The 113,526-nt window shown below is 45.7% G+C and carries 87 protein-coding genes, 6 tRNA genes, 1 pseudogene and 1 riboswitch; of the genes and pseudogenes, 74 read left to right on the forward strand and 20 right to left on the reverse strand.

Features of this window, described 5'->3' with window-relative positions; all coding sequences use genetic code 11:
* The first annotated feature begins 82 nt into the window (after positions 1-82).
* The 12 genes from DWX32_RS12315 (at position 83) to trhA (ending at position 6,431) form a co-directional block, all read left to right on the forward strand.
* Positions 83-155 (forward strand) — tRNA-Val (locus DWX32_RS12315).
* A 9-nt stretch (positions 156-164) separates the two neighbouring features.
* A tRNA-Tyr gene (locus DWX32_RS12320) sits at positions 165-246 on the forward strand.
* 19 nt (positions 247-265) lie between these two features.
* Positions 266-338: transfer RNA gene (locus DWX32_RS12325), tRNA-Thr, on the forward strand.
* A gap of 33 nt (positions 339-371) precedes the next feature.
* A tRNA-Met gene (locus tag DWX32_RS12330) sits at positions 372-445 on the forward strand.
* Positions 446-451: 6 nt separating this feature from the next.
* Positions 452-524 (forward strand) — tRNA-Phe (locus DWX32_RS12335).
* Positions 525-532: 8 nt separating this feature from the next.
* A tRNA-Lys gene (locus DWX32_RS12340) sits at positions 533-605 on the forward strand.
* A 167-nt stretch (positions 606-772) separates the two neighbouring features.
* Positions 773-1,828: a D-alanyl-D-alanine carboxypeptidase family protein gene (locus DWX32_RS12345; protein WP_117762164.1), complete on the forward strand. Its 1,056-nt coding sequence runs from the start codon at positions 773-775 to the stop codon at positions 1,826-1,828.
* A gap of 320 nt (positions 1,829-2,148) precedes the next feature.
* Positions 2,149-3,102 carry a peptidoglycan DD-metalloendopeptidase family protein gene (locus tag DWX32_RS12350; protein ID WP_117762165.1) on the forward strand — a complete coding sequence of 318 codons (954 nt, stop codon included), beginning with the start codon at positions 2,149-2,151 and terminating at the stop codon, positions 3,100-3,102.
* Between the two features lie 342 nt (positions 3,103-3,444).
* Positions 3,445-4,380 (forward strand): mannose-6-phosphate isomerase, class I, encoded by a 936-nt coding sequence (gene manA, locus DWX32_RS12355; protein ID WP_118595199.1) that lies wholly within the window; start codon positions 3,445-3,447, stop codon positions 4,378-4,380.
* A 17-nt stretch (positions 4,381-4,397) separates the two neighbouring features.
* Complete coding sequence (locus tag DWX32_RS12360; protein ID WP_022461220.1) at positions 4,398-5,273, forward strand: ROK family protein; 876 nt, start codon at positions 4,398-4,400, stop codon at positions 5,271-5,273.
* The gene (locus DWX32_RS12365; protein ID WP_118640815.1) at positions 5,254-5,532 is read left to right on the forward strand and encodes a GIY-YIG nuclease family protein; all 279 of its coding nucleotides are present in this window, start codon (positions 5,254-5,256) and stop codon (positions 5,530-5,532) included. Before DWX32_RS12360 ends, DWX32_RS12365 begins: the two co-directional genes overlap by 20 nt.
* Positions 5,533-5,756: 224 nt before the next feature.
* On the forward strand, positions 5,757-6,431 hold the full coding sequence (gene trhA, locus DWX32_RS12370) for a PAQR family membrane homeostasis protein TrhA (RefSeq protein ID WP_118640817.1): 675 nt from the start codon (positions 5,757-5,759) through the stop codon (positions 6,429-6,431).
* A gap of 134 nt (positions 6,432-6,565) precedes the next feature.
* Here trhA and DWX32_RS12375 read toward each other — a convergent pair whose 3' ends face one another.
* Positions 6,566-7,477 carry a 30S ribosomal protein S1 gene (locus DWX32_RS12375; RefSeq protein ID WP_117813161.1) on the reverse strand — a complete coding sequence of 304 codons (912 nt, stop codon included), beginning with the start codon at positions 7,475-7,477 and terminating at the stop codon, positions 6,566-6,568.
* A gap of 380 nt (positions 7,478-7,857) precedes the next feature.
* Here DWX32_RS12375 and DWX32_RS12380 point away from each other — a divergent pair, with 380 nt between their 5' ends.
* The 24 genes from DWX32_RS12380 to DWX32_RS12495 all read left to right on the forward strand — a co-directional run bounded on the left by DWX32_RS12380 (position 7,858) and on the right by DWX32_RS12495 (position 37,096).
* On the forward strand, positions 7,858-9,513 hold the full coding sequence (locus DWX32_RS12380) for a putative manganese-dependent inorganic diphosphatase (RefSeq protein WP_117762172.1): 1,656 nt from the start codon (positions 7,858-7,860) through the stop codon (positions 9,511-9,513).
* 104 nt (positions 9,514-9,617) lie between these two features.
* A complete protein-coding gene (locus tag DWX32_RS12385; RefSeq protein ID WP_117510675.1) occupies positions 9,618-10,217 on the forward strand; it encodes a flavin reductase family protein in 600 nt (199 codons plus the stop codon).
* Between the two features lie 349 nt (positions 10,218-10,566).
* Positions 10,567-11,901: an NADP-specific glutamate dehydrogenase gene (gdhA, locus tag DWX32_RS12390; RefSeq protein WP_055220308.1), complete on the forward strand. Its 1,335-nt coding sequence runs from the start codon at positions 10,567-10,569 to the stop codon at positions 11,899-11,901.
* A gap of 419 nt (positions 11,902-12,320) precedes the next feature.
* Positions 12,321-12,674, forward strand: coding sequence for an Hpt domain-containing protein (locus tag DWX32_RS12395; RefSeq protein WP_055220310.1), 354 nt, complete (start codon positions 12,321-12,323; stop codon positions 12,672-12,674).
* A 287-nt stretch (positions 12,675-12,961) separates the two neighbouring features.
* Positions 12,962-14,407 (forward strand): uracil-xanthine permease family protein, encoded by a 1,446-nt coding sequence (locus DWX32_RS12400; protein WP_118660230.1) that lies wholly within the window; start codon positions 12,962-12,964, stop codon positions 14,405-14,407.
* Positions 14,408-14,884: 477 nt separating this feature from the next.
* Positions 14,885-16,729, forward strand: coding sequence for an extracellular solute-binding protein (locus DWX32_RS12405; RefSeq protein WP_118660232.1), 1,845 nt, complete (start codon positions 14,885-14,887; stop codon positions 16,727-16,729).
* Positions 16,730-16,818: 89 nt separating this feature from the next.
* Positions 16,819-17,730: an ABC transporter permease gene (locus tag DWX32_RS12410; protein ID WP_243037587.1), complete on the forward strand. Its 912-nt coding sequence runs from the start codon at positions 16,819-16,821 to the stop codon at positions 17,728-17,730.
* Between the two features lie 14 nt (positions 17,731-17,744).
* Entirely contained in the window at positions 17,745-18,632 is an 888-nt protein-coding gene (locus tag DWX32_RS12415; RefSeq protein WP_117510684.1) for a carbohydrate ABC transporter permease, read from the forward strand.
* A 142-nt stretch (positions 18,633-18,774) separates the two neighbouring features.
* Positions 18,775-19,794, forward strand: coding sequence for a sugar kinase (locus DWX32_RS12420; RefSeq protein WP_117510686.1), 1,020 nt, complete (start codon positions 18,775-18,777; stop codon positions 19,792-19,794).
* Between the two features lie 52 nt (positions 19,795-19,846).
* On the forward strand, positions 19,847-20,350 hold the full coding sequence (locus tag DWX32_RS12425; protein ID WP_117801787.1) for a shikimate kinase: 504 nt from the start codon (positions 19,847-19,849) through the stop codon (positions 20,348-20,350).
* Positions 20,351-20,687: 337 nt separating this feature from the next.
* Positions 20,688-21,977 carry a UDP-N-acetylglucosamine 1-carboxyvinyltransferase gene (locus DWX32_RS12430; RefSeq protein WP_117801788.1) on the forward strand — a complete coding sequence of 430 codons (1,290 nt, stop codon included), beginning with the start codon at positions 20,688-20,690 and terminating at the stop codon, positions 21,975-21,977.
* A 366-nt stretch (positions 21,978-22,343) separates the two neighbouring features.
* Entirely contained in the window at positions 22,344-24,506 is a 2,163-nt protein-coding gene (locus DWX32_RS12435) for a PTS transporter subunit IIABC (RefSeq protein ID WP_055267260.1), read from the forward strand.
* A gap of 27 nt (positions 24,507-24,533) precedes the next feature.
* On the forward strand, positions 24,534-25,370 hold the full coding sequence (locus tag DWX32_RS12440; RefSeq protein ID WP_022461277.1) for a PRD domain-containing protein: 837 nt from the start codon (positions 24,534-24,536) through the stop codon (positions 25,368-25,370).
* 4 nt (positions 25,371-25,374) lie between these two features.
* Positions 25,375-25,632, forward strand: a complete 258-nt coding sequence (locus DWX32_RS12445; protein WP_055267256.1) for an HPr family phosphocarrier protein — start codon at positions 25,375-25,377, stop codon at positions 25,630-25,632.
* 23 nt (positions 25,633-25,655) lie between these two features.
* Complete coding sequence (gene ptsP, locus DWX32_RS12450) at positions 25,656-27,284, forward strand: phosphoenolpyruvate--protein phosphotransferase (RefSeq protein ID WP_118660235.1); 1,629 nt, start codon at positions 25,656-25,658, stop codon at positions 27,282-27,284.
* 222 nt (positions 27,285-27,506) lie between these two features.
* Positions 27,507-27,619, forward strand: a riboswitch (SAM riboswitch).
* A 126-nt stretch (positions 27,620-27,745) separates the two neighbouring features.
* Complete coding sequence (gene metK, locus DWX32_RS12455) at positions 27,746-28,933, forward strand: methionine adenosyltransferase (protein WP_055267252.1); 1,188 nt, start codon at positions 27,746-27,748, stop codon at positions 28,931-28,933.
* Between the two features lie 175 nt (positions 28,934-29,108).
* Positions 29,109-30,602 carry a sensor histidine kinase gene (locus tag DWX32_RS12460; protein WP_118660287.1) on the forward strand — a complete coding sequence of 498 codons (1,494 nt, stop codon included), beginning with the start codon at positions 29,109-29,111 and terminating at the stop codon, positions 30,600-30,602.
* Positions 30,599-31,288 (forward strand): response regulator transcription factor, encoded by a 690-nt coding sequence (locus DWX32_RS12465; protein WP_022461272.1) that lies wholly within the window; start codon positions 30,599-30,601, stop codon positions 31,286-31,288. The genes DWX32_RS12460 and DWX32_RS12465 overlap by 4 nt, the downstream gene beginning before the upstream one ends.
* A 27-nt stretch (positions 31,289-31,315) precedes the next feature.
* Positions 31,316-31,912 carry a guanylate kinase gene (locus DWX32_RS12470; protein WP_118640825.1) on the forward strand — a complete coding sequence of 199 codons (597 nt, stop codon included), beginning with the start codon at positions 31,316-31,318 and terminating at the stop codon, positions 31,910-31,912.
* A gap of 54 nt (positions 31,913-31,966) precedes the next feature.
* Positions 31,967-32,956 carry a DNA polymerase III subunit delta' gene (gene holB, locus DWX32_RS12475; RefSeq protein WP_022461270.1) on the forward strand — a complete coding sequence of 330 codons (990 nt, stop codon included), beginning with the start codon at positions 31,967-31,969 and terminating at the stop codon, positions 32,954-32,956.
* Between the two features lie 4 nt (positions 32,957-32,960).
* Positions 32,961-33,863 carry a PSP1 domain-containing protein gene (locus DWX32_RS12480; protein ID WP_055226011.1) on the forward strand — a complete coding sequence of 301 codons (903 nt, stop codon included), beginning with the start codon at positions 32,961-32,963 and terminating at the stop codon, positions 33,861-33,863.
* Between the two features lie 169 nt (positions 33,864-34,032).
* Positions 34,033-34,716, forward strand: coding sequence for a tRNA1(Val) (adenine(37)-N6)-methyltransferase (locus DWX32_RS12485; protein WP_055226320.1), 684 nt, complete (start codon positions 34,033-34,035; stop codon positions 34,714-34,716).
* A gap of 4 nt (positions 34,717-34,720) precedes the next feature.
* The gene (gene rsmI, locus DWX32_RS12490; protein WP_055226013.1) at positions 34,721-35,566 is read left to right on the forward strand and encodes a 16S rRNA (cytidine(1402)-2'-O)-methyltransferase; all 846 of its coding nucleotides are present in this window, start codon (positions 34,721-34,723) and stop codon (positions 35,564-35,566) included.
* Positions 35,567-35,728: 162 nt separating this feature from the next.
* Positions 35,729-37,096, forward strand: coding sequence for an MATE family efflux transporter (locus tag DWX32_RS12495; RefSeq protein ID WP_118660237.1), 1,368 nt, complete (start codon positions 35,729-35,731; stop codon positions 37,094-37,096).
* A 115-nt stretch (positions 37,097-37,211) separates the two neighbouring features.
* On the opposite strand, the gene DWX32_RS12500 is transcribed toward DWX32_RS12495, so the two are convergent.
* The 4 genes from DWX32_RS12500 to DWX32_RS12515 all read right to left on the reverse strand — a co-directional run bounded on the left by DWX32_RS12500 (position 37,212) and on the right by DWX32_RS12515 (position 40,495).
* Entirely contained in the window at positions 37,212-38,456 is a 1,245-nt protein-coding gene (locus tag DWX32_RS12500; RefSeq protein ID WP_118660289.1) for an aminopeptidase, read from the reverse strand.
* Positions 38,457-38,481: 25 nt separating this feature from the next.
* Positions 38,482-39,198 carry a histidine phosphatase family protein gene (locus DWX32_RS12505; RefSeq protein ID WP_118660239.1) on the reverse strand — a complete coding sequence of 239 codons (717 nt, stop codon included), beginning with the start codon at positions 39,196-39,198 and terminating at the stop codon, positions 38,482-38,484.
* A gap of 153 nt (positions 39,199-39,351) precedes the next feature.
* Entirely contained in the window at positions 39,352-39,546 is a 195-nt protein-coding gene (locus DWX32_RS12510) for a hypothetical protein (RefSeq protein WP_055220341.1), read from the reverse strand.
* Between the two features lie 346 nt (positions 39,547-39,892).
* Positions 39,893-40,495 (reverse strand): hypothetical protein, encoded by a 603-nt coding sequence (locus DWX32_RS12515; RefSeq protein ID WP_118660241.1) that lies wholly within the window; start codon positions 40,493-40,495, stop codon positions 39,893-39,895.
* A gap of 121 nt (positions 40,496-40,616) precedes the next feature.
* Here DWX32_RS12515 and DWX32_RS12520 point away from each other — a divergent pair, with 121 nt between their 5' ends.
* On the forward strand, positions 40,617-41,960 hold the full coding sequence (locus tag DWX32_RS12520) for a hypothetical protein (RefSeq protein ID WP_147341993.1): 1,344 nt from the start codon (positions 40,617-40,619) through the stop codon (positions 41,958-41,960).
* 50 nt (positions 41,961-42,010) lie between these two features.
* Here DWX32_RS12520 and DWX32_RS12525 read toward each other — a convergent pair whose 3' ends face one another.
* Positions 42,011-43,639, reverse strand: a complete 1,629-nt coding sequence (locus DWX32_RS12525) for a hypothetical protein (RefSeq protein WP_147398495.1) — start codon at positions 43,637-43,639, stop codon at positions 42,011-42,013.
* A 302-nt stretch (positions 43,640-43,941) separates the two neighbouring features.
* Positions 43,942-44,412 carry a hypothetical protein gene (locus DWX32_RS12530; RefSeq protein ID WP_117510709.1) on the reverse strand — a complete coding sequence of 157 codons (471 nt, stop codon included), beginning with the start codon at positions 44,410-44,412 and terminating at the stop codon, positions 43,942-43,944.
* Positions 44,413-44,871: 459 nt separating this feature from the next.
* Between DWX32_RS12530 and DWX32_RS12535 the strand changes: the two genes are divergently transcribed.
* From DWX32_RS12535 to DWX32_RS12550, 4 genes are all read left to right on the forward strand, one after another.
* Positions 44,872-45,480 carry a nucleoside recognition domain-containing protein gene (locus DWX32_RS12535; protein WP_055267272.1) on the forward strand — a complete coding sequence of 203 codons (609 nt, stop codon included), beginning with the start codon at positions 44,872-44,874 and terminating at the stop codon, positions 45,478-45,480.
* Positions 45,481-45,613: 133 nt separating this feature from the next.
* Entirely contained in the window at positions 45,614-46,318 is a 705-nt protein-coding gene (locus tag DWX32_RS12540; protein WP_118660245.1) for an ABC transporter ATP-binding protein, read from the forward strand.
* A gap of 7 nt (positions 46,319-46,325) precedes the next feature.
* The gene (locus DWX32_RS12545; protein WP_118660247.1) at positions 46,326-50,591 is read left to right on the forward strand and encodes an ABC transporter permease; all 4,266 of its coding nucleotides are present in this window, start codon (positions 46,326-46,328) and stop codon (positions 50,589-50,591) included.
* Between the two features lie 183 nt (positions 50,592-50,774).
* Complete coding sequence (locus DWX32_RS12550; protein WP_118660249.1) at positions 50,775-51,887, forward strand: Gfo/Idh/MocA family protein; 1,113 nt, start codon at positions 50,775-50,777, stop codon at positions 51,885-51,887.
* A 1-nt stretch (position 51,888) separates the two neighbouring features.
* Here the strand turns inward: DWX32_RS12550 and DWX32_RS12555 are convergent, their stop codons facing one another.
* A complete protein-coding gene (locus DWX32_RS12555) occupies positions 51,889-52,761 on the reverse strand; it encodes an AraC family transcriptional regulator (protein ID WP_118595224.1) in 873 nt (290 codons plus the stop codon).
* Positions 52,762-53,006: 245 nt separating this feature from the next.
* Between DWX32_RS12555 and DWX32_RS12560 the strand changes: the two genes are divergently transcribed.
* Positions 53,007-55,031 carry a right-handed parallel beta-helix repeat-containing protein gene (locus DWX32_RS12560; RefSeq protein WP_118660251.1) on the forward strand — a complete coding sequence of 675 codons (2,025 nt, stop codon included), beginning with the start codon at positions 53,007-53,009 and terminating at the stop codon, positions 55,029-55,031.
* A gap of 125 nt (positions 55,032-55,156) precedes the next feature.
* Positions 55,157-57,145 carry a right-handed parallel beta-helix repeat-containing protein gene (locus DWX32_RS12565; RefSeq protein ID WP_118660253.1) on the forward strand — a complete coding sequence of 663 codons (1,989 nt, stop codon included), beginning with the start codon at positions 55,157-55,159 and terminating at the stop codon, positions 57,143-57,145.
* 86 nt (positions 57,146-57,231) lie between these two features.
* On the opposite strand, the gene DWX32_RS12570 is transcribed toward DWX32_RS12565, so the two are convergent.
* On the reverse strand, positions 57,232-58,428 hold the full coding sequence (locus DWX32_RS12570; protein ID WP_055226128.1) for a cation:proton antiporter: 1,197 nt from the start codon (positions 58,426-58,428) through the stop codon (positions 57,232-57,234).
* Between the two features lie 254 nt (positions 58,429-58,682).
* Here DWX32_RS12570 and DWX32_RS12575 point away from each other — a divergent pair, with 254 nt between their 5' ends.
* The 6 genes from DWX32_RS12575 (at position 58,683) to DWX32_RS12605 (ending at position 65,549) form a co-directional block, all read left to right on the forward strand.
* On the forward strand, positions 58,683-60,521 hold the full coding sequence (locus DWX32_RS12575; RefSeq protein ID WP_118595226.1) for a six-hairpin glycosidase: 1,839 nt from the start codon (positions 58,683-58,685) through the stop codon (positions 60,519-60,521).
* Positions 60,522-60,811: 290 nt separating this feature from the next.
* Positions 60,812-61,741 (forward strand): calcium/sodium antiporter, encoded by a 930-nt coding sequence (locus tag DWX32_RS12580; RefSeq protein WP_118660255.1) that lies wholly within the window; start codon positions 60,812-60,814, stop codon positions 61,739-61,741.
* Positions 61,742-62,113: 372 nt separating this feature from the next.
* Positions 62,114-62,479 (forward strand): BlaI/MecI/CopY family transcriptional regulator, encoded by a 366-nt coding sequence (locus tag DWX32_RS12590; RefSeq protein WP_022461242.1) that lies wholly within the window; start codon positions 62,114-62,116, stop codon positions 62,477-62,479.
* A gap of 29 nt (positions 62,480-62,508) precedes the next feature.
* Complete coding sequence (locus DWX32_RS12595) at positions 62,509-63,723, forward strand: M56 family metallopeptidase (RefSeq protein WP_022461241.1); 1,215 nt, start codon at positions 62,509-62,511, stop codon at positions 63,721-63,723.
* 110 nt (positions 63,724-63,833) lie between these two features.
* Entirely contained in the window at positions 63,834-64,190 is a 357-nt protein-coding gene (locus DWX32_RS12600) for a hypothetical protein (protein WP_022461240.1), read from the forward strand.
* 90 nt (positions 64,191-64,280) lie between these two features.
* Positions 64,281-65,549 carry an extracellular solute-binding protein gene (locus DWX32_RS12605; protein WP_022461239.1) on the forward strand — a complete coding sequence of 423 codons (1,269 nt, stop codon included), beginning with the start codon at positions 64,281-64,283 and terminating at the stop codon, positions 65,547-65,549.
* Positions 65,550-65,848: 299 nt separating this feature from the next.
* On the opposite strand, the gene DWX32_RS12610 is transcribed toward DWX32_RS12605, so the two are convergent.
* The 3 genes from DWX32_RS12610 to DWX32_RS12620 all read right to left on the reverse strand — a co-directional run bounded on the left by DWX32_RS12610 (position 65,849) and on the right by DWX32_RS12620 (position 68,394).
* Positions 65,849-66,547: a nucleotide exchange factor GrpE gene (locus DWX32_RS12610; RefSeq protein WP_022461003.1), complete on the reverse strand. Its 699-nt coding sequence runs from the start codon at positions 66,545-66,547 to the stop codon at positions 65,849-65,851.
* Between the two features lie 3 nt (positions 66,548-66,550).
* Positions 66,551-67,138: a hypothetical protein gene (locus DWX32_RS12615; RefSeq protein ID WP_158579587.1), complete on the reverse strand. Its 588-nt coding sequence runs from the start codon at positions 67,136-67,138 to the stop codon at positions 66,551-66,553.
* A gap of 269 nt (positions 67,139-67,407) precedes the next feature.
* Positions 67,408-68,394 carry an aldo/keto reductase gene (locus DWX32_RS12620; RefSeq protein ID WP_117801808.1) on the reverse strand — a complete coding sequence of 329 codons (987 nt, stop codon included), beginning with the start codon at positions 68,392-68,394 and terminating at the stop codon, positions 67,408-67,410.
* Positions 68,395-68,730: 336 nt separating this feature from the next.
* On the opposite strand from DWX32_RS12620, the gene DWX32_RS12625 reads away from it, so the two are divergent.
* Together DWX32_RS12625 and DWX32_RS12630 are read left to right on the forward strand one after the other, a co-directional pair.
* The gene (locus DWX32_RS12625) at positions 68,731-70,524 is read left to right on the forward strand and encodes a family 43 glycosylhydrolase (protein WP_118660291.1); all 1,794 of its coding nucleotides are present in this window, start codon (positions 68,731-68,733) and stop codon (positions 70,522-70,524) included.
* Between the two features lie 116 nt (positions 70,525-70,640).
* Positions 70,641-72,794 (forward strand): glycoside hydrolase family 3 N-terminal domain-containing protein, encoded by a 2,154-nt coding sequence (locus DWX32_RS12630; protein ID WP_118660257.1) that lies wholly within the window; start codon positions 70,641-70,643, stop codon positions 72,792-72,794.
* Between the two features lie 293 nt (positions 72,795-73,087).
* On the opposite strand, the gene DWX32_RS20885 is transcribed toward DWX32_RS12630, so the two are convergent.
* A complete protein-coding gene (locus DWX32_RS20885) occupies positions 73,088-73,456 on the reverse strand; it encodes a helix-turn-helix domain-containing protein (protein WP_118660259.1) in 369 nt (122 codons plus the stop codon).
* Positions 73,426-73,962, reverse strand: a complete 537-nt coding sequence (locus DWX32_RS12640) for an AraC family ligand binding domain-containing protein (protein WP_118660261.1) — start codon at positions 73,960-73,962, stop codon at positions 73,426-73,428. Before DWX32_RS12640 ends, DWX32_RS20885 begins: the two co-directional genes overlap by 31 nt.
* Before the next feature lie 235 nt (positions 73,963-74,197).
* On the opposite strand from DWX32_RS12640, the gene DWX32_RS12645 reads away from it, so the two are divergent.
* The 8 genes from DWX32_RS12645 to DWX32_RS12680 all read left to right on the forward strand — a co-directional run bounded on the left by DWX32_RS12645 (position 74,198) and on the right by DWX32_RS12680 (position 89,132).
* Positions 74,198-75,550, forward strand: a complete 1,353-nt coding sequence (locus tag DWX32_RS12645) for an extracellular solute-binding protein (protein WP_118660263.1) — start codon at positions 74,198-74,200, stop codon at positions 75,548-75,550.
* 379 nt (positions 75,551-75,929) lie between these two features.
* On the forward strand, positions 75,930-76,577 hold the full coding sequence (locus tag DWX32_RS12650; protein WP_238032975.1) for a carbohydrate ABC transporter permease: 648 nt from the start codon (positions 75,930-75,932) through the stop codon (positions 76,575-76,577).
* Between the two features lie 14 nt (positions 76,578-76,591).
* Entirely contained in the window at positions 76,592-77,431 is an 840-nt protein-coding gene (locus tag DWX32_RS12655) for a carbohydrate ABC transporter permease (protein WP_117801812.1), read from the forward strand.
* A 948-nt stretch (positions 77,432-78,379) separates the two neighbouring features.
* Positions 78,380-80,857 carry a TIM-barrel domain-containing protein gene (locus tag DWX32_RS12660; protein WP_158579588.1) on the forward strand — a complete coding sequence of 826 codons (2,478 nt, stop codon included), beginning with the start codon at positions 78,380-78,382 and terminating at the stop codon, positions 80,855-80,857.
* A 123-nt stretch (positions 80,858-80,980) separates the two neighbouring features.
* On the forward strand, positions 80,981-82,648 hold the full coding sequence (locus DWX32_RS12665) for a glycoside hydrolase family 66 protein (protein WP_118660267.1): 1,668 nt from the start codon (positions 80,981-80,983) through the stop codon (positions 82,646-82,648).
* A gap of 38 nt (positions 82,649-82,686) precedes the next feature.
* The gene (locus tag DWX32_RS12670; protein WP_117801815.1) at positions 82,687-84,027 is read left to right on the forward strand and encodes an alpha-galactosidase; all 1,341 of its coding nucleotides are present in this window, start codon (positions 82,687-82,689) and stop codon (positions 84,025-84,027) included.
* Position 84,028: 1 nt separating this feature from the next.
* On the forward strand, positions 84,029-85,738 hold the full coding sequence (locus DWX32_RS12675) for a glycoside hydrolase family 13 protein (protein ID WP_117801816.1): 1,710 nt from the start codon (positions 84,029-84,031) through the stop codon (positions 85,736-85,738).
* Positions 85,739-85,763: 25 nt separating this feature from the next.
* Complete coding sequence (locus DWX32_RS12680; RefSeq protein ID WP_118660269.1) at positions 85,764-89,132, forward strand: TIM-barrel domain-containing protein; 3,369 nt, start codon at positions 85,764-85,766, stop codon at positions 89,130-89,132.
* 229 nt (positions 89,133-89,361) lie between these two features.
* Here DWX32_RS12680 and DWX32_RS12685 read toward each other — a convergent pair whose 3' ends face one another.
* Positions 89,362-90,819 (reverse strand): alpha-L-fucosidase, encoded by a 1,458-nt coding sequence (locus DWX32_RS12685; RefSeq protein WP_118660271.1) that lies wholly within the window; start codon positions 90,817-90,819, stop codon positions 89,362-89,364.
* A 505-nt stretch (positions 90,820-91,324) separates the two neighbouring features.
* Between DWX32_RS12685 and DWX32_RS12690 the strand changes: the two genes are divergently transcribed.
* The 3 genes from DWX32_RS12690 (at position 91,325) to DWX32_RS12700 (ending at position 93,961) form a co-directional block, all read left to right on the forward strand.
* Positions 91,325-92,317, forward strand: coding sequence for an energy-coupling factor ABC transporter permease (locus tag DWX32_RS12690; protein WP_118660273.1), 993 nt, complete (start codon positions 91,325-91,327; stop codon positions 92,315-92,317).
* A 21-nt stretch (positions 92,318-92,338) separates the two neighbouring features.
* Positions 92,339-93,109: a cobalt ECF transporter T component CbiQ gene (gene cbiQ / locus DWX32_RS12695; RefSeq protein ID WP_117510011.1), complete on the forward strand. Its 771-nt coding sequence runs from the start codon at positions 92,339-92,341 to the stop codon at positions 93,107-93,109.
* A 111-nt stretch (positions 93,110-93,220) separates the two neighbouring features.
* Positions 93,221-93,961, forward strand: coding sequence for an energy-coupling factor ABC transporter ATP-binding protein (locus tag DWX32_RS12700; protein WP_117510012.1), 741 nt, complete (start codon positions 93,221-93,223; stop codon positions 93,959-93,961).
* Positions 93,962-94,171: 210 nt separating this feature from the next.
* Here DWX32_RS12700 and DWX32_RS12705 read toward each other — a convergent pair whose 3' ends face one another.
* On the reverse strand, positions 94,172-95,512 hold the full coding sequence (locus tag DWX32_RS12705; RefSeq protein ID WP_118660275.1) for an MATE family efflux transporter: 1,341 nt from the start codon (positions 95,510-95,512) through the stop codon (positions 94,172-94,174).
* A gap of 225 nt (positions 95,513-95,737) precedes the next feature.
* Between DWX32_RS12705 and DWX32_RS12710 the strand changes: the two genes are divergently transcribed.
* Together DWX32_RS12710 and DWX32_RS12715 are read left to right on the forward strand one after the other, a co-directional pair.
* Positions 95,738-96,160, forward strand: a complete 423-nt coding sequence (locus tag DWX32_RS12710; protein ID WP_055226165.1) for a MarR family winged helix-turn-helix transcriptional regulator — start codon at positions 95,738-95,740, stop codon at positions 96,158-96,160.
* Between the two features lie 140 nt (positions 96,161-96,300).
* Complete coding sequence (locus DWX32_RS12715) at positions 96,301-97,062, forward strand: sulfite exporter TauE/SafE family protein (RefSeq protein WP_117510014.1); 762 nt, start codon at positions 96,301-96,303, stop codon at positions 97,060-97,062.
* Positions 97,063-97,349: 287 nt separating this feature from the next.
* On the opposite strand, the gene DWX32_RS12720 is transcribed toward DWX32_RS12715, so the two are convergent.
* On the reverse strand, positions 97,350-98,096 hold the full coding sequence (locus DWX32_RS12720; RefSeq protein WP_199596439.1) for an SDR family NAD(P)-dependent oxidoreductase: 747 nt from the start codon (positions 98,094-98,096) through the stop codon (positions 97,350-97,352).
* A 475-nt stretch (positions 98,097-98,571) separates the two neighbouring features.
* Between DWX32_RS12720 and DWX32_RS12730 the strand changes: the two genes are divergently transcribed.
* Positions 98,572-99,609, forward strand: a complete 1,038-nt coding sequence (locus DWX32_RS12730) for a helix-turn-helix domain-containing protein (protein WP_158579589.1) — start codon at positions 98,572-98,574, stop codon at positions 99,607-99,609.
* Between the two features lie 7 nt (positions 99,610-99,616).
* Here the strand turns inward: DWX32_RS12730 and DWX32_RS12735 are convergent, their stop codons facing one another.
* Positions 99,617-100,762, reverse strand: coding sequence for a substrate-binding domain-containing protein (locus tag DWX32_RS12735; protein ID WP_118660281.1), 1,146 nt, complete (start codon positions 100,760-100,762; stop codon positions 99,617-99,619).
* Positions 100,763-101,052: 290 nt separating this feature from the next.
* On the opposite strand from DWX32_RS12735, the gene DWX32_RS12740 reads away from it, so the two are divergent.
* From DWX32_RS12740 to DWX32_RS12760, 5 genes are all read left to right on the forward strand, one after another.
* Positions 101,053-103,803 carry an alpha-mannosidase gene (locus tag DWX32_RS12740; RefSeq protein ID WP_118660283.1) on the forward strand — a complete coding sequence of 917 codons (2,751 nt, stop codon included), beginning with the start codon at positions 101,053-101,055 and terminating at the stop codon, positions 103,801-103,803.
* 178 nt (positions 103,804-103,981) lie between these two features.
* Complete coding sequence (locus tag DWX32_RS12745) at positions 103,982-106,192, forward strand: glycoside hydrolase family 36 protein (RefSeq protein ID WP_118660285.1); 2,211 nt, start codon at positions 103,982-103,984, stop codon at positions 106,190-106,192.
* A gap of 76 nt (positions 106,193-106,268) precedes the next feature.
* Positions 106,269-106,793, forward strand: coding sequence for a spore maturation protein (locus DWX32_RS12750; protein ID WP_118595241.1), 525 nt, complete (start codon positions 106,269-106,271; stop codon positions 106,791-106,793).
* 141 nt (positions 106,794-106,934) lie between these two features.
* Entirely contained in the window at positions 106,935-107,867 is a 933-nt protein-coding gene (cysK, locus tag DWX32_RS12755) for a cysteine synthase A (RefSeq protein WP_055226189.1), read from the forward strand.
* Positions 107,868-107,989: 122 nt separating this feature from the next.
* Positions 107,990-108,898, forward strand: a complete 909-nt coding sequence (locus DWX32_RS12760) for a LysR family transcriptional regulator (protein WP_118595242.1) — start codon at positions 107,990-107,992, stop codon at positions 108,896-108,898.
* 141 nt (positions 108,899-109,039) lie between these two features.
* Here the strand turns inward: DWX32_RS12760 and DWX32_RS20890 are convergent, their stop codons facing one another.
* Entirely contained in the window at positions 109,040-109,183 is a 144-nt protein-coding gene (locus tag DWX32_RS20890; protein ID WP_442857715.1) for a DUF6783 domain-containing protein, read from the reverse strand.
* A gap of 358 nt (positions 109,184-109,541) precedes the next feature.
* On the opposite strand from DWX32_RS20890, the gene DWX32_RS12765 reads away from it, so the two are divergent.
* On the forward strand, positions 109,542-110,849 hold the full coding sequence (locus tag DWX32_RS12765) for an O-acetylhomoserine aminocarboxypropyltransferase/cysteine synthase family protein (protein ID WP_117510022.1): 1,308 nt from the start codon (positions 109,542-109,544) through the stop codon (positions 110,847-110,849).
* A 118-nt stretch (positions 110,850-110,967) separates the two neighbouring features.
* Here DWX32_RS12765 and DWX32_RS20755 read toward each other — a convergent pair.
* Positions 110,968-111,222 (reverse strand): annotated as a pseudogene (locus tag DWX32_RS20755) (beta-galactosidase); the annotation flags it as partial.
* 515 nt (positions 111,223-111,737) lie between these two features.
* Between DWX32_RS20755 and DWX32_RS12775 the strand changes: the two are divergent.
* The 3 genes from DWX32_RS12775 (at position 111,738) to DWX32_RS12785 (ending at position 113,516) form a co-directional block, all read left to right on the forward strand.
* Entirely contained in the window at positions 111,738-112,697 is a 960-nt protein-coding gene (locus tag DWX32_RS12775) for a DUF6017 domain-containing protein (protein WP_118142534.1), read from the forward strand.
* A gap of 24 nt (positions 112,698-112,721) precedes the next feature.
* Positions 112,722-112,940 (forward strand): DUF5348 domain-containing protein, encoded by a 219-nt coding sequence (locus DWX32_RS12780; protein ID WP_004611927.1) that lies wholly within the window; start codon positions 112,722-112,724, stop codon positions 112,938-112,940.
* Positions 112,941-113,033: 93 nt separating this feature from the next.
* A complete protein-coding gene (locus DWX32_RS12785; RefSeq protein ID WP_118142533.1) occupies positions 113,034-113,516 on the forward strand; it encodes a PcfB family protein in 483 nt (160 codons plus the stop codon).
* Positions 113,517-113,526: the final 10 nt, after the last annotated feature.

The raw sequence follows: 113,526 nt of genomic DNA on the forward strand, positions 1-113,526 counted from the left end.
TTAGAGCGCCGCCCTGTCACGGCGGAGGTCGTCGGTTCGATCCCGATCCGGGTCGCTTTTCATAACTAAATATCTGAAAAATGGGATCTTAGCTCAGCTGGGAGAGCATCTGCCTTACAAGCAGAGGGTCACAGGTTCGAGCCCTGTAGGTCCCATTCTTTTATGGGTGGTTTCCCGAGTGGCCAAAGGGGACAGACTGTAAATCTGCTGCAAATTGCTTCGGTGGTTCGAATCCACCACCACCCACTTGCCAATCAGGCAATCGGCCGATGTGGCTCAATTGGCAGAGCAGCTGATTTGTAATCAGCAGGTTATCGGTTCGAGTCCGATCATCGGCTTTACTTGAGAAATCAAGTACAAAAATAGGATATCGCGGGATGGAGCAGTCTGGAAGCTCGTCGGGCTCATAACCCGAAGGTCGTAGGTTCAAATCCTACTCCCGCAATTTTATGCCTAGTTAGCTCAGTTGGTAGAGCAGAGGACTGAAAATCCTCGTGTCTCTGGTTCGATTCCGGAACTAGGCATATTTTACGGAGCATTAGCTCAGTCGGTAGAGCACTTGACTTTTAATCAAGTTGTCCGGGGTTCGAATCCCCGATGCTTCACTATGTGGAACCCTTTCGAGGGTTCTTTTTTTTGTTCTGCATATCCCAAATTGGTCCGGTGGACCAATTTTGATTATGTTTATCTTAAGGTTACGGCGAAAATCTTGCAAAAGAGCAGGAAATGTACTATGCTTTGAAAGAATAAAAAAGAACGGAGGAATCTGTTTATGGCACAAAAAAAGAAAAACAAAAGACGAAGACGCCAGTTTCAGCAGAAAGTGATTTTAAGTGTTCTGCTTGTTATCATTATCGGATTGATTGGCGTGCTTGGATATCAGATGCAGAAGAACGAGAAAAAACAGACGGATGGAAACGCAAGTGCATCCTCTTCGGTTTCGTCATCCTCTCTTGCTGGGGACAGTTCAGAGCCGATATCGGATTCCAGCCCGGAGGAGGAGATTACACCGATGCCTGAGCCGGTACAGCAGATTTCGTCAGATGGTCTGAACAGTCAGCATGCCCTGCTGGTGCGGGAAAGCGATCTGGCTGAGATGATGAATCTGGGCGGAGATGAGAGAATTTATCCGGCGTCGATGACAAAGATTATGACAGCGCTGCTTACCATTGAAAATCTTCCGGATCTGAACGAGACGATTACGGTTCCGGAGGACATCTTCGAGGAACTGACGGCACAGGATGCGTCGGTAGCGGGATTTAATCCGTACGAACAGCCGACGGTTCGTGATCTTCTCTATGGTGTGCTGCTGCCATCCGGCGCAGATGCATGTGAGACATTGGCGAGAGCAGTCGGCGGATCGGAAGAAGGTTTTGTGGCCATGATGAACCAGAAAGCAGAAGAACTGGGACTTACCAATACGCATTTTGAGAACTGCACGGGACTACATAACGACAACCATTATTCTACCTGCCGTGATATTGCGGTGCTGATGAGTGAGTGTCTGAAGAGTGATACGTTTCGCGAGATCGTGACGAGGGAGGTTTACACAACGGAGGCTACCGCATCACACCCGGAGGGAATTACGCTGTATGACACGATGCTCCACCGGTTTACCAGCTATGAGATGAGTACGACACTGGAGAACGGGGCAGTCATTGAAGGCGGAAAGACCGGATTTACCGATGAGGCGGGTCAGTGCCTGGTCAGCTTTGCAGAATATGGAGGCGAAGAGTACATACTTGTTACGGCAGAGGCCATGACGGATTCGGGATCTGCGGTGGACAGCATCGCGGATGCGAGTACGGTGTATGGAAGATTACAGTAAATACAGGTGAAAGCGAGAGCTGGAAACGGGAGAAAATTCCCGGTTCCGGCTCTTTTTTTTACGTGAAGCAAGTCGAGAAAATAAGGTGTGGATAACATTGGGGATGTTTTGCACGGAATGCGCAGAAAAGAATTATGTTTTCCACAAAAGAAAGAAGCGCAGGGGAAAAATTGTGGATAACGGAAAGGAAAAATCCAGTTTTTGTGTATAGATCGCGCCGGATGGGAAATACTGCTTACTGTAGAAAAGCAGGAGGAGAGCGAGAAATCGAAAAACGCCTCTGAAATGCTTAAAAAGATATCAGCAGAGGTGGTAAGAATATGAAAAGAGACAAGTTGAGAATCGGCGTGATCACAGCGGCACTGGCAATGATGATTGCAGGCGGAGTGCTGACCTGGCAGCAGGATGCGAGAAACGGTAAGGCAGATCAGGCGAAACAGGGAGAGACGGCACAGCTTACAGAGGACGAAAGCACCGGAACTACAGAACAGCAGACGGAGGAGACGGCGGGAGATGCAGACGGAACGCGTGCCGTACAGGATCAGGCAGATGATGTGGAAAACAGTCTGGAACAGGTGCCGGAAATGGAAGCGGCGTGTGAAGAAGAGGCGGCGGGAAATCCAGAAGCAGATGCAGAGACGGCTCAGAATACACCGGAAGAATCAGATGGGAATACAGAAAGACAGGACGCGCAGGCGGTAAACGGAACAGCGGCGGATCAGAACGGAGAAACAGGATCAGGAGAAACAGCGGCGAATGAAGAAACGAGTGCAGCATCCGGAACTGTGGATTCTGCAGAAAATCAGGAAACGGCAGTTGAGACAGCAGGGGCTGCACAGGATCTGATGTTCAGCGAAGCGACAATCATGGAACTGCCGGTTACTGGAACAGTTCTGATTCCGTATAACATGGAAAATACCGTTTATTTCCCGACACTGGATCTTTACCAGTGCAATCCAGGCGTTGTTTTCTCGGCGGCAGAAGGAACTCCGGTTCTGGCGGCAGCGGACGGAGAAGTTGTGAGTGTGGAAAATGATGCAAGAACCGGCCTCACCGTCACCATGAATCTTGGAAATGGATACGAAGCCATCTACGGACAGCTCACAGACGTTTCCCTCGAGGCAGGCCAGAAAGTTCAGAAAGCAGCACGGATCGGAGCAGTTGCAGCACCGACGAAATATTATGTAAAAGAGGGAAGCAATCTTTTCTTTGAGATGAAAAAAGATGGAAAAGCCATTGATCCTATGGTATATCTCCCGGCAATTTCGGAATAAAAAAGAGGACCTGCACGAAATGGGATGCGGGAAAGTATTATAAAGTGTAGGATTCGCAATCGAATCTTTTTTACAGGTTTTGAATACAAAAAAGGCGGCGCAGACCGCGGATGGTAAAATACCGTTTTTCGATTGCTTTTTATAAAAAAGGCTGGCTGAAAACAGTCAGCTTTACATATAACAAACAGGATTGTTTTGATATAGAAAAAGGGCGGAATAAAAGGAAAGTAACCGGTTACAGAAAATGTGAAAGTTTGTCATTTTAGGGGTTTCGTTTTTGAATGTTATCGGTTAAAATAGATGTAGTGGACAGATCCTGAAAACAAGGAGGATTAGAAAAATATGGAGCTTTTATTTATGGACCCGGTGTTCAAAGAAGCAATCTGGGGTGGAACAAAGTTAAGAGACGTATTTGATTACGAAATTCCGAGCGATACAACCGGCGAGTGCTGGGCGATCAGCGGACATGCCAACGGAATGAGCCATGTGGCAGGCGGAAGATTTGATGGAAAAACATTAGGTGAGCTCTGGAAAGAGGAGCCGGAAATTTTCGGAAATTACCCGGGAAGCCAGGTTCCGCTGCTGATCAAGATCATTGATGCAAAAAATGATCTGAGCATCCAGGTTCATCCAGATGATGCTTATGCAGGAGAGCATGAGAATGGATCTCTTGGAAAGACCGAGTGCTGGTACGTGCTGGACTGCGAACCGGGTACAGAAATTGTTATCGGACACAATGCAAAAGACAAGGCAGAAGTGGAGAAAATGATCCGCAATCATGAGTGGAGCGATTTCATCCGCAAAGTGCCGGTACATAAGGGAGATTTCTTCCAGATCAATCCGGGATGCGTACATGCCATCAAAGGCGGCACACTGATTCTGGAGACACAGCAGAGCAGCGATATCACCTATCGTGTATACGATTATGACAGACTGCAGAACGGCAAACCGAGACAGCTTCATGTAGAGCAGAGTATCGATGTTATCGAGGCTCCGTTTAAACCGGCAGATATCGATACCTTTACAGAGGAAATCCCGGGCGCGGTACATACCCATTTTGTAACATGCAAGTTCTACTCTGTAGATAAATACGACATCGACGGTGTATTCACCTTGGATGCGAAAAAATATTATACTAATGTAAGTGTAATCGCCGGAGAGGGTACTGTAAACGGTATTCCGGTTAAGAAAGGTACTCACTTTATTATACCGGCTAATTTTAATGGATGCAGATTTGAAGGAAAACTTTCTGTAATCTGCTCAAATCCAGAAGCATAAGAGAGGAGAAAAACACAATGAGACTTGGAGCATTAGAAGCAGGCGGAACAAAGATGGTCTGCGCAATTGGAAACGCAAATGGAGAAATTTATGAGAGAATTTCTATCCCGACCGAGACACCGGAAATTACCGTTCCGAAAATGATTGAGTATTTCAAAGAGAAGGACATTCAGGCACTGGGAATCGGTTGCTTTGGACCGATCGACCTGAACAGAAAATCCGAAACATATGGTTACATTACCACAACTCCCAAATTAGCATGGAAGAACTACAACATCGTAGGCGCTTTCGCAGATGCACTGGACATCCCGGTTGGATTTGATACCGATGTAAACGGTTCTGCACTGGGTGAGGCTACCTGGGGAATCACAAAAGGTCTGGACAACAGCATTTACATCACCATCGGAACGGGCGTTGGAATGGGAATTATTTCCAATGGCAAGCTGTTGCACGGCATGCTTCATCCGGAAGGCGGACACGTTCTGCTGACCAGACATCCGAAAGATACTTACGGCGGAAAATGCCCGTATCACAGCAACTGCCTGGAAGGCCTTGCTGCAGGTCCTGCCATTGAAGCACGCTGGGGCAAAAAAGGTATTGAGCTGGCAGACAAAAAAGAGGTATGGGAGCTTGAGGCTTACTATATCGGACAGGCACTTGTAGACTGCATCATGCTGCTCTCCCCGCAGAGAATCGTTTTGGGCGGAGGCGTTATGCATCAGGAGCATATGATGCCGCTCGTAAGAGAAGAAGTAAAGAAACAGCTGAACGGATATCTTGTAACAAAAGAACTCGAGGATCTCGACAGCTACATTGTACTTCCAAGTCTGAACGACAATCAGGGTATCATGGGTGCGCTGAAACTGGCTGTAGATGAGCTGGCAATGCAGTAAGGTGCAGGAACATCCGAAAAATTTCACTTACATCGTGGAATGCAGCGATGGAACACTTTACACCGGCTGGACCAACAATCTTGAGCACCGCGTCGAGGCACACAATGTGGGAAAAGGTGCCAAATACACCAAAAGCCGGAGACCGGTAAAACTGGTGTATTTTGAAACGTATTCCTCCAAAGAAGAGGCGATGCGGCGGGAGTGGGAGATTAAACAGCTTTCGCGGACAGAGAAATGGAAGCTGATCAAGGCGAAATAAGAATCAAAAACAGACTTTTCGAACAGACACAACAATGTGTGGATGCGGAAAGTCTGTTTTTTTGTGAAAATGTGTCGAACGATTCCGGAAGAAACCAGATATTTTGACTTGCAAAATAATTTCATCCTGTTATAATAAAAGAAACGGCAACAAGTAGTAATAAAAACCATGTGATACAGTAATTGAAATAAAACAACGTTTCTGACAGGAAAGGAGTGGGCAGAATGAAGTATATCAGAAAAAATGGAATCAAGGATCCTGGCAGTGCGATTACACATGGGACTGCGCTGATCCTAGCGGTGGTGGGAACGCTGCCGTTGCTTTTGAAGGCGGCGCGGGAGCCGGATCATCTGCATGTGGTCGCAATGGCAGTGTTTATGCTGAGTATGATTTTGCTGTATCTGGCGAGCACCGTGTATCACACGTTTGATGTAAACGGGAAGGTGAACCGTCGACTGAAAAAGTTTGATCATATGATGATTTCAGTGCTGATTGCGGGAAGCTACACACCGATCTGCCTGATTGCACTGCATGGACGGACGGGAATTGCACTCTGTGCACTGGTGTGGGCGGCAGCGATTGGCGGGATTCTCGTCAAGGCATTCTGGATCAACTGTCCGAAGTGGTTTTCTTCGGTGCTGTATATCGCAATGGGCTGGCTGTGCGTTCTGGCGTTTCATCCGCTGTTTCTGGCCCTCTCGCGGCCGGCGTTTGGATGGCTGCTGGCCGGCGGAATTATTTATACAGTCGGCGGGGTGATTTACTCCTTAAAAATGCCGGTGTTTAATGCAAAACATAAAAAGTTCGGAACACATGAAATTTTTCATCTGTTTGTGATGGGTGGAAGCTTCTGTCATTTTATTGTGATGTACTATTTTGTGGCGGCGATGCCGGTATAAAATAACAGTGGCGGCTGTACCGGGAAAGAAAAATCCGGTACAGCCGCTGCTTTATGTTTACGTGTCATGGGGGTAAAATCTGTGATGCTGCAAAACCCCTGGAAAATGCTGTTATAACAACGTGAACAGTCACTTTAGTTCAGTTTAATATTTTTAAACAGCGATCCCAGTGTCGTTGTCACTTCCTCTGTCTCCGGGAGTTCGATGGTTTCTTCCTGAATTTCTTCGGCGGCAACATCGTCGAGTGCCTTCATGGAGAGACTGAGTTTGCCGTCTTTGATGGCAATGACTTTTACTTTGACTTTATCGCCGACTGCCAGAACTGCGGACGGATGTTTGATGCGTTTGGCGCAGATCTGGGAGATGTGGACGAGGCCGGAGAGGCCGTTTCCGAGGCTGATGAAGGCGCCGTATGGCTGCAGGCTCTCAACGGTTCCTTCGGTGACGAGGCCGACTTCTACGTTGGAGATTTTCTCTTTGCGCTCTTCGTCTGCTTTCTCGCGGAGAATTTCGCGGGCGGAGAGGATCAGGCGGTCTTTTTCTTTGTCGAGGTCAAAAACCTGTACCTGAATGTCTTTGTTTAAGTATTCATTCAGATCTTCCACGTAGTTCAGGGAGAGTTTGGAAGCCGGGATGAAGCCGCGGATTCCTTCGACGTAAGCGATAACACCGGCGTTTACGATTCCTTTGACTTTTACATCCAGTACGGTTTTCTCTTCTTTGTACTGTGCGAGTTTTTCCCATGCGAGGATATCGTTTGCCTCTGCGCGGGAGAGAAGAATGTTGCCGTGGCCGTCGTCTTTGCGGATCACGGTTGCGGTGATTTCGTCACCGACCTGAACAGCGTCTTTTAAGGAGAAGCCAGGCTCGTTGCTGAAGTCCTCGGCGCGGATGACGCCCTCTGCGTAGTATTTCAGATCGAGAATCACCTCTTTTTCATCTACGGAGATGACGGTTCCGGTGAGCATGTCGCCTTCCTCAATTTTTTTGAAGGAAGCTTCCAGCTCTGCGGAGAAGTCATCCATGGTTAATTTTTCTTCTGACATAATGAAACACCCCTTTTTCGTAAGAATAACAGGAAAACGAGAGGAAAATTGTGGATTTATGAAAAAATCGGGTTCAATTTTGCACGTTTTTCTATCTGCGTTTATCTTAACATAAAAGATTTTCTTTGACCAGATGAAAAAAGGATGGTAATATGTGTGTAGTCGTTACCAAAATTACTGAGACGCGCACTTGCTGCGCGGCTGCAGGAGAAAGTGATTCAGGTGGCCGCCCGGAACTTCGCGGAGCGAATTTGCATGTGCAGGGCGGCGGTTACTGGTCACGAAGTGAGCAGTAACTGTAGTCGTTACAAAAAAAGAAGTAAAACTACCGGGACGAACTTACTGTATACCACAAACATACAGAAGGGAGGAGTACTATTATGAAATCAAATTCAAGAGTTTATGTAATTGGACATAAAAATCCGGATACGGATTCCATTTGTTCGGCGATTGCCTATGCGGATATCAAGAACAGGACAGATAAAACCAAAACCTACATGGCGCGGCGTGCCGGTCAGATCAATGAGGAGACCGAGTATGTACTGAAGCGTTTTGGCGTGCGCGCACCGGGGTATCTGCCGAATGCGGGAACGCAGGTAAAGGAAATTGAAATCCATGAGGTGCCGAGCGTACCGGGCACGATTTCCGTGAAGAAAGCGTATTCCATGATGAAAAACAACAACGTGGTCACACTGCCGATTACTTCGCCGGACAATGATCTGCAGGGCGTGATTACGGTCAGTGATATCGCAGAATCCTATATGGATTCTTATGACAGCCATGTCATGTCACTGGCAAGGACGCAATACCGCAGTATCGCGGATACGTTGGATGGTTCGGTTATTGTCGGAAATGAACATGGTTATTTTATCCGCGGAAAAGTCGTTGTCGGCGCATTCCATCCGGATACGATGGAGAACTACATCGAAAAAGATGACCTTGTCATTCTCGGAAACCGTGCGGAGGACCAGCTCTGTGCAATCGAGATGGATGCAAGCTGCATTATCGTCGGACTTGGCGCAAAGGTGACGAAAACGATTCAGAAATTTGCAGAGGAAAAATGCTGTGTGATCATCAGCAGTCCGCATGACACGTATACGATTGCGCGTCTGATTAACCAGAGTATTCCGGTCAAATATCTGATGCGCAGAAGCAATCTGATCACGTTCAACACCGAAGATTTCCTCGATGATATCAAAGAAGTTATGAAAAATCAGAGACACCGCGATTTCCCGATTCTGAACAAGAAAGGAAAATATGTGGGAACGATTTCCCGTCGGAACCTGATCGGAAATGCAGGAAAGAAACTGATTCTCGTCGATCACAATGAGGAATCACAGGCGGTCGATAACGTCAAAGAGGCGGAGATTCTCGAGATCATCGACCATCATCGTCTGGGATCACTTGAGACGATGGCGCCGGTTATGTTCCGCAATGAGCCGGTGGGCTGCACGGGAACGATTATGTATGAAATTTATAAGGAAAAAGAGCTGGAGATCGCGCCGAACATCGCAGGACTGCTCTGCGCAGCCATCATTTCCGATACGCTGATGTTCCGGTCGCCGACGTGTACGTTTCTTGACAAAGCGGCAGCAGAGGCACTGGCGGACATTGCAGGCATCAGCATTCCGGAGTTTGCATCCGAAATGTTCCGTGCAGGAAGCAACCTGAAAGATAAATCACCGGAAGAAATTTTCTACCAGGATTTCAAAAAATTCATCATGGGCGATGTTACGTTTGGTGTCGGCCAGATTACATCCCTCGATGCGGGCGAGCTGGAATCCATCAAGGAACAGCTTCTGCCGCAGATGGAAAGCGAGTGCGGAAAACACGGCATCGAGATGGTATTCTTTATGCTGACCAATATTATAGAAGAATCTACAGAGCTTCTGTATTATGGAAGCGGGGCAAAGGAAGTCATCGAAAAAGCTTTTGAAGATCTTCCGGTCAACGAGGTCAGCTGCGAGCTGAAGGGTGTTGTATCGAGAAAGAAACAGCTGATTCCGGCATTTATGATGGCGCTGCAGAATCAGTAAAAACAGAAAAAATAAAAAAGCGTGGTTCCGGGCCTGAAAACAGATCCGGGGCACGCTTTTTTCGGTCATAAAAGGGTGAAAAAAAGGAAAGGAAAGAAATAAGAATGGGAAAACAGACATGGAAAGCGGGAAATATGCTGTATCCGCTGCCGGCGGTCATGGTGTCGGTGCGCGGAAAGAACGGGGAGGACAACATCATCACCGTTGCCTGGGCCGGCACGGTGTGTACGAATCCTCCGATGGTATCGATCTCGGTGCGGCCGGAACGCTACAGCTATCAGATGATCAAAGAGAGCGGTGCGTTCGTCATCAACCTGACGACGGAGGACCTCTGCTATGCGACCGACTACTGCGGCGTGCGCTCGGGAAGAGATGTGGATAAGTTCAAAGAGATGAAACTGACGAAAGTCGAGGCGGAGGAGATTTCCGCACCGATGATCGGGGAGTCGCCGGTTAATATCGAGTGTAAAGTGGAGCAGGTGCTCGAACTGGGCTCGCATCACATGTTTCTTGCAAAAGTTGTGGCTGTCCATGCGGATGAGGCATACATGGATGAGCGCGGCCGCTTCGATCTGAACCGCGCGAAACCGATTGTGTATTCCCACGGAGAGTACTTTGGAATCGGGAAAAAGCAGGGAACCTTTGGCTGGAGCGTGAAGAAAAAATCGAAAACACCTAATATAAAAACAAAAAACCGCAGCTAATCTTTATTTTCTAAAGAATCAGCACGCGAAATTTTATAGTACTTTCGGTAAAAATATACAAAATCGACAAAAATACTGGGTAAATATTAGAAAACGCTACAAAATCATGATTTATTAGGAATTTTTTGCGTGAAATATTGCAAAAACCGGATATTTTATGCTATAATATCAACCAATCGTTGACCTTATAAAATTAAGTGATCCGGAGGACGGGAGAATCCACCGGAGACGCGAGAGAGTGCGGAAATGATTTTCTCCACGCTTTAAGGCTGATGAGAACCGCAGATGGATCTTTTAAAGAAATCTTTCTGCACTACATTAAGGGAGAAATTTCAAGGAGGAAACTAACATGTCATACGTAGATGAGGTTATTGAGTCCGTAGTTGCAAAAAACCCAGCTGAGCCGGAATTCCATCAGGCAGTCAAAGAGGTTCTGGAATCTCTTCGCCCTGTTATTGAAGCAAACGAGGAAAAATACAGAAAAGTTGCTCTTCTGGAGAGAATGGTAGAGCCAGAGCGTCAGATCAAATTCCGTGTGCCGTGGGTAGACGATAAAGGACAGGCTCATGTAAACACCGGATATCGTGTACAGTTTAACAGTGCAATCGGACCTTACAAAGGAGGAATCCGTCTGCATCCTTCTGTAAATATTGGTATTATCAAATTCCTGGGATTCGAGCAGGTATTCAAAAACTCACTGACCAGCCTTCCGATCGGCGGAGGTAAAGGTGGTTCTGACTTCGATCCGAAAGGAAAATCTGACAGAGAGATCATGGCATTCTGCCAGAGCTTTATGACAGAGCTTTGCAAATATATCGGCGCAGACACCGACGTACCGGCTGGTGACATCGGAACAGGCGCAAGAGAGATCGGCTTCATGTTCGGACAGTACAAGAGAATCCGCGGCGTATACGAAGGCGTTCTGACTGGTAAAGGTTTAAGCTACGGCGGATCTTTAGCAAGAACAGAGGCTACCGGATACGGACTGCTGTACCTGACCCAGGAGCTGCTGAAACTGAACGGCATCGACATCGCAGGCAAGACCGCTTGTGTATCCGGTTCCGGAAACGTTGCAATCTATGCAATCGAGAAAGCTACTCAGCTTGGTGTGAAAGTTCTCACCTGCTCTGACTCCAACGGATGGGTTTACGATCCAGACGGAATCGATGTAGCTGCATTAAAAGAGATCAAAGAAGTAAACCGTGCCCGTCTGACCGAGTACAAGAAATATCGTCCAAACTCTGAGTACCACGAAGGACGCGGCGTATGGGTTGTAAAAGCAGACCTTGCTCTTCCTTGCGCAACTCAGAACGAGCTGCTGCTTGAGGATGCAAAAGCACTTGTTGAGAACGGATGCACTGCAGTATGCGAGGGCGCTAACATGCCTACTACTCTGGAAGCAACCAAATATCTGCAGGAGCACGGCGTAATCTTCGCACCTGGAAAAGCTGCAAATGCAGGTGGTGTTGCAACATCCGCACTCGAGATGTCCCAGAACTCCGAGCGTCTGTCCTGGACCTTCGATGAAGTTGATGCAAAACTGAAAAATATCATGATCAACATCACACACAACATGGTTGATGCTGCAAAACGTTACGGCCATGAGGGCGACTATGTTATGGGCGCTAACATCGCAGGCTTTGAGAAAGTAGCTGACGCTATGATGGCTCAGGGAATCTGCTAATCTGATTTTGAGAAATCCAAAGGGATCTCCGGTTAAGACCGAGGGTCCCTTTTTGCATAAAAGATGGAAGAAACACAGAAAAATAACGAAAATTACAGTGTACAAAAAACATTACATTTTGCAACAAGACTAGACAGAAGAAATAGACTTTCACGCGGTACCGTGTGAATAAAACGACAGAAGATTCGAGTAAGTTGTATTATTATGCATAAATGCAATATACAGGTAAGATAAAAACGTAAGAAAAAAGATATTTTATGTTCAGAAATAGAGCGCATAGTAAACAAAAATAATGCAAAAATAATGAAAAGCAGAAGTTGACAAGAGCTTGCATGAGAAATATAATTATTTATGTATTGATAAAGAACTTGTATGCATTAATATGTAATGAATTTGCATACAGGGAAGAGGAAGAGAAGATGACATTAAAAGATTGCTACATGCAGATGGGAGCAGATTACGAGGAAACCGTTCAGCGGCTTCGCAGTGAATCTCTAATTCAGCGGATCATTTTAAAATTTCCTCAGGATCCGAGCTATCAGGAGCTTTGCCAGGCACTGGCGGACGGAAATATTGAGGTTGCATTCCGTGCAGCTCATACATTAAAAGGCGTGTGCCAGAATCTTGGTTTTAAAAATCTGTACGAGCCAAGCGCCGAGCTGACCGAGCGGTTAAGACCGCTGCAGGAGACCGAGACGGATGATCTGATGCAGAAGGTGACGGAAGAATATAACCGCACCGTAAAAGCGATTGAGGATTTCCAGAACGCTTAAATTGAAGGAAGAAAACAAGGAGACATTGATCTGTGAGATGAGGAACACAGACCGGTGTCTCCTTTTTATGGAATTCTGTACAAGATGCGGGTTGACGGGAAAAAAGAAACATGATAATCTTTTTACATAAAAGCACAGCTTATGAAGAAGACTTGTTTAAAAAGAAAAACTTATAAGTATCTATAAGAAAAAACAAGGACGCTTTGCCGGAAAAATTCCGGCTGTGCAGGGCATATTCCATACCGAAAGGCAAGGCAGCCCAAATCTACAAAAGCAGGAGAAAAGCAATGAAAAAAGAAAAAAGTTCAGCTATGGGAACCCCGTACACCTTTGAAGGACGGATTCCGCTGAAGCAGGCGATTCCGCTTGGATTGCAGCACATAATGGCGATGTTCGTAGGAAACCTTACCCCGCTTCTGATCATCATGGGAGCGTGCGGTCTGACGGCGGATGCGGGCTACGGTGCACTTCGTACGGCTCTTTTGCAGAATGCAATGACAGTAGCCGGTATTGTAACACTGGTACAGATGTTTTCGATTGGACCGATCGGCGGTAAAGTACCGATTGTTATGGGTACATCTTCTGGATTCCTCGGCGTATTCAAGAGCGTGACAGCCGTGCTGGGACAGGGCGCGCTGACGTACGGCGCTATCCTTGGTGCGACAATTGTCGGCGGTCTGTTTGAGGGCGTGCTTGGCGTCTGTTTAAAGCCGCTTCGTAAATTTTTCCCGTCGGTTGTTACCGGCTGCGTCGTTATGGCGATCGGTCTTTCGCTGATTCCGGTTGGAATCAATTATCTCTGCGGCGGTTCCGGAACGAACGATTACGGTTCCATACAGAACCTGTTCCTTGGCATGGTCGTTCTGATTGTAACGCTGGCACTGAAGCACTTTACAAATCCGAAGGGAATCTTAAGCACGGCTTCAATTCTGATCGGTATTTTAGTCGGCTACGTGGTAGCTATTATTATGACCATGGTTCTGCCGCATACCGGAACGGCGGTTCTTGAGGATGGAAGCACTGTTTCCTATACATATTCCTGGGTTGTCAATTTCCAGCAGGTAAAAGATGCGTCCTGGTTCGCACTCCCTGGTATTGCAGGCTTTGGAAAACTGGCTGAGGTAAAACCAGTCTTCCGTGTGGAGGCAATTCTCCCGGTAGCGATCATGTTCATCGTAACAACCGTTGAGACGGTCGGCGATATCTGCGCCTGCGTAGAGAGCGGTATGGACCGCGAGGCAACCGATTCTGAGCTTTCCGGCGGTATCATCTGCGACGGTCTCGGATCCAGCTTTGCAGCAGCACTCGGCGTTCTCCCGAATACTTCTTTTGCACAGAACGTCGGCATTATTTCGATGACAAAAATCGTAAACCGTATGGCACTTTCCTGCGGAGCCATTTTCCTGATCCTCTGCGGACTCTGCCCGAAGATTGCAGCATTTGTATCCATTATGCCGCAGTCCGTACTCGGCGGTGCAGCCGTTATGATGTTTGCGTCAATTCTGGTTTCCGGTATCCAGCTCATCACAAAAGAGCCGATTACGAGCCGTGAGATCACGATCGTTTCTGTTGCACTGGGTCTTGGCTACGGCCTTGGTTCCACAGCGGGAGCAACTTCTGAGCTTCCTTATTATATCCAGCTGATTTTCGGCGGCTCCGGTATTGTTCCGGCAGCTGTTGCGGCGATTGTACTGAATATTATTATTCCAAAAGAGAAGAAAAAAGCAGAATAAAGAACAAAAAAAGAAAAAGAACCTCTTATGTTTCCGGAAAGAAGTATTCCCGGGGAGAGATAAGAGGTTCTTTTTTATTGTGTTGCCCGGCATTCGGAGGGAACTGCCGGTAGAAGGCTCTGCAGGTAAAATGTCTGAAAATACGAGGAATATACAAAATGACGGAAAAAAGCACAAAAAATCCGTCAATAGATAAAAGAATAACGAAAAAGAAAAAGTCAAGATTGACTATAAATTTTAAAATAGTGTACAAAATCGACAATATGAATTAAAAAAACGAAATAAATTGTGAAAAATACATAAAAAATGCTTGTCAAAACGGGTGGAGAAGAGGTATAATCATTGCATAAAAAGTGTGACGAAAATGTGAAAGTTTTAGGCAAAACGTATGATTAAAAACAATGGATTCTTCGTAAGCCTGGACAAAAGCAACAACGGAGCACGCAAAAAGAACGTAAATCACAAGGAGGACACCAAATGAAAAAGAAAGTAATTTCTGCATTACTGGCAAGCACCATGATCGTAAGCCTGGTAGCATGTGGCAGCACTGGAGGAGACAGTTCTGACGCAAACAGCAAGAGCAGCGGCACAACAGCATCAAGTACGGCAGGCGGCGATGAAGCAAAGGATACCTCATCGGACAGCGGCTCCGGCGATGCAGCAGGTTCTGGTGACTGGGTTGCAGCAGCTGATGAAGCAGACGATGCAGTACCGGGTGAAAATGACGATCGTGCGTTTGCAAAATTTGATCATGTCGTAGAAGTACATTATGGATATCAGATCGACCCGAAGGATACCACACTTCCGGACGGCGATTCCGTAGATAACAACCAGTACACCAGATACCTTCTGGATAACTACAACATCAAAGTTGTCTGCGACTGGACTGCAGGTAATGCATCTGACTTCCAGCAGAAAGTATCTCTGGCAATCGCATCTGCTTCCCTTCCGGATGCAGTCGTTGCACCAACCCGTAACTACCTGGTACAGGCAGCAAGAGCAGATCTTCTTGCAGACCTCTGGCCGGAGTTCAACCAGTACGCATCCAAACAGGTAAAAGAAATCATCGAGACTACCGAAGGACGTGCGATCAACAATGCAACCGTAGACGGAACCTTCTGTGCACTGCCAAACATATCGGTAGATACCGATGGTGTTTACCTGTACTTTATCCGTCAGGACTGGCTGGATCAGTTAGGACTGGAAGTTCCGAAGACCGTAGATGAACTCGGCGAAGTAGCTCAGAAATTTAAAGACGCAGGTCTCAGCCCGGATTATGCAATCGCAGGTATTGATAACGGCGGAAGAACCTACTCCAACTTCCTGAACTCCTCCAACAACGGATACGGTTTCGATGCTGTATATCAGGCATTCAATGCAACACCGGGATATTTTCTGAAAGATGATTCCGGCGAACTGTACTGGGGAACTACAACAGATGAAATGAAAGAAGCCCTTACCACCTTACATGACTGGTATGAAAAAGGCCTCATCAACCCGGAGGTTGGAACCACAACCAACGGCGACAATGCAAACAATGTTAAGAACGGAACCTGCGGTATCTTCATGGGACCATGGTGGAGCCTTGGATACGGAAACCCGGATTCCTTCCGTAACGATAACAATGCAAACTGGCAGGCATATCCGCTGTACACCAAAGACGGTGAGTGGAATATTCATATGAAAGACGTTGGAACCACTTATACTATGGTAAACAAAAACGCATCGGATGATGTGAAGAAAGCCATTGTTATCATGAACAACGTACTCGTTCGTGATGAGTCTACCTTCGATACTTCTGTAGCAATCGGCTGGTATCCGCTGCGTAACTGTATGGCAGCTACCGATGAGTGCGAGTATGAGTATGATGCACTGATGGGAATCATCAAAGGCGAAGCAAGCGCAGATGATTATCAGCAGGGCGGAAGCAAATTCAACGGTCTGTACAAGAACCTGGCAAACGATGCCGCAACTCTGAAAGACGTTATCTCTGAGGACTATGACGGATCCAGAGATCTGGCAGTAACCGATATGGATGTCAACACCAACAACGGACAGTTCAACAGATTCTATGCACTGCTGATTGGTGATCGTCCATACGCAACACTTGAGCCGGATCACAAGATCTATTCTGAACTGTACTACACCATCGACGGAATGGATACCTACTGGACCCAGATTTCTGACCTGGAAGACAAGAGTATCCTTCAGTTCATCACTGGTGCGAAGAGCCTTGACGAGTGGGATCAGTTCTGCACCGACTGGCATGTACAGGGTGGTGATCAGATCCTTGAGCTGGTAAAAGATTACCTGGCTGAGTAACTAATGTAAATGTATGATGTGGAGGGTGGGGTACAGGAAAGCCTGTACCCCACTACTTTAAAAAAATGACATCAAAGGAGGAGCTTGCCGTGAAGAAGAAAAAAGGCCATCTCGGGCTGTCAAATTCCTTTCACTATACGTTAATGGTTCTGCCGGGTTATATCTGGCTGTTTATGTTTTCTATCGTTCCGATGGTTGGTATTGTAATGGCATTCCAGGATTACAATCCGAGCAAAGGATGGTTCGGCTCTCCGTGGGTAGGTTTGAAATGGTTTAAATACCTGACCGTTATCCCGGATGCAAAACGGGCACTTGTCAATACTCTGATTATTGCAATCGCAAAGGTTATCCTGAATATCATCATTCCGCTGGTGTTCGCACTGCTGCTGAATGAGGTAAAGAATATGAAGTTCAAAAAGACGGTTCAGACGATCGTATATCTGCCGCACTTCGTATCCTGGGTTATCCTTGCAAACATCATCACCAATATCCTTGGCGCAAACGGAATTTTCAACACGGTCCGCAGCGCAATGGGTGCAACGGATACCGTTCTTCCGATGACCATGCCTGGCATCTTCCGTCAGTTACTGATCGGAACTGATGTATGGAAAGAGTTCGGTTACAACGCAGTTATTTATCTTGCAGCGCTGACCGGCATCAGCCCGAGCCTTTACGAGGCAGCTGCAATCGACGGCGCAAGCCGCTGGAAACGTGTATGGCACATCACCATCCCGGGACTGGTTCCGACCATCGTTCTTCTGACCACACTGGCAATGGGCAACGTTCTGAATGCAGGTTTCGACCAGGTATTCAACATGTACAACCAGCTGGTTATTGAAACTGGTGATATCATCGATACATACGTATACCGTATTGGTATTACAAACATGCAGTTCTCGCTGGCTACTGCAGCAGGTCTCTTTAAATCTGTTGTCAGCTTCGTGCTGGTTGTTACTTCTTATGTTTGTGCTTACAGGTTTGCTGATTACAAGATTTTCTAAGGAGGGCAGAAATTATGATAGAAAGCAAGAGTTTTGGCAGCAAAGCGTTTAAAGTCATAAATGCTATCATCCTGATTCTCCTGGCATTCAGCTGTTTTTATCCGTTATGGTATACGTTCTGCGTATCTATTTCTTCAAAAGCAGCCGCTGAGGGCGGTCTTGTAACGATTTACCCGATCGGATCAAACGTAAAATCCTACAGCCTGATTATGGGTGATTCCGCATTCTGGAATTCCTTCTGGATTTCCATCAAGCGAGTTGTGATTGGAACCATATGGACCATGGTTGTCCTGATTATGATGTCCTATCCGCTGGCAAAGAGCAAAACAGAGTACAAACCGAGAAACGTCCTGATGTGGATCCTGGTATTCTGTATGCTGTTCAATGGTGGTACCATTCCGTGGTTCATCACCGTTAAAAATTATGGTATGATCGATACGATGGCAGCACTGGTTCTGGCTGGTTCTGTTCCGGTATTCAACGTACTCCTGATGATGAACTTCTTCCGCGGCATCCCGGGAGACCTCGAGGAGGCAGCCCGTGTAGACGGCGCCGGCCCGTGGCGTATCCTGTGGCAGATTGTAGTTCCGTGTTCCAAACCGGTTATCGCAACCATCGTCCTGTTTACATCCGTTGGTTACTGGAACGAGTATTTCCAGGGCCTGGTATTAATGAACAAAGAGACGAACTATCCGTTACAGACCTACATCCGTCAGATCTCCGTTCAGATCCCGGTAGGCGTAACCCTGACTGCAGAGCAGTATCAGCAGTTAGCACAGAACTCCAACAAATCACTGGAGGCAGCAAAGGTATTTATCGCCCTTGTTCCTATGCTGATTGTATATCCGTTCCTGCAGAAATACTTCGTAACCGGTATTACACTGGGAGCAGTAAAAGAATAAGAGAAAACGCAGAAAAAGCGGCTTCTGAATCGAAACAGGAAGCCGCTTTTTTGCGCTTTTTTTCTTGCGTCCGGGGAGAAAACAGCGTAAGATAAAAAGGTATTGAGGTGAAAAACAAAATGTTTCTGGAGGGGATTTTATCATGAAAATACTTACATTCGGAGAACTGATGCTGCGTTTAAAAACACCGGAGCATCTGAAAATACTGCAGGCAGATACCTTTGAAGCCAGTTACGGCGGCGCGGAGGCGAACGTCGCGGTTTCTCTGGCAACACTCGGGAACGATGTTTCCTACGTGACAAAAGTGCCGGAGCACCAGGTCGGACAGGCGGCCATCAATGAAATCCGCCGGTTCGGTGTGGATACGACCCGTGTTCTGCGGGGCGGCGGCCGCGTCGGTATTTACTATTTTGAAAAGGGAACCAACATCCGACCGACGAGCGTGGTTTATGACCGCGCCTACAGCGCGATCGCGATGGCAGAAGCGGAGGAGTTTGACTGGGAAAAACTGCTCGAGGGCGTGGATCTCTTTTATTTCTCCGGTATCACGCCGGCCATCAGCTGCGAGATCGAAAAGACGCTGGAGAGCGCTCTTATGCTCTGCAAAGAGAAAAAAATCCAGGTGGTATGTGATCTCAACTACCGCGGAAAAATGTGGTCAGCAAAGGACGCACAGCGCGTCATGCGCCGTCTGATGTCTTACGTGGATGTCTGCATTGCAAATGATGAGGACTTTGAATCATCGCTTGGCATTCCGGCGTATGATGGAGATATGTCGCGCGGCATTGAACAGATCGAGTCTTACAAAGAGGGCATGCTGGAAATTCAGAAACAGTTCCCGAACTGTAAAGCAGTTGCGAGCGTGCTGCGCAATCTCTACACCGTGGAGGACGGCGACTGGATGGGAATTTACCTGAAAGACGGAAAATTCTATGAGAGCCCGGTTCACAAAGTACACAGCTTTGAGGCAGTCGGAGCCGGTGATGCGTTTGGTGCAGGACTGATTCACGCGATGGCGCATGATTTTGCGCCGCAGAGAACCATCGATTTTGCGATTTCTGCAAGCGTCTTAAAGCTGATGATTCAGCACGATGCCAACGTGGTCAGCGAAAAAGAGATTGAGCAGATCATGAAGCAGGGCGGAACAAATCTGCAGAGATAGAGGAAACAAAAAGATTCCGAGAGTACATACAGGACAGCAGGAGGAATAAAACTTGAAGAAACGGAATATTATATTAATAGGAATGCCGGGAGCCGGCAAAAGCAGCGTTGGCGTTATCCTTGCAAAGGCTTTGGGGTATGAGTTTATTGATACGGATCTTGTGATTCAGCATCGGGAGAAACGTCTTCTGCGCGAGATTATTGCAGATGAGGGAAATGAAGGCTTTCTTGCGATTGAGAATGAGGTCAATGCGACTCTGGAAGCCGATGAAAGCGTCATTGCACCGGGCGGCAGCGCTATTTACGGGAAAGAGGCGATGGAGCATTTTAAAGAGATTGGAATAATCGTTTACCTGAAGCTGTCGTATGAGGATCTGGCAAAGCGTCTTGGAAACCTGAAGGGACGCGGCGTTGTGCTGAAAGAGGGTCAGACGCTCAAAGATCTTTACGATGAGAGAAGTAAACTGTATGAACAGTATGCCGAGATTACGGTCGATGAGAGCGGAAAGGATATCCAGGGTACGATTCTGGCACTTCGCGAGCAGATTGGCATGTAAGAAGGAACGGTGGAATATTCGGAGAATTTTCAAAAACATAATATTACGTAATAATAAGGAAAATGTTCTGAAAGTTAGAAATTACATATAACGTTTCTCTGAATATTCCTGACCGGAAACGGTGGAAAAAAACGGAAATAGTACGGAATATATTAAAATTGATTTACAAAATATTAGATTTGAGTTAAGATAAGGGGAGACTGAAAAATTACTGCGGGGAGCAGTGCGTTTCAGTGAGTCCAGAGTGTGTAAAAAAAACAGCAGAACAGACTTTGAATCGTTATTTCGGATAAAACACACTCGTTAAGTTATGAAAAAGAAAATTTGAGGTGAATATATGGAACAGTATGTCATCAGAGGTGGAAATCCTCTTGTGGGCGAAGTGGAAATCGGGGGAGCAAAAAACGCGGCGCTTGCAATTCTTACGGCAGCAACGATGACCGACGAAACGGTCCTGATCGAAAATCTGCCGGATGTCAGCGATATTAATGTACTTTTGGAAGCAATTGCAGAGATCGGAGCTACTGTGGACCGCATCGACCGTCATACCGTGCGGATCAATGCATCGACTATCGGTGATCTGAGTGTTGACTATGAATATATCAAAAAAATCCGTGCGTCTTATTATCTTTTAGGCGCGCTGCTTGGAAAATACAAAAGAGCGGAAGTTCCGCTTCCGGGCGGATGTAACATTGGAAGCCGTCCGATCGACCAGCATTTAAAGGGATTCCGCGCACTCGGCGCTGAGGTAAGCATCCGTCACGGCGCAATCGTGGCAAGTGCGGCAGATCTGCATGGAAGCCACATTTTCCTGGATATGGTTTCTGTTGGAGCCACCATCAATATCATGATGGCAGCTTCGATGGCAAGAGGAAATACAACGATTGAGAACGCAGCAAAAGAGCCGCACGTTGTCGATGTGGCGAACTTCCTGAACAGCATGGGAGCAAACATCAAAGGAGCAGGAACCGACGTGATCCGGATCAAGGGTGTCGATACCCTGCACGGAACCAGCTATGCGGTCGTACCGGATATGATCGAGGCAGGTACGTATATGTTTGCAGCAGCAGCCACAAAGGGCGATGTGCTGATTAAAAACGTGATTCCAAAGCATCTGGAAGCAACAACCGCAAAGCTCGAGGAGATTGGCTGCGACGTAGAAGAGTTTGACGATTCCATCCGTGTGAGCGCAAGCAAACGTCTGGGCAGAACACACGTAAAGACACAGCCGTATCCGGGCTATCCGACCGATATGCAGCCGCAGATCGCGGTTACACTGGCACTGGCAAACGGTACGAGTATTGTAACAGAGAGTATTTTTGAAAATCGCTTTAAGTATGCGGATGAGCTGGCACGTATGGGCGCCTGTATTAAAGTGGAAGGCAACACGGCGATCATTGACGGCGTAGAAAAATTTACCGGAGCAGAGGTTTCCGCACCGGATCTTCGCGCAGGTGCAGCACTTGTGATCGCAGGACTTGCAGCAGAGGGAATTACTGTGGTAGATGATATCGTATATATTCTGCGCGGATACGAGGATTTCGATGGAAAGCTCCGAGGACTCGGCGCTGAAATTGAGCGCGTGAATAATGCAAAGGATATCCAGAAATTCCGGTTAAGAGCGTGAAAACAGTATAAAACAAATGTTGACAAAAAGGACGGTGCAATAAAAGGTACCGTTCTTTTATTTTATTTTACCTTATTGCGAAGAAATTGGCTTAAATTTTACTACTATTATTGTGAATTATTTTTATCTTTCAAATAATAAGAACTGACTTGACAAAAGAGATTTATCTGTGCTATATTCAACTACAGTTGTAGTGTGTAACTCGATTTTTGGAGGCATTAACTATACATAACAGGAATTGTTTATGTGGGTTAGTGTCTCTTTTTTGTGCTCTGTTTTAGAAAAAAGAGTACAGACCGGCTAAAAAGATGCAAAACCGCAGAAACTTTTCTTGTAAAAAGTATAAACTACACAAGGAGTAAAAAAATGAAGGACAAAATTTTTAGTGTTCTGCAGCGAGTGGGAAGAAGCTTTATGCTCCCGATCGCAATTCTTCCGGTAGCCGGACTTTTACTGGGAATCGGAAGCTCATTTACCAATGCAACCACAATTGAAACGTACGGGCTGACAAGTTTGCTCGGCAACGGCACAATTCTTCATGCGCTGCTGGTGATCATGAACAAAGTAGGAAGTGCGGTGTTTGATAACCTGCCTCTGATTTTTGCGGTAGGTGTTGCAATTGGTATGGCAAAGAAGGAAAAAGAGGTTTCTGCCCTGTCAGCCGTTATTGCATATTTCGTTATGAATACAGCGATTAACGCAATGCTGACTATTACGGGTCAGATTCTGGAAAACGGAGAAATTGCAGAATCCGTTCTGGAAGGAACCATCACTTCTGTCTGCGGTATTCAGTCGCTGCAGATGGGTGTGTTTGGCGGTATTATTGTCGGTCTTGGAGTCGCAGCACTTCATAATCGATTTTACCGGATCCAGCTTCCGAATGCACTTTCTTTCTTTGGAGGTACTCGTTTTGTACCAATTATTTCTACGATCGTCTATATGTTTGTGGGAATTTTAATGTATTTTGTATGGCCGGTTGTACAGAACGGTATTTATGCGCTGGGTGGCCTGGTAACCGGCTCCGGTTATGTCGGAACGCTGATTTTCGGTCTGATTAAACGGGCACTGATTCCATTTGGTCTGCATCACGTATTCTATATGCCTTTCTGGCAGACAGCAGTCGGAGGTACCATGGAAGTGGCAGGACAGATGGTGCAGGGCGGACAGAATATTTTCTTCGCACAGCTTGCGGATTCTGCGAATGTTGCACATTTCAGTGCAGACGCAACGAGATATTTCTCCGGAGAATTTATTTTTATGATTTTCGGACTTCCGGGAGCAGCACTTGCCATGTACCATTGTGCGAAACCGGAGAAGAAAAAAGCGGCAGGCGGTCTGCTTCTTTCCGCAGCACTTGCGTGTATGGCAACCGGTATCACAGAACCGCTGGAATTCTCGTTCCTGTTTGTTGCGCCGGCGTTGTTTGTCGTGCAGGTTATTCTTGCGGGAACAGCTTATATGATCGCACACATCCTGAATATCGCAGTGGGTCTTACCTTTTCCGGCGGACTTCTGGACTTCTTCCTGTTCGGTATTTTGCAGGGAAATGAAAAGACAAGCTGGATGAGGGTGATTCCGGTCGGCATTCTTTATTTCTTCCTGTATTATTTTATCTTCAAATTCATGATTAAAAAGTTTGATTTTAAGACACCGGGCCGTGAGGATGATGATGTAGAAACCAAGCTTTATACGAAAGCAGATGTAAATGCCAGAAAAGAAGCGCAGAACGATGGGGTGGCATCGGAAGATGCCATGAGTGAAGCGATCACAAAAGGTCTTGGCGGAAAGAAAAATATTTCGGATGTGGACTGCTGTGCAACAAGACTGCGCTGTACTGTTCATGATGCAGCGAGAGTCAGCGATGGTATTTTAAAGGCGACAGGGGCATCTGGCGTTGTGCATAAAGGAAATGGTGTACAGGTTATTTACGGACCGAATGTAACTGTGATAAAATCAAATTTAGAGGATTATCTGGAAAAAGCTCCGAATACGTATGCGGAAGCAGAAAATACACCAACCCCAAAAGAGGCGGAACCGACGCAGGAAACAAAAGAACAGAAGGTTGTGGATACGATTACTGTCTGCAGCCCGATAAGCGGACTGGCAGCCGACCTTTCTACTGCGCCGGATGAAGCGTTTGCGGAAAAGATGATGGGAGACGGCGCTGTTGTGACACCGGAAGATCCTTATGTGCGTGCTCCGGAGGACGGAGAAGTCGCGTTTGTTTTTGACACAAAACATGCGATTGGATTTGTAACCGATTCCGGAGTCAGCCTTCTGATTCATGTCGGAATTGATACAGTAAAACTGAACGGAGAGGGATTTGAGGCACTGGTAGAAAGCGGTCAGACCGTGAAAAAAGGTGATCCGATGCTGAAGCTGGATCTGGAATATCTGAAAACACATGCGCCGTCGGTTACGTCACCGGTTCTTTGCACAGAGCTGGAGGAGAACCAGAGAATCCGTCTTTTGGCAGACGGACCGGTAAAAGCAGGAGATCCTTTATTTGCGATTGAGATTCTCGCGTAAGCTGTGCCTTAAAAACGGGTGAGAAGAATGTACAGGATAGCAAAAACACTGAACCACAATTCATTTATTGGTGTGGAAGAAGAAAATAACCGGGAATATCTGGTCATGGGGAAAGGAATTGCATTTGGGAAAAAAACGGGACAGCGTGTACAGCCGGGAGACGATGCCCGCATTTATTCCCTGACAGAGATGACGGAGCGAGGAAATGCCAGAACCATTGTACAGGGCGTTTCTCCGCTCAGCCTGGAGCTGGCGAGTGCCGTGCTTGACGAGGCAGAAAAGGAATTTGGAAAAATTGACCGTTCCATCGTCTTTCCAATGGCAGATCATCTGGATTTTGCTGTCCGGCGGATTCAGAACGGTGAGCAGATCAGCAATCCGCTCACCGACGATATCCGTGTGATGTTTTACAAAGAGTATAAAGTTGCTTCCTGTATCAGGGAGCTTTTAAAAGAACGGCTTCAGATCGAAATTGATGAACATGAAATCGGCTATCTTGCACTTCATGTTCATTCGGCAATTGTGGAGGAAAATGTTTCACAGGCCATGGAAGTAGCAAGAGCAGTCCGGGAGAGCATTTCTTTGGTGGAGCATATCACCGGGCATACCATCGATGTGATGTCGTTGTCGTATAACCGTATGATGAACCATATCCGCTATATGGTTGCAAGAGCGGTCAGTGGGGAAAAACTGAAAGTAAATATGAATGACTACATGTCCGTAAAGTTTCCGAAAGCCTTTCAGGCGGCGAAACGAATCTGTGAGGAGATGGAAAAGAGGCTGAAACTTCCGATGGAGGAGATCGAAATTGGATATCTCGCTATGCACATAGAACGGATTATGGACAGAGAAGAAGGAGAATAAAAGCATGAAAACATTTGAATATACCATTAAAGATGAACTGGGAATCCACGCAAGACCGGCAGGAATGCTGGTAAAGGAAGCAAAAAATTTTGCATCGGAATGCACCATCACAAAAGATGGAAAAACGAAAAAACTGACTCAGCTGATGATGCTGATGTCACTTGGCGTAAAGCAGGGAGATACCGTAACCGTTGCAGCAAACGGAGAGGACGAAGATGCAGCGATTGAGACGCTGAAAGCGTTTTTCGAAGCAAATCTGTAAAAAGTACGCTCGGAGGATAAAAAATGCAGTATTTTCAGGGGAAATCCGTATATAAAGGAATTGTTATGGGACCGGTTGCGGTTCTGAAGAAAAATGATTACCAGGTTAAAAGAGCCCGGATTGAAGATCCGGAAGCAGAAGTAAAACGTGTGAAAGAAGCCGTGGGGGTTTCGAAAAAACAGCTTGGCAGACTGTATGACAAGGCAGTCCGGGAAGTTGGAGAGGCAAGTGCGGCGATCTTTGAAGTCCATCAGATGATGCTGGAGGATGAGGACTATCTGGAATCAATGGAGAACATGATCCGGACAGAACTGGTAAATGCAGAATATGCAGCGGCAGCAACCGGCGATAATTTTGCAGAGATGTTTGCAGCTATGGATGATGAATATATGAAGGCTCGTTCCGCAGATGTAAAAGATATTTCCGAACGTCTGGTCCGCAATTTAAGCGGCGAGGGAGATAACGACCTGAGTTCTATGGAACCATCTGTTATAGTGGCAGACGATTTAAGTCCGAGTGAAACTGTACAGATGGACAAAGAAAAAATACTTGCGTTTGTGACTGTGCATGGATCTACCAATTCTCATACTGCGATTCTTGCGCGAATGATGAATATTCCGGCATTAATCGGCGTCCCGATGGATTTAAACGGTCTGAAAACAGGCATGACGGCCGTTGTAGACGGTTTTTCAGGTCAGGTTATCTTTGAGCCGGAGGAGGATGTGCGGAAGGAAACCGAAAAAAGAATGCAGGAAGAAGCAGAAAAACAGAAGCTTCTTGAGGAGTTGAAAGGAAAAGAAAATATTACGCCGGATGGCCGTAAGATCAACATCTATGCAAATATCGGCAGTGTTGGTGACCTTGGCTATGTGATGGAAAATGATGCCGGTGGAATTGGACTTTTCCGAAGCGAATTCCTCTATCTTGGAAGAAATGATTTCCCAACGGAGGAAGAACAGTTTCAGGCATATAAACAGGCCGTGCAGACCATGGCAGGCAAAAAAGTGATTATCCGTACGCTGGATATCGGGGCAGATAAGCAGGTAGAATACTTTAATCTTGGAAAAGAAGAAAATCCGGCGCTTGGGTACCGTGCAATCCGGATTTGTCTGAAACAGCCGGAAATTTTTAAAGCGCAGCTTCGCGCATTGTTCCGCGCAGCCGTTTACGGAAACCTTTCTGTCATGTATCCGATGATCACATCAACAGAAGAGGTAGAAAAAATCTACGCAATTGTTGCAGAGGTAGAGGAAGAGCTGAAAGCACAGGAAGTGCAGTATAAAATTCCGGAGCAGGGCATTATGATCGAGACACCGGCAGCCGTGATGATCAGCGACCGTCTGGCGGAAATGGTGGATTTCTTCAGCATCGGAACGAATGACCTGACGCAGTATACCCTGGCGATTGATCGTCAGAATGAGCAGCTGGATGATTTCTACAATCCACACCATGAAGCCGTTCTTCGGATGATTCGCATGGTGGTGGAAAATGCACACAAATGCGGAAAATGGGCAGGAATCTGCGGGGAGCTCGGTGCAGATCTGACATTGACGGAGCAGTTTGTACGAATGGGAGTGGATGAGCTTTCTGTTGCTCCGTCCATGATTCTGAAGCTGCGGAAGATTGTCCGCGAGATGAAAGCAGAAGAGTAGAAGAAACGATACAGCAGATAAGAAAACTCTCTGTTTTGGAGAGTTTTCTTATCTGTTCACAAATAACAGAAGATACAGCCGAAAAATCAGAAAAAAAGAAAGGATGTTTGGGACAACAGTAAGAAAATGTCTCAAATCCTTTTATTTCCTCTTGACGAATGGCGTATTTTGCGATAGTGTATCAGAGTAGCAAAAAACAAAATCAAAAATTCAGTTGCTTTTCTCTTATTCAGAGTGGTGGAGATACATAGGATCTGTGAAACCACGGCAACCCCCAGACAGAATAGTCTGTACGGGAAGGTGCCAGCCTGAGCGAAATTTTCGAACAATAAGGGGATTTGAACATTACTATTCGGGTCCGCTAAAAATTGCGGATCTTTTTTTACGAAAAAATGTTCAGGGAAAGCCAAAGCCCACGAACGAAAAGCAAAAGAGAAGAGAAGAAAAAAAGGAGAAAAAGAATGGAAAAAAGACTGTTTACTTCTGAGTCTGTAACCGAAGGACATCCGGACAAAATCTGTGATGCCATTTCTGACGCGATTCTGGATGCGCTGCTTGAACAGGATCCGATGAGCCGTGTAGCTTGCGAAACCTGTACTACAACAGGATACGTTATGGTAATGGGTGAGATTACATCCAACGCACACATTGATTTCCAGCAGGTTGTACGTGATACCGTTCGCGAAATCGGCTACGACCGTGCAAAATACGGATTTGACGCAGATACCTGCGCTGTTGTAACTGCAATTGACAAACAGTCCACCGATATCGCTATGGGTGTAGACAAAGCGCTCGAAGCAAAAGAGAACAATATGAGCGATGAGGAGATCGATGCCATTGGAGCAGGAGATCAGGGAATGATGTTCGGATTCGCAACCAACGAGACCGAAGAGTACATGCCATACCCGATCTACATGGCACACAAACTGGCTCGCCAGCTGACCAAAGTCCGCAAAGACGGTACTTTAACATACCTGCGTCCGGACGGAAAAACACAGGTAACCGTAGAGTACGATGAGAACGGCAAACCGTTCCGTCTTGATGCGGTTGTTCTTTCCACTCAGCATGATCCGGAAGTATCCCAGGAGCAGATTCATGAGGATATCAAAAAATACGTATTCGACGAAATCATTCCGGCAGACATGGTAGATGAGCACACCAAGTTCTTCATCAACCCGACCGGCCGTTTTGTAATCGGCGGACCTCACGGAGATTCCGGCCTCACCGGACGTAAGATCATCGTAGACACCTACGGCGGATACGCTCGTCACGGCGGCGGAGCTTTCTCCGGAAAAGACTGTACAAAGGTAGACCGTTCTGCAGCTTATGCAGCACGTTACGTAGCAAAGAATATCGTAGCAGCAGGTCTTGCCGACAAATGCGAGGTCCAGCTTTCCTACGCAATCGGTGTCGCTCATCCGACCTCTATCATGATCGACAGCTACGGCACAGGAAAACTGTCCGACAACAAACTGACCGATATCGTTCGTGAGAACTTCGACCTTCGTCCGGCTGGAATCATCAAAATGCTGGATCTGCGCCGTCCGATCTACAAACAGACTTCCGCTTACGGCCACTTCGGAAGAAACGATCTGGATCTGCCGTGGGAGAAACTGGATAAAGTAGAAGACCTGAAGAAATACCTCTAATTTCAGGCTTTTCTGTTTATAGAAAGTTTAGAAAGATTCATCTAAGTTAATGAAAAATCCTCAGGCGTTGTGCTATAATAAATTTAGACTGCGTACTGGGGATTTTTTGTGCGCAAAAGTACGAAATATGTGTTGGAAAACAGGTGGATCTTATATGGAAAAAAAGAAGAAAAGCATGAAATTAAGGACGAGAGTAATCATTTCTTTTTTCATCATCATACTGGTTCCGATCGTGATGTGTGCCTTGACGTTTTACTTTTTTGTAGGGTATAAAGCAAAGATTATCGGTGAAAAATACGGTCTTGCGAACGCAACATACCGGACGATTTCGAACAACACCCTGCTGCTGAATGCGATGACATCAGAAGAGTACGACGAAGTAGAGGATACCGCGAAATCGGATACGGCAAAGCTGGAAGAAACGAATTATCTCTCTGTTCTGAATGCAAGACTGCAGAAAAAACAGTCGTTTATCGCGGTGCGCGAGGATGGTGTTATCATTTACAATGGCTCGGAGGAGCTGTCGTCGGAGGAGCTGGAAAATGAGCTGCCGAAATACGGTGACCCGGGGGCCAATTTGAAGGGCGGCGTTTATTTCCGCAATGAAAAACAGTGGATGGTCAAACAGGTGGACTATGAGAACTCGGACGGAAAAGAATGCAGTGCGTTTATCGTCACCAAGACAGACCAGATTGCGCCGCAGATTACGGGCATGGTAAAAGAGCTAGGCATCGTGATTGTGCTGATTCTGGTGCTCACCAGTCTGGGCCTGAGCTTCTGGATTTACCGCGGTGTGATCGGACCGCTCGAGCAGCTGAAAAAGGCGACACAGAATATCAAAGACGGAAATCTGGATTTCACTGTTGAACCGTGCGGCGTGGCGGAGATTAATGACCTCTGCGAGGACTTTGAGGAGATGCGTATCCGGCTGAAAGAGACGGCGGAGGAAAAAGTCGAGTTTGACAAAGAGAATAAAGAGCTGATCAGTAACATTTCGCATGATCTGAAAACACCGATTACCGCGGTCAAGGGTTATGTCGAGGGAATCATGGACGGTGTGGCAAATACGCCGGAGAAGATGGACCGCTACATCCGCACCATTTACAACAAAGCGAATGAGATGGACCGTCTGATCAATGAGCTGACGTTTTATTCCAAGATTGACACGAACCGCATTCCGTATACGTTTTCCAAGATTCACATTGCGGATTATTTTGATGACTGCGTGGAGGAACTGAATCTGGAGCTTGACGCGCAGCATGTGGATCTGACATACTTTAATTATCTCGAGGACGACCCGATCGTCATCGCGGATGCGGAGCAGATCAAGCGTGTCATCAATAACATTGTAAGCAATTCCATCAAATATATGGATAAGAGCCATAAGGTCATCAACATCCGTCTGCGTGATGTCGGAGATTTTGTGCAGGTGGAGATTGAGGACAACGGAAAGGGAATTGCGACGAAGGATCTGACGAAGATTTTCGACCGTTTCTACCGCACCGACACGTCCCGCAACAGCACGAGGGGCGGCAGCGGCATCGGTCTTTCCATCGTGAAGAAGATTCTCGAAGACCACGGCGGAAAAGTGTGGGCCACCAGCAAAGAAGGCGTGGGCACCACGATGTACTTTGTATTAAGAAAATATCAGGAGGTACCTGTTTCATGAGTAAGATACTGATTGTTGAGGATGAGGAATCCATTGCGGATCTGGAGAAGGATTATTTAGAACTTTCGGGCTTTGAGGTAGAGATTGAAAACCAGGGAGACACCGGTCTTGTGCGGGCGGTCAAAGAGGATTTTGATCTGTTGATTCTGGATCTGATGCTGCCGGAGGTGGATGGCTTTGAGATCTGCCGTGAGGTGCGTGAGAAGAAAGATATTCCGATTATCATGGTTTCGGCAAAGAAGGATGATATCGACAAAATCCGCGGACTCGGCCTTGGTGCGGATGATTATATGACGAAGCCATTTTCTCCGAGTGAGCTGGTTGCACGCGTGAAAGCGCATCTGGCACGGTACGACCGTCTGGTCGGAAACGGCAAGAAAGAGAATGATGTTGTGGAGATCCGCGGCATCAAGATTGACAAAACGGCACGCCGCGTGTGGGTGAACGGAGAGGAGAAGCAGTTTACAACGAAAGAGTTCGATCTGCTGACCTTCCTTGCGGAGAATCCGAACCGCGTTTTCACGAAAGAAGAGCTGTTCCGTGAGATCTGGGATATGGAGTCCATCGGAGATATTGCGACGGTTACGGTGCATATCAAGAAGATCCGTGAAAAAATAGAGTTTAATACGGCAAAGCCGCAATATATCGAGACGATCTGGGGCGTTGGATATCGGTTTAAGGCATAAAGAATCTGTGTTTCGGGGAGAGATAAAATGGGAAAAATTTACTATCTGATGGGAAAAAGTGCGTCAGGGAAAGATCATATTTATGAGCATCTGATCCAGGAGACGGCGCTGGATTTAAAACCGTTTGTCCTGTATACAACACGGCCGATCCGGAGCGGGGAGCAGGACGGAAGAGAGTATTTCTTTGTGGATGAAAAACGGCTTTCGGAACTGCGGGAGGCCGGAAAGATTATCGAGGAGCGCATGTATTCGACGGTGCAGGGGCCGTGGTATTATTTTACGGCGGATGACGGGCAGATTGATCTTGTGAAGCATGATTATCTCGGAATCGGGACACTGGAATCGTATCTGAAATTAAAGGCATACTTCGGGGAGCAGGCGATGGTTCCGCTGTATGTCGAGGTGGACGACGGGCTGCGGCTTTCGCGGGCACTGGAACGGGAAAGAAAACAGACAGAGCCGAAATACGCGGAGATGTGCCGGAGATTCCTGGCGGACTGTGAGGATTTTACGGAGGAGAAAATTGCGGAAGCTGGAATTGTCCGCAGATTTTCCAATAATTCTACGCCGGAAGACTGTTTTTCCGAAATTCAGAATTTTGTGGAACAACAGAAAAAGTTGTGATATACTTAATGCAGTATTAGTAAGAAATACAAAAGAACTCCAGGGGGTGATTTTATGCAGGGTTTTCAGAAGGTTGTAGGACATCAGGAAATCATAACGCATTTACAGAATGCCATTTCGATGAATAAAGTATCTCATGCTTATCTTTTTGGCGGAGAGAGTGGATCGGGAAAGAAAATGATGGCTTCACTGTTTGCGATGACGCTTCAGTGCGAGAAGCACGGGGTCGAGCCCTGTATGGAATGCCCGTCCTGTAAAAAGGCACAGAGCCAGAATCATCCGGATATCATTTATGTGAAGCATGAAAAGCCGAACACCATCAGCATCGATGAAATCCGCGAGCAGCTCATTAACGATGTGATGATCAAGCCGTACAGCAGTCCGTACAAGATTTATATCATCGACGAGGCGCAGAAGCTGACACTTCAGGCGCAGAACGCGCTGCTGAAGACGATCGAGGAGCCGCCGGCCTACGCAGTTGTCATGCTTCTGGCAGACAACCCGGATGCGCTGCTTCCGACGATTTCGTCACGCTGCGTGCAGTTAAATTTAAAACCAGTGGGAGACCAGCTTGTGAAAGATTATCTGATGAACGAAATGCATGTGCCGGATTACCAGGCAGAGGTTGATGCGTCCCTGGCGCAGGGAAATATCGGAAAAGCAGAGCGGATTGCCCGTTCTCCGGAATACGAGGAGACGCTGGAAAGTGCACTCCGCATGGCAAAGTACGCCGACAGTATGCCGCTGTATGAAATCGTGGAGACGATCAAAAAACTGACGGCCGAAAAAGACAATATTGATGATTACTTCGATATCTTTTCTTTATGGTTCCGCGATGTTCTGCTCTTTAAGGCGACAAAAGAGGTCGATTCCCTTGTGTTCAAGCAGGAGCTGAATGGAATCCGTGAGAGAGCAAATAAGAGCTCATACGAAGGCCTGGAGAAGATTATAGAGGCGATTCAGAAGGCGAGAGCCCGCCTGAACGCGAATGTTAATTTTGATTTAACCATGGAGCTTATGTTCCTGACAATGAAGGAAAACTGATAGCATGATAACAATTATAGGAGTACGTTTTCGAAACGTAGGAAAAGTATATTATTTCTCGCCGAGAGAGCTGGACATCTGCGTGGGCGACCACGTTATCGTTGAGACGGCGCGCGGCGTAGAGTATGGTTTCGTTGTGCTGGGGCCAAAAGAAGTTGACGATTCCAAGGTGATCCAGCCGTTGAAAGAAGTCATCCGCATTGCAACGCCGAAGGATGATGCGCGGGAGGAGAGCAACCGCAAGAAAGAAAAAGAAGCGTTTGAAATCTGCCAGAAGAAGATCCGGGCGCACAACCTGGAGATGAAGCTGATCGATGCAGAGTATACGTTTGACAATAACAAGATGCTGTTTTACTTTACCGCCGACGGAAGAATTGATTTCCGTGAGCTGGTAAAGGATCTGGCGGCTGTCTTTAAGACGAGAATCGAGCTTCGCCAGATCGGTGTCCGCGATGAGACAAAGATCCTCGGCGGAATCGGCATCTGCGGCAGACCGCTTTGCTGCCATACGTATCTGTCCGAGTTTGCACCGGTTTCGATCAAGATGGCAAAAGAGCAGAACCTGTCCCTGAACCCGACGAAGATTTCGGGTGTCTGCGGACGACTGATGTGTTGCCTGAAAAACGAGCAGGAAACCTATGAATACCTGAACCGCAAGCTGCCGGGTGTCGGCGATATCGTAACGCTGCCGGACGGCATGAAAGGTGAGGTTTCCGGTGTGAATGTGCTTCGTCAGCTCGTAAAAGTGCTGGTGGATGTGAACGATGAGAAGGAAATGCGGGAGTGCCCGGTGGAAGAGCTCAAGTTCAAGCCGAAGCATAAGAAGGAAAAAGGCAAAGAGAAGAAAAAAGACAGAAACAGCTCCGGGGAGCAGGCTTCTTCGGAAGAGGCAAAACAGCCGGAATAAGATTGATTTGGAATGCATTTTGAAAAAAGTAAGCGCCGGGTAAAACTGACGCTTCTTTTTGTGTGATGCGGCGCTGGGCGGTCAGCAGGAGGAGGGATTTTCATTGGATAGAAAAGAAGAATTTTTGAAGCCGGGTGAGCGGCTCGATGATCTGCAGAACGGTTACTGGATGATACAGAATCCATCCCTTTTCTGCTATGGCATTGACGCGGTGCTGCTGGCATCCTACGCGAAGGTGAAGCGCGGGGAGCGGGCGATGGATTTCTGCACGGGATCGGGAATTGTGCCGATTCTGCTGAAGGCGAAGACAAACGGAGAGCATTTTTCCGGGCTGGAAATTCAGGAGTACAGTGCCGAGATGGCACAGCGGAGTGTGCGGTACAATCATCTGGAAAATGATGTTGAGATTTTCCAGGGAGATGTGAAAACGGCATCGCAGCAGTTTGGAAAAGAAGTGTTTGATGTGGTAACGTGCAATCCGCCGTACATGACGGGGCAGCACGGGCTGACGAATGCGCTTGAGGCGAAGACGATTGCGCGGCATGAGGTGCTGTGCTCGTTTGATGATATTGCGAAAGAGGCATCGGCGGTTTTAAAGACGAAAGGACGGTTCTATCTGGTGCACCGGCCGTTCCGGCTGGCGGAGATTTTTTCGACGCTGAAAAAATATCATCTGGAACCAAAAAGGATGCAGCTCGTTTATCCGTTTGTGGACAAGGAGCCGAACATGGTGCTGATCGAGGCGATGAAAGGCGGGAATCCGAGAATTACCGTGGAGAAACCGCTGATTGTGTATGAGACGCCGGGCGTGTATACAAAGGACATCCGGGAATTATATGGAGACGGGAGATAAGAACATGGCAGGAAAATTATATTTGTGTGCAACACCAATTGGAAATCTGGAGGACATGACCTTCCGTGCAATCCGCATTCTGCAGGAGGTCGATCTGATCGCGGCGGAGGATACGAGAAACAGCATTAAGCTGCTGAACCATTTTGAGATTCATACGCCGATGACGAGTTACCATGAATACAACAAATACGACAAGGGCCGCGAGCTGGTGCAGAAGCTGCTGGCGGGAACGAACATTGCCCTTATCACCGATGCCGGAACACCGGGAATCTCAGACCCGGGGGAGGAGCTGGTGAAAATGGCATACGAAGCCGGAATCGAAGTGACGAGTCTGCCGGGGGCGTGTGCGTGTGTAACGGCACTGACGCTGTCGGGACTTTCGACGAGAAGATTTGTGTTTGAAGCGTTTCTTCCGCCGGATAAAAAAGAACATAAACTGGCGCTGGAGCGGCTGAAAAACGAGACACGAACCATGATCGTGTACGAGGCGCCGCATCATCTGCTGAAAACGCTGCGGGAACTGCTGGAAATCCTTGGCAACCGCCGCCTGACACTGTGTCGGGAACTGACGAAAAAGCATGAGACAGCATGGCAGACCACAATAGAAGATGCCATTACCCGCTACGAGCAGGAAGATCCGAAGGGCGAATGCGTTCTTGTGATCGAAGGCAGAAGCCAGAAAGAAATCGAGGACGAGGCGAAGGCTGCGTTTGAGGAAATTTCGATTGAGGAACATATGAAACGGTATGAAGACCAGGGGATTGCGCGGAAAGAGGCGATGAAGCTTGTGGCAAAAGACCGTGGCGTAACGAAGAGAGATATTTATCAGTATTTACTGGGAAAAGAATAACGACACGCTCTAAGAGAAGGAAAGAGAGGAAGAAGTATGAAAATCTGTAAAATTTTGTGTTATTGTATTTGTTTTACAGATTTGGAGATATTCCTTGTCCGGTAGTTACTCCCGTCTGTTATAATAGGAACAATGAAGTATTTTTGAGGGAGGAAATTTTTTATGTCACAGTCACAAACCCAGCGGAGTTCCCGGGTTGATCTGCTTCACGGCTCGATTCTGAAATCTCTGCTTCTTTTTGCACTTCCGATCATGGCATCCCGTGTATTTCAGCAGATTTACAATACGATGGACACACTGATTGTCGGCCATACACTCGGCGATTCGTCGATTGCAGCCATGGGTGCCTGCTCGTCGATCTATGAAATGATGACCGGATTTACGTTCGGCGTCGGAAACGGGCTCGCGATCGTCACGGCGCGATGCTTTGGAAGGCAGGAGACGGAACGGATGAAAAAATCGGTTGCATCCTGTATCGTTATTGGCATTACCGTTACACTGGTGGTCACCGTTCTTGCAACGATTTTCATGCATCCGCTGCTGCGGCTGCTGAAAACACCGGCAGAAATCCTCGAAGAATCCTACAGTTATATTTCAATTCTATCCGTTTTTCTGTTTGTCATGTTTGCCTACAATCTGTGCTCCGGTCTGTTGGGAGCAATCGGAAACAGCTTTATGCCGCTTGTTTTCCTGATTATTTCATCGTTGGTAAACATTGTACTGGATTTGCTGTTTATCCGTTCTTTCGGTATGGGCGTTCGCGGTGCTGCAATTGCAACCGTGATTGCGCAGGGAATTTCCGTCGTGCTCTGCCTGATTTATATTGTTACCAAAGCAAAAATTCTGCTTCCGGAAAAACGTCATTTTGAACCGGATCGCGGACTGTACATGGAGCTTCTGGCACAGGGATTTTCGATGGGATTTATGAGCAGTATTATCTATGTCGGTTCGATTGTCCTGCAGCCGGGCATCAACAGCCTTGGCTATGAAACAATTGCGGGACACACGGCTGCGAGAAAGCTGTTTTCCTTCTCGATGATGCCGCTTTCCTCGATGGCACAGGCAGTCAACACGTATGTGGCACAGAACCGCGGCGCGGACAACTGGGAGCGCGTGCGGAAAGGCATTCGCTATGCTTATATTTTCTGCTTCAGCGTGACCGCATGCCTGATTCTCCTTGTCACTCCGCTTGCACCGACGATGGTTCATCTGATCTCCGGTTCTTCCGATCCGACCGTCCTCGGAAACGGAGCCCGCTACCTTCGTGTAGCCATTCCGTTCTTCTTTGCACTTGGCCTTGTCAACTGCAGCCGCCTTGCACTGCAGGCGCTCGGAGAAAAGATTCTTCCGCTGCTGTCGAGTTTTATTGAGCTTTTCGGAAAAATTATTTTTGCGATGGTGTTTATCCCGCGCTACCACTACAGTGCCGTGATCTGGTGCGAACCGATCATCTGGTGCTTCATGGCAGTAGAACTTGTGATTTCGCTGTATCGAAATCCTTATATGAGAAAAGGGAAGTCTGGAAACTGATTTTTTTCAAAAACAGAACCCGGGGCAGTCTACAAAAAACGGTAGATTGCCCCGGGTCTGTTTTTTTTGACTAAATAAAGGAAGTCCCCTGCTTCTATTGCGAAAAACAGCAGATTTACTCTGCCCAGGTACCATTTACAAAAATATCGGTTTCGCTTCCATCTTCGCGGATACCTACGATGTGCAGGTCATCCGATCCAACCATAAAGTCAACGTGGATCAGAGAATCATTCACACCTTTTTTCAGAATTTCCTCGTTGCTCATCTCCAGAAATCCATCGAGCACCTCAGGGAAACCGGCGCCAGCGGCAACGTGGCAGCATGCGTTTTCATCGAAAAGGGTATTAAAGAACATCAGCCCGGACTGGTTAATCGGAGATTCTTTCGGAACGAGTGCAACCTCGCCGAGCATTGCAGCACCGGCGTCCATGGCGAACATTTTTTTCAAAACCTCTTCGCCCTGCTCTGCGTGGCAGTCAACGACTTTTCCATCCTTGAAATCAACGGTAAAGTTGTTGATGATCTGTCCCGACCAGCTTAAAGGTTTTGTGGAAACGAGACGGCCTTCACATTTTCCTCTCATCGGGCTGGTGAAGACTTCTTCGGTCGGCATGTTTGGAACATAGAAGGTGTTGTTCGTATGGTTGATATCACCGGCGCCGCTCCATTTTGCGCCCGGAATCAGCTCAACGGTGAAATCCGTACCGTTTTTGCTGGTGTAATGCAGCTTGTGGAATGCCTGCTCATTCAGCCAGCTGGCTTTCTGGGTCATGAGGTCGCAGTGTGCCTGCCAGATCTTTTCTGCATCTTCGCCGTCTTTTAAGTAAACACAGTCGAAAATAGCATCCCACAGTTTTTCAACAGCAATATCCTCCGGCTCGCCCGGGAATACTTTTTCTGCCCATTTTGGAGAAGCGGCGGCAACGATCAGCCACTGATGCTTTCCATCGAGCTGGTCACGGTATTTTTTAATGACTTTTCCACGCATCTGACGAACGGTGGAGAGCAGGTCCGCAGGAATGCCGGCGAGCTCGTCCGGATCGGAGGAGTCGATGAAAATGCGAACCGGCAGATCAACCGTCATCTGTTTGAAACGCTCTTCTTCCCAGTGCGGAACCGCGCCAAGCGTTTCTGCGGTGGCATACTGATAATGCATTTTGTTGATCTCACCGCATTCCCAGATCACTTCCACATAGCTTGCGCCCGCCTGATAGCACTCCTCTGTCACCATCTGGGTAAGCAGAACCTGATCGACGCCGGCCTGGAGGCGGACACGCTGTCCTTTCTGTACATTTGCGCCGATTTTTACGATCAGCTTTGCATATTCTCTTAATTTTGCCTGAAATTTTGCTTCATTCATGATAAAAGACTCCTTTTTGTGATTTTTAAAACTGAAATGGATCATTAAAGGCTCCATAGTACGAAACCGGTTCGCCCGCGGAAAGCAGATGATGGACATCGCCGACGGTCTGGCAGCGGAAGTACACTTCACCCGGCTTGCGTTCCTCGCTTCCGACGATTGTGACGGAAGTCGGCGCCAGGAACATGCCCTGCCAGAGCTGTACCGGCGTCATATTCAGCAGATGCGACAGTGCCACACAGGTGACGCCGAGATGGCAGAAGCAGACGATGACGGCTTCGCGGTTTGTTTCATCCGAAGCGTGATAGCGGTAACCGTCGCGTACATAGCCGTAGCGCGCAAGCAGTGCATCGAGTCCGTCGGTCACAAAATGGTAATTCTCGTCCATGTTTCCGGTCTGCATAATCGGATTTTTCGTCCAGAGATCCTGGTCATAGAGATCACGGTTTGCATCGAGCACATCCGGTAGAAAATCCCATGGAATCCGGCGTTTTCCCGTTTCCGGGTCAATGACAGGTGCATCAAATTCCCGCAGCCATGGAAGAATTTCGGCTTCGCGGCCTGCATTTTTCAGTGTAAAAGAAGCCGTATCTTTCGCACGGCCAAGCGGAGAACAGTAAAAATCGGTGACATTCCATTTTGCTGTGCGTTTCGAAAGCAGCTCGGCCTCGCGCCAGCCTTTTTCGGTCAGAGAATCAATTTCATAATTTGGTTCACCGTGGCGGATAAAAATAATTTTCATAACGTTCCTTTCTTCGTATGTCGAAAAAATGGTGGATTTCGACATAGAAAAGTAAAATTTCGTCCCGAAAGATCTGTGCCGGAGCATAAAAGAATTCAGAACTAAGATCATTTCATTCAGTATATCATAAATAGTCAGATTTGTGTGAATTTCTTATCGGCCTCTCCCCCAGTTCAGCTCCCCGTTGGTAAACTCAGCCCAGTTGTACTGCGCCATGTATTCACCATGGTACTGGTTGATCGCGGAAAGTTTTCCCTCGCACCAGTCAAAATAGTCACAGGAGACTTCTTCCGGGCAGATCCACAGGCTTCCTCTGGCGGACGCAACGAGCGTTTCACAATGATACACTTTTAACGAATAAAAATTTGTGAAGCGGAAGCTCCCTTTTTGATACGCTGCATCTTGAGAGAGTAGCTAGTAGCAGTCCTGTAGGTAGGTGCAAACAGGAGAAAAATATGCTATAGTAAAAACAGCGTAAGGGGAAACAAAAAGTAATGCAGCAAGAGGAAAGAGGATGATAAACTGTCGGTCATCATGGTCTGTCTGAACGCTCAAAAAGAAACCGATGATGTATTTCTTCAGATGATGAAGACACTACTTGGTGTTGAAATGCCGGAGAATGAATTTTTGAAATTGATGCATACGTAAAAAAACAGGCACGATTCCCGAAAAAGGTGATTCGTGCCTGCTTTTTTTACTTTTCTACTTCTTCATACTGGTTGCCTTCCGGGTCACGCAGGTTATCATCTACATAAATTTTTCTTCCTTTGGTATCCAGTCTTTCTTTGTAGTCCATAGAGAAGGCACCTAGTGAAGCGGCCAGAAAGCTAAAAACAATCGTCGCTTTAGAAAGGTTCTGTAAAAATTTGAGGGCGCCATAAATAATCAGGTTTTTGTAATACTCCAGCCGCAGTCCTTTTTCAACACCCCGTGCAGTGAGGCGGCAGATAAGCAGAACAACGGCCAGCATAAATGCACCGATAACCAGAAGAAAAATTCCGGCTTCATGATATTTTCCAGGTAAATAGCAGGCACCGATTACGATCATGATCGGGGCAATTAAGGACATAGTAAAAACCATTTCGGCACGAAAGGTAAAAAATCGATACATCAAAAAAATTAAGATTAGGATAGCGATGAAAAGCATATTAGTTTTCTCCTTCGTAATGTTATAAATGATATAAAGCTTTTTTGCAGAAAAAGCAGATGAATTTGTGTGAAAAATTTTGCGTATTTTGGCTTTTTCCTGTATAATTAGATCAATGTCGACAGGAAAACAGCATTCTGCCCAAGCCATCGGATATTTGCTGTTGTCCGGAAAGGAACTTTGATACTACATGAGCGATTTTTCACAAAGGCTTGAAAAGGAAATAAAAAATACAGGAAAAACTTTATATTATCTGTCTGAGGCCAGTGGTATGCAGCTGGATTACATTTCTAAAATGAGTAAAGGAAAACGTATTCCAAAAGAAGAAGAGCGCCTGACCTGTCTTCTTGATGCGATGGAATGCACCAGAAATACAAGAGCAGATCTCCTGTTCCTTTATCGCCAGGAAAAAATGGGAAAGAGCCAGTGGCAATGTATGGAAGAACTGATCCGTATTATCCAGCAGGATGTGGTTGAATTTCCTCAAGTCTCTGTTTCTCCAAGTGTTTCAGGAATTCCGGATACGGATATGACGCTGGACAATATCTTTGCAATTTATGCGTGTATTCGAAAAGCAATGATAAATGCTTCCGATTCCACGATTTGCTTATGTACTCCGGAAATTTCACTGGAACATTTACGATATCTTGTTCAGATTATTCATGAAGTGCCCTATCGCAGATTAGAGCATCTTTTTCCTTTGCTGCAGAATCAGACAACGGAAAATACACTGGATAACCTTCGGAAAATATGCAGTCTGAAACCGGCAATGAACTATGAAAACTACAAACCATTTTATTATTACGTTTCTTCTGCTGAGTCCGAGGCGAAAAAAGCAGGCTTACTTCCCAACTGGCTGATCACAGACCATATTGCAATTGGAATCAATTTTCATACGGCGAAAGGAATTATTCTCAGAGATGCGCAACAAATACAATTACTGAAGAATTCCTTTATTCAGGAAAGAAAAATAGCAAAGGAAATGTTGTTTTGCTCTGATTTAAATGCTTATGTAAAAGATGTCAATGTTATGATGAATGAAGGCTATGTAACGCATAACTATTATATTGAATATTCACCATGTCTTCTGCATCTGATTCCGTTAAATGTACTGAAACAGCAGATCATCCTGGATGGAGTGGAAAAAGAACAGCTTTTATCTTCTCTCTTTCAGCGGATCCGGCACATGGAAACGGAAAGTATGGTACATATTTTCTGTATATCTGGCTTACGACAATTAATGGAGCAGGGACGCATTGCAGGCTATCCGGATATGCTTTATAAGCCTCTTGATCCTGCGATGCGCCTGTGGCTGTTGAAAAGTTATTATCAATATATGCTGCACACACCTCATTCCTGCATTTGTGTAAAAGAAAATTTCGTCCAGCTGCCGAAACACATCTCCATTGTATGTAGCTCTAATGTTCATAATGGAATTGCATTTTGGAACAATACAAGTCATGGATTGCAATATTATATTTTAAAAGAATCCGGCTTCTCACAAAAACTATATGAATTTTGCCAGTTTCTGGAGAATGGAAACATGGCATGGTCACAGGAGGAGACGCTGGATATTATTCGAAACATGATTGTGGAATATGGAGGCACCTTATAAACCGCGCTTCCAGGAAAATAAAGGATTCTTTCGGGACAGCTTTTCTCCTGCTATCTCTGGAAGAGCCGGGAGAAAAGCCCCTTCTTTTTTGCCGGGCGGGATGCAGCAGGTACATTTTGATTGATATATTGCTGAAACATGTTTTTTGAATCCTGAATGAGACCATTTAATTGCGCATTCTGACCAGCAGAAAACAGATCACACAATACAACTCCTTTTTGGGCATAGTACAATGCATTTTCCTTTCGCTCCAGTCTCATATTTGCAATTTGGAGCGTTTGATAGATAGGGATTTGATAGACCGGCATTTCTTCCGGAAGCAAAAGATCGCTGTAATGATACAGAAGTAATGAGATTTCTTCCGCTGCTTCCTGGATCTGCTCGGGATTTATATGTTCTTCCTGTACATTCTGAAGATACATAGATCCACATCCGATACAAATGCGGATGAATGCTTTGGACACAGTTTCTCTGATTTGTGGATTTAGAATTTCTGCATTCCATATATATTCGATACTTTCTGCCAGACGCCAGCTCTTCTCGGCCAATTCGGTGCATTTGTGTCCCTGTATTTTTTCTGCTGTTACGACGGAAATGCATGCCAGCATACATTTCAGTTCATTCATCAATAAAATTTCAGCAGTTTTTTCTTTTGGGATTTTTAACTGCATTTCCTGTTCCAGCTTTTCTTGCTGGTGTTCTGTAAAATCCTGTAATTCTTTGATGCTCTCCGGATCGCTGAACTGAGATTCCTCCAAAGTTATTTTGCAGATCATTACCCGGAGCAGATTCTGATAGGTTTCTTTCCAGATTCCCGGTTCTTCTGATTGATTACTGATGGCCATGCATCTTCTGAAAAGATCTGTTTTATCAAAGGCCGACAGATATGGATTGTTGGAAAATTGCAGAATCTGAAAGGCTGTACAATGAAAATTTTCTTTTGCAGCTGCCTGCATCAGGAGCTCGGGATATTTTCGGGCATTCATAGACGCAACAGAAAATTCCTCTGCCTGTTTTTGAGCAGAAAGCAGCATTTTCTTTGGGGCTTTCTGTAGCAAAAATCCATTTTCCGGAAAGAGATTTCCAAAGATATTTTTAAAAATAGCTTGTTGTACTGCTGCTTTCAGTGTCATTGCATGAGAATGCATCTGCGGGCAATCCAGATTTCCGGCGACTGCTGTAATTTCATATTTTTCTTTGAGTGAAAGCAGCGCCGGAACAAGCAGATATTCTGTATCTGTCAGAATTTCCAGACGATGATAGACATCATGGTACGGCGCACCCGCGCGATCTCCCTTGGAAAACAGGAGCTTCGGGAAAAAATTCCAGCAGATACCTTCTAAGGTATGGTCTGTTACCTTTGCCTGCGCCAGCTCATAGATAGAATCATATCCTTCCTGATTGCTTTTTACTGTAACATGGGTATCGGATTGCACAGAATATAATTGACGTTCATAATAATTGGACAGAAAAATTCTGTCGCCCAAGTGATCCCAGGAATACATATAGTCCATATAGGATTCATACACATGATTTCCAAACATACTTGTCGTTGGTCCGACAAACAGAGAGTTCCACGCTTCGTAAGTATCAAGTTTTTGATTAAAAGCATTTACCATTTTTGCCTGTTCTTCTTTTGTATATTTGGAAATTTCCGTTCGTTCATTTGTCTTTTGCACAGAAGTTCCGCCTTTGCGGCGTCCGTGCTCAACCAGGAGAAGAAAGATGATTTCTTCTTTTTCCAGAAATTCTATTTCAAAAGAAATATCCCATGATTTTTCATCACAATAGGTTCTGTAATTACTACCTGAATTTATCGCTTTTTGTAATATTTCGGGATCAAGAGTTTCCCATGGAATCGAAACAGGAAAGTCCATATTTTATTTCCTCCAGGTGTCTGCTGATAAAATGATGTTGGAGGCAAAAAATATTTTGCCTCCCTTGTCATCCGATTGCTTTGCATGATATGCTTTGGCAATTCTTATTTTAATACTTTGATAGATACTTTTCCGCCAATTCCGGCCTGACACTGAACTTTTAAGATATCTCCGTCTTTTAAATCCAGATCCAGGTAACCATCACCAGTTTTAAACATGGCACCGGCTAAGGATTTTCCTATTTCGCCGACGGATATTTGTTCTGCGAGGCCGCTGCCTGCAGAAAATCCAATGATGGACCCCATCAGATTGACATTCCCTTTTTTGCTGTCTTTTGCCGGATCTATCATAGAAATACGATGAACGCCAGGAGTTAAGCTGATTTCATATGGAGTCTTAGATGCCTCATATAAAGTTCCTTCTTTTTCGTCATCAATAAAGATGCCTATTTTTGCTTTGGAATTCATCATTTTATTGTACTTGAGTGGATGAAACATTTTGTCCATGACGCTCATGGAAAGATCTTTTGCCATTCGATTGGAATCTTTTACTGTTAATACTAATCTTGCACTCATATTTTCCCTCCTGAAGTCAAGCGTTTCAAGTGATGCGCTTTTGTATTTTGGGTATCGGATTGTTGTTTTGGTATGGAATAGAATGATCCGATTCCGGCTAAAATTTGTGTTTATTATACTATTATTTGAAAAACTATATGAAATAGGCATAAAAATTAGACAAAAAATCAGATGAAAACATAAATTAAACTTTTAATGATTCCTATGATCCGATTTTTTTAAAAGAAAATTGATTTTATGGGAAAACAAAACTTATTTTGGAATGGAGAGAAGCGCAGGAGGCTGTGAACGACAGAACAAAAGAAAGAAATGACAGAAAACAGATACCGCGGTGGCAAAGCTGTTCACAAAGCTGGCGGGCGTGACAACGGCGTCTTATCTGTGGGTTGAAACAAAATATCATGAAAAACAGAAAAGAAGCATATCGTATAAAGATAACGGATGAACGCAGGTGAATCCATGAACAGACTCTGGAGCGGTATGCTTCTTCTTGGCATTGCCTACGGTGCTTTTTGCGGAAAACTGCCGGAGGTGACAGACGGTGCGCTGCGCGCTTCAAAAGAGGCAGTTGTGCTGGCAATTTCTCTTCTGGGTGTGACGGGCCTTTGGAGCGGGCTGATGGAGATTGCAAGGAAAGCGGGAATGATCGACAGCCTGGTAAAAAAGATGGGACCGGTCATGCGCTTTTTGTTTCCAAAGGTACCATCGGATCACCCGGCCATCCAATCGGCTGCCACAAATATGATCTGTAATGTATTCGGTCTTGGCGCAGCGGCAACGCCGCCGGGCCTTCTTGCCATGGAACAGTTCGAAGAGCTGGAAGAGGAACGGCGGAAAAACAAAAATCCGGCCGCTGTTCCGAAAGGAACTGCAAACCGGGAAATGTGCACCTTTCTGATTTTAAATATTTCTTCCCTGCAGCTGATACCGGTCAACGTGATTGCATACCGCAGCCAGTATGGCAGCGTGCATCCAACGGCCATTGTCGGACCGGCACTGGCAGCGACGGCAGCAAGCACGGTAGCGGCTGTTTTATTCTGCAAATGTATGGAGAAATGCAAAAGCTGAGAATGCGGTCTGCCCAGGAATATTTATAAAAAAACAGTAAATTCGCCTTCTTAGGACTAGCCGCCGCGGCAACGGCTTGGTACAATAAAAGAAATGAGGGATATTGAATTTTACATAGGAGGAACACAAGAGCATGGCAGGATATGTGAGTCTTCAGGATGTAACCAAGACATACAAAATGGGTGAAGTCACCATCAAGGCCGCGGATGGAATCAGTTTTGATGTGGAAAAAGGTGAGTTTGTGATCGTTGTCGGCCCGAGCGGCGCGGGAAAGACGACCGTTCTGAATATCTTAGGAGGCATGGACACGGCGACTTCCGGAAAGGTGCTGGTGGACGGCGCGGAAATCAGCAAATACCGCGGCAAGAAGCTGATCCAGTACCGGCGGGAGGATATTGGATTTGTTTTTCAGTTTTATAATCTGATGCAGAACCTGACGGCGCTCGAGAATGTGGAGCTGGCGATGCAGATTTGTAAGCATCCGCTGGATGCGTCGGAGGTGCTTGAGGAGGTTGGGCTGGAAGAGAGAATGAATAACTTCCCGGCGCAGCTTTCGGGCGGAGAGCAGCAGCGTGTGGCGATTGCGCGTGCGCTGGCGAAGAATCCGAAACTGCTGCTCTGCGATGAGCCGACCGGCGCGCTCGATTATGTGACGGGAAAAGCGATCTTAAAGCTGCTGCAGGATACCTGCCGGGCGAAGGGAATGACGGTCATTGTCATCACTCACAACTCGGCGCTGACACCGATGGCGGACCGCGTGATTAAAATCCGAAACGGAAAAGTGGCGGGCATGAAAACAAATGAGAACCCGACGCCGGTGGAAGAGATAGAATGGTAGGTGGACGATGAGAGCATTTCGAAAAGACTTTATCCGGGAAATCACAAAGAACAAGGGGCGGTTTCTGTCAGTCTTTTTCATCGTGCTTCTTGGCGCGGCGTTTTTCTCGGGCATCCGGTCGGCGGAAGGAGATATGAAGGTTTCGGCGGACCGGTATTATGATGAAGTAAATTATATGGATTTGAAAGTTCTTGGAACGCTGGGGCTGACGGACGATGATCTGGCGGATATCGAGAAGACGGACGGCGTGAAAGCGGTTTACGGCGGAAAGACGGTGGAAGTGCTGCATGACATCGGCGAGAGCGAGCAGGTTGTGAAACTGATTGCGCTGACGGACGGTGTGAATGAGCCGCGCGTGGTCGAGGGACGGATGCCGGAGAAAGAGGATGAAATTCTTGTTGATACGCAGTTTCTGAAAAGTTCCGGCTGTGAGATCGGGGATCAGGTAACGTTCACTTCCGGAACGGAGGATCCGCTCTCAGATTCGCTGACCGGGGATACGTTTACGATTGTTGGTTCGGCGACGCTCCCTTATTATATGGAGCTGAACCGGGGAACGGGCTCGATTGGAAACGGAAGCATCAACAGTTTTGCACTGCTGCTTCCGGAGACATTTACCTCGGATCTCTATACAGAGATTTACGTCCAGGCGGACGGCGCACAGGAAGAGGCGAGCTACAGCGATGCGTATGATGAGACGGTGAAGGCTGTACAGACGAAGATTGAAGCGCTCGAGGATGCGGCGTGCGACCGGCGGTATACGGCAGTCAAAACCGAAGGACAGGAAAAGATTGATGATGCAAAACAGCAGGTCGCTGATGCAGAGCAGAAATTAGCGGACGCAAAAACAGAGCTGGATGACGGTGCACAGCAGCTTGCCGACGCGAAAGTGACGATTGCGGACAAAGAGCAGGAACTTCTCGACGGCGAACAGACGTTAAAGGACAAAGAACAGGAGCTTCTTGACGGAAAGCAGACGATTGCTGAGAAAGAACAGGAACTCCTTGACGGAAAACAGACCATTGCAGACAAAGAGCAGGAACTTCTCAGTGCGAAAGCAACCATCGCCGATAAAGAGCAGGAACTGGCATCCGGCAAGGCAACGCTGAAAGATAAAGAGGCGGAACTTGCGGGCGGAAAAGCGACGCTGGAAGCAAAGGCGGCAGAGCTGGAAAGCGGAAAAGCGGAGCTGAATCAGAAAGCCGATGAACTTGCAAGTGGAAAAACCACACTTGAGGCAAAAGCGAAAGAACTTTCCGACGGAAAAGCACAGCTTGCAGAGAAAGAAACAGAACTGGCATCCGGCAAAAAAGAGTTAGAGGAAAAAATGACGCAGCTTTCGGCGGCAAAAACCGAACTGACTCGGAAGCAGACGGAGCTGAATACTGCAAAAGAGCAGCTTTCCAAAAAAGAAACGGAATTGAATATTGCAAAGGAACAGCTTTCCGCTGCACGCGAGGAACTGGACAACAAGAAAGCAGAAACCGCTGCAGGACGCACACAGTATGAAGCGCAGAAGGCAGCGTATGAAGAACAGAAGAGTCAGTATGAGACAGCCAGGGATCAGTTAGCCCAGATTTCCAGGCAGCTTCCGGTGGTGGAGGCTGCGCAGACAGAAGTGACTGGTCAGATCGAGGTGATTGAGGCTCAGCTTGACGGACTGACCGAGGAAGATGAAGCATATGTATCCCTGTTGGAACAGAAAACTGCGCTGGAAGCAAAGCAGACAGAGTTAGCACAGCAGCTTTTCACGATGCAGGAGCAGAAAACATTTCTGGAACAAAACATCGCAGCGTTTGAAGCAGCAAGCGCTGATGCGGAAGCCCGGCTTGCGGCTGCAGAAGCTCAGATTACCGACGCAGAAAGTCAGCTTGCCGCTGCAGATGCACAATTAACAGAAAAAGAGCAGGAATGCGCCGCAGGCGAGGCACAGATTGCTTCTGCAAAAGAAGAACTGGAAAGCGGCGAAGCTCAGATTACAGAGGCTCTTGCCCAGCTTCAGGATGGAGAAGCACAGGCAGAAGCTTATCAGAAACAGATTGAGGATGGCGAAGCCCAGCTTGCATCCGCCAAAGCAGCGATTGCCGACGGAGAAGCTCAGATTGAGACGAACCGCAGTAAATTAAAAGACGGAGAAACTCAGCTTGCGGCTGCCAGAGCCCAGCTTGCTGATGGGGAACAGCAGATTGCATCGTACCGACAGACGATTCAGTCGGGTGAGGCCCAGCTTGCCGCTGCAAAGCAGACAATTTCCAGTGGAGAAAGTCAGCTCGCCGACGCGAAACAGACGATCGCCGATGGCGAAACCCAGTTAGCAGAAGCAAAGCAGACGATCGCCGATGGAGAAAGTCAGCTCGCCGAAGCCAAGCAGACGATTGCCGACGGAGAAACCCAGCTTGCCGACGCGAAACAGGAAATCGCCGACGGAAAAATCTCCCTTGCGGATGCGAAACAGGAAATTGCCGATAAAGAAAAGGAACTTGAGGACGGCAAAGCCGAATATGAAAAAGCAAAAGCCGACGCCGAACCAGAAATCGCGGATGCGAAGCAGGAAATTGCGGACGGTGAGAAAACACTCGCAGACCTGAAAAAACCAACGTGGTACGTCTGGGGACGGAATAAGGTAACGTCAACTGAGAGCTTCGGTCAGGATGCCGGCCGTATCTCGAATATCGGAAAATTCTTCCCGGTTATCTTCTTCCTCGTGGCTGCTCTCGTCAGCCTGACGACGATGACACGAATGATCGAGGAACAGCGTCAGCAGATCGGAACGTTAAAAGCCCTCGGCTATTCCGACGGCGTGATCGCCTTTAAATATTTCGCATACGCGATGCTCTCCACCGTATCCGGCGCTCTCGCGGGCGTGGTGGTTGGAGAAAAAATCCTGCCCTGGGTTATTATGAATGCCTACGGCATGCTGTATACCGGACTTCCGTATTACATGACCCTGCTGAACTGGGAGCAGGGAGGCCTTGCGATTCTGGCGAGTGCAGCCTGCACCGGCGTGGCGACGATCGCGGCATGCTACAAAGAACTCGCCGCAGGTCCGGCAGAGCTGATGCGGCCGGAAGCACCGAAAAACGGCAAACGGATTTTCCTGGAACGCATCGGCGTACTCTGGAAACATCTGAACTTTACGCAGAAATCAACCGTGCGGAATCTGGTGCGGTATAAAAAACGATTCTTCATGACCGTTATCGGAATCGGCGGATGCATGGGTCTGATCCTCGTCGGTTTCGGCCTTCAGGATTCCATCACCGCGATTGCGAAAAACCAGTTCGTCAGCCTCTTCACCTATCAGGCGAATGCTGTGCTGAATTCAGATGTGGATGAATCCGAAAAAGAAGCATTGCAGACCGATCTGGAAAACTACAGCGGCATCGATGAGCTGCTGGAAATGTACTGCCAGAACATCGAACTGCAGACCGACAAAAAGACCGTGGATGCAGTGCTTGAAGTGCCGAAAGAACTGACGAATTTCAATGACTTCTATGCCTTCCGAGACCGGAAAAGCGGAGAAGTTTACGAATTCCCGACCGACGGCGGCGCAGCCATCAGCGAAAAGACAGCAACGATGCTCGGCGTAAAAGCAGGCGACACGGTTCAGCTGAAAAAAGGCGATGATATTGTGGACGTAAAGATTTCGATCATCGTCGAAAACTACGTGCGCCATTACCTGTATTTGGCCCCGGATCTCTACGAGGAGCTGTTCGGCGGAGCGCCGGACTACAACCAGCTTCTGATGAAATATCAGGACATGTCGGGCAATTATGAGACAGCACTCGGAGAAAAAATCATGACGTACGACGGTGTAGCGGCAATCTCGTTCACATCCGACCTGATTGATCAGATTGACAACATGCTTCGTTCCCTCGACATCGTCATCGTGGTGCTGATCGTATCGGCGGGCCTGTTGGCGTTTGTGGTGCTGTACAACCTGAACAACATCAACATCACCGAACGACAGAGAGAGCTGGCAACGCTGAAAGTGCTCGGCTTCTTCGACGGCGAGGTGGCATCGTACGTGTACCGGGAAAACATGGTGCTGACACTGTTCGGCGTTATCGCGGGCATGGGAATTGGAACGTTTTTACATCATTGCGTAATTCAGACCGTCGAGGTCGATATGATGATGTTCGGACGAAACGTGTTCCCGCGGAGCTACGGCTGGAGCGCCCTGATTACCCTGGCGTTTGCTCTGTTCGTCAATTTTATGATGTTCTACCGATTAAGAAAAATTGATATGATTGAATCGCTGAAAAGCGTGGAGTAAACAACAGAAAAAGGCCGTCCGCGGTGATGCAGAGAATCTGCAGAAACCGTGGGTGGTTTTTTCATTTTGAAAGTGAAATATGAGCCGGAATGCTTGTTTTTTCAGACATTTCGTTGTATAAAAAAAATAAGGGTTTTTATTAGAACAGAATCAAAAAACAAAGAGTAAAGGGGATTTTTACAAATGGGAACAACAGAAACGAAAAAAATGAGAGTCGGCGTTGTCGGCTGCGGAGCGATCAGTGATATTTATCTGACGAACATGATTCATAACTTTGAGAATCTTGAGGTAGCAGCATGCTGTGCAGGCCATCTTGAACATGCGAAAAAGAAAGCAGAGCAGTATGGCATCAAGGGCTGTACCTACGAGGAAATTCTGGCAGACCCGTCGATTGAAATGGTAGTCATTCTGACACCGGCACCGACCCACGAGGGGCTGATCCGTCAGGCACTGGAAGCCGGAAAACACGTTTACACTGAAAAAACAATGACCCTCGCACCGGAAACGGCAGCGAAACTGATCGGGCTGGCAGAGGAGAAACATCTCTATCTCGGTTCCGCACCGGACACCTTCCTTGGATCGGCACTGCAGACCGCAAGAAAAGCGATCGACGACGGGCTGATCGGCGAGGTGACATCTTTCGAAGCATGCGCAAACCGCGATCTTGATTTGCTGGCGAGCATCTTCCGTTTTCTGCGGATGCCGGGCGGCGGTATCTGCTACGATTTCGGTGTTTATTATCTGACGGCAATTGTGAGTCTTTTTGGTCCGGTGGATCGCGTTGTATCGTCCGTGCGAAACCTTGCGGCGAAGCGTGTGAACATCATTCCGGGCAGCCCGGAATACGGACAGGAATTTGACTATACAAACGAAAGTCAGGTCTTTACCATTCTGGAAATGAAAAACGGTGTGACCGGTACATTCTGCGTCAATGGTGACAGCGTCATCAATGATCAGGCGGTATTCACCATTTACGGTAAAAAAGGTATCTTAAAGCTTGTTGATCCGAACAATTTCGGCGGCGATGTTGTCTATATTCCGGGTGTAAAAGACTGGACACAGCAGGCTGTTCCGGAAGTTTTACATTATGGCTTTGATTACAGCGAAAACAGCCGTGGTCTTGGCCCGTCTGAGATGGCAGAAGCAATTGCCGAGGGCAGACCAAACCGTGCGAGTGCCAAAATGGCATATCACGTACTCGATACGATCGATCAGATTATGAAGAGTGCGGAAACGGGTGCATTTGAGAAGGTTCCATCCACCTGCGAAAGACCGGAGACCATGCCGAATTCATAGCCTATTTCTGATAGGATTGCAGGTACATCTGACGGAAGTCGGTAGGGCTTACATTTTTTGATTTCAAAAAGACTCTGTTAAACGTAGAAATACTGTTAAAACCGGATTCGAGCGACACTTCGGTGATCGTGAGATCCGGTTTTTTTAACAGGTTTTCGGCGATATGGAGCCGTTCCCTGGTGACGAAATCCGTGAAGGAGAGGCCGGTGTATGCGCGGAACAGCTTGGAAAAATGGCAGCGGGAGAATCCGGCGACTTTTGATGCTTCTTCCAGGGAAACCGGTTCGGTGCAGTGACTTGAGATCCAGGTACATGCAGCAACCATCTGGCGGTGTACCTGTGCGGAATGGCCTGTTTTTTGCGGTGCGGCAGTTTCGGTCGGCACGGAGAGATTTTCGCCGAGCAGAATAAAAAACTGATATAGCAGAACGCATCCGCGCAGTTCGGAAAAACTGATACCGGAGAGGGAGAGCCTGCGCAGCTCTGTCAGAAATCCGCGAAGCTTTTCGATTTCCGGGAAGTTGTTCTGATTCAGAAGACGGATCTGATAAAAAAGATAAGCAACAGACTGGAAATCCACGCGTTTTTCCAGAAAATCTGCATCGAGCTGAAGCATGATCAGGCGATGTTCTCTGTTGGTTGTGGAAACAGCGTGCAGCTCGCCGGGCCAGATAAAAAGAAGATCACCGGGCTTTAGCGGAAAGGTTTCTCCATTTACTTCATAGATAATGCCGTTATCCTGTGCAAGCACAATTTCGATATAGTGATGCCAGTGCAGACCGAAATAGGCGGGGACATGCGAAATAGAGATATCGTAAACATAGCTGTTAGCAAAATGATTGTTTTCGAAAAAAGAAGTCGAATCGTTTTTCATGGCAAAAGAATCCTCCGTATCTGATAAACGGTATTATACAACAGAAGAGAGAAAAAATATAGAAAAAATCGAAACATCTGGGCAATGATCGGCAATATATAAGTAGTGTTTTACGAGGATCTGTATTATGGTTAAGATATGAAAATTGTGAAGAACGGCAGAAATCGGAAAAAGAGTGATGTGATTTTGGCGAAAATTCACAATAAAAGTTTATGAAAAGTGAAGAAGTGAGAGGTAAGCGAAAAATGCAGATTTATGTAGATGGAAATGCTGTGCGAAGCGGAAATGGGCAGAAGGAATATCCATTTCAGACGATTTCCGAGGCGGCAAAAATTGCAATGCCCGGCGACGAGGTGCTTGTAGCGCCTGGCGTATATCGGGAATATGTAGATCCGGCGAATGCGGGATGTGAGGATGCAAGAATTGTGTACCGTTCTGTGGAACCGGGAAAAGCTGTGATTACCGGTGCGGAAATTGTGGATAACTGGGAGCATTTGGAAGGTGATGTGTGGACAGCGCGCGTTTCGAACGGATTGTTTGGGGATTACAATCCATATACGACACTGGTCAGCGGTGACTGGTTTATCTCATCCTACACGGCACACACCGGAGAAGTGTATCTGAATGGAAAATCTATGTATGAGGTGACAAGTCTGGATCAGGTGAAAAAGCCGGAGATCTATAAAAAATCCTGGGATCAGGCATTCACGGTTTACACCTGGTATGTGGAGCAGGACGAAGAGAAGAATGAGACCGTTTTCTATGTGAATTTCCAGGGGAAAAACCCGAATGAGGAAACGGTGGAAATTAATGTGCGCGAGAATTGCTTTTATCCATCGAAGGAGGGCATCGGTTATATCACGCTGGCCGGCTTTGTTGTAAAACAGGCGGCAACCCAGTGGGCTCCGCCGACGGCATATCAGGAAGGAATGGTCGGCCCGCACTGGTCAAAGGGATGGATCATCGAGGATTGTGAGATTTCAGATTCGAAGTGCTCGGGCATTTCACTTGGAAAATACAGACAGCCGAACAATGACAATAAATGGCTCAAATGGAAATTCAAAGATGGCACACAGACGGAGCGTGACTGTATCTGCCAGGCGCAGCGGGAGGGATGGACAAAGGAAAACATCGGAAGCCACATCATCCGCCGGTGCAACATCCATGACTGTGGACAGACGGGTATTGTAGGCCACTTAGGTGGTGTGTTCTCGATCATTGAGGATAACCACATTCACCATATCAATAATAAACAGAACCTTGCGGGTGCGGAGATCGGCGGCATCAAGATGCATGCAGCAATCGATGTGATCATTCGAAGAAACCATTTCCATCACTGTACGAGAGGCCTCTGGCTCGACTGGCAGGCACAGGGCACACGTGTTACGCAGAACCTGTTCCATGACAATACGCTGCCGAACGAGGAAAATGCAAATCCAGAAGGTATGGACGGTATCGGCGAGGATATCTTTATTGAAATTTCCCACGGACCGACACTGGTGGACAATAACGTACTGCTTTCGGACCGCGCGATGAAGCTGGCAACGCAGGGTGTTGCGGTAGTACATAACATGATCGCGGGATCGTTTACTGCTGTCGGCCGCGGTGTCAACAATGGCTCCGAAAAGCTGCCGTCGCCACGCTACACACCGTACCATGTGCCGCATCGCACGGAGATCAACGGATTTATGACGGTTCTTCACGGTGACTGCCGGTTCTACAATAATATCTTCATCCAGAAGCCGGTTCGTGCGGGAATGGAAGAAATCCGTAAACTGACCGGAGATAATGAGTGGGATGACGGAAATCTGACAGCAGGAACCGCACCGTACAGCGGATATCCGACATTGGAGGAGTACGTGGCAAGATTTGAGGGCTATTGCGGAATGGGCTCCGGAAAGTCACCGGATCTGTATTACGAGAAGCTGCCGGTATGGCTTGGCGGCAACGTTTACTTCAATGGGGCGAAGCCGGCAGAGCAGGAACAGGACGCTGTAGTGGATACCGAGCATGAAATCACCATCGGTGTAAAAGAAGAGAACGGAAAATGGAAACTGGAGACCAATGTTTACGATTATCTGCCGCAGAATGCCTGTGCAGTGATCTCAACGGAGACGCTTGGCATGGCATTTGAGCCGGAACAGAAATATGAGAATCCGGATGGAACGCCGATCGTGTTCCGATATGACTACTTCGGAAACCGTCAGGGCATTCATCCGCTGCCGGGCCCGTTTGCATCAAAAGAGGCTGCGGAAGAAGCATTATCATAAAGAAATTCTATAGACCCGCAAAAAAATAGCGTAAAAAATTCAGCGCCGCAGAGAGTGAATGATTGCGTCACAGCCTTTTTTGCAGTGTTTTCGGGTTTTACTATAACAAAAAGGAGTATAGAGAAATGATTTACTATGTCAATAATTCCGCTCCGAAGAATGGAAACGGAACAAAAGAGATGCCGTTCAAGTTCATCAACGATGCGGCAAAAATTGCAAAGGCAGGAGATGAAGTTCTGGTTGCACCTGGTATTTACCATGAATATGTTGATCCGGTCAACGGCGGAACCGAGGATGCGAGAATCGTCTATAAGAGTGAGAAGCCGCTCGGCGCAAAGATCACCGGTGCGGAAACGATGAATGACTGGGAGCATTACAAAGATAATGTGTGGGTATGCCGTGTAGACAACGGAGTTTTTGGCAATTATAACCCATACACGACAATGGTCGGCGGTGACTGGTATTTTGCACCGGTGGTACGCCATACCGGCGCGGTTTATCTGAATGACCGCCAGTTATACGAGACAGAGACGTTCGAGGAGTGTATCAAGGGCGAGGTTTATGCGCCGTCCTGGGAGCCGGAGTGGTCGGTTTACAAATGGTATACCGAGCAGGACAAAGAGAAAAATCAGACGGTCATCTACGCAAACTTCCAGGGTAAAAACCCGACGGAGGAAAAAGTAGAAATCAACGTGCGCCGGAACTGCTTTATGCCGTCGAAAACAGGCGTAAATTACATTACGTTCAGTGGATTTGATGTCAGCAAGGCAGCAACGACATGGGCGCCGCCGGCTGCTTATCAGGACGGTATGATCGGTCCGCACTGGTCGAAGGGATGGATTATTGAGGACTGTGAGGTCAGCAACAGCAAGTGCTGCGGTATTTCGCTCGGAAAATATTACGATCCGGAGAACGACCATTACTTTACCAGAAAACACGTAAAAAGCCCGACCCAGATGGAGCGTGATGCTGTGTGCCGCGGCCAGTATCACGGCTGGACGAAGGAGAACATCGGAAGCCATATCATCCGCCGCTGCCACATCCATCACTGTGAGCAGACCGGTATTGTCGGACGGATGGGCGGTGTGTTCAGTATCATTGAGGACAACCACATTCACAACATCAACAATATGCAGCAGCTTGGCGGAGCCGAGATTTCCGGTATCAAGATGCATGCAGCGATCGATGTTGTGATGAGAAGAAATCACATTCATCATTGTACGATGGGCATCTGGTGCGACTGGGAGGCACAGGGAACACGCCTGACCCAGAACCTGCTGCACGACAACTGCCCGCCGGAGGGAACACCAAAGGCAGAGGGCGCAATGATGAGTCAGGATATTTTCATCGAGGTTGGCCATGGTCCGACCCTGATCGATAACAACATTATGCTCTCACCGGTCAGCGTTCGTATGGCGACCGATGGTATTGCCTGCGTACACAATCTGATGCTTGGCTCATTAACTGCAGTTGGCGGCGGAACAGGAGACCGTTACACGCCGTATCACATCCGTCACCGTACCGAGGTTGCCGGATTCATGACATTCCTGCATGGCGATGACCGGTTCTACAACAACATCTTTATCCAGAATTACCCGGTTGAGGAAACAGAAACGGTTGAGGACATGGGCTTCAAGATGGAGGATAACCAGGAGGTCGGAACGCATGTGTTCGACGAGTATCCGACCTATGACGAGTGGATCAGCCACTTTGAGCTGGATAAACCGGCCGACATGAGCAAGCTGGAGCCGTATCACAACAAGTGCCATCTGCCGGTTTGGGTAAACGGAAACGCTTACTTTAACGGAGCAAAGGCGTGTGTGAATGAAAAAGAGAATCTTATGGATAACGAGAACCAGGTTAAGGTGGAACTTGTGGAAAAAGACGGCCACTATTCCATCAAGACGAACGTGTATGAGTTCCTGAAGGATTTCCGGACGGGAATTATCAACAGTGATATTTTAGGATACGCCTTCGAGCCGGAGCAGAGATTCGAAGATCCGGACGGAAGCACGATTATCTTCGATCAGGACTATCTTGGCGAGCACCGCGGCGTGGCAGCAATGCCGGGACCGTTTGCGGATGGAGCTGAGGCAGAGAAGATTCTGTGGTAGAAGAAATCAGAACTTACCGGTTGATACGAAAAAAACAGGGCGCTGTGCAGGAAATGGCACAGCGCCCTGTTTTGGTAAAAGGAAAGTCAGGATGCCTTTGCAGAATCTTTTGCCGTCGGCATTTTCGCGTATAAGATTTTCAGTATAATCGGTGTTGCAACACTCGAGAAGAGAATCAGCAGAATCACGGCACTGAAGAAATCGCCGGATAAAAAGCCTGCATTCAGACCCTTTTGCGCGACGATCAGACAGACTTCACCGCGGGTCATCATACCGACACCGATTTTCAGGCTGTCGCCCCAGGTAAAGCCGCATCCCTTTGACATCAGGCCACAGCCGATAATTTTTGCGACAAGGCCGACGATGACGAAACAGATGGCAAAGAGTACGAATTTCTCGTTCATGCCGCTGAGCGTTGTTTTGAGTCCGATACTTGCAAAGAAAATCGGTCCGAAAATCATATAGGAGCTGATATCCATTTTTTCTTCGATGTAATCGGAAGAATCGAGGGAACACAGGATAACGCCCGCAACGTATGCACCGGTAATATCGGCGATGCCGAAATATTTTTCGGAAATGTAGGACAGTCCGAAGCAGAGCGCAAGACCCAGAATCGGGAGACGGCGGGTGTGCGGAAATACGGAGTTCATGCGGTTGAACAGCTTAAAGCAGAGAAAACCGAGCACAATCGCAAGGGCAAAAAACAGAATGGTGGAGGCTGCTACTTTCAGCGGATTGGATGTCGGATCTTTAAAACCGATGACAACAGTCAGCACAATGATACCAATGACATCGTCGATGATGGCTGCATTTAAGATGGTTGTTCCAACCTCTGTTTTCAGCTTGCCGAGTTCTTTCAAGGCCTGTACGGTGATGCTGACCGATGTCGCAGTCAGAATAACACCGATAAAAACAGCGTGGTAAAATTCTTCCGTTCCGACAGCAGAGAAGCCATAAAAGCTCATGTATAAGATGGCTCCAAGAACGAGAGGAACAAAAACACCGGCACAGGCGATCAGCAGGGATTTCACTCCGGTGCGGAGCAGATCCTTCAGGCTGGTGCCAAGACCTGCGGAGAACATCAGCAAAATGACACCGATCTCCGCCATTTGTGCGAGAAAGTCAGACTGCTGAACGAGTCCCAGCACACTGGGTCCAAGGACAATACCGGCAATCAGCTCGCCCACAACCTGCGGAGCCTTGCATTTTCTGGCAAGAATACCAAACAATTTTGCGAATACGATAATGATTGCCAGGTCTTTTAAAATGACATACGTATCCATGAAAAAGATACCCCCTTTTATGAAGTTTATGTATGTGTCGGCAGCTTGAAAGAGCAATGCCGGAGTTTGATACGCATACATTTTCAGTATAACAAAAATTGAGAAAAAATACTATCGGCAAGAAAGAAAAAATAAAGTAAAACGGAAAAAGAGATATAGAAAAGAGCATGTAGATATAGTATGATCAAAGCAGCAAATAAATTTTACATGGAGTTCAAAAAGCGGGATCAAAAAAACGAAAGGGGAAATAAAAAATGAGAGTTGGGAACGTGAAAGAAATTGTATTTTCCAAAGATCCAAAACAGATGAACTGGCTGCGGGAGGATTTCCCATACGCCGAGGTGAAATGCCCGCCGGAGTTTTCGGCTGAGGTGCAGAATGAGAAAGACGGAGATGTGCTGACAACGAAGATTGTGGTTTCTTACAACGGTGCGCATCCGTATTTTACAAATGCCGGAAGTATTGGGGTTTCATTTCCGTTGCAGGATCGCTACACGGACAGTGTGACCTGCCGTGACTATCGGTGCCATGCACATGTTTTCTGTGGGGAGAATACCAGTTATATCATGGCGCTCCGCATGGGTGGTGCGGCTCCGCATCTGGGAATGGTGCTCACAAAAGGCAGTCTTTCTGCTTACAGCGTGGAGCGCGATCTGAAACTGCAGAGTAATGACAGAGGCTGCTTCTGGCTGCACCCGTCCGCACAGGAATTTGCACCGGGAGACACGATGACGCTGGAGTGGAAAGTATTTCCGCATCAGGGACGTGAAGATTTCCGGGAGAAATTAAGAGCATTTTCCCAGGTGATTCTGGTGGATGCGGAGCAGTATGTGATTTATCCGGGAGAGACGAGTAAGGTAACCATTGAACCGACATTTCCGGCGGAAAAAGTGACGGTAAACGGAGTATCGCTGGAAAAGACGGAAAAAGGTGTTTATGAATATCTGTTTGAAAATGAAAAAACAGGGGAGTATGTACTTTCAATTTGTGCCGATGAGGTGAAAACTATTTGCCGTCTTCTCGTACAGGAGCGGCCGGAAACACTGGCTGCAAAACGGTGTGCGTTTATTGTCGATCACCAGCAGTATCATGGAAAGATCAAAGAACTGCAGGGTGCCTATCTGCCGTATGATAACGAAGAAAAAATTCTCGTCTGCACGCCGGAAAACGATTTCAATGCCGGACGGGAGCGTACCGGTATGGGTGTGCTGATTGCACGGGCACTGCAGCAGAATCTTTTAAAAGACCGGGAAAAAGCGGAGCAAAGCCTTCGTGAGTACCATGCATTCTATCTTCGCGAGCTGGTAAATGTAGCAACAGGTCTTGTTTGCAACTGTTCCGGAAAGGACAACAGCTATTTTCGGCTTTACAACTACCCATGGGCAGTGACATTCTTTCTTGAATGCTGGAAGCTGTGGGGAGAAAAAGAAAATCTGAAGACAGCAGTTCGTATCACAGAAAAATTTTATGAACAGGATGGATTCCGTTTTTATCCGATTGAAATGCCGATTGTGATGCTCTGCCAAGAGCTGGAAAAAGCAGGAGAACAGGAGGATCTGAAAACAGTAAGAGATCTGTTCCGACGTCATGCTGATCAACTGATTGAGATTGGAACGGCTTATCCGGCTTCGGAAGTAAATTACGAACAATCGATCGTACAGCCGGCGGCCGAAGTCATTCTTCAGGTTTACGAAGTGACCGGGGAAGAAAAATACCTGCGCGGAGCCGAGCAGCAGATCGCCGTCCTCGAACTCTTCGACGGCCAGCAGCCGGACTACCATCTGCATGAAACTGCAATCCGCCATTGGGACGGCTACTGGTTCGGAAAACGCAGAGTCTTCGGAGATACTTTCCCGCACTACTGGAGTGCAGAAAACGGTCGAACCTTCAAGCGCTACGCTCGCCTGACCGGAAACGAAGAATATAATATTCGCGGTGAGCATTCCCTGCGCGGCGTGCTGTCCATGTTCTTTGAGGATGGAACAGCGACCTGTGCGTACGTGTATCCGTATTCCGTCAACGGCCAGAAAACCGATTTTGCCGATCCGTATGCCAATGACCAGGACTGGGGTCTGTGCATGAATCTGGAATAAAACCAGAACCGGACAAAGGAGTTGTGAGAATCAAAAGTGGCTGTAAAACATTTCCAGGAGCTGAGAAACAAAAAAACGTTGACGAAAAAAAAGAAATTTGATAAACTGGAAAAATAAAAGGGAGTAGCTAGCCAACCGTGTTCACTTCTTCGTCAGTACAGCTATTGATATTCAATAACTCGGAAAGTGATTAAATAGCGAGACTTTTACTGTAGATGCAGTAGGAGTCTCTTTTTTTATGCCTATAACACCTGCTGCAAAGAATGCAAAAGAAAGAGAGGAAGATACGTATGATGTTACAGGCAGGGATTTTGATAGTGGGTTTCCTTTTTCTGGTAAAAGGAGCAGACTGGTTTGTGGAAGGGTCTGCAAGCATAGCAAGAAAGTTTGGAATTCCCCAGCTGATTATCGGACTTACCATTGTTGCAATGGGAACGAGTATGCCGGAGGCTGCTGTGAGTATTACTGCAGCGATGCAGCAGAACGCAGGAATTACGATAGGAAATGTGGTTGGAAGTAATATCTTGAATATTTTTATTATTCTCGGACTTACGGCATTGATAACAAATGTGGCAATACAAAGGTCTACCTTGTTTTATGAAATACCGTTTATGATGTTTGTTACGGTAGTTTTAATGATATGCGGAATGACAGGAGGAAAAGTAACGTTTGCCGAGGGCATAGTCTTATGGGTACTGTTTCTTGTATATCTTGGATATTTATTTGTAATGTCAAAAAAAGGGGAAAATCCGGAAGAGGAGGAAGCGAAAAATTATCCTGTCTGGAAATGTCTTCTTTTGATGGTGGTAGGCGGCGTCCTGGTTGTAAAAGGAAGTGATTTTGCCGTCAGCGGGGCAACCGAGATTGCACGATACTTTGGAATGAGTGAGCGTTTTATCGGACTGACGATTGTTGCTCTCGGAACATCTCTTCCAGAGCTGGTAACATCTGTGACAGCGGCAAAAAGAGGAAATGCAGGGATTGCAATCGGAAATATTGTCGGAAGCAATATTTTTAACATTTTATTTGTAATTGGAACAGCCGCACTGATCTGTCCTGTGCCATTTGAAACTAAATTTATTGTAGACACAGGAATCGCAATTCTGGCAGGTCTGGTTTTATGGATTGGGACGTACAAGAACAGGGAATTACGGAAAACGTGTGGTGTCGTTATGCTTTTATGCTATGCAGGATATTTTGCATATTTATGTGTGGTATAGGATGAACCATTTTTGATGAAACCATTATTTAAGCACCGACCATTTGGCCGGTGCTTTTGAAGTGCATTCAAAGCTATGCGAAACGGAAGAAAAAATCAAGAATCATGCTAGAATCTAGTACATCGTTTTGTAAATAACTATACCAATCACGCAGGATGCAGATTCGAGTGTGCAGGTATAAAAATGTAGGCGTAGCGGGCTACGCCGAGGCTTTTATGCCTGTGCAATCAGATTTGCAGACAAGTGAGTGGTATAGTTATTTCGAAAACGATGTACTAGCTTCGGAAGGCGGAAAACAGTCCCAAAAAGTGCAACAATTTTCTGGAAAATATGCTATAATCTGATCAAAGTAGAGAAAAGCGGAGAGTAGAAATGAAAAAATTACCAGAATCAGAACAGGAAATTATGATGATTATATGGGAATATGAGGAACCTGTCAGTCGATTTCAAGTTGAAGAAAAGTTGAATGTAGAGAAAAATGTTGCACCGAGTACCATTTTAACATTGCTTACTCGTTTGGAAAAAAAAGGATTTATTCAAAAAGTGAGGAACGGGAAATCAAATCTTTATGTACCATTAGTAGAAAAAGAAAATTATATAGGCACGGTTGGAAAAAACATGTTAGATAAAATGTTTCAAGGGTCATTAGCAAAATTCGCATCGGCACTGTATGATGGAGAAAAACTTAGCTCAAAAGAGGTTAAGCAATTGCAGGAATTTATTGACAGACAAAAATAGAAAAAGTGGTGTAGAGGATATAGTTACAGATGGCATTTATCATAAAGTGGAATCTTTCAATAGGCATAGTCGCATTTATGGCATATGTTGTACAAAAAATAATGGGGAAAAGGCTCGGTCATTACTGGAGAAAGATAGTCTGGATACTTCTGACACTTAAAATGTGCTTTCCATTTTGGAGTGTGACAGAGAAATTTCGGCAACATCCTTTTATGATTTCTATGCCGGCATATTATATCGGGGAACAAAATCAAAAGACCGCGATCATGACGAAAATGGGAAACGTTTCAATTCGAAGGTGGATGTCAGGCGAAAAATTTTTGCTGTATATATGGATTGCAGGGATGATTTTATGTCTTTTGTTTCACGCAATACAATATAGAATATGGAAAAAAAGAATATTTGCAGAATGTAAAAAGATGCAAAAAAATTCCGTATTAGAAGCTCTAAAAAAAGCAAGCGAAGTTTGTAAAATAAAAAAAACAGAAATATGGGTCTGTGAAAATCAAGATTTTTATTCTCCTATGTTGTTTGGTGTACGAAATACAAAAGTATTGATTCCACAAGAAATGCTGGAAACGGAAAATTACTCCTATGAAGAATGGTATTTGATTTTTTTACATGAATTGACACATCAGAAAAAACACGATTTATGGTATAAAAGGTTTCTTCAAATTATAAGGGATGTTTATTGGTTTTGTATCCCAATGCTGTGGGTGCAAAAAATGGCAAATATAGATATCGAATGTGTCTGTGATGAGACTGTTACAAAACATATGAATCTGACGCAACGGAAAGATTATTGCAATGTTATTTTAAAAGTGGCTTCAAAACAAACGAAAAAAGAATTGTCTGGAGTTGTTTCAATGGTATCAGAAACAGAGATACTGAAAGAACGATTTTACAATGTGTTTTTAGCAAGAAAAAAACTTCGAATATACGTCACTGTTTTTCTTTTTGGAATAATTATTTTGAGTTTTTCGGAAATGCAAATAGCGCGACAAATATGGTCATCATCGCATATAGAAAATTGTCCCAAATGCAAAGCTGCGGTACAAGGAGAAGTGGTTTGGAATGCATGGGAAAATGAAAAAAATGTAGTATGTACACATCAATATGCATGGGGAGATGACTTACAGAAAGCCAGATATGGAGTAGAAAAAATCAGGTGTAATGAATGTGGAAATTTTTTTGAGATAAAGATCAGGCAAGAAAAAATAGTCTGCCATGGGTATAATGATTAATTAGACAAATGTAGAAAAAAGATTGACAAAAAGTAGGAAGTATGGTATTTTTTGTTATACAAATGTAGAACGTACGTTGACAGGTATAATAAATTTTTAAGGAGAAAAGTATGAAAGCGGTAAAGAAAAAAATTTCCATTTTTCTAATGACCTTAATGTTGGCCAGTACATTTTCTGCCAATGTAACAAAAGCGGATGTTATCGAAAGTAAGAATATTTTTGCGTATGAAGAAATTATGCCGTATGCTGCAGTTTGCCCGAGATGTGGAGGAAGAATAACATCGTCAACCGTATGGGGAAGCTGGATAAGCAGTGGTACAGTTACATGTACTCATGGTCACGCATGGGGAACTGATTTGAAGCAGTATAGAACAGGAATAAAAACTACAAAATGTTTAAATTGTAACGCAGGAAATACTGCTAATGTGAAAGAAACAAGAACAATTTGTCACGGATATGATAATTAATGGTTAAAACACAAGGCTGTTGTATGATATGTAAAAAAACAGAAGTCATGCAATAGCCTTGTGCTATATAGAAACATAGGGGGTAGCATAATGATGGGAAAAAGGTTGAAAGAAATTTTTGGTTTGATTCTGATTAACATCACATTAGTCAGTGGGAGCTTAAATGCAGAAACGGTATATGCAGATACACAAGCCAAGATTGAAATTGAGAAAACGGAAATGCCATTAAAAATTTGTGTTGATGAAGAAAATAAAAAAACGGTACTTCAAATAGTGGCAGCCTGGAAGAAAATATATAAAAATAATGGAGTGGAACTAATGGTAATCCCATCAGGGCAACAGGCTTCGGAAGAAAAAGTACAGGAGATCCAGAATGAAATTACGACAGGAGAAGGGCCGGATGTATTTTTGGCAGAAGGGCCGAATCCGACCTGGAGTGAGCAAAGAGCAGTTGTTTTTGAGGACCCCAAAAAAGAAATGTATCAGGGAACCTTTCTTTCGTTGAAACCATACATGAAATATTTTGATATAGATATTTTAGAAGAGAAGATTTTGTCTGCAGGTATGGCTAATGAGGAACAAATACTGATTCCTATGACATACGATTATTTTCTATATGCATTTACAACACAGGATTTACCGGAAAATACAGAAATATCAAGAAATTGGCTGGAATTAGCCAGACAAAAAGAAAAAGCAATTCAACAGATTGTAGGGCAAAGAAGTGGGGTTCAATTTTTTGATACATTTAGTGAGGTAGTTGATTATAAGAAAAAAACACTTCTATATTCGGAAGAGCAGATAAAAAAAGTTTTGGATGAAACAGTAGCATTAAAAACAAGATCATTAGCTTTAAACTGGAAAATAAAAGATACAGGAGTAGTAAGTCTAAATGATTTGGAAGAACTTGGAGGTGAAAAAACAGTTCATACGGTATTTGCAATGCCGAATCAGGAAGGCGGATTCACTGCAAATGTTACACTTTATGCAGGAATTAATAAGAACACAAAGCAACCTTTAAAAGCAGTCTCCTTTTTACAAATGCTATACAGTGAAGAAGTTTTATCAGGAAAAGGAATAGAGTTAGAAGATAGAAGAGAGGCAAGCAATATAAGATTTCCGCAAGGGGTTTCTATTTACAAAAAGGAACTAGAAAAACGAATGCGGAGTCTTTCGAGACAAGATCAAAAACAAATCAAAACGATACAGGAAGAAGTAAACACCGTTCGATTTTATTCGGTATGGGACAGGGAACTTAATTCCTTATTATCTAAGTATGAGGCACAGGAAGATGAAAAGCAAAAAGAGCATGTCTTCATAAAAACAATACAGAAATGGAAGGGAAAAATACAGAAATGACATAAAAAATCAGCCCTGTGGAGTGAGAGTTGCAAGAAACAGATTTTCCGGAGTACTGTGGAACAGTCTGTAAAGCTAAAGCGGATATTCGCAATCCGCTTCGTTACTTGCTCATAACTGAATAGCTGCTTCACCGCTTATCAGGACTTGGTTGATTCGGTTAAATTCTTTTAGGGTTTGTCAAGGGTGATGAGGAGCTTTAAAAACAGGCTCCTCTTCACCCTTAATTTATATATCGGTTAATGATCTGTGCGTTTGAGAAATTGATTCGTATATATCAAGACACATATGACAGAGCATTACTTTTGACAGGAATTTTTAGAAACAATAACCTTTGTCGGTCGATACAGTTTTTCTCCGAAGAAGTAGCCTTTCTGTATTTCCTCGACAACTCTGTCTTCTTCCACCCGGTCGGTTTCTTCGATGTGCACTGCATCATGGATATGAGGATCAAATATTGTACCATTTGCTTCCATCGGTAAGACATTCAGCTGATATAAATTCTGCGCCAAAGCTGTACGGAAATCCATCATAAGAAGCTTTTCATCCATATAGGCCCAGCGATTCGTCGTTCGTTCCGAACTGACAATTCCATATTCGAGATTGTCTTTTACAGCCAGCAGCTTTTCAATCCATGTGCTGACTCGGATATTTGTATCTCCGTCATGACAGTCTGCAAATACTTCTTGTGTCTGTCTGGCGATCATCTGGATTCTCTTTCCAATTGCAGAAGCCTTCGTTGTGGGGTTCAGATTTTCCGCCCCCAGGCAAAACTCTTTTCCGGCCTGAAGTACATTTGCGAGAAGCTGTTCCGGTACGAAAACGGTATTTATCGGGAAGCGTTTCGGCTTTTCTTCTGTGAATTGACTCAAATCTATCTTTGCAAGATTCTCTCCTGATTGCAGTATCAGGGTAAAATCGCCGCATTCCATTCCAACCTCGATCCATGCTTTCAGCCGGCTTGCATCCTTTGGAAATTCAGGACAGATCTCCTCCATTTTCTAGGTTCTGACTTTCCTTTTAGAATCCTTTGATTTCAGATACAGGTTCAGACCTTTTCCTTTGATTCCGGAATCCAGCAAAATGTCGAAACCATCTGTTCGCATGGGAATCATGTGTCGTTCTTCGTTAAGCCAGGTTAATGGAATGCATTCCTTTCCCCATTGGATGGTTGAAATTTCAATTCCGGCGGTCCATGGGAAAAGTACAAGCATGGTAATAGGCTTCGCGGTAGGATTGGTAAGTCTGGCTCCCTGGGCTGCAGTTCTATCCGCGGCCACAACGGAAAGATCCTCGTATCCGATTGTTTCCTGACCCAGTGTTTCTCTCGATTTCGTATCACTTAGATAATAGTACGTCATATTTGGAATCATTTCTGGAGTATTCTCTCCGATGGTATATTCCAATCCTTCCAGCATATTAGTTTGATCTGTCCATGCTGAAAATTCTGCCAGCAGATTTTGCTTTTTACAATTTGAAATCACACGAACCCCAAATTGCTGGTCATGTTTCATATCTTGTGCTTTTGAAAGGGCACAAGCATCTGTCGCAGTCATAACCCTTATTACATGAAAGCCTGCTTTTTCCATGGCGGTCCGTACATTTTTCTGCGTTATAATTTCCGGTATAGAAAGGGCAAGCACACAATCGCTTATCTGTGCAAATGCAGTTTTTTGAAGCTCCATTTTCAATTCCTTCATCAGAGCAATACAATATCGAATCGAACAAGGCTCCAGGGTAGAAGAAACTGCGCTTTCTGCTTCCTGCATAAAGTCTTCTTCGTCTGTGTTTCTCTCGTGAAGCATCCGTAATATCCGCCTGACTCATAACGGTGAAGATACGGAGCAGTTACTTTTTATCAAGGGTTCTCGCGCATTACGCCGACCAGTGCATGCGGGACATATGGCTCTTCGAGATAAGCAGTCTCATCCGGTGTCAGCTGTACACCGATGGCTTTGACGCCCTCTTCAATATGCGATACCTTTGTCGCCCCGACAACCGGAGCAGTTACTTTTGTGAGCAGCCATCCGAGCGAAATCTGGATTCTCGTCAGCCCCTTCTTCTTTGCAAGTTCACCGACGCGGTCGATAATGATGGCGTCTTTTTCTTTCGTCGCATCATACTTTCCTTTTGCGTACGTATCTTCCTGCAGCCGTTTGGAAAGCTCCGACGGTTTTTTTGCCAGGCGGCCGGAAGCCAGCGGGCTGTACGGTGTCAGTGCAATATTCTGATCCTTGCAGAACGGAACCATCTCGCGTTCCTCCTCGCGGAATAGCAGATTGTAATGTCCCTGAATCGAAACAAATTTGGCCCAGCCGTTCTTATCCGCAATATAATTTGCTTTTGCCAGCTGCCATGCGAAGCAGTTAGAAATACCGATGGCGCGTACCTTTCCTGCAACGACAGCTGAATTTAATGCCTCCATCATTTCTTCTACCGGTGTGTGATAGTCCCACATATGGCAGATATAAAGGTCAACATAGTCCATGCCAAGATTCGTAAGGCTGCGATCGAGAAGACCTAAAATATGATCTTTTCCGCTCACCCCGTCTGCAATTTCCTGCGGGCTGCGCGGGAAAAATTTTGTTGCGACAACGACTTCATCACGTTTTGCAAAATCGTTCAGCGCGCGTCCCAGATACTGCTCGCTGGTGCCGCTCTGATAACCGGCAGCGGTATCAAAAAAGTTTACACCAAGTTCCAGACCGCGTTTTAAAATCGCGCGGGAATGCTCCTCGTCCAGTGTCCAGGAATGTATGCCGCTTTTTGCATTTCCAAATCCCATACATCCCATACAGATTCTCGATACCTTTAAATCCGAATTTCCAAGTTTTGTGTATTCCATGAAAAAATCTCCCTGTGCGATGATGTACTCCCAGAGTACATGATTTCGTGCTTTTCTAAGATACTTCCATTGTAAAATCGGAATACAGATTTGTCCAATACTTGATGCAAAAAGAAGGGTATGTTCAAAAAGCATGAAGAACGAGAGAAAGAACAGGAAAAACATGTGAAGGAACATATACAAAATCAAGTGAAAGTCAGTTTTCTAAAAGTAAAAAGTCAAATCAGAACATTTTTTTTCATCCCGGAGTATGCTAAAATTTTTTTATAAGACAAAGACAGGATGTGCGAAAGCATGTTGCAGGGGTTTTTACGCACAATCCGGAAAAGAGGAAACATGAAGAAACAGTATTACTGCAATCCATTAAACATGGACTACCGTTACCAGTTTATCGAGGATATGAGAAGCGGCGAGGACAAGATTTCCCGCGAGGCCGCCGATCCGTCGATGATTTTATTTCAGGGAAAATATTATATTTTTGCGTCCATGACGTTGAGTGTCTGGGTTTCGGAGGATATGGTGCACTGGGAGAGCCACCGGCTGCCGGACAGCCTGCCGCTGTATGACTATGCGCCGGATGTGCGCGTGGTCGGCGATTACGTGTATTTCAGCGCATCCCGTCGTGGCACGATCTGCGATTTTTACCGTACGAAAGATATCTTAAACGGTCCGTTTGAGCGTATTCCGGGAACCTTCGATTTCTGGGATCCGAACCTGTTTCTTGATGATGACGGAAAGCTCTATTTTTACTGGGGATGCAATAACGTGACTCCGATCTGGGGTGTGGAGCTTGACCCGGAGACGATGGTTCCAAAGACCGAGAGAAAAGAACTGATCTACGGTCAGCCGGAAAAAATCGGATACGAGCGCGTCGGAGAAAATCATTCCAAAATGCCGCTGAGTGAAGAAGAAGCTGTTGAAAAATTCAAAGAATTTCTGAAAGCACAGGGAAAAGATGCGGATCATCTGACGGAGGAGCAGATCGGGTTTGCCAAAATTATGTTCAGTCAGAGACCGTTCATCGAGGGCGCATGGATGACGAAGCATGACGGAACCTATTACCTCCAGTATGCCGGCCCGGGAACGGAATACAACGTTTACGGTGACGGTGTTTACGAGAGTGATTCCCCGCTTGGCCCGTTCCGTCTGGCAAAGAACAATCCATATTCCTATAAACCGGGCGGATTCCTGCGCGGAGCCGGCCACGGTTCGACGATGGAAGACCGCTATGGAAACTGGTGGCATACCGCGACAATGCAGATCAGCAAAAACCACGATATGGAGCGTCGCGTTGGTATCTGGCGGGCAGGCTTTGACAAAGATGGTGTCCTGTTCTGCAATCAGCAGTTCGGCGACTGGCCGATGGCAGTGGAACAGGCAAAAGAAGACCCATGGGCAAAACCGGAGTGGTATCTCTTAAGCTATCAGAAAGCAATGACTGCATCGTCCTCTGAAGAAGGCAGAGAACCGTCGTTTGCGGCAGATGAAAATATCCAGACCTGGTGGCGTGCCGCCGGAAATCAGCCGGGTGAGTGGATTTCGATGGATCTTGGTGAGGTAAAAGATGTCCGCGCCGTGCAGATCAATTTTGCGGATGATAAAATCGATGTACCCCTGCCGGGCGAGCGTCAGGGCGAACGATATATCGACCCGAGCCAGCATAAGACCAGATGGCTGCTTGAGGCATCCGCCGATGGAACAAACTATTTTGCCCTGGCAGACAAAACAGACGCAGAAACTAATCTGCCACACGATTTCGTCGTAAAAGAAGAGGGTGTACAGATCCGCTATCTGAAACTTACTGTTTTTGAAGTACCGTACCATCAGAATCCATGCATCTCCGGCTTTCGTGTCTTCGGACTCGGCAACGGCGAAAAACCATCCGCACCGCAGTATCAGGCAGAGCGAACCGGAACCATGGATATGCGCATCACCATCGAGCCACAGACAGACGCTGTCGGATACAACGTCCTCTGGGGTTTTGCTTCGGACAAGCTGTATCACAGCTGCATGACTTTTATGCCGGAGCAGAATATTGGCGCGCTGGTCGAAGGCGAAACGGTATATGTGAGAGTCGACGCGTTTAATGAAAATGGAATTACGGAAGGAACCGTAAGGCCGCTTGCATGATACAATTATATTGAAAAAGCAGAAAAACAGAAAAGCAGAAAAACAGCTCAGGTGCTCTTTGGAGAAATGAACATTAGAAATAAACGGATTGAACATAAGGAGTATTAGGAGTATTTATGGAAATACATGAATTACAGCAATTGCTGTCAGAAATGTCATTACAGGAAAAAATAGGACAGATGGTGCAGCTCACCGGTGTATACTTCGATAAAGAGGCAGTACTCACCGGTGTTGTTGGCGAACAGTTACCACCGGAATGGATCATTCAATATGCCGGTTCAGTGCTTGGAGTGATCGGTAAAGATAAAATTTATGATATTCAGAGCAGATATATGGAACAGCATCCCCATCATATTCCGCTTCTCTTTATGACAGATGTTATCCATGGATGTCGGACGATTTTTCCGATTCCGTTGGGGCAGGCGTGTTCATTTCATCCGGAACTGGTGTCTGAGGCGGCTTCTATAGCTGCCTTGGAGGCATCTTCAGAAGGGCTCAGAGCAACATTTTCTCCTATGATTGATGTTTCAAGAGATCCCAGATGGGGAAGGATGATGGAATCTTTTGGAGAAGATCCATATGTAAATGGGATCATGGGAAAAGCAATGGTAGATGGCTATCAGCAGAAAGATGATGCCGGAATAGCAGCATGCCTGAAGCATTTTGCGGGTTATGGGGCAGTGAATGCAGGAAGGGAATATAATGATGTTGAAATATCCCAGCGGACATTTCTGGAACAGTATGTAAAACCTTTCCGTATGGCATTAAAAGCAAAGCCTGCTATGGTCATGACAGCTTTTAATGCTATTGACCGTAAACCGATAAGCGGAAATAAGGAACTTCTTAAAGGGCTTCTGCGGGATAAGGAAGGATTTGAGGGAACTGTAATTTCAGATTGGGGCTCCATAGGTCAGCTGGAAGAACAGGGAGTGGCAGCTGATATGGAAGAAGCAGCAATTCAGGCTTCCGAAGCCGGTGTAGACATTGATATGATGAGTCCTGCTTATATGCTGTGTCTGGAAAAACTGGTAGAAAGCGGAAAAATCTCGAAAGCGTTTGTTGATGAAAGTGCATTCCGGGTCCTGATGATGAAAAATCAGCTGGGGCTTTTTGAAAATCCGTTTGCAGGTCTTGGAAAGAGTGGAAAACTGACTCTGCATAACCGGGAAAAGGCATATCAGCTGGCTGGCGAAAGCTGTGTCCTTTTGAAAAATGAAAAGCTGCTGCCATTAAGCATGAAGAAGAAAGTTATCTGGGCAGGTCCTTATACAGCATCAAGAGAATTCTTAAGCCGCTGGTCAATTTTTGGAGAACATGAGGCAGTTGAAACAATAGAAGATATTTTACAAAAAAAGCAGATAGAAGCAGAATGTATTACAGGATGCAATATTCTTTCTGATGAAGAGTGTAAGGTATGGCAGGTGGAACAGGAATTGTCTGACAAGCCAAGGGATGAGCAGTGGCTGGAAACGATAACCCATGAAGATACGGTTGTATGTGTACTGGGTGAACATGAGTCCCAGTCAGGAGAGGCTGCCAGCAGGGCATTTCTGACTTTGCCGGAAGAACAGCAGGTGTTATTTGAAAAAATAGCAGAACGTACAAGTAATATTGTGACTGTGGTAATTACAGGAAGACCATTGGACCTGCGGAGGATATCAGAAAAATCCAAGGCTGTCATTATGGCATGGAGACCCGGCACTATGGGAGCTGAAGCAATCATAGATCTTGTGTATGGCAGAATAAACCCTTCCGGCAAATTATCTGTGAGTATCCCATGGTGTGTGGGACAGGTGCCCATAAGCTACTGGGATGTAAAAACCGGGCATGTGCTTACTGCAGATAACCTGGAGAACCGTTTCACCAGCAGATATATGGATATTCCCAATACACCATTATATCCATTTGGTTTTGGATTATCCTATACAGAGTTTGATGTTTCGGATGTTGAAGTTCGGATGGAACAGGACAAAAGAGTGCATGTACATTGTAAGGTAAGTAATACAGGCAATATTGCGGGGGCAGAGGTCGTTCAGTGTTATTACGAAACATTACATGCATCTGTGGTGCGTCCGATGAAAGAGCTTGTCCGTTTTCAGAAAGTCTTTCTGGATCCGGGAGAAAAGAAGGATGTAGATTTCTTTATTGACCAGGAAGAATTCTCATATTATGGCAAAAACATGGAAACCGTCAGCAGCGGAATGAAACTGCGTATCAGTATTGGAAACAGTAGTGACCACCTTGTTTCTGAGAACATTATACAAGCATAGGAGAAAAGAGACATGAAAGATTTTGAAAAGGATTTGATTTATGGCGAAACGGTATATGTGAGAGTCGATGCGTTTAATGAAAATGGAATTACAGAAGGAACCGTAAGGCCGCTTGCATGATACAATTATATTAAAAAAGCAGAAAAACAGCTCAGGTGCAGAAATGCACTTGAGCTGTTTTGACGTTAGGCATATCAATGATTAACATAAAAGCCACTAGGATACGGATAAACGTCTGTACAGTATTGGAAGAACTGCATGCCTGTATGTCAAAAGAAGGAAAAAATTAGTTATTAAAGGGATGAACCTTTTTGGTGCTCGCTGCATTGATCCCTATATTGTTTTGGCGTGAGTTTGTTCACTTTTTTAAACATCTCGATAAAAGCGCGAGAACTGGAAAAACCACTTTCTTCTGAAATATCAGGAATAGAAGAAGTCGTAGTTTCAAGGAGGTGGGTCGCATGGTCTAATCGGAGCGAAGAAAGATAGACATTAAAATTGCGACCTGTTTTTTTGGCAAATATTCTGGAAAAATAGGTCGGATTGAAGCCAAAATGTTCGGAAACACTTTCCAGAGTGATATGTTCTCTATAATGTGCTGCCAGATATTCGGTAAAAGAAATCGAATCCTCTAATTTGGATCGGGGGGGGGGGTAGTACAAGTCGGAGCAGCCATGCTTTCAGAGAGAAGGATATGAAAAATTTGGAGAACACAGGCATTCATCCCAAGGAGATCAACCGGTTTTTCGGATCGTGAATATCGGTAGATATCCATAAGAAGTTCTATGATTTTTTTCCGATGTCTGTTCACAACATCCTGTTCTATAATAGGGTAGTTTTTACTATCCGGGTTAAAAAAAAGCTGTATGATAGAGACAGGAACAAGCACTGCAAATCCTAGAAAGGAGGCAGAAATTTCAAGTGACTTATGAATAACATTTGGGTTCACAAAAAGAAAATCATTATCTTTTGCATAAGTCATAGTAGAGCCGATTTCACAGCGCAGTGTTCCCGAAATAGAACAGTTAAATTCAAAACTGTTATGCCAGTGAAAATGCGGTGCTGAATTTACATCTTTAGGTTTTTCTAACTGAATCCAGTCAGAATGAAATACCTTGCAAAAGCGTCCGTCATACAAATTGATTGGTTCATATTCGATAATTTCCATATGCGTTGCCCTCTTTTGAATTGTAGATTAACCATGAATAAAAAAGGAAAAATGATCACATACCATAAAGATTGCACAATAACATATTAATCGAAATTCGTTAAAAAGTCTATAAAAAAGTGATATAAAGTAAAAATACTGTATAGATTAGATAAGAAAGCGTCTTGAGAAAAGATAAGAAAAAGTATAAAAATAGATTATAACAAAAACGAACTTTTCTAAAGGAGGAAAAGAAATGAAAAGAAAAACATTAGCAGTTTCACTATCAGCAATCCTTGCAGCATCCGTGCTTTTTGGATGTGGAAGCAATTCCAAAAGTGGGGATACGAAGAGTTCTTCTAACAATGGTAGTGCCAGTGCCAGCGCATCTGAAGCATCCAACGCAGGCTCAGATACTTCTGGTTCAGGTATCCAGTACGATGGAGACGATGTAACGATTACCTATTGGCATACACATGGTGATTCAGAGGAAGAGGTTCTTGTAGATACCATTATTCCTGAATTTGAAAAACAGTATCCAAATATTCATGTTGATGCTGTAAGAATGCCATACGATGGATTGATGCAACAGATTATTACCAGCCTTTCCAGTGGAACAGGCCCGGATCTGATGCGAATGGATATTATCTGGGTTCCAGAACTTGCTGAGATGGGAGCACTTGCAGCAGTTGATGATCTGGAAGGATTTGCAGATCTGAAAGATAATCTGTACGAAGGACCGCTGAGTACTAATTATTACAATGGAAAATATTATGGATTGCCATTGAACACAAACTGTCTGTCAGGCGTTTACAGTAAGACCATGATGGAGGAACTGAATATTGACAGTATTCCGACAACTTACGATGAAGTTGTTGCATTGAAGGACAAGCTTGGCTCAGATCAGTATCTGATCGCATGCGAGGGGGCAAACTCTTGGGCTATGGCTCCATTGTTTCATTCTCTGGGCGGCGTTTATACCAATGAGGACTATACGAAAGCATCTGGTTATGTCAACAGTGAAGATAGTGTAAAGGCACTGGAGACTATCGTTGAGTGGTATGATGAAGGAATTATTGGACCTTGCTTCACAGGTGGAAAGCCGGATGCAGCAAATGGTCTTTACGATGGAAATTATCTGTTTAGTTATCAGGGTCCATGGTTCTTCACAAATGATGATGAAGAAAATCTGGCAAAAGTAGAAGTAGGACTTCTGCCGGCTGGTAAAGCCGGATCTCTTACCGTTAACGGTGGCGAGGATCTGGTTATGTTTGAGAGTAGCGATAAGAAAGAAGCATCCTGGGTATTTGCAATGTTCTTAATGAGTGAATTCTCTCAGACAGCACAGGCTGTAGGCGGTGGACATCTGATCCCGACTGTAAAAACAATTGCCGAATCTGAAGAAGTACAAGCAGTACCGAATATGAGTACGTATATTGAACAGCTTGAGGGAGCTGTATCCCGTACCCCATCTCCGGCATGGGAGAAAATTTCAGATAAACTCTCTGTAGCATTCCAGAGCGCAGTTCTTCATGAGGATACGGCACAGTCCGCACTCGATAAGATTGCTCCGGAACTGGATGCATTGCTTGCAGGTGAGGCATCATAATTCAAGAAAGATGAAACAAATTTCCACAGGCTTTCTTGCCTGTGGAAATTGTTTATAGGGCGATAAAAAGCAGCCCGGAAAGGTATCTGTTATGAAAAAACCTTTATCAGAAAGATTTTCCAAAGGTCTGAAACAATGGTTGGCCGTTTTGCCCTTCCTTGCAGTGGGAATGACCTTATTTATTGTCTTTGTATTATATCCACAAATTAAGAATATTTATATTGCACTAACAAATTATAGCATTATGCCAGGTTCGGAAAATACATTTGTTGGAATAAGTAATTTTGCTAAAATGTTCAAAGATATTTCAACAAAAGGATCTGATGCCTATTTTTTCTGGATTGCATTTCGAAATAATATTTTAGCAGTTCTGGTTACTGTGCCAGGACAGTTGGTTCTTGGCCTGATCGTTGCTGTTTTGATTCATAACCTGAAAACAGGAAAAAATGTATATAAAGTACTCTTATATATTGCAGTTATTTGTGACTGGGTTGTTTTCTGTAATATCATTGATTATATTTTCCAACCGGATGAAGGAAGTCTTGTAAACTACTGTCTGACTACCATCGGAATCTTAAAAGAGCCGGTAGCATGGTTGAAGAATACATGGACAGGAAACTTTGTTATCTGGATCTGCTCAATCTGGAAGGGCTATGGCTGGGTTATGATCATTTACACCGCCGGTCTTCTTGGAATCCCATCAGATCAGTATGAAGCTGCAACGATGGATGGAGCCAATGCGGTTCAGAAATTCTTCCACGTTACACTTCCTGGATTAAGAGGAACTACGCTTTATCTACTGATTAATCTGATTAACGGTGCAATGAATATCTTTATTCAGGTGTTCCTGTTGACAAAAGGAGATCCGCTCGGAACAACAGATGTTGTTATGGATTATATTTACCGGAGGGCGTTCAATTATTTCGATTTTGGGTATGCGGCCGCTTGTGGTATTGTCATGGGTATTGTTGTATTTGTTATTTCCATGGGACTGAAGAAATTCCTTCGCTATGGTGAAAATCTTTAAGGAGGAGAGCAGCAATGAAGAAAAAGAAAATAATTAGTCAGATCTGTATTCATGTGATTTTAGTAGCGTTGACAGCAATATGCCTTCTTCCTTTTTTGTCAATGATTTCGACTTCATTTATGAAGGTAAAAGGTGTTTTGCCGAACGAGCCAATTTTATTTCCGAATTTTCCACTTTATCTGGAAAACTATGTAAAAGCGTGGACTGCAAACCATTTTCAGACGTACTTTTTCAACACACTATACGTGTCTGTAGTGGGCCTTATCGTAAATCTGTTAATTTCGATCACGATGGCATATTCTTTCTCACGATTCCAGTTTCCAGGAAAGGAGCCTATTTTTAACTTGCTGTTGCTCACAATGATGATTCCGGCACAGCTGGCTATGATCTCCCAGTACACTGTTTTAAACGGATTGAAACTGATTGATACCTATAAAGGAATTTGGCTGCTGTGGGGAGGCACTTGTGTGGCAGGAAACACCTTCTTCTATAGAGGTTTTTTTGAAGCAGTGCCGAAAGAGCTGGAAGAGTCCATGTACCTTGATGGTGCAACCAGGTTTCAGACCTTGTTACATTGCATTATTCCGTTAAGTAAACCGGCAATTGCAACACAGGCAGTATTGGCGTTTAATGGATACTGGTCGAACCTATTTGATATTCTTACCTTTACAAAATCGACAAACAAGAGAACACTTTCCGTTGCACTGCAACTGTTCCGTGGACAGTATACGACGAACTATGGCCTGATGTTTGCTGCCAGTGTTATTGTTATTATTCCGATTATTGTATTGTTTGTTATTTTTCAGAAACAGTTTATGCAGCAGGGCATTACGGACGGTTCCATAAAAGGATAATATCGGATTCTCTGCAAAATTTCAGCCGGGAGGTGAAGTATGATTACAACTAGAAAAAAACAGTCGTTTGGTATTGCAGCAGTTGAACTTGGTGCACCGGTTTCGGTAGTACCTTCCATTCCTGTGAATTTAGATGAATGGGAACATGCGGTGTTGATGGATACATTTTACAGCGCAGGCGGAAGAGAGACCGTTTCAAGTACAAATCTACGGATGATGTGGGATCAGAAAAATCTGTATCTGTATCTGATTTGCTATGAAAAAGAGGCAAGGGTTTCCCGTCCGTCTGATGAAAATGTGCTGAAAACAGAATGGATGCTTCGCAAAGATAAGATAGAAATTGCATTGAGCAGCGGAAATTTTGGAGAGCGAGACTACGCAGTATTTTGTGCAGACACAGAGAAACAGGCGGGAGCCAGGACGGAAAAGGGAATGACCTATTTCGGTGGCGATAAAGCAATTTTAAATGATTACTTTACCGAAAAAAATGATGCGGTAAAAACAGAAATCCCATCATGGAAATATACATGCAAAATCGCTGTAGAAAAAAACTGTTGGCGTGTCATGTTTGGAATCCCATGGGAGCTGTTCGGTGGATTTCCGGAAAAATATTTTAAGTTTCAGGTTTACCGGAAAAAGAATCAGACCAGTGAAGTGTTGGCTTTGAATCCGTTGGATTTAAATGCAAATTACGAGTCCAGATTTGATTTTGATCCGGAAAGCTTTATTGAGTGCACACCTGGAGGAACACCGCAGGTTATCTATTCCAACAGTGCTTGCGTGATCCTACCGGATGGAACGATGCATTGGCAGCGGCCGGCGACACTGGAATGGCCATCTATAAATGAGCGGGCTGAGATTATGCATTTGCAGAAATCGCTGACACCGACAACACCGGATGAATTGCCAGATCGGATTATAACCGTACAAAGATGGCAGGATGTGTTAATGTTGGAAGGAATGGATTTCTTCCCAAATGCAAGATGTGAAAACTCTTTTGATAAAGTGGATCCTTGGGTACAGAGACGTCTCTGCAACGAAGCACTTCGAAAAGGAGATACTGCGACAGCCTGCAGAGAACTGGATGTCTTGATTGGCTATTTCCGAACGCTCACGGCATGGTGGTATGCAGATCACACACTTGGAGATGCAGACGAAGACAACTGGATTGGATTCACACATCTGAAATCTGTTTCAGATCAGGGGAATAAGATCGTATTAAAGTACGAATATGGTTTGAACACCTGCGATGCCGTATTGATTCCACAGAATCGTGGTTTTCGCTTTTATACAAGAGAAAAAGGAGATTTTGACAGCGAAGCAGTTTCGTATACATTTTCAGAAATAGAGGGAGAATATCAGATCAAAACAGCACATTCTGTGATTGTGATTACAGCGGGAGATGATTGGAAAATCTGTGCAGATGAAAAATTTGTATTGGATGCAGATAACTTCAAGCTCTATGATTATGCAGGAAGCAAAGGTTTCGATGTGTGCCAACCACTTCAGGAAAGAGAAATGGTGTATGGATTCGGCGAACGATTTGATGCTGTAAACCAGAGAGGTCGGGTACTTTCTTTGTGGCACAGAGATGCATTTGAAGGTTGTAATTGTTCTATTGGAAATCAGTCCTACAAAAATGTATCATTTTTACACTCTACAAAAGGTTACTCTTTGTTTATTAACAGTTTTTACAGAATTAGAGCAGATATTGGAAGAGTCAGTAAAGGGCTTCGAATCACAACAGCAGGACCCAAAGCAGATATTTATGTTTTTACGGGAAGCGTCTTAGAAAACATGGAGGAATATACAGCCTTAACCGGAAAACCGCTGCTTCCGCCTGCGTGGGTGTTTGAACCGTGGGCCGGCGGTGGGGTAGGCAGATGGATGGACGGACCGACGCACGATGTAATCCAGGAGATGGAAGGTGTTGTGCGGAAGTTTAAAAATCTTGATATTCCACATTCCGGCCTGTATGCAGAGGGTGCTGGTTGGAAATGGGAAGACCATTACAACAAAGAAGAAATTTATAAGATTGCTGCGTTTACAAAACAACAGAAGATGCGGGTTTTTTCCTGGCAGTTTTCACATCTGGATATGGAGCAGGCAAAGGAACTTCTCCCGAATTGTGCGGAAGAAGATCTGCCAATTACAAGAACGCCGGATTATCATGGAGAAAAAGTTCTTCCATGTGCTATTGATTTTTCACATCCAAGAGCAGAGGAACTTCTGGAAAATCAATGGCATGATCGAATGGATGCAGGTTTTGATGGAACTATGGTGGATTTCGGAGAAATTATTCCAGATGAAGCAGTGTTTTACGATGGTCGTACGGGAGATGAAATGCACAACGCATACGCGCTGGATTATACAAAAGCGTATCGAAAACTCTTTGAAAAATATAAAGGAGAGGATCACGTGCTGTTTTCAAGATCTGCGGCAGCGGGTGTTCAAAAGTATTCCTGCCAGTTTGGTGGGGACCAGCTTTCAAGTTTTAGAGGTCTGACTTATGCAATGAATGGAGGCCTGACACTGGCGGCTTCCGGTTTTCCATTCTGGGGTGTTGATGCAGGAGGTTATTCAGGATTTGCAGATGAAGAAACGTATCTCCGTTGGACGGAATTTGCAGCTTTCTCACCGATTATGCGTTTCCATGGAGTGACCCCAAGAGAGCCGTGGGTTTACAGTCGATATGCAGTGTCTGTTTATAAATTTTATGCATGGCTAAGAGAAAATCTTCTGAAATATTCGGTTCATACAGCGGAAGAGGCACATAAAACAGGCATACCAATGATGAGACCGTTGCCAATGGTATTTCCTGAGGATAAAGAGGCTGTCTATTGGGAAGATGAATATTTTTATGGTTCAGATCTGTTAGTTGCTCCGGTTCATCAAGAAGGGGAAAAGAGGAGAATTTATTTCCCATCAGGAAGATGGATCAATTTATTGGATTTCAGAAAGATGGTTGGTGGAAACCGAATTTTTCAGGTGGATGTTCCAATTGACAAAATTCCTGTTTATATTCGGGAAGGAGCGTGCATTCTGTCTGTTATGAATGGAGAATTGCAGCTTGGACAAAGCATGACATATGAAAAAAAGAATACAGTTCTTATGAGCCGAGCTTTAAATGAAACTTCAGGCAAACGGTATGCAGATGGAAAAGAAATTGAATACAATATTTTGGGCAAAACGGGTGAAGATTTCTTTATGCTTCGCCATGCATCTGAGACAGAATTTATTGTTCTCCTTGGTTTTGACAGAAAGCCAGAAAGTCTGGAGTTGAATGGGATTTCTCTTCCAGAAGGTGCATCCTTGAATGCGTTGAATTATGGTTCCGGTTGGTATTGGAGAGAGGATACAGCAGTTATTGTCAGTGTTCCGAAATTGGAAAAAACAGAAATTCATGTAATTCACAAAGAACAATAGTATCAAAATGACGAAGTGATCCCCGCGAAGATTCTTGAGAAAAAGTCCCGTCTTCGGTTTAATTTCGAAGATGGGGCTTTCTCAAAAACAAACGAAACATTTCATGGAAAGAGAGGGTGGAAGATGGAAAATACAGGGTTTTATGTAATACCTAATAAAACGCAGTATGAAATTGGGGAAAGAGTCTGGCTGGAAATAAAAAAAACAGGGCCGACGAAAGCAAATCACGTGATAGTTTCGTTGTTTACGTATCAGGGAGAAAATCTGAAAATGGAATGTACCCTGGAACAAGGAGTGTATATTCCACTTGCGGAAAGCATTTTAGAAAAAACGGGTGGATATCTGGTAAAAATAGAATTCTTTCAAAAGACTGAAAAACTAGGGAGCTGTTACACGGCATTTGATGTTGTGAATTGCTGGACAGAAGCTCCAAGATATGGATTTCTTAGCAGTTTTTCTGAGGAAGATAAACAAAAAGAAGAGTATCAGGAATTTTTCAGGGAAATGCACTTGAATGTGATTCAGTTTTATGACTGGATGTACCGCCATGATGAGTTTTATCCGGAGAGTGATATTTATACAGATATCATGGGAAGAAAAGGTTCGATGACTGCTGTTGCGAAAAAAATCGAAGGAGTGCACGCTTGCGGTGCCAAGGCAATAGCATATGGCGCTGTTTACGGTGCAGAATCATTTCAGGAAGAACATCCGGAATGTATCTATCGGTACGATAATGGAGAACCAATGATTTTCATTGACAAAATATGGTTGATGGATATTCACAGGGGAACGGCGTGGAGAAAACGGATTTTACAGGAATATGGAAAAGCGCTGGAAAAAGGTTTTGATGGCGTACATATGGATCAATACGGAGATCCGAAAGAGGCATTAATTCTGGAAAATGGAAAATATGTCATTCGAGATCTGGCAGATGATTTTGGTGATTTGATCAATGAAACAAAAGAAAAATACCCGGAAAAACAACTCATTTTTAATGCAGTAAATAACTGGCCGGTAGATTCGGTAAAAAAGAGTCGCGAAGATTGTATTTATATAGAGGTCTGGTCGCCGAATGATACTTATAGAGATCTATATCGTTTGATTGCGCATGCTCGGGAAACAAAAGATGAGAAGAGGGTGATTCTGGCAGCGTATTTGAATCCGTTTAAAACAGAACCAGAAAGAAATCTGAAGGGATCTACAGCGCAGCTTGCAATGGCAACAATTTTCGCTTCTGGCGGATACCATCTTCTATTGGGCGAGGAAGGAAGTGTTCTGACAGAGGCATATTATCCGGACAACTGCAGAATTGGGGAACATTCGTTCCGAAAAATATTGAAAAAATATTATGATTTTATTACCGCGTACGGCGGACTTTTATTTCCGGAAAGTTGGACGGATCTGACGATGCAGTATGCAGGAGGAATCAACTCAGAATTTATATTCGAAAATGTTGATTGGTCACCGTATCCGGAAGCAGGAAAGGTATGGATTCAAATTTATAAGAGAGGACGAGAATTTTCAATACGATGTGTGAATTTTACGGGAATTTCGGACATGAACTGGAATAGAACACATGAGGAATTCCCACAGCGTGTAGAAAAGATAAAAGTGAAGGCAAAACTTCCGGGAGAAAAGAAACAAATATACGTTGTGACACCGGACGGTGAAATTCAGGAGCCAGAAGAAGTGTATTATAAAGTAAAACTAGGGGATGATCAAAGACAGGAAATTACATTTGAATTGGACAAATTATTGGTGTTTTCTGTTATATATCTGCGTTTGGAATAGGATTCTGAGCGTAGGTAAAAAAACAGGAGGGTTTTTACATGAGATTGAAATTAGATAAAAGAACAGGACCCCTTTACTGGTGTACCTATGAGAAACAGTTTACTGAAAATACTTTTATGCCAGAAGAACGGTTCAAAGAAAATATTGATTGGGTAGCAAAGGAATTTGTTCCATATGGATACGAGATGGTATGCACAGATGGATGGATCGAGGATTCTTTCTGCATCAATGAAAATGGATATCTAACTCGTCATCATGATTCATGGAAACATGATTGGAAATATTGGGCAGACTATCTGAATGAGAGAGGAATGGCTCTCGGCGTTTACTACAATCCGACCTGGATCAGCCCGGCAGCGGTAAAGAACAAAGAAATTTTGGTCAAAGGAACAAATATTCCGGTGCGGGAAATTACAGATTTGTCGTATGTTTATAATGGAGAAAATGAGAAAAAAATAACGGGGGATCGTTTTTCTTATCCAAATGGAGAAGATCGAGCATTGTATTGGGTGGATGTAGATCGTTCTGGAGCAAAAGAGTATGTGCAAGGATATGTAAAGTATTTTATTGACTGCCATGTAGCTTTTTTACGAATTGATTTTCTTTCCTGGTACGAAGATGGAATGGATAAAGGAAAGCAGATTGGCAGAAATCATGGATCAGCAAATTACCGAAAAGTTCTCGAATGGATCAAGGAAGCAGCAGGGGATCAGATAATGATCAGTCTTGTTATGCCGCATTTGAAAAACAATGGTGAGAATGAGTTTGGCATGGGACAGATGGCGCGTATTAACGAAGACTCCGGTACGGGAGGCTGGGATACTTTTAGTGATCGAAACAGAGGACTGCATTTTGATTATTGGTCTCAGTGCACGACAGCATTTGAAGGCCTGATTTACTGGTCAAAAATTTTTGCTGACCACAACATGATCATGGATGCGGATATGCTTCGCCTGAATACCTTTGCAAATGATGAGGAGTGCAAATCGGCTGTATCGCTGGAACTGATTGCGGGAGCGCCGCTGGATATCGCAGATCAGTATGATACGATCAAAGATCGGGCATGGATTTATCAGAATGAGGAACTTCTTGCGTTGAATAAAAAAGAAATTTTATCCTTCCCATTGTCAACGGATACCAAAAATCCGGACAGTACCATCTGGATTGGAAAAGAAGCAACAGGAGAGATTATTCTTTCCGTATTTAATAGAGATGCAGAAGAAAAAGAAGTAGAGATTGATTTTAAACAAGTGTTATTGTGCAGAGCTGCCAATGTCAGGGATCTTTGGATGCATGAAGATCTTGGAGAAATGAAGAGCTTTCATACCATGCTTCCGCCACATGGATGCCGGGTACTGAAACTTTCGGAAAGGAGTTAGTATGAATCTGGCTGCTTTTTATCACAGCGGGATGTACCCGGAAATTTATGCACCGGATCGGTTTCATCTGAGATTTTCTTTCCGGGCAGCGAGTGGGGACATAGAAACGTGTACGTTGGTTTATTTTCATAAGAATCACAGAGAAGAAACAACGAAAGAAGAAAGAATGTCAGAGCAGTACCATTTAGGAACATCGGTTGTATATACGGCAGTGGTTTCTTTTCAAAAGCCGGCGAGATATCTTCAATATTATTTTCGAGTGACGGGAAAAAACGGGGATACGCGTTGGTATAATGCGTGGGGAACAGTTGAAAAATGTCCGGATTCCGGCTTTTTCGAATATGCATATGCCAATAAGTGTACTGTAGAGTATATGCCACCCAAATGGAGTCAAGGAACGATTTACTATCAGATATTTCCAGAGCGCTTCCGCAAAGGAAATCCGTCTTATGCGCCGGAGGATTGTGTGGCGTGGGGAAGTAAACCGACAGCTTCCAACTTTATGGGCGGAAATCTGGATGGAATCCGAAAATCGCTTAGCTATCTGGCAGAGCTTGGAGTAGAATGTATTTATTTGAACCCGGTGTTTACGTCTCCTTCAAATCATAAATACGATACGACGGATTACTATAAAGTAGATCCTCATTTTGGAATCAATGAAGATCTGCGAGTTCTGGTCAAAGAAGCACATGAAAAAAACATAAGGGTTATTTTAGATGCTGTGTTTAATCATACTGGAACAGATTTTTTTGCATTTGCTGATCTTTTAAAAAAGCAAGAAAAATCAGAGTATCAGAGCTGGTATCATATTACTCGTTTTCCGGTAAGGGAAGAGGCAGACTGTTATGAATGTTTTTTTGGATTTGCTGGCATGCCAAAACTGAATACAGGAAACGAGAAGGTACAGGAGTATCTTTTGAATGTACTGGAATACTGGGTACGGGAAGTACAAGTGGATGGATATCGCTTTGATGTGATTGATGAAATTGATGAGAATTTTGTTCTCAAAATCAGAGATCGACTCAAACGCTTGAACCCGGAACTTGTTCTGATTGGTGAAACATGGGCAGAGGGAAAACGACTGCTGAACGGATGTGAAATGGACAGTATTATGAATTATTCTTTCCGCCAGGCAATGCTGGACTTTTTTGCAGAACGGAGTATTAACGCCGAAACATTTGGCCATCGGTTGGAAACTGCATTGTCGCGACATCCTGATGAAACTAATATGGCTATGTTTAATGCATTGGACACACATGATACCAAGCGTTTTATCAACAGTTGTAGTCATCGGTTAGATTCCTTTAAACTTGGTGTTGTTGTGCAGATGATGTTTCCGGGTTCGCCGTCCATTTATTATGGGGACGAAGCAGGAATTGACGGAGAAAATGATCCGGACTGTCGAAAGTGTATGACGTGGCAAGAAAATCCGGGAGAAAAAGAGAGTTTCCGTTTTTATCAGAGACTGATTCAGTTTCGAAAAAAACATTCTGCCATACGAAACGGTTCGTTTACAACAGTTTTGGCAGATGGACGCGTATATGGTTTTGCGCGTGAAAATGAAACGGAGATAATAGAAATTTTTGTAAATGACAGTGATGACACAGTAGAGATTACAGTCGAAAACGCTAGATCAATTTTGATTTCAAAGGGAAATTTTTACATTGTGTGCAGAAAAAATGGAGAAATAATAGAAGAAATCTGCAGTTGAAAAAACTGCGGGAAAGGAGTTCTTTATGGGGAAACTGAAATTTGGGGTTTCATCAATTGTTCTGGGAAAAGAACAGAAAACAGAGAATCTGAGATATGATTCTGTGGAGTGGGGAGAAGCGGCTACGATACAGGATTTTTTCCGCGCGGGGGGAAATCCGTCCTCTGTTACACCAACAAGATGTAAGTTTCTGTATACAGCAGAAAAACTGTTTGTTTTGTTTGAAAACATGGAAGAAAAAGCTCATCATATCTTGAAAGAGGAAAATACCGTTACAGAGTTAACAGTAAAACGAAAAGATCAAGTAGAAGTTGCACTTTCAGGAAAAGAGTTTTCAAGAAGAGATTTTGCGGTTTTCACAGCAAAACGGGATGGCAGCAACAGTGCTTTTGTAGAAAAAGGAATGACATATCTTAGCGGAGATCAGGCATATCTGGGAGAGGGAAAAGACCAGGGAGAAAAAACGGCGATCTCGAAAGAGCAGTATTCTGTAACAGTAGATATTCTGCAGGACAGATGGTACGCTTTATTTGCAATACCGTGGATGCTTTTTGGTGGAAAGCCGGAGAAAGAGGAGGCTTTTGATCTTCAAGTCTATCGAAAAAAACATCAGTCAAGTGAAATTCTCTGCCCAACACCATTAGATCTGAATGTGAATTATTCGGATCGATTTGAATATGATCCAGAGACTTTTCTTGAGGTATCTTTTGGAGAAAAGGGGGAAACAAAAACGGAGAACGGCATTGTATTTGTCATGCCGTCCGGAATTTGCCACTGGCAGAGACCAGGAGTGTTGGAAAAAACTAGTACGGAAGAACGGAGGGAAATTTATCAGCTACAAAAGAGTGTGGAACCAACAACGAGAGAAAATCTGATAGATAGAATCCGAATTGCACAGCGCTGGCAGGACAGTCTGACATTGGAGGGTTTTGACTTTTTCTTTAACCAGGAAGTTGCAAATCCATGGAAGCCTATGGATCCATGGGTAGAAAAGCGTTTAGTGAATGAGCGGTTAAGAGAAAACCGATGGGAGGAAGCGGCTGCTGAGCTGGATCGTTATCTTACGTTTTTAAGAACTTGCAGTGCATGGTGGTATGCGGATCACAGCTTTGGAAACCAGGATCTGGAAAAATGGACATCATGTAGTGAAATTGGACATGTTCTGGAAACAAAAGATCATGTAACGATTTGTGTTGAATCAAAAGAGAGAACATGGGAGCTCATGATTTATCCTGTGGTCGGTGGTTTCCGAATGATCTCTGGAAAGAAAGGCTTCTTTGATGGACAGCCGGAAGCATTTTCTGTGGAAGAATCAGAGCATGCATATATAATCAGAAGCAAAGAGCATGAGATGATACTCCAGAAAGAAACACTGGAAATTTCTATTGATAGAAAAGCAATCACAAATCTGAAAAATATTTCGTTTATATTTGAAAAGGAAAGTGTTTCGGCTTCGCGAATTCGATTTTCAATTCGGGAAAACAGTGCCATTTATGGATTTGGAGAACGTTTTGACAGCGTGAACCAGTATGGAAAAACCGTTGCACTGTGGCAGAGAGATGCTTGTGAGGGATGTCTTGCATCCATTGGAAACCAGGCGTATAAAAACATTCCATTGGTACACACAAGTGATGGTTTCAGCTTTTTTGCAAATACTTCATATCGGATGCGGATGGATGTGGGAGATGCTGTGCAAGACTATCTTTCGGTGGAAGCACTTGGAGATGTTTTTGATTTTTATATTTGGAGCGGAACACCGCGTGAGGCGATGACTGCTTACGGAACGCTCACAGGGCTTCCGATTTTCCCACCGGAATGGGTATTTGAACCATGGGCTGGCGGTGGCGGCGGAAGATGGAGAAACGGTCCGTTACAGGATATTGCGCTGGAGCAGATGGCGGCAATGAAAAAGTTCCATGAACTCGATATTCCGCATTCCGGCTTTTATGCAGAAGGAGCAGGAGCTACCTTTTTTGGAGAATATAAAAAAGAGGAATTATACAAAGTTGTATCATTTGGAGAACGTCATGGATTCAAAGTATTTTCCTGGCAGTTCCCTAATATGACGCAGGAATTGGCGCAGGAATTATTGCCGGAATGCCCGAAGGAGGAGCTTCCGATTACAAGAAATGAAAATGATGAGGAAGAAAAACTTCCGGTTTATATCGATTTCTCTCATCCGCGTGCGAAAGAACTTCTGGCAGCACAGTGGAAGGATCGTCTGGATGCAGGTATTCGTGGAAGTATGGTTGATTTTGGAGATGTTGTACCGGACGAGGCAGTTTTTTATGATGGAAGACACGGCGATGAGATGCATAACGCGTATGCCTATCAGTATGCGAAAAACTATAGAGAGTTATTTGAACAAAAATATGGAGATGATCATGTCCTTTATACAAGAGGTGCAGCACCCGGATCTCAACACTTTGCGTGTCAGTTCGGCGGGGATCAGCTGACCAGCTTCCAGGGACTGAAATATGCGATTGCGGGAGGTCTTTCGGCAGCTGCTTCTGGACTTCCATTCTGGGGTGTTGATGCGGGAGGTTATGATGGATTCCCAGATCAGGAAACATATCTCCGGTGGACAGAGTATGCTGCATTTTGTCCATTGATGCGTTTCCATGGAACGGAGCCGAGAGAGCCGTGGGAATACGATGCTTTTACAGTGAAAGTTTATCGTTATTATGCGTGGCTGCGGGAAAATCTTCGTCCATATATTGTAAGTGTAGCAGCAGAAGCTCATAAATTGGGAATACCGATGATGCGTCCGCTTGCGATGATATATCCAGAAGATCAGGAAGCAACAAAGGTGTGGGACGAATATCTTTTCGGAGAAAATCTTCTGGTTGCGCCGGTTTCTGACGAAACAGAAGAGCGGGAAATTTATTTTCCTAAGGGACGGTGGATTAGTCTGTGGAATTTAAATGATGAAATTTCCGGTCCGGTGCAGAGGAGCGTTGAGGTGCCAATTGATAAAATACCGGTGTACGTTCGAGAAGGAAGTTTTCTTCCACTTCGACTGAATGAAAGTCTGAAACTTGGAGAAAGTATGAGCGAATCGGAAACCGAAATGATTTTGGCCGTGGTGCCGCAGAATGACAGTATCGTAAAAGAAACATTGTATGAGAGATCCGGTGCCAAAACATGTTGTGGCATGGAAAAAAATGGCGAAACTATACAGCTCCAAATTTCAGGAAGAACAGCAGAGCTTTATGTAATGCTGGCGGGAATTCATTGGAAAAATACAGAAGCTATCGTAAACGGAAGAACATTAACAAAAGTGACTGCGAGAGAAGGTCTGTATTTTACGGAAGGTTATCTGGAGTTGGAAGAGGGTATCTTGGTGAAGATTAATCCATCTGCCGAATCGGTGATAAAAATACAAAAAAAATAAGATAAATATTAAGGAAAATCTGATAAACAGTAGAATGAGAACAGAACATATAAGTCGCGATTTGAAATCGCCCCCCTTTTGTTTGGGATACATCAAGCCTTTTTCAGACACGCTCTAATGAAAAGCAAATTTTAAATTGTAAAAAGTAACAGGTTTTTCCAAGGTATCTTAATAATTATGAAAAGGGCTGAACAGTCACACTGTACAGCCCTTTTCGATTATTAAAAATTTACCGCTCTTTCTTCATCTCAAACACCAGCGCAATCGGTGCGGAGCCTCGTCTGTATCCTGCCGGGACGGTCATACAAAGGCCGCCTTCGACTTCTTTGAATGCAACATTTTCTCCGTTTTCCACCATACAGATCTCCGAAATCTTCGTCTCGGTATACGGTACGAAAATTTCTGCCTCTACCGATTCCTGTACCGTCGGATATAACCGGAATACATAGACTGAATCACCTTTCTGTGTGAACGAAAGGGTTCCGCTCTGGTACGGCGCGCAGACGCGGGTTCCGTAGATAGCATCGCCGAAGGTTTTCATCCACTGGCCAAAACCGTTCAGGCTGTCCCAGGCATCGACCGGGATGCGGCCGTCTGGCTGTGGGCTGACGTTCAGTGCCATGTTGCCGCCTTTGGCAACGATGTTGACAAGCATGCCGACAAGCTCACGCGGAGATTTATAATGATCGCCGTATTCGTACGTAAAGTCAACGCCGAGGGTAAGGCAGCTTTCCCACGGAACGTTCAGCGGTTCTTCCGGAATGCAGAGCTCCGGTGTCACGTAGTTTTCGTAAGCGCCGCCGATTGTACGGTCAACGGAGAGAATCCACGGCTGAATCTTACGTGCTTCCTCAACGATCTCTCCAAGCTCAATATCCTGGCCGTTGCTCTCAGAGACCCAGCCCGCGTCGAACCAGAGAATATCCAGCTTACCGTAATTCTCACAGAGCTCCAGAACCTGATTTTTTGTATATTCTTTAAAACGGTTCCACACGTTGGGATATTCCTTCGGATCGTAGGAAGGTCCGCGGGATGTCAGACCATCTTTTCTCAGATCTTCATTCCAGTAGTCCGGGCAGTGCCAGTCGGCTTTGGAAAAATAAGCACCGATGCCGATGCCTTTTGCACGGAATGCATCAAACATGGATTTTACGATATCCGCATTTTTATGTTCATGGAACGGGCAGTCCCCTGCGGTTGTCTTATAATCGGTATATTTCGTATCCCAGAGGCAGAATCCGTCGTGATGCTTTGTGGTCAGAATCAGATATCGGAACCCGCAGTCCTCTGCCATCTGTGCCCACTCCTCCGGCTGGAAGCGGACTGGGTTGAACGAACGGTTCAGATTAAAATACTGTTTTTTGAACGTTTCTCCGTCTGCCCAGTTTACCTGGTGGCGGGACCAGTCAGAATCCTTGTCACTTAATGCCCAGGAAGCAACCATACCCGGTTGGCAGTACAGACCGAAATGCATCATCAGTGCCAGTTTCTGGTCCTGGAACCACTCAAGCTGCTGCAGAATGGCCGGATCGGTCGGACGCACATACGTTTCAGCGGCGCTGTAGTTGTGGACACCCTGGGAAACAATTTTCTGTTCCGGATCAGCGGGTGCTTCATTGCTCCGGATATCGATGGTCGGTTCCGGTGTTCTGTTTTGATCTTCGTGTTCTAAGTTCTCTGTGCTCATAAGAGAGTCTCCTTCTCATCAAGATAAAATTCACACCAATACTCGAAAATACAGCCAGAACCCGTAAAGAACCGGTTTTGGCACTACAATTAAGAAAGAATCCTGCTTTATGGGATTCTTTGGCTGCAGCGGGTTGAAAAAGCGACATAATTCCTCGCTTCCGCAGTGCGATCCTGCCCGGAGGGCTTTTTTCTATAGAAAAAACCGCGGCGACCCGATGACGTGCAGGCGGCCGCGGATCGGACAGGAATCCTGTCCTCGAGATAGTGTGTGTACGGACTCCCGACACCGGGGTATCCGTCTGTGTTGTCTATAGAATACCATATAAATGTTAAAAAGTCACCCTTTAATTTTAAACAAAATGTTCATAAAAAATCGGTAAAAGTGAACAAAAAGGATCGCGGAAAAATCTGAAAAAATAACCCCCACGGGGGCTTGCAGGACGAATTTTAGCGTAGTAAAGTAAAAAAAGAAAAAAACAGAAAACGAAAAGGAGGAGAACATTATGCATATGGCTGATGCGCTGGTTGCGCCTGCAGTGGCTGCAACAATGTATGTCTGTTCCGGCGGAGCAGCTGGTTTTTCTGTAAAAAAAGTACGCCTGGAGAGCGACCCGAAAAAGATCCCAGTGATGGGAGTGATGGGTGCGTTTGTCTTTGCGGCGCAGATGATTAACTTTACAATTCCGGGCACAGGATCGAGTGGTCATCTCTGCGGAGGGATGATGCTGACTGCATTACTCGGACCGTACGCCGCATTTTTAACAATGATCGGTGTGCTGCTGATCCAGTGTCTGCTGTTTGCGGACGGCGGTCTTCTGGCGCTTGGGTGCAACATCTGGAATATGGCGTTTTATGGGTGCTTTCTCGGCTATTTCCTGTTCTGGTGTCCGATGATGAAAAAGGGAATGTCGCGCGGAAAGATTGTAGGTGCTTCCATCCTTGGGTGCGTGGTGACGCTGCAGCTTGGTGCTTTCAGTGTGGCGCTGGAAACACTTGCATCCGGTATTACGGATCTGCCGTTTTCTGTATTTGTGGCAACAATGCAGCCGATTCATCTCGCGATTGGTCTTGTAGAAGGCCTGATTACAGCGGCCGTTCTGCTGTTCGTCTATGAAGCGCGTCCGGAGATGCTTTCGTGCAGCGAAGAAAGGGCAAAGAGCCGCTTTTCTTTCAAGAAGACAATTGCGATTTTAGGCATCGCAGCACTGGTGATCGGCGGAGCTGTTTCTCTTGCGGCATCCTCCAATCCGGATGGACTTGAGTGGTCCATGGAGCGTCTGACTGGCTCGACGGAACTGGAAAACGACGGAACCGGCGCACATGCAACGGCGGAAGAAATTCAGGAAAAAACGGCACTTCTGCCGGACTATGGATTTAAAAATTCCGATTCCACATTTGGAACCAGCTTTTCCGGAATTGCGGGATCCGCAGTCGTTCTTGTTGTCTGTGTCGGTGCATGCTATGCATTCCGCTTCTTTAAAAAGAAAAAGTCATAAGCTGCACGGAACAGGAGAAAAATGAATAAACTTGGCAATGCATTATATGAAATTCATCATATGGACATGCTTGCGGCGAAAGACCAGTGGGTGAACAAAATTCATCCACTGGTTAAACTCGTTTTGACGATTGTTTTTCTGACCGTAACGATGTCCTTTCCAAAGTACGATCTGACCGGCCTGCTGCGCATGGGAATTTATCCGATTGTGCTCTTTATTGTCGGCGAAATTTCGTTAAGCGACAGCATCCGGCGGCTTCGGATTGTTCTGCCGCTCGTCTGTTTTGTGGGGCTGTTCAATCCGATCTTTGACCGTCAGGTAATCGGGCATATTGGTACTGCTCCGCTGACAGCAGGGATGCTTTCCATGGTGACGCTGATGATCAAAGGTATTTACAGCGTACTGGCGGCGTATCTTCTGATTGCGACAACATCCATCGAGAAAATCTGTTATGCACTGCGTCTGGTTCATATCCCTGCCATTCTGGTGACACAGGTGCTGCTGACGTACCGCTATGTCACGGTGCTTCTTGAAGAGGCAAACCGTATGACCCAGGCGTACAGTCTGCGCGCGCCGAATCAGAAGGGTGTTCATTTCAAGGTATGGGGAACACTGGCCGGCCAGCTGCTTCTGCGCAGCATGGACCGCGCAAATGAGGTGTATGAAAGCATGACTTTGCGTGGCTATCAGGGAGAATTTTACTATACAGCGAAGGAGCCGTGCAAAGCGAAGGACTGGCTGTATATGGGTGTGTGGCTTGTACTTTTTGCCGTACTGAAAGTAACGGGATGAAGCGCTGCGTGGGAAGACATCTATTTGCAACAAGTCGGAAGAAGTAGAAAAGCAACCTGGTGCAGTTGCCTGCACGCGGGAAGAGAAAAGAATTGTCGGGAGATATCAAAAATGAGCCATATTCACATCAATTTTGAACATGTTAATTATTCTTACGAAAAATCAGTCCCGATTCTGCAGGACATCACGTTTACTGCACACGAAAATGACAGCATCGGACTGATCGGCGCGAACGGTGTTGGAAAATCGACGCTGCTGAAACTTCTGGTGGGACTGAATCTGGACTACGAAGGCAGCATCCGTGTGGAGGAAATGCCGGTTGTAAAAGAGATGCTTCCCAAAGTGCGCGAAAAAATCGGCTATGTCTTCCAGGATTCCGACAGCCAGCTTTTCATGTCGACGGTATTTGAGGATGTTGCATTTGCTCCGCGAAATTACGGGCTGCCGGAGGAAGAGGTGGAAAAACGTGTAAACCATGCACTGAAACAGATTCACATCGAGCATCTGCGGGACAAACAAATTTACAAAATGTCGGGCGGAGAAAAAAAGATGGCATCGATCGCGACGATTCTCGCTATGACACCGGATATTATCCTGATGGACGAGCCATCGATTGCACTCGATCCCAGAAACCGCAGATCACTGATCCACATTCTGAACGATTTTGAACATCTGAAAATCATCGCATCGCACGATCTCGACATGATTCTGGAAACGTGCAGTCGCGTGATTCTGATGTCCGGCGGGTGCATTGTCTGCGATGGAGATGCAAAAGAAATTTTGACGAACCAGGAACTTCTCGAGGAAAATGGACTGGAACTGCCGTTCTGCCTGCAGAAGCCGGTGTGGTAGAAAAGGCCGAAAAAAACAAAAGAAAACAACACCCGGGGATATCTGAAATCAAAAAATCAGATATTCCCGGTTGTTGTTTTTAAAAAGAATCCGAAGGTCGAATCGGGATTCGGATTTCTGTTACAAATTTTTCTGGATCGCTTGTCATTCCGTTGTCAATTAAGGTGATTTCCTGCGATCGTCTGTCATAAAGATATCTCCAAAGAAAATTTATACAGCAGTACGAATCGGTTTCTTCTTTAAGTACCGAAACACCAGCAGGCAGAGGATAATAGAGGTCAGAGATCCACATGCCGTTGTAATGCCCATCGGGAACAGCGTGTCCGGGAACCAGATGGAAGTCAGATACACACCGGGGATTCTAACAAGCAGAATGGCAATGATATTGTGCAGGAAGGAAAATTCCGACCGTCCGCAGGCACAGAAATAGCCGCTGAAGGTGAAGTGGACTCCAGCAAAAATGCAGTCCCAGATATAACCGCGGATATACTGACCGCCGAGGCGTGCAACCTCCGCATCTGTTGTGAAAAGACCGACCACAGGAACGGAAATAAACTGAATCGTAATAGCGACGATCAGTCCGAAAACGACAGCAATCAGTGCAGCACACCACATGGTCTGTTCGGCACGCTTCTGCTTTCCAGCACCGATGTTCTGCGCGCCGAGCGCCGAAACAGTGGAAAGCATGGAAGATGGAATCAGGAACAGGAAGCTGATGATTTTCTCTACAATACCGACTGCAGCCGCTGCTTCCAGACCGCGCCGGTTAGCGATGATGGTAATGATGATAAAGGCGATCTGAATAAAACCATCCTGCAGGGCGATCGGAACACCGATTTTAAGAATCTGTCCCATCACAGCTGTCTGAGGGGAGAGATCCGACCGGGTAAGACGGATGCCAGTATCACGTTTGCGGATCGCAATCAGTGCCAGAATGACGCTGAGTGTCTGGGAAAGCGTGGTTCCAAGCGCGGCACCGGATGGACCAAGATGCAGGGCGCCCATAAAGAGATAGTCGAGTGCGATATTGGCCGCACATGCGACTGCGATGAAGTACATCGGGCTTTTCGAATCACCAAGTCCACGGAAGATGGAACTGATGATATTATACGCGGTGATGAATGGAATACCAATGAAACAGATCGTCAGATAAGCGACGGTGCCGGAAACGGCTTCGGATGGTGTGGACATCACAAGTACGATCGGCTTTACCAGAAGAAGCAGGATTACCATCAGCACGACGGAAACACCGAGAAATAAAGTGATGGTATTTCCTGTGCAGCGTGATGCCTGCTTTTTATCTTTTGCGCCGACGGCCTGCGCGATGCTGACAGTCGTTCCCATGGAAAGTCCCACGATGATAACGGTAATCATATGCATAACCTGACTGCCGATGGAAACGGCTGTTGTACCGGCCGCACCGTCAAACTGACCGATGATGAAAAGATCTGCCATGCCGTAGAGCGTCTGCAGAAAATACGATAAGAGATAAGGCAGCGAAAAATAGAAAATATTTTTCCAGATACTGCCGGTTGTTAAGTTTCGTTCCATGATAGGGAAACCTCCTGTTGTAGAATGTTACGATTATAGTAAACCCTACAATAATTATAGAGTCAAGAATATAATTTTCTGCATTTTATAAAAATACTTTAGATTTATAAGTTCGAACGTTTTCCGTGTGCACTCCTTGACAAATGTTCAAAAAAGAACTATTATACAAAAAAGTTCAAAATAGAACAAATAAGAATATCAAGTTAAAAAAGAAGGTGAAAAAGTATGTTTGATGAACAATGGCAATTTGCAGTGGAGGTAGAACGAAAATACAACCAGTACCGAAAAAAGGTCATGGTGCGTTATGATCTGTCAGCTGCGGAAGTGGATGTTCTGCTGTTTCTTGCGAATAACAGCCAGTTTGATCTTGCAGTGGATATTGTGCGTGTGCGGAAAATGCAGAAATCGCATGTTTCACTGGCAGTGAACAAGCTGTGTGAAAAAGGATACATTCAAAAAGAAACAGATGCGGCGGATCGCAAGAAAGTGCATTTGAAGCTAGAAGAAAGTGCATCAGAAATTATCCGCTTTGGACAGGATTGCCAGAGAGCGTTTGGAGAATCGTTGTTTTCCGGAATTTCCAGAGAAGACAGGGAAGAATTTCTCAGATTATGCGAGCTGATTCGGAGGAACGTGACGGAAAAATAAAAACGCTGAAAGCCAGAGAGAAGAACATAATAGAAAAATAAGACAAAACAAAAACAGAAAGAGGAGGAAAACAGTCATCTGCCCCTAAATGGCAAAGTACAGGAAAAGTGCAACGGATCTAAGCGGATGACAGAAAAACTATGACAATAACACAACTTATCGTATGTATTGTGGCTGGTCTTGGCGCCGGCCTTGGCACGGGACTTGCGGGACTCTCCGCAGCGGCCGTTGTTTCACCGATGCTGATTACCTTTTTACACATGCCGGCTTATCAGGCGATTGGCATTGCGCTGGCATCGGATGTGTTGGCATCAGGAGTAAGTGCCTGGACTTATAAAAAGAATAAAAACATTGATATCCGCCATGGCGTGATTATGCTGATATCTGTTCTGATTTTTACACTGGTCGGCAGCTTCGTATCTTCGCTTGTGCCAAATGGAACCATGGGCGGATTTTCGAAAGTGATGACACTGTTTGTCGGACTGAAATTTATCATCCGTCCGATCATGACGACGAAAGAAGTACAGGCAAATAAATCAGAAAAACAGAAAATCCAGCAGTCGATTCTCTGCGGTGTTGTGATTGGATTTATCTGTGGATTTGTCGGAGCAGGCGGTGGCATGATGCTGCTTCTGGTGCTGACCAGCGTGCTCGGATATGAACTGAAAACAGCAGTTGGAACGAGCGTCTTTATTATGACCTTTACAGCTCTGACCGGTGCGATCTCCCATTTTTATATCGGCGGCGCGCCGGACATTCCAATTCTGATTGCCTGTGTCATCAGTACCCTGGTCTTTGCACAGATTGGAGCGAAATGGGCCAACGGGGCAAATGTGAAAATGCTGAACCGCGTGACGGGAATTTTGCTCTGTGCGCTGGGGCTGGTGATGCTGTTTTTCTAACTACGTCGACTGACACTTTAGAAGTTTCCAAATATGATTTAACCAAATCAAGGAAGTCCCTTGCTTCCATGGTGAAAAACAATAAGCAGCGAATCGGATTGAGAATATCTGCTGCTATATAGGAAAAAATCCTGTGGGACATGAACGGCCTCCCAATCTTCAAAATGAAAAGCGGAAGGTTGAGAGATAGTTTAACGTCTTGCAGGATTTTTCCTATTATAAAACTATAGATTTTACGCAGATAACCTCAAAATCAGAAAATGGTGTACAACTGGATGAAAAATAAATCAGGATCTCATCGCACCATCCACGGAAAGAATTTCTCCGGTTACATACGAAGCCATATCGCTTGCCAGGAAGAGGAATGCGTTTGCAATGTCTTCTGCCTCACCAATTCTTCGAAGAGGAATGCGGTTGATGAGTGGATCAATCATTTCTTTTGGAAGTGCGGCAACCATATCGGTACGGGTGATGCCAGGTGCAACCGCGTTTACACGGATATGGAAAGGACCAAGTTCCCGTGCGAGGGACCAGGTCAGACCGTTGACCGCATATTTACTGGATGGATAGGCAACGCCGCCCGGCTGGCCGCAGATGCTGACCATTGAGCTGGTATTTAAAATACAGCCGCCGCCCTGTTCTTTCATAATAGCAACGGTTGGAAGGATGCCGTTCATCATGGCGTTGACATTTAGATCCATGACACTGGCAAAGCGCTCTGCGGTATACTTGTCAATTGGTGTACTGTCTGAGACACCGGCGTTGTTCACAAGAATATCGATTTTGCCGTATTTTTCTTTGACTTTGTTGATCTCATCTACCATGGCAGCTGCATCGGTCAGCTTTGGCCATGCACCGGAAACTTCCCAGTCCGGGTTTTCTTCTTTTAAAGATGCAACCGCTTTTGCAACGGTCTCTTCCCGGGATCCGAACAGGACGACTTTCGCGCCGTTCTGCAGAAATTTGTGCACAATGGCATAGCCGATTCCTCTGGTTCCGCCGGTAACAATTGCAACTTTATCTTTTAACATCATACCATTCACCCGATCCCGTTTTTTTATATCAATGAAAACTGATTATGCAGGCTGTAGTTTTTATTTTTTAACGATTCGGAGAAAAATGAATTTTGCATGAAAAATCATTTGACTTTGAATGACGATTCGTTTTGGAGAATACAAAAAACGGGATATTTCCTTTCTCTTAAATTTTGTTGCAAATCCTTTCCTTTACTATACGGGATATCGTTGGTGGACAGTCAATGCAAATTTTTTCAGAAATAAACAGCATTCTTTTCTCAAAAGCAGAAGATTTCTATGGAAAAAGAGAATTGTTACGTGGCTTTTTGAGGGAAAACAGGATATAATAGGAAACAAAAGTATACACCAGGTGTATGCTTTTATAAAATCAAAACGAAAAAAAGCGGAAAAACAGAAAGAAAAAGAGTGAAAAAAAGAGAAACGGTCAGAATGCGGGGGAATGACTGGACAAAAGGAAAAACGGGGTGCAACAATGAGAATTCAGGAAGTAATCAAAAAAACAGGATTGTCCAGGAGGACGGTTTATTATTATATCGATCAGAAGATGATCTCGCCTGTTGTTGATGAACATAACGGTTACCATGATTTTTCAGAAGCAGATATTCAAAAACTTTTTATCATCCGCAAGCTGCGCGAGGCAGGACTTTCACTGGCGGATATCCGCGCGATTCTTCACAAGCCGCGCACAACACCATTTTATCTGCATAAACAGCTGAATGCACTCCAGTCGCAGATGCTTACCATTCAGCAGACGATCAGCGAAATGGATCGTCTGAGCGGACAGCTTCCTGTGTGCCAGTCGCTTGATCAGCTTGCGGGGATGCTTGCAGATACCGATTTTTGCCCGGAAGATCCTACCCGGAATCAGATGGAATCCCGGGATGCCCGGCTGCTGGCACAGTATTTGTGGATGGCATATCTGGATACGCCGGTTACGGAATATCAGCAGTTTTTGTGGCAGAAAATCACACAGCATACGATTGAGCACGCAGGTACGGATTTGAAAATGATGTCCCGTTATTTACAGTACATTTCTCCGGAGCAGATTGATGCGACGAACATCAACCAGTATCTGCGCAATCAGAAAATTATTTCTCTGACGGAGGGAGATTATCCTGGTTTTGTGGAAGAGCTGAAAGTTTCTTTGCTTGCGTTTGCGGCAGATCCAGTACAGCAGGAAAAATGGCGTCTTCTTTATCAGCCGGTGATCCATCCGACGGCGTTGTTCTGTGTATCCGTGAGCGGATGGATGCGGGAATTTCATCCGGCATACCGCCGCTATTATGAAAACACGCACACCTGCTGCCGGATGCTGAAAGATTTTATGGACAGTGATGAGGGAGCAGCGCTGAATGCGACACTGCGGGAGGCATTCCAGGGAAATTGTGATGTGCGTACAGGATATTACGGAGAACTGGAAGTGGCGGCAACATTCCATAAAAGTATTTATGCATTGCTGCCGCCAGAGAAGATCCGAAAATTTCTGGAAGAAAATTCAGATGAAAAATGATCTGGTTTTAGGATTCTGTTTTTATCATTCGAAGCGAGGATGCCCGGGGAACAAGTGTCACCGGCAGTACAATTTTTTCCGGTTCCGCCGCAGGGTTTTCCAGTGCGGAAAGGAGAATCCGGCTGGCTTCCCGTCCGATGCTTTCAAAGTCCTGATGAATAGAGGTAATTTCAAGACTTCGACTGAGACTCGTGTCATCAAAACCACAGAGACAGAGATCTTCCGGAATCCTAAGGCCGATGGTACGGCAGGCAAGAAAGATGAGTTCGGCAACCTGGTCATTTTCTGCGAGAAGTGCAGTAATTCCATTTTGCCGCAGGATAAGGAGCTGCTGTTGAAAAGGTGTGATTTCTGTTGAAAGGGCATCTTCTGTAGAAAGTGCATGTGGCCAGGTGATAAGCTGCCGGGAATCGGGCATGATTCCGGCGGCTTTTATTTCGTGCAAAAATCCGCCGAAACGATCACGGACCGACGAGGTTTCGGAAAGGGGAGCTGTTGTGAAAAAGGCAATGTTGCGATGCCCCTGTTCCAGGAGGTGACGGGTGAGCTGCCGTCCGCCATCGTAATTGTCGCAGACAACATTGTTTAAATACGGACAGTCGGTCTGCTTGTCGATGATGACAACCGGGCGGTTTGCAAACAGGAAATCGTTTAACTGTTCCAGGTGGATATTGTCACGCTTGGGATAGTAGACAAGTCCGGCGATATTCTGAGAACGGAGCAGTTCCAGTGTGGCACGTTCCTTCGGAGAGGAAGAGCCGGTGATATGAATGCTTAAAAAGTATCCTTTTTCCGCCAGTGCGGCACTTAAGGAACCAATCGTTTCCGAAATGTTTCCCTGTGTTGTGGCAAAGGGAAGCAGCAGGGAAACCATTTTTGATTTGCTGTCGGTTTCTGATGCGGAGGAGGAAACCGGTGGGATTTTCTGCGAGACAAAGCTTCCAACGCCGCGTTTTCGATACAGGATTCCCTGCTGTTCCAGATCTTCAATCGCCCGCTTTGCTGTGATGCGGCTTACCTCATATTGCTCCGAGAGCATTTTTTCCGTGCAGAACACGGCATCGGAAGAAAACTGTCCGGTGCGGATGCGCTCTAAAAGAGCTTCTTTGATGATTTCATATTTGGGTTTCGTTATTCTTTTATTTCTATCCATGTCTGTAAAATTCCTCAAATAGTATGATTGGTGACAACTGTATTTGTAAAAGTGTGATATCGACTTGCTTTGTATTATAATCTCGGGAAAAAGATAAGTCAAACTAAAAATAATATATCAAATAAAAAGAAAATGATATAAAATCATGGAAAAACGTAGAAATACTTGACAGAAGCATTGCGTTTTTTTATGATATGATATATCAAATCAACACGGCAATACAGGAACAAGACTTAAATAGAAAGAGTTTTAAGTTTGAAAATCATTTTTATAACAGGAGGAAACACATCATGAAAACAACTGTTCATATTATTTCCCATTCCCACTGGGACAGAGAGTGGTATCAGTCTTTTGAAAAACACAGAATGAAACTGATTGAGCTGGTAGACAATATTTTGGAAAAAGCAGAGAACGATCCGGAATTTGGCGGATTTTTCCTGGATGGACAGACGATTGCCCTGGACGATTACCTGGAAGTGCGCCCGGAAAAACGCGAGCAGGTGGAAAAATGCGTCCGTGAAGGAAAAATCCAGACTGGCCCGTGGTACATTCTGCAGGATGAGTTTCTGACCAGCGGTGAGGCATGTGTCCGCAATCTTCAGGTCGGCATGCAGGAAGCAGCGCGTTACGGAGCGATCGGAAATGTCGGTTATTTCCCGGATGCATTCGGAAATGCGGGACAGATGCCGCAGGTGCTGAAGCAGGCGGGCATGGATGCGGTTGTGTTCGGACGCGGCGTAAAACCGATCGGACCGAATAATGAGGTAACCGGAGGACAGTATGAGTCCACGTATTCCGAAATGATGTGGGCATCCCCGGACGGAACGAAACTGCCGGGTATTCTGTTTGCAAACTGGTATAACAACGGAGTGGAGGTTCCGGTGGATGAGGCAGAAGCAAAAGTTTACTGGGACAAAAAACTGGCCGATGCGAGAAGATTTGCGGCAACACATCAGCTTCTGATGATGAACGGATGCGACCATCAGCCATTGCAGAAGGACATTACCGAGGCAATCCGTGTCGCACGGAAACTGTACCCGGACATTGAATTTATTCATTCGGATTTCAAAACCTATGTAAAGGCAATGGAAAAAGAAATTTCCGAGAATTTCTCTACGGTAAAGGGCGAGCTGACAAGCCAGGAAACAGACGGAAGATGGACCCTGGCAAACACCGCTTCTTCCTGGATGGGACTGAAAGTGGACAACCGTGCCGGCGAAACAGCGCTGGAGCGGAAAGCAGAACCGGCGGCAGCCATGGCAGAGGTGCTTGGCAAAGCATACCCGGAAGACCAGATGATTTACAGCTGGAAAAAGCTGATGCAGAATCATCCGCATGACAGCATCTGCGGCTGCAGCGTCGATGAAGTAAATGAAGAAATGAAAACCCGCTTTGCGAAGAGCAGACAGGTGGCGGATGCGATTTACGATGAGAGTGTAGAATATCTGACCGATCAGGTGAATACCGCGGCACTTCCTGGAAACAGTGAAAAGATTCCATTCGTTGTATGGAATACTTCCGGGAATGCGAAAAAACAGGTCATTGCAAAAGAACTGCACCTGTTCCGCGATTACAATCTGTTTGTATGGGATGGTTATGAGGCGGCCGAGGCGGTAGAAATGCCAAATCTGGTGCTTCGCGATGCAAACGGAAATGCAGTTCCGGCAAAAATCGAAAATGCAGGAATTTCCTTCGGATATGATCTGCCGGATGACCGGTTCCGTCAGCCATATATGGCAAAGAAGGTGCTGGTAACGTTTGAGGCAGAAGTTCCGGCGATGGGATATGCAACATATTATCTGGAGCAGGCAGAGCCGGATCAGAACCAGGAAACCTCTGCAGATTTTGCGAATGAGCGCGTTCTGGAAAATGAAAACCTGAAAGTTACGGTCAATGAGGACGGTTCCTACCAGATTTTGAATAAGGAAACCGGAAGAACGTATGAAAATCTGGGATTCTATGAAGATACCGGAGATATGGGAAATGAATATATTTATATTCAGGACTCTGGAAAACAGACAGTCACAACGAAAGGCATGAAAGCTGAGATTCGCTGTGTGGAGAAAAATGCATTCCGCACGGTAGTTGAGATCTGTCACGAAATGATGATTCCGTCCGGTATGGGAGAGGAACTGCAGAGACAGCGTGAGATGTGTATTGACCCATATACGCGTGTGGCAAACCGTTCGAAGGAACTGGTTCCGATGGAAGTAAAGACGGTTCTGACACTGGAAAAATCGGGAAAAGGTCTGCGTGTCGCAACGACGATCTGCAATCAGGCAAAGGATCACAGAGTCCGCGTTGTAATGCCGACGGGTCTGAATACGTCTACGCATCTGGCAGATTCTGCCTTTGAGGTTGTAAAGAGAAATAACCGTCATAATGATACCTGGACGAATCCCTGCGGATGTGAAAGACAGCAGTGTTTTGCTGCAATGGAAGATGAGACAAATGGTCTTCTTGTGGCAAACCGCGGATTGTATGAATATGAGGTTCTGGCGGATGAGGAGAATGCGATTGCGGTAACGCTGCTTCGCTCCGTTGCGGAGATGGGTGACTGGGGTTATTTCCCGACGCCAAAGGCGCAGCAGATCGGAACGTTTACCCTGGAGTTTGAAGTTGTGCCGTATGCAGCCGGTAAGACGGGCGAGGCATTTACCGAGGGTTACGCATTCCAGCAGGATCTGACAGCAGCACAGGCCGGTCTTTCGAAAGCATGGCTCAGAAAGCCGGGTCAGGTAAAACCGGAACTCGTATCGGGCGAGATGCCGCTGGAAATGAGCTTCCTCCGCTTTGAAGGGGAAGGAATTCATCTGACGGCGTTTAAGAAGGGACTTGCAAAGGACGATCTGTTTGTGCGGTTTGTGAACAATATGCCGCAGGATGAGGTGCTTTCCTTCCGAAAGGAGAGCTGGATGAAAGAGGTTTACCGCAGTAATGTAGTGGAAGAGAAGGGTGAGGTACTTTGCCCGGATGAGAACGGGGTGTATCATGTGACACTCCGGGAGTTTGAGATTGCGACGTTTGGGGTTGTGAAATAACGGCTGGCGCGTGAGCTGGGAGTGAGAACGGGAGGAAAGTCTGGATCCGCCTGAAGGGCGGATCGGCGCAAGATGGTTGAAAAGAATAGGATGGAAAAAGCAAGAATGTGCTGGACTTTAAAGGGGACAAGTTATATGCTGGAAATATGAGAAAAATTTCCAAAGGAGGGTTTTTAAGATGCAGAAATGGACGAGCAGGATTGAGACCCCGATCAAGGCAGAGCTGATTTGTTATGATGTGAATGGAATTCATATTGTGTTTGGGGTGACGGAAGAGAATCAGCTGAAGCTGTTTCATTTTTCACATGCACCGTTTGACGCGGAGAATCTTTGCCGGAAGCCGGATGGAGTGTGGATGATGGAAGGAATGCGGGAAGCTCAGATTAAGGAGAGCTTCCAGCTGGTGCAGGTGAATTTTTCGGGGTATAACCGGCCGTATGAGAAGCATGGAAATAAGTATATTGTGACGGCTCCGGGCTTTATGCTGAAGTTTGATTCGATTTCGGAGGAGAGAAATGAGAACGGGGATCTGCTTCGGATTGTGCAGTCGGATGATGTGACGGGCGCGAAGGTGGAGTCTGTGATGCAGTTTTTTGATGGGATTCCGGTTGCGAGAATGTACAATACAGTGACGAACGAAGGAAAGGAAGACCAGACACTGGAGTACATTTCGAGTTTTAGTTACTGGGGTATTGAGAAGGAACAGAAAGAGGGAATTCCAGAGCTTGTCAGCTCGGATGACAAGATGTCGATGGTTGTGGTTCACAATGGATGGCAGAAGGAGCTGACGGTGAAGAAGTACCGGTTTGCAGATCTTGGCATGGCGCAGACGCAGCCGCATAATTATCAGAGAACTTCGAAGACGATTGAGATTACGAATACGGGCAACTGGTCGGCGAAGGAATATGTGCCGATGGGATATATTGGAAACAGTGTGGCAGATTCGAGTCTGTTTTTTGAAATTGACCACAGTGGTTCCTGGCATTATGAGATCGGAGATCAGAACTGCCATTTTTATCTGGCGGTGAGCGGTCCGACAGAGATTCAGTCACACTGGTCGAAGAACCTGAAGCCGGGAGATTCCTTTACAACGGTTCCGGTGGCTGTCGGCGTAGGTCATGATGATTTCGAGGAAGCGATTGGTACTTTGACGAAGTACCGCAGAAAGATCCGCCGTCCGAACAAAGATAATGAAAATCTGCCGGTTATTTTCAATGATTATATGAATTGTCTGTTTGGAGATCCGACCACAGAAAAAGAGTTCCCACTGGTGGATGCGGCAGAGAAGGCCGGATGTGAGTATTTTGTCATTGATGCCGGCTGGTATGCGGACGGCAACTGGTGGGACAGTGTCGGTGAGTGGCAGGAGAGTAAAAAGCGCTTTCCGAATGGAGTGCGTGAGGTGACGGATTATATTCGTTCGAAGGGCATGATTCCTGGTGTCTGGCTGGAGCTGGAGGTTATGGGTATCAACTGTAAGAAGGCTTCCATTCTGCCGGATGAGTGCTTCTTCCTGCGCCACGGCAAGCGTGTGTATGACAGAAGCCGTTATCAGCTGGATTTCCGTCATCCGCTTGTGATTGAGCATGTGACCGAAGTCATCGACCGTGTGGTACGGGACTACGGTGTCGGCTATATCAAGATGGACTACAATATTGAGCCTGGTATTGGTACGGAAGTGGATGCAGACAGTTTTGGAGACGGTCTTCTGGAGCATGAGAGAGCGTATCTGGCATGGCTGGATGGCATCTACAAAAAGTATCCGGATCTTGTCATTGAGAACTGCTCGAGCGGCGGTCTTCGGATGGACTATGCGATGCTGGCGCGAAACAGCATTCAGTCGACGAGCGATCAGGAGGATTACCGCAATTATGCGACGATCTCGGCGAATGCAGCCATCGGCGTGACGCCGGAGCAGGCGGCGATCTGGTCATATCCGCTGCGGGACGGCACAAAAGAGGAAGTTATTTTCAATATGGTTAATGCGCTGCTGCTTCGTATTCACCAAAGCGGCCATCTCGCAGAAATTTCGCCGGAGCGGTTTGAACTTGTAAAAGAGGGAATTGACTGCTACAAAGAGATCCGCAGCGGCATCAAGGACGGCGTTCCGTTCTGGCCGATGGGATGGGCAGACAATGAAGAAAAACACCTCGCAGCCGGAATCCGTGTGCCGGGAGATGTAATTTATCTTGGTGTGTGGAGACGCGGCGGAGAGGCCGGTTTTGAGGTTCCGCTTGACCGTGCATTCCCGGGAAAAGAGCTGGAGGTTTCCTGCATTTACCCGAAAGCATGCGGTGATGTGTTCCATTACGATGACTACAGCAAGACGCTGCAGATTCACTTCCCGGAGACGTATATGGCGCGTCTGTTTCAGATTAAAGTGAAATAAAATTACATAAATCCCCGCCCGCGGAATAAATTGTATCGGAGTGTATCTGATAGGATTTTTCTGGGGAGGGGATTTTTTGCGTTTTCTTTCGGCGCTTTCAGATCTGATGGTTCCCGTGCTGATTTTTTACGTGGTCGGACTGGGGCTTTTGATGAAACAGGATGTGTTCGGCGATTTTCTGAACGGGGCGAAGGACGGCATGCGGACGGTGATCGGAATTGTGCCGACCTTAATCGGGCTGATGGCGGCGGTCGGCGTGCTGCGGTCATCGGGATTTCTGGAGGATTTTGGAAAGCTGCTCGGAACGGTGCTGGAACCGGCGGGGATTCCATCTGCCCTGGTGCCGCTTGGCATTGTGCGTCTCTTTTCCAACAGTGCGGCGGTGAGTTTGCTGCTGGATCTCTACAAAGAGGCGGGGTGTGATTCCTTCGCCGGACGGGCGGCTTCGATTATGATGTCGTGCACGGAGACGGTTTTTTATACGATGGCGGTCTATTTCGGAGCGGTCCACATCAAAAAAACGCGGTACACACTGGCGGGTGCATTGTTCTCTTCCCTGGTCGGAATGGCGGTCAGTATTGCGCTTGCAGGTCTGCTCTAACCATCTTTTCTGATCATATCAGTGAAATGTGTTGACATTTTAAAACGATTGGAATAAGATGGAAACAACTTAAAACATACAAACTCAATAGGAAATAGGGAAATAGAGAAAAAGCGAGCAAAAGTAAGGAGGAAATCAACGATGGCAAAGGTATATGACAGCATTCTGGATCTTGTAGGAAAAACTCCGCTGGTAGAACTGAAACGAATTGAAGAAAAAGAAGGACTGCAGGCGAAACTGATCGCAAAAGTAGAATCCTTCAATCCGGCAGGAAGCGTCAAAGACCGTATTGCAAAAGCGATGATTGAGGATGCTGAAGCAAAAGGTCTCTTAAAAGAAGGTTCCGTTATCATCGAGCCGACTTCCGGAAACACCGGAATCGGACTGGCAGCGGCAGCTACCGTAAAAGGGTATCGTATGATCCTTACGATGCCGGAAACCATGAGCGTAGAGCGCCGCAACATTGTAAAGGCATACGGCGCAGAGGTTGTTCTGACGGACGGAACAAAGGGTATGAAGGGTGCGATCGAGAAAGCCGATGAGCTTGCAAAAGAGATCCCGAACAGCTTCATCGCAGGCCAGTTCGTGAACCCGGCAAACCCGGCAACCCACAAAAAGACAACAGGTCCGGAGATCTGGGAAGATACCGATGGAGAGGTTGACATCTTCGTTGCTGGTGTCGGCACTGGCGGAACGATCACCGGAACGGGTGAGTATTTAAAAGAGAAAAAACCGGAAGTAAAAATTGTAGCAGTAGAGCCGGCATCCTCACCGGTACTGTCTGAGGGTGTTTCCGGACCGCATAAAATCCAGGGAATCGGCGCAGGTTTCGTGCCGGAGACTCTGAATACCAGCATTTACGATGAAATCATCAAGGTAGAAAATGAGGATGCTTTCGAGACCGGAAAATATCTGGCAGCCGAGGAAGCGATTCTCGCAGGAATTTCCTCCGGAGCAGCTCTGTATGCAGCAATCCAGCTTGCAAAACGAGAGGAAAATAAAGGCAAAACCATCGTTGTGCTCCTGCCGGATAACGGAGACAGATACTATTCCACAGCCCTGTTTGCCAAATAAAAGGGAACAGCTTCAGATTTTAAAATAATAGATATCAGCGAACACTGCCATCCGCGGCATTTTCTCTCCACCGCGAATGGCAGTTTCGCATATTAATTTATACCAGAAAGGGAACTTTACTTATGACACTACAACAGCTTCGCTACGTAATTCAGGCCGCAGACTCCAGATCCATGAATGAGGCGGCAAAGGCACTCTATATTTCACAGCCGAGTCTCTCTGAAGCAATCAAGGAGCTGGAAAAAGAGATCGGAATTGAGCTGTTCAAGCGCAGCAGCCACGGAACAGTACTGACCCCGGAGGGAGAGGAGTTTCTGGGTTACGCACGTCAGGTCACAGACCAGTATCAGCTTCTCGAAAACCGCTATATTTATCGCACCAAGGGAAAGAAAAAATTCAGCGTGTCGATGCAGCATTACAGTTTTGCCGTAAAGGCGTTTGTGGAGCTAGTGAAGCAGTTTGGTATGGATGAGTACGAGTTTGCGGTTTATGAGACGAGAACGTATGATGTGCTGATGGATGTAAAGAACTTCAAGAGCGAGCTTGGGATCTTATATCGGAATGACTTTAATGCGAAGGTGCTGAACAAGCTGCTGAAGGATAATAACCTTGAGTTCCACGACCTGTTTTCCTGTGGAACGTACGTCTATCTCTGGAAGGATCATCCGCTTGCAGATCAGGCAGAGATCACTATGGAGGAGCTAAAGGAATATCCGTGCCTGTCCTTTGATCAGGGAAGCAACAATTCGTTCTTCCTGGCAGAGGAAGTGCTTTCGACGTATGAATATAAGAGAATCATTAAGGCAAATGACCGTGCGACCATGCTGAATCTGATGGTCGGACTGAATGGCTATACGCTCTGCTCCGGCATTATCTGTGAGGAATTAAACGGCAGTGATTACCGCGCGGTGCCGCTTCATGCAGAGGAAAACATGATGATCGGTTATGTTTCCAGGAAGGGTATGTCGATCAGCGCACTGGGACAGCAGTATTTGGAAGAAATTCGGAAATATAAGGAGCTTGTGCTGTAAAAAAGGAGAAACAAGAAGACTTTAACCGAATCAAGTAAGTCCCCTGCTTCCATTGCGAAAAGCAATAAGCAGTGGGTGGGGACTTGCTTGTATCAGGAGTGGTACAAGCCACTCCTGATAAGCTGCGAAGCAGCTATTCGGTTATGAGCAAGTAGCGAAGCGGATTGCGAATATCCGCTTTGACTCTCTGGAGTGTGTTTGAAAAAGGCTTTTCGCAAGCTGCGAGTGCCATCTTGTGGGAGATGAATTGCATTTGTTATCTTGTTTTATGTAGCATGATTGGATATAGAAATTTCAGAAGAAAAAATATTGGCGATAAAGAATAGCTATAGGAAAACCCTATAACCAGCCATCAATTTTCTATATTGGACAAAGCAGAAGACTGTCGCTATAATAATCCTTGTAAACAGATAGGAAATATCACCAAAACGAGAGGAAGCGAAGTGAATGAGAGCAGTTTTCGCAGAGAATCGAATTGTGATCTATGATGTCATGTGTTGCAGTGTAAGCAGATAAAACCGAAAGAAAACGGAGCCGCATTGCAGCATGGACAAAACAAGATGACAACCGGTTCCGATAAATAATAGAAAATCGAACATGAAAAGAAATAGAAAAACGAAAAACAGAACAGGAGAATACAATCATGAGCAAAAAAACAAGAGCAGAAAGAAATCTTAAATTTGAAACCTTACAGCTTCACGTAGGACAGGAAAATCCGGATCCGGCAACCGGAGCAAGAGCAGTGCCGATCTATCAGACCTCTTCTTTCGTATTCAACAACTCCGATCACGCGGCAGCAAGATTCGGACTCCAGGATGCAGGAAACATCTACGGTCGTCTGACCAACCCGACAGAGGATGTTTTCGAGCAGAGAATGGCAGCACTGGAGGGCGGCGTTGCGGCACTTGCAGTAGCTTCCGGAGCAGCAGCTATCAACTACACCATCATCAACCTGGCTCAGAAGGGCGACCACATCGTATCCGCAAAGAACATCTATGGCGGTTCCTACAACCTGCTGGCACACACCCTTCCACAGTACGGCATCAGCACCACATTTGTTGATGTATTCGATCTGGATGAGGTTCGCGCAGCTGTTCAGGAGAACACAAAAGCCATTTATATCGAGACCCTCGGAAATCCGAACTCTGATGTTGTCGATATCGAAGCACTTGCAAAAATTGCACATGAGAACAAAATTCCGCTGGTTGTCGATAATACCTTCGCAACTCCATACCTCGTTCGTCCGATCGAGTACGGCGCAGACATCGTTGTTCATTCCGCAACTAAATTTATCGGCGGTCACGGAACTACCCTTGGCGGTGTGATCGTAGACAGCGGTAAATTCGACTGGGAGGGATCCGGCAAATTCGCATCCCTGACCGAGCCAAACCCGAGCTACCACGGCATCAGCTTTACAAAAGCAGTTGGACCTGCTGCATTCGTTACAAAAGTACGTGCGATCCTTCTTCGTGATACCGGAGCTACGCTTTCTCCGTTCAATTCCTTCCTGCTTCTGCAGGGACTTGAGACACTGTCTCTCCGTGTAGAGCGTCATGTAGAGAACGCGCTGAAGGTTGTAAAATATCTGGAGAGCCAGCCACAGGTAGAAAAAGTACATCATCCGTCTGTATCCGATGATCCGGAGCAGCAGGCACTGTACGCAAAATACTTCCCGAACGGCGGCGGTTCCATCTTCACCTTCGAAATCAAAGGTGATGCACAGAAAGCAAAAGATTTCATCGACAATCTGGAGCTGTTCTCCCTGCTGGCTAACGTTGCCGACGTAAAATCTCTGGTGATCCATCCGGCAACCACTACACACAGCCAGTGCACCGAGGAAGAACTGCTGGATCAGGGAATCAAACCAAACACCATCCGTCTTTCCATCGGTACCGAGAACATCGACGATATCATCGAGGATCTGGATGAGGCATTTGAGGCAGTTCAGTAAAAAGGATACAAAGCAAAAGAGAATATAAAAAAGCATACAAAAAAAAGAAGCGTGTTTGAAAAAACAAACATGCTTCTTTTTTGGGCTTAGATAAACCGCATGGGAAATTATGATGCCAGAGCGTATTATGAATCGAATGCCAGTGCCAGTACATGACACTGTTTGCACCGGAGGCAAGATGGCTGTAAGCCTGCTGGCGGAGCTGGCCCTTGTATGGCGTCCATCCTGGAAATCCCTGTGCCTCGGTTTCCATAACAAGATAGTTGTCGTTTTTCAGAGAACGAATCATATCACCGCCAAACGCGATTTCCGCACCGGTCAGATCATCCTGGGTCGGATGGTAAATATCGGTTCCGGCGATCGTCAGACATTTTACCAGCTATTTTTGTTTTTGCCTGCTATTAGCCATAGGTCTGTCTCATGCTGCGTCAGCGTTACGCCGCTGGCATGTTTGAAAGCACCAGAAGCGTGTTTTTATACGGGATTTGTTATAAATTAGTTGATTGTCTTGAAAAATGCTTGATTTACGGGCATATTCGCAGGGTTGCAGATTGATTTTACTACTCATTTACTACTTTTAACAAATTGAGCCTTGATATGCAAAAAACACCTGCGGGCTGCCGGATAGACCGCTGCACCACCTTACGCGGCACGTCGAAAAGAAAAAATAAAATAAGCACCACCTATAAGGCGGCGTTTCTCACTCCTACACAGGAGAACAGGAACGCTGCTTTTTTTATGCCCTCATGTTACGCAGTAAGGGCAAACAAAGCCTTGATTTATGCGGCTCTTAGCGCGCGGAAATGAGAAGGACAAGGGTTGATACCTTTTCCCTCAAAACCGCGTTTCTACTGCGTAACAAATCCAACGAAAAGGAGTGACGAAGCTATGGCAGTTTTCCGCGTGGAAAAGAACAAAGGTTATACGGTTATGAGCAACCACCATTTACGCAACAAGGAACTTTCCCTAAAGGCAAAGGGCTTGTTGTCGCAAATGCTCTCACTTCCCGAAGATTGGGACTACACCCTTGCAGGACTGTCCCTTATCAACCGGGAAAAAATTGACGCTATCCGGGAAGCAGTACGGGAACTGGAAAATGCCGGATATATACAGCGTTCAAGGGAACGTGATGAGAAAGGACGCTTACGCGGTACAACGTATGTTATCTATGAGCAGCCGCCTAAGTTGGATTTACCTACATTGGAAAAACCAACATTGGATAATCCAACATTGGAAAAACCTACGTTGGAAAATCCAACGCAATTAAATAAAGAACTATTAAAGACTAACTTACCAAAAAAAGAAAAATTAAATACAGATATATCAAGTACCCATTCCATTCCTTTCCGTTCCCTAAATCCCTCTCCCTTAGAGGACGCGGCACAGCCGCCGGAACGGAAGCGAAAGGAAACGGAACCGAGCGCATTTGATATTTATGAGGAAATCATCAAGGACAATATCGAGTATGACATACTCATGCAGGATAACCGCCTTGATAAAGACCTCATCAATGAGATTGTGACCCTCATACTTGAAACGGTCTGCACTAAACGAAAAACTATCCGTATCGCCGGGGACGATTATCCGGCAGGGCTTGTCAAGGCAAGGTTTATGAAACTTGACAGCAGCCACATTGAATTTGTCCTTGCCTGCATGAGCGAGAACACCACCAAAATCCGCAACATCAAACAATACCTGCGGGCAGTGCTTTTCAATGCCCCGTCCACTATGAACAGCTACTATACGTCCCTTGTAGCGCACGACATGGCAAGCGGCGCACTGGCACCGAAGAAGCCGCAGTTTGGCGACCCGGACTATTATTCTTGCAACGAGGGCGAAAGCCTGTAAACCAACCCAAAGGAGGATTTGATTATGACGCAGAAAACAGGAGCTTTGATTTTTGATGAAACCGCTGACCGCTACGACATTCGCTTTGACGTAAACGACTATTACGGGGGCTTGCATTGCGGCGACTGCATGGAAGTCTTTGTGCGGGGCAAGTGGAAGCCGACCCGTATGGAGTACGGGGACAACTGGTATCTTGTGGGTATTCGGGCGGCAGACCTTTCCGGGCTGCGAGTACGGATTTAACAGGGCGGCGTGAAAGCGGACGCTCTTTTTTCATGCCCGCCCCGCTTCCCAGCGGCGGGCATACCACCATAGAACACGAAAGGAGGACACCCATTGCAGGAGGAAACCAACGAAAAGACCATAGCCCTTTACATCAAGACCGGGAAGCTGACCGCGCAGCAGCTCCAAAAGGCTATGAAAGCTCTGCTTGCACAGATGAAAAAGCAGCATGACAAACAGAAAATCCCGCATGGAAAGCAGACCCTAAAGCAGCTTATGAAGCAGAACGCGGGTGTTTCCAACATTGAAATCACAAAGGACAATATCAAAGCCTTTGAGAGTACGGCGAAAAAATACGGGATTGATTTTGCACTAAAGAAAGACAGCACCGAAACCCCACCCCGCTATCTTGTGTTTTTCAAGGGACGGGACGCGGACGCACTGACCGCAGCTTTCAAGGAGTTTTCCGCAAAGAAGCTGACACAGGGACAAAAGCCCTCTATCCGCAAGCTGATTGTTTCCCTCAAAGAAAAGGCGGCGGCTCTGAACGCACAGCGGGACAAAGTAAAAAACAAAGACAGGGGGATTGTAAGATGAACGCTATCAA

The organism is Blautia sp. AF19-13LB, from assembly GCF_003479105.1.
Taxonomy (GTDB): domain Bacteria; phylum Bacillota; class Clostridia; order Lachnospirales; family Lachnospiraceae; genus Fusicatenibacter; species Fusicatenibacter saccharivorans.

What these genes read in the sequence shown, in the direction of transcription:
- DWX32_RS12705 (WP_118660275.1), bottom strand. Translation starts at nt 95,512, where the DNA reads ATGGAACGAAACTTAACAACCGGCAGTATCTGGAAAAATATTTTCTAT.
- DWX32_RS12465 (WP_022461272.1), top strand. Translation starts at nt 30,599, where the DNA reads ATGAGTAAGATACTGATTGTTGAGGATGAGGAATCCATTGCGGATCTG.
- DWX32_RS12590 (WP_022461242.1), top strand. Translation starts at nt 62,114, where the DNA reads ATGAAAAAATTACCAGAATCAGAACAGGAAATTATGATGATTATATGG.
- DWX32_RS12515 (WP_118660241.1), bottom strand. Translation starts at nt 40,495, where the DNA reads ATGGCTTGGGCAGAATGCTGTTTTCCTGTCGACATTGATCTAATTATA.
- DWX32_RS12665 (WP_118660267.1), top strand. Translation starts at nt 80,981, where the DNA reads ATGGAAAATACAGGGTTTTATGTAATACCTAATAAAACGCAGTATGAA.
- DWX32_RS12600 (WP_022461240.1), top strand. Translation starts at nt 63,834, where the DNA reads ATGAAAGCGGTAAAGAAAAAAATTTCCATTTTTCTAATGACCTTAATG.
- DWX32_RS12375 (WP_117813161.1), bottom strand. Translation starts at nt 7,477, where the DNA reads ATGTCAGAAGAAAAATTAACCATGGATGACTTCTCCGCAGAGCTGGAA.
- DWX32_RS12680 (WP_118660269.1), top strand. Translation starts at nt 85,764, where the DNA reads ATGGGGAAACTGAAATTTGGGGTTTCATCAATTGTTCTGGGAAAAGAA.
- DWX32_RS12365 (WP_118640815.1), top strand. Translation starts at nt 5,254, where the DNA reads ATGAGCTGGCAATGCAGTAAGGTGCAGGAACATCCGAAAAATTTCACT.
- DWX32_RS12440 (WP_022461277.1), top strand. Translation starts at nt 24,534, where the DNA reads ATGTACAGGATAGCAAAAACACTGAACCACAATTCATTTATTGGTGTG.
- DWX32_RS12500 (WP_118660289.1), bottom strand. Translation starts at nt 38,456, where the DNA reads ATGAATGAAGCAAAATTTCAGGCAAAATTAAGAGAATATGCAAAGCTG.
- DWX32_RS12565 (WP_118660253.1), top strand. Translation starts at nt 55,157, where the DNA reads ATGATTTACTATGTCAATAATTCCGCTCCGAAGAATGGAAACGGAACA.
- cbiQ (WP_117510011.1), top strand. Translation starts at nt 92,339, where the DNA reads ATGAATAAACTTGGCAATGCATTATATGAAATTCATCATATGGACATG.
- DWX32_RS12620 (WP_117801808.1), bottom strand. Translation starts at nt 68,394, where the DNA reads ATGGAATACACAAAACTTGGAAATTCGGATTTAAAGGTATCGAGAATC.
- DWX32_RS12540 (WP_118660245.1), top strand. Translation starts at nt 45,614, where the DNA reads ATGGCAGGATATGTGAGTCTTCAGGATGTAACCAAGACATACAAAATG.
- DWX32_RS12555 (WP_118595224.1), bottom strand. Translation starts at nt 52,761, where the DNA reads ATGAAAAACGATTCGACTTCTTTTTTCGAAAACAATCATTTTGCTAAC.
- ptsP (WP_118660235.1), top strand. Translation starts at nt 25,656, where the DNA reads ATGCAGTATTTTCAGGGGAAATCCGTATATAAAGGAATTGTTATGGGA.
- gdhA (WP_055220308.1), top strand. Translation starts at nt 10,567, where the DNA reads ATGTCATACGTAGATGAGGTTATTGAGTCCGTAGTTGCAAAAAACCCA.
- DWX32_RS12760 (WP_118595242.1), top strand. Translation starts at nt 107,990, where the DNA reads ATGACACTACAACAGCTTCGCTACGTAATTCAGGCCGCAGACTCCAGA.
- DWX32_RS12445 (WP_055267256.1), top strand. Translation starts at nt 25,375, where the DNA reads ATGAAAACATTTGAATATACCATTAAAGATGAACTGGGAATCCACGCA.
- DWX32_RS12670 (WP_117801815.1), top strand. Translation starts at nt 82,687, where the DNA reads ATGAGATTGAAATTAGATAAAAGAACAGGACCCCTTTACTGGTGTACC.
- DWX32_RS12655 (WP_117801812.1), top strand. Translation starts at nt 76,592, where the DNA reads ATGAAGAAAAAGAAAATAATTAGTCAGATCTGTATTCATGTGATTTTA.
- DWX32_RS12630 (WP_118660257.1), top strand. Translation starts at nt 70,641, where the DNA reads ATGGAAATACATGAATTACAGCAATTGCTGTCAGAAATGTCATTACAG.
- DWX32_RS12700 (WP_117510012.1), top strand. Translation starts at nt 93,221, where the DNA reads ATGAGCCATATTCACATCAATTTTGAACATGTTAATTATTCTTACGAA.
- DWX32_RS12400 (WP_118660230.1), top strand. Translation starts at nt 12,962, where the DNA reads ATGAAAAAAGAAAAAAGTTCAGCTATGGGAACCCCGTACACCTTTGAA.
- DWX32_RS12345 (WP_117762164.1), top strand. Translation starts at nt 773, where the DNA reads ATGGCACAAAAAAAGAAAAACAAAAGACGAAGACGCCAGTTTCAGCAG.
- DWX32_RS12550 (WP_118660249.1), top strand. Translation starts at nt 50,775, where the DNA reads ATGGGAACAACAGAAACGAAAAAAATGAGAGTCGGCGTTGTCGGCTGC.
- DWX32_RS12710 (WP_055226165.1), top strand. Translation starts at nt 95,738, where the DNA reads ATGTTTGATGAACAATGGCAATTTGCAGTGGAGGTAGAACGAAAATAC.
- DWX32_RS12575 (WP_118595226.1), top strand. Translation starts at nt 58,683, where the DNA reads ATGAGAGTTGGGAACGTGAAAGAAATTGTATTTTCCAAAGATCCAAAA.
- DWX32_RS12715 (WP_117510014.1), top strand. Translation starts at nt 96,301, where the DNA reads ATGACAATAACACAACTTATCGTATGTATTGTGGCTGGTCTTGGCGCC.
- holB (WP_022461270.1), top strand. Translation starts at nt 31,967, where the DNA reads ATGCAGGGTTTTCAGAAGGTTGTAGGACATCAGGAAATCATAACGCAT.
- DWX32_RS12615 (WP_158579587.1), bottom strand. Translation starts at nt 67,138, where the DNA reads ATGGAAAAAGCAGGCTTTCATGTAATAAGGGTTATGACTGCGACAGAT.
- DWX32_RS12405 (WP_118660232.1), top strand. Translation starts at nt 14,885, where the DNA reads ATGAAAAAGAAAGTAATTTCTGCATTACTGGCAAGCACCATGATCGTA.
- DWX32_RS12435 (WP_055267260.1), top strand. Translation starts at nt 22,344, where the DNA reads ATGAAGGACAAAATTTTTAGTGTTCTGCAGCGAGTGGGAAGAAGCTTT.
- DWX32_RS12645 (WP_118660263.1), top strand. Translation starts at nt 74,198, where the DNA reads ATGAAAAGAAAAACATTAGCAGTTTCACTATCAGCAATCCTTGCAGCA.
- DWX32_RS12660 (WP_158579588.1), top strand. Translation starts at nt 78,380, where the DNA reads ATGTTGGAAGGAATGGATTTCTTCCCAAATGCAAGATGTGAAAACTCT.
- DWX32_RS12520 (WP_147341993.1), top strand. Translation starts at nt 40,617, where the DNA reads ATGCAGCTGGATTACATTTCTAAAATGAGTAAAGGAAAACGTATTCCA.
- DWX32_RS12780 (WP_004611927.1), top strand. Translation starts at nt 112,722, where the DNA reads ATGACGCAGAAAACAGGAGCTTTGATTTTTGATGAAACCGCTGACCGC.
- DWX32_RS12505 (WP_118660239.1), bottom strand. Translation starts at nt 39,198, where the DNA reads ATGAAAATTATTTTTATCCGCCACGGTGAACCAAATTATGAAATTGAT.
- DWX32_RS12605 (WP_022461239.1), top strand. Translation starts at nt 64,281, where the DNA reads ATGATGGGAAAAAGGTTGAAAGAAATTTTTGGTTTGATTCTGATTAAC.
- DWX32_RS12460 (WP_118660287.1), top strand. Translation starts at nt 29,109, where the DNA reads ATGAAATTAAGGACGAGAGTAATCATTTCTTTTTTCATCATCATACTG.
- DWX32_RS12745 (WP_118660285.1), top strand. Translation starts at nt 103,982, where the DNA reads ATGCAGAAATGGACGAGCAGGATTGAGACCCCGATCAAGGCAGAGCTG.
- DWX32_RS12495 (WP_118660237.1), top strand. Translation starts at nt 35,729, where the DNA reads ATGTCACAGTCACAAACCCAGCGGAGTTCCCGGGTTGATCTGCTTCAC.
- DWX32_RS12535 (WP_055267272.1), top strand. Translation starts at nt 44,872, where the DNA reads ATGAACAGACTCTGGAGCGGTATGCTTCTTCTTGGCATTGCCTACGGT.
- DWX32_RS12560 (WP_118660251.1), top strand. Translation starts at nt 53,007, where the DNA reads ATGCAGATTTATGTAGATGGAAATGCTGTGCGAAGCGGAAATGGGCAG.
- DWX32_RS12485 (WP_055226320.1), top strand. Translation starts at nt 34,033, where the DNA reads ATGATACAGAATCCATCCCTTTTCTGCTATGGCATTGACGCGGTGCTG.
- DWX32_RS12360 (WP_022461220.1), top strand. Translation starts at nt 4,398, where the DNA reads ATGAGACTTGGAGCATTAGAAGCAGGCGGAACAAAGATGGTCTGCGCA.
- DWX32_RS12530 (WP_117510709.1), bottom strand. Translation starts at nt 44,412, where the DNA reads ATGAGTGCAAGATTAGTATTAACAGTAAAAGATTCCAATCGAATGGCA.
- DWX32_RS12470 (WP_118640825.1), top strand. Translation starts at nt 31,316, where the DNA reads ATGGGAAAAATTTACTATCTGATGGGAAAAAGTGCGTCAGGGAAAGAT.
- DWX32_RS12385 (WP_117510675.1), top strand. Translation starts at nt 9,618, where the DNA reads ATGGGAAAACAGACATGGAAAGCGGGAAATATGCTGTATCCGCTGCCG.
- DWX32_RS12420 (WP_117510686.1), top strand. Translation starts at nt 18,775, where the DNA reads ATGAAAATACTTACATTCGGAGAACTGATGCTGCGTTTAAAAACACCG.
- DWX32_RS12580 (WP_118660255.1), top strand. Translation starts at nt 60,812, where the DNA reads ATGATGTTACAGGCAGGGATTTTGATAGTGGGTTTCCTTTTTCTGGTA.
- trhA (WP_118640817.1), top strand. Translation starts at nt 5,757, where the DNA reads ATGAAGTATATCAGAAAAAATGGAATCAAGGATCCTGGCAGTGCGATT.
- DWX32_RS12350 (WP_117762165.1), top strand. Translation starts at nt 2,149, where the DNA reads ATGAAAAGAGACAAGTTGAGAATCGGCGTGATCACAGCGGCACTGGCA.
- DWX32_RS12570 (WP_055226128.1), bottom strand. Translation starts at nt 58,428, where the DNA reads ATGGATACGTATGTCATTTTAAAAGACCTGGCAATCATTATCGTATTC.
- DWX32_RS12610 (WP_022461003.1), bottom strand. Translation starts at nt 66,547, where the DNA reads ATGGAGGAGATCTGTCCTGAATTTCCAAAGGATGCAAGCCGGCTGAAA.
- DWX32_RS12415 (WP_117510684.1), top strand. Translation starts at nt 17,745, where the DNA reads ATGATAGAAAGCAAGAGTTTTGGCAGCAAAGCGTTTAAAGTCATAAAT.
- DWX32_RS12640 (WP_118660261.1), bottom strand. Translation starts at nt 73,962, where the DNA reads ATGGAAATTATCGAATATGAACCAATCAATTTGTATGACGGACGCTTT.
- DWX32_RS12775 (WP_118142534.1), top strand. Translation starts at nt 111,738, where the DNA reads ATGGCAGTTTTCCGCGTGGAAAAGAACAAAGGTTATACGGTTATGAGC.
- rsmI (WP_055226013.1), top strand. Translation starts at nt 34,721, where the DNA reads ATGGCAGGAAAATTATATTTGTGTGCAACACCAATTGGAAATCTGGAG.
- DWX32_RS12380 (WP_117762172.1), top strand. Translation starts at nt 7,858, where the DNA reads ATGAAATCAAATTCAAGAGTTTATGTAATTGGACATAAAAATCCGGAT.
- DWX32_RS12480 (WP_055226011.1), top strand. Translation starts at nt 32,961, where the DNA reads ATGATAACAATTATAGGAGTACGTTTTCGAAACGTAGGAAAAGTATAT.
- metK (WP_055267252.1), top strand. Translation starts at nt 27,746, where the DNA reads ATGGAAAAAAGACTGTTTACTTCTGAGTCTGTAACCGAAGGACATCCG.
- DWX32_RS12690 (WP_118660273.1), top strand. Translation starts at nt 91,325, where the DNA reads ATGCATATGGCTGATGCGCTGGTTGCGCCTGCAGTGGCTGCAACAATG.
- DWX32_RS12720 (WP_199596439.1), bottom strand. Translation starts at nt 98,096, where the DNA reads ATGATGTTAAAAGATAAAGTTGCAATTGTTACCGGCGGAACCAGAGGA.
- DWX32_RS12740 (WP_118660283.1), top strand. Translation starts at nt 101,053, where the DNA reads ATGAAAACAACTGTTCATATTATTTCCCATTCCCACTGGGACAGAGAG.
- DWX32_RS12685 (WP_118660271.1), bottom strand. Translation starts at nt 90,819, where the DNA reads ATGAGCACAGAGAACTTAGAACACGAAGATCAAAACAGAACACCGGAA.
- DWX32_RS12430 (WP_117801788.1), top strand. Translation starts at nt 20,688, where the DNA reads ATGGAACAGTATGTCATCAGAGGTGGAAATCCTCTTGTGGGCGAAGTG.
- DWX32_RS12765 (WP_117510022.1), top strand. Translation starts at nt 109,542, where the DNA reads ATGAGCAAAAAAACAAGAGCAGAAAGAAATCTTAAATTTGAAACCTTA.
- DWX32_RS12625 (WP_118660291.1), top strand. Translation starts at nt 68,731, where the DNA reads ATGAAGAAACAGTATTACTGCAATCCATTAAACATGGACTACCGTTAC.
- DWX32_RS12735 (WP_118660281.1), bottom strand. Translation starts at nt 100,762, where the DNA reads ATGGATAGAAATAAAAGAATAACGAAACCCAAATATGAAATCATCAAA.
- DWX32_RS12545 (WP_118660247.1), top strand. Translation starts at nt 46,326, where the DNA reads ATGAGAGCATTTCGAAAAGACTTTATCCGGGAAATCACAAAGAACAAG.
- DWX32_RS12675 (WP_117801816.1), top strand. Translation starts at nt 84,029, where the DNA reads ATGAATCTGGCTGCTTTTTATCACAGCGGGATGTACCCGGAAATTTAT.
- cysK (WP_055226189.1), top strand. Translation starts at nt 106,935, where the DNA reads ATGGCAAAGGTATATGACAGCATTCTGGATCTTGTAGGAAAAACTCCG.
- DWX32_RS12730 (WP_158579589.1), top strand. Translation starts at nt 98,572, where the DNA reads ATGAGAATTCAGGAAGTAATCAAAAAAACAGGATTGTCCAGGAGGACG.
- DWX32_RS12595 (WP_022461241.1), top strand. Translation starts at nt 62,509, where the DNA reads ATGGCATTTATCATAAAGTGGAATCTTTCAATAGGCATAGTCGCATTT.
- DWX32_RS12395 (WP_055220310.1), top strand. Translation starts at nt 12,321, where the DNA reads ATGACATTAAAAGATTGCTACATGCAGATGGGAGCAGATTACGAGGAA.
- manA (WP_118595199.1), top strand. Translation starts at nt 3,445, where the DNA reads ATGGAGCTTTTATTTATGGACCCGGTGTTCAAAGAAGCAATCTGGGGT.